This window comes from Aminobacter sp. SR38, assembly GCF_014843375.1.
Lineage (GTDB): Bacteria > Pseudomonadota > Alphaproteobacteria > Rhizobiales > Rhizobiaceae > Aminobacter > Aminobacter ciceronei.
In genome coordinates, this window is record NZ_CP062112.1 from 4,710,141 (window position 1) to 4,818,803 (window position 108,663).

114 protein-coding genes, 1 tRNA gene and 5 pseudogenes (2 of these 120 running past the window's edge) are annotated in these 108,663 nt (G+C 63.6%); 52 read left to right on the top strand and 68 right to left on the bottom strand.

Features of this window, described 5'->3' with window-relative positions; genetic code table 11:
- Nucleotides 1-31, bottom strand: partial view of a helix-turn-helix domain-containing protein gene (locus IG197_RS23085; protein ID WP_192315160.1) — the start only. 647 nt of this gene lie to the left of the window's left edge; 31 of the gene's 678 nt are visible here — the first part of the coding sequence; the start codon lies at nucleotides 29-31; its stop codon lies off the left edge, out of view.
- Between the two features lie 97 nt (nucleotides 32-128).
- On the opposite strand from IG197_RS23085, the gene IG197_RS23090 reads away from it, so the two are divergent.
- Entirely contained in the window at nucleotides 129-1,622 is a 1,494-nt protein-coding gene (locus IG197_RS23090; RefSeq protein ID WP_192315162.1) for an MFS transporter, read from the top strand.
- 123 nt (nucleotides 1,623-1,745) lie between these two features.
- Here IG197_RS23090 and IG197_RS36865 read toward each other — a convergent pair.
- Both IG197_RS36865 and IG197_RS23105 read right to left on the bottom strand, forming a co-directional pair.
- Nucleotides 1,746-2,096: pseudogene (locus tag IG197_RS36865) on the bottom strand (DUF3291 domain-containing protein); the annotation flags it as partial.
- Between the two features lie 145 nt (nucleotides 2,097-2,241).
- Nucleotides 2,242-2,688, bottom strand: coding sequence for an Rrf2 family transcriptional regulator (locus IG197_RS23105; RefSeq protein ID WP_192315163.1), 447 nt, complete (start codon nucleotides 2,686-2,688; stop codon nucleotides 2,242-2,244).
- Between the two features lie 212 nt (nucleotides 2,689-2,900).
- On the opposite strand from IG197_RS23105, the gene IG197_RS23110 reads away from it, so the two are divergent.
- Nucleotides 2,901-3,794 carry an NAD(P)/FAD-dependent oxidoreductase gene (locus tag IG197_RS23110; protein ID WP_192315165.1) on the top strand — a complete coding sequence of 298 codons (894 nt, stop codon included), beginning with the start codon at nucleotides 2,901-2,903 and terminating at the stop codon, nucleotides 3,792-3,794.
- A 71-nt stretch (nucleotides 3,795-3,865) separates the two neighbouring features.
- Here the strand turns inward: IG197_RS23110 and IG197_RS23115 are convergent, their stop codons facing one another.
- The 4 genes from IG197_RS23115 to IG197_RS23130 all read right to left on the bottom strand — a co-directional run bounded on the left by IG197_RS23115 (nucleotide 3,866) and on the right by IG197_RS23130 (nucleotide 8,193).
- A complete protein-coding gene (locus IG197_RS23115) occupies nucleotides 3,866-5,752 on the bottom strand; it encodes an MFS transporter (RefSeq protein WP_067959711.1) in 1,887 nt (628 codons plus the stop codon).
- 329 nt (nucleotides 5,753-6,081) lie between these two features.
- Complete coding sequence (locus IG197_RS23120) at nucleotides 6,082-6,252, bottom strand: hypothetical protein (RefSeq protein ID WP_018428911.1); 171 nt, start codon at nucleotides 6,250-6,252, stop codon at nucleotides 6,082-6,084.
- A gap of 125 nt (nucleotides 6,253-6,377) precedes the next feature.
- Nucleotides 6,378-6,770, bottom strand: a complete 393-nt coding sequence (locus IG197_RS23125; protein WP_192315167.1) for a hypothetical protein — start codon at nucleotides 6,768-6,770, stop codon at nucleotides 6,378-6,380.
- 220 nt (nucleotides 6,771-6,990) lie between these two features.
- Nucleotides 6,991-8,193, bottom strand: coding sequence for a pyridoxal phosphate-dependent aminotransferase (locus IG197_RS23130; protein WP_182573280.1), 1,203 nt, complete (start codon nucleotides 8,191-8,193; stop codon nucleotides 6,991-6,993).
- Nucleotides 8,194-8,473: 280 nt separating this feature from the next.
- On the opposite strand from IG197_RS23130, the gene IG197_RS23135 reads away from it, so the two are divergent.
- The 3 genes from IG197_RS23135 to IG197_RS23145 all read left to right on the top strand — a co-directional run bounded on the left by IG197_RS23135 (nucleotide 8,474) and on the right by IG197_RS23145 (nucleotide 10,928).
- Nucleotides 8,474-9,385 (top strand): EAL domain-containing protein, encoded by a 912-nt coding sequence (locus tag IG197_RS23135; protein ID WP_182573279.1) that lies wholly within the window; start codon nucleotides 8,474-8,476, stop codon nucleotides 9,383-9,385.
- The gene (locus IG197_RS23140) at nucleotides 9,378-10,214 is read left to right on the top strand and encodes an EAL domain-containing protein (protein WP_192315169.1); all 837 of its coding nucleotides are present in this window, start codon (nucleotides 9,378-9,380) and stop codon (nucleotides 10,212-10,214) included. The genes IG197_RS23135 and IG197_RS23140 overlap by 8 nt, the downstream gene beginning before the upstream one ends.
- Before the next feature lie 102 nt (nucleotides 10,215-10,316).
- Entirely contained in the window at nucleotides 10,317-10,928 is a 612-nt protein-coding gene (locus tag IG197_RS23145) for a glutathione S-transferase family protein (RefSeq protein ID WP_067959727.1), read from the top strand.
- A 286-nt stretch (nucleotides 10,929-11,214) separates the two neighbouring features.
- Here the strand turns inward: IG197_RS23145 and IG197_RS23150 are convergent, their stop codons facing one another.
- Nucleotides 11,215-11,424 (bottom strand): cold-shock protein, encoded by a 210-nt coding sequence (locus IG197_RS23150; RefSeq protein ID WP_067959730.1) that lies wholly within the window; start codon nucleotides 11,422-11,424, stop codon nucleotides 11,215-11,217.
- A gap of 333 nt (nucleotides 11,425-11,757) precedes the next feature.
- Here IG197_RS23150 and IG197_RS23155 point away from each other — a divergent pair, with 333 nt between their 5' ends.
- On the top strand, nucleotides 11,758-12,084 hold the full coding sequence (locus IG197_RS23155) for a hypothetical protein (RefSeq protein ID WP_154384829.1): 327 nt from the start codon (nucleotides 11,758-11,760) through the stop codon (nucleotides 12,082-12,084).
- Between the two features lie 102 nt (nucleotides 12,085-12,186).
- Here the strand turns inward: IG197_RS23155 and IG197_RS23160 are convergent, their stop codons facing one another.
- Nucleotides 12,187-12,705, bottom strand: coding sequence for a methylated-DNA--[protein]-cysteine S-methyltransferase (locus tag IG197_RS23160; RefSeq protein WP_067966283.1), 519 nt, complete (start codon nucleotides 12,703-12,705; stop codon nucleotides 12,187-12,189).
- Nucleotides 12,706-12,940: 235 nt separating this feature from the next.
- Between IG197_RS23160 and IG197_RS36305 the strand changes: the two genes are divergently transcribed.
- The gene (locus tag IG197_RS36305; protein ID WP_246765224.1) at nucleotides 12,941-14,035 is read left to right on the top strand and encodes a lytic transglycosylase domain-containing protein; all 1,095 of its coding nucleotides are present in this window, start codon (nucleotides 12,941-12,943) and stop codon (nucleotides 14,033-14,035) included.
- Between the two features lie 2 nt (nucleotides 14,036-14,037).
- Nucleotides 14,038-14,526 carry a GNAT family N-acetyltransferase gene (locus IG197_RS23170; RefSeq protein WP_371746484.1) on the top strand — a complete coding sequence of 163 codons (489 nt, stop codon included), beginning with the start codon at nucleotides 14,038-14,040 and terminating at the stop codon, nucleotides 14,524-14,526.
- Nucleotides 14,527-14,596: 70 nt separating this feature from the next.
- Here IG197_RS23170 and IG197_RS23175 read toward each other — a convergent pair whose 3' ends face one another.
- The 5 genes from IG197_RS23175 to IG197_RS23195 form a co-directional block, all read right to left on the bottom strand.
- Complete coding sequence (locus IG197_RS23175; protein WP_067959738.1) at nucleotides 14,597-14,962, bottom strand: hypothetical protein; 366 nt, start codon at nucleotides 14,960-14,962, stop codon at nucleotides 14,597-14,599.
- A gap of 225 nt (nucleotides 14,963-15,187) precedes the next feature.
- A complete protein-coding gene (locus IG197_RS23180; protein ID WP_246765225.1) occupies nucleotides 15,188-15,562 on the bottom strand; it encodes a hypothetical protein in 375 nt (124 codons plus the stop codon).
- 307 nt (nucleotides 15,563-15,869) lie between these two features.
- The gene (carB, locus tag IG197_RS23185) at nucleotides 15,870-19,364 is read right to left on the bottom strand and encodes a carbamoyl-phosphate synthase large subunit (protein WP_192315179.1); all 3,495 of its coding nucleotides are present in this window, start codon (nucleotides 19,362-19,364) and stop codon (nucleotides 15,870-15,872) included.
- Between the two features lie 250 nt (nucleotides 19,365-19,614).
- Entirely contained in the window at nucleotides 19,615-20,616 is a 1,002-nt protein-coding gene (locus IG197_RS23190) for an NAD(P)-dependent oxidoreductase (RefSeq protein WP_192315181.1), read from the bottom strand.
- A gap of 93 nt (nucleotides 20,617-20,709) precedes the next feature.
- Nucleotides 20,710-21,714 carry an NADP-dependent oxidoreductase gene (locus IG197_RS23195; protein ID WP_192315183.1) on the bottom strand — a complete coding sequence of 335 codons (1,005 nt, stop codon included), beginning with the start codon at nucleotides 21,712-21,714 and terminating at the stop codon, nucleotides 20,710-20,712.
- 130 nt (nucleotides 21,715-21,844) lie between these two features.
- On the opposite strand from IG197_RS23195, the gene IG197_RS23200 reads away from it, so the two are divergent.
- Both IG197_RS23200 and IG197_RS23205 read left to right on the top strand, forming a co-directional pair.
- Nucleotides 21,845-22,441, top strand: a complete 597-nt coding sequence (locus tag IG197_RS23200) for a TetR/AcrR family transcriptional regulator (RefSeq protein WP_192315185.1) — start codon at nucleotides 21,845-21,847, stop codon at nucleotides 22,439-22,441.
- Nucleotides 22,442-22,538: 97 nt separating this feature from the next.
- Entirely contained in the window at nucleotides 22,539-24,935 is a 2,397-nt protein-coding gene (locus IG197_RS23205; protein WP_192315186.1) for a DNA/RNA non-specific endonuclease, read from the top strand.
- Between the two features lie 47 nt (nucleotides 24,936-24,982).
- On the opposite strand, the gene IG197_RS23210 is transcribed toward IG197_RS23205, so the two are convergent.
- Both IG197_RS23210 and IG197_RS23215 read right to left on the bottom strand, forming a co-directional pair.
- Nucleotides 24,983-25,738 (bottom strand): metallophosphoesterase, encoded by a 756-nt coding sequence (locus tag IG197_RS23210; protein WP_192315187.1) that lies wholly within the window; start codon nucleotides 25,736-25,738, stop codon nucleotides 24,983-24,985.
- 2 nt (nucleotides 25,739-25,740) lie between these two features.
- Nucleotides 25,741-26,082: a helix-turn-helix transcriptional regulator gene (locus tag IG197_RS23215; RefSeq protein WP_067959756.1), complete on the bottom strand. Its 342-nt coding sequence runs from the start codon at nucleotides 26,080-26,082 to the stop codon at nucleotides 25,741-25,743.
- Between the two features lie 147 nt (nucleotides 26,083-26,229).
- On the opposite strand from IG197_RS23215, the gene IG197_RS23220 reads away from it, so the two are divergent.
- The 9 genes from IG197_RS23220 (at nucleotide 26,230) to IG197_RS23255 (ending at nucleotide 35,188) form a co-directional block, all read left to right on the top strand.
- A complete protein-coding gene (locus tag IG197_RS23220; protein WP_192315188.1) occupies nucleotides 26,230-27,402 on the top strand; it encodes an MFS transporter in 1,173 nt (390 codons plus the stop codon).
- 78 nt (nucleotides 27,403-27,480) lie between these two features.
- Entirely contained in the window at nucleotides 27,481-27,681 is a 201-nt protein-coding gene (locus IG197_RS36095) for a hypothetical protein (RefSeq protein ID WP_208993687.1), read from the top strand.
- Complete coding sequence (locus tag IG197_RS23225) at nucleotides 27,674-28,183, top strand: class I SAM-dependent methyltransferase (protein WP_210346882.1); 510 nt, start codon at nucleotides 27,674-27,676, stop codon at nucleotides 28,181-28,183. Before IG197_RS36095 ends, IG197_RS23225 begins: the two co-directional genes overlap by 8 nt.
- A gap of 143 nt (nucleotides 28,184-28,326) precedes the next feature.
- On the top strand, nucleotides 28,327-30,876 hold the full coding sequence (locus tag IG197_RS23230) for an AMP-binding protein (protein ID WP_192315189.1): 2,550 nt from the start codon (nucleotides 28,327-28,329) through the stop codon (nucleotides 30,874-30,876).
- 108 nt (nucleotides 30,877-30,984) lie between these two features.
- On the top strand, nucleotides 30,985-31,173 hold the full coding sequence (locus IG197_RS23235) for a hypothetical protein (protein ID WP_067959764.1): 189 nt from the start codon (nucleotides 30,985-30,987) through the stop codon (nucleotides 31,171-31,173).
- A 117-nt stretch (nucleotides 31,174-31,290) separates the two neighbouring features.
- Nucleotides 31,291-32,202 (top strand): neutral zinc metallopeptidase, encoded by a 912-nt coding sequence (locus IG197_RS23240; RefSeq protein ID WP_192315190.1) that lies wholly within the window; start codon nucleotides 31,291-31,293, stop codon nucleotides 32,200-32,202.
- A gap of 14 nt (nucleotides 32,203-32,216) precedes the next feature.
- Nucleotides 32,217-33,134, top strand: coding sequence for an aldo/keto reductase family oxidoreductase (locus IG197_RS23245; protein WP_192315191.1), 918 nt, complete (start codon nucleotides 32,217-32,219; stop codon nucleotides 33,132-33,134).
- Nucleotides 33,135-33,332: 198 nt separating this feature from the next.
- Complete coding sequence (locus tag IG197_RS23250) at nucleotides 33,333-34,589, top strand: TCR/Tet family MFS transporter (RefSeq protein ID WP_192315192.1); 1,257 nt, start codon at nucleotides 33,333-33,335, stop codon at nucleotides 34,587-34,589.
- Nucleotides 34,589-35,188, top strand: coding sequence for a YdeI family protein (locus IG197_RS23255; RefSeq protein WP_154384839.1), 600 nt, complete (start codon nucleotides 34,589-34,591; stop codon nucleotides 35,186-35,188). Before IG197_RS23250 ends, IG197_RS23255 begins: the two co-directional genes overlap by 1 nt.
- A gap of 43 nt (nucleotides 35,189-35,231) precedes the next feature.
- Here IG197_RS23255 and IG197_RS23260 read toward each other — a convergent pair whose 3' ends face one another.
- The 3 genes and pseudogenes from IG197_RS23260 to IG197_RS36870 all read right to left on the bottom strand — a co-directional run.
- Nucleotides 35,232-35,741, bottom strand: a complete 510-nt coding sequence (locus IG197_RS23260) for a hypothetical protein (RefSeq protein WP_192315193.1) — start codon at nucleotides 35,739-35,741, stop codon at nucleotides 35,232-35,234.
- A 180-nt stretch (nucleotides 35,742-35,921) separates the two neighbouring features.
- Nucleotides 35,922-36,690: pseudogene (locus IG197_RS23265) on the bottom strand (ABC transporter ATP-binding protein).
- A 61-nt stretch (nucleotides 36,691-36,751) separates the two neighbouring features.
- Nucleotides 36,752-37,006: pseudogene (locus IG197_RS36870) on the bottom strand (ABC transporter substrate-binding protein); the annotation flags it as partial.
- Between the two features lie 298 nt (nucleotides 37,007-37,304).
- Between IG197_RS36870 and IG197_RS23270 the strand changes: the two are divergent.
- The 3 genes from IG197_RS23270 to IG197_RS23280 all read left to right on the top strand — a co-directional run bounded on the left by IG197_RS23270 (nucleotide 37,305) and on the right by IG197_RS23280 (nucleotide 39,112).
- Entirely contained in the window at nucleotides 37,305-37,646 is a 342-nt protein-coding gene (locus tag IG197_RS23270) for a helix-turn-helix transcriptional regulator (protein ID WP_154384841.1), read from the top strand.
- A gap of 26 nt (nucleotides 37,647-37,672) precedes the next feature.
- Nucleotides 37,673-38,158, top strand: a complete 486-nt coding sequence (locus IG197_RS23275) for an SRPBCC family protein (protein WP_192315194.1) — start codon at nucleotides 37,673-37,675, stop codon at nucleotides 38,156-38,158.
- A 102-nt stretch (nucleotides 38,159-38,260) separates the two neighbouring features.
- Complete coding sequence (locus IG197_RS23280) at nucleotides 38,261-39,112, top strand: alpha/beta fold hydrolase (RefSeq protein WP_192315196.1); 852 nt, start codon at nucleotides 38,261-38,263, stop codon at nucleotides 39,110-39,112.
- Between the two features lie 89 nt (nucleotides 39,113-39,201).
- Here IG197_RS23280 and carA read toward each other — a convergent pair whose 3' ends face one another.
- The gene (carA, locus tag IG197_RS23285; protein ID WP_192315198.1) at nucleotides 39,202-40,404 is read right to left on the bottom strand and encodes a glutamine-hydrolyzing carbamoyl-phosphate synthase small subunit; all 1,203 of its coding nucleotides are present in this window, start codon (nucleotides 40,402-40,404) and stop codon (nucleotides 39,202-39,204) included.
- Between the two features lie 289 nt (nucleotides 40,405-40,693).
- Here carA and IG197_RS23290 point away from each other — a divergent pair, with 289 nt between their 5' ends.
- A complete protein-coding gene (locus IG197_RS23290) occupies nucleotides 40,694-41,143 on the top strand; it encodes a GatB/YqeY domain-containing protein (RefSeq protein ID WP_115733732.1) in 450 nt (149 codons plus the stop codon).
- Nucleotides 41,144-41,269: 126 nt separating this feature from the next.
- Here the strand turns inward: IG197_RS23290 and IG197_RS23295 are convergent, their stop codons facing one another.
- From IG197_RS23295 to IG197_RS23305, 3 genes are all read right to left on the bottom strand, one after another.
- Entirely contained in the window at nucleotides 41,270-41,854 is a 585-nt protein-coding gene (locus IG197_RS23295) for a glyoxalase superfamily protein (protein WP_192315200.1), read from the bottom strand.
- A gap of 206 nt (nucleotides 41,855-42,060) precedes the next feature.
- Nucleotides 42,061-43,224: an amidohydrolase gene (locus tag IG197_RS23300; protein WP_192315202.1), complete on the bottom strand. Its 1,164-nt coding sequence runs from the start codon at nucleotides 43,222-43,224 to the stop codon at nucleotides 42,061-42,063.
- Nucleotides 43,225-43,620: 396 nt separating this feature from the next.
- On the bottom strand, nucleotides 43,621-45,285 hold the full coding sequence (locus IG197_RS23305; RefSeq protein ID WP_067959804.1) for a Na/Pi cotransporter family protein: 1,665 nt from the start codon (nucleotides 45,283-45,285) through the stop codon (nucleotides 43,621-43,623).
- Nucleotides 45,286-45,638: 353 nt separating this feature from the next.
- On the opposite strand from IG197_RS23305, the gene dnaG reads away from it, so the two are divergent.
- From dnaG to IG197_RS23320, 3 genes and pseudogenes are all read left to right on the top strand, one after another.
- Nucleotides 45,639-47,579 carry a DNA primase gene (gene dnaG / locus IG197_RS23310; RefSeq protein WP_067959808.1) on the top strand — a complete coding sequence of 647 codons (1,941 nt, stop codon included), beginning with the start codon at nucleotides 45,639-45,641 and terminating at the stop codon, nucleotides 47,577-47,579.
- A gap of 325 nt (nucleotides 47,580-47,904) precedes the next feature.
- Nucleotides 47,905-49,929 (top strand): RNA polymerase sigma factor RpoD, encoded by a 2,025-nt coding sequence (gene rpoD / locus IG197_RS23315; protein ID WP_192315203.1) that lies wholly within the window; start codon nucleotides 47,905-47,907, stop codon nucleotides 49,927-49,929.
- A gap of 195 nt (nucleotides 49,930-50,124) precedes the next feature.
- Nucleotides 50,125-50,882, top strand: a pseudogene (locus IG197_RS23320) (IS5 family transposase).
- A 13-nt stretch (nucleotides 50,883-50,895) separates the two neighbouring features.
- Here IG197_RS23320 and IG197_RS23325 read toward each other — a convergent pair.
- The 3 genes from IG197_RS23325 to IG197_RS23335 form a co-directional block, all read right to left on the bottom strand.
- Entirely contained in the window at nucleotides 50,896-51,534 is a 639-nt protein-coding gene (locus IG197_RS23325) for a DUF930 domain-containing protein (protein WP_192315204.1), read from the bottom strand.
- 98 nt (nucleotides 51,535-51,632) lie between these two features.
- A complete protein-coding gene (locus tag IG197_RS23330; RefSeq protein WP_192315205.1) occupies nucleotides 51,633-52,190 on the bottom strand; it encodes a class I SAM-dependent methyltransferase in 558 nt (185 codons plus the stop codon).
- A gap of 31 nt (nucleotides 52,191-52,221) precedes the next feature.
- Nucleotides 52,222-52,977: an SDR family NAD(P)-dependent oxidoreductase gene (locus tag IG197_RS23335; RefSeq protein ID WP_192315206.1), complete on the bottom strand. Its 756-nt coding sequence runs from the start codon at nucleotides 52,975-52,977 to the stop codon at nucleotides 52,222-52,224.
- 86 nt (nucleotides 52,978-53,063) lie between these two features.
- On the opposite strand from IG197_RS23335, the gene IG197_RS23340 reads away from it, so the two are divergent.
- A complete protein-coding gene (locus IG197_RS23340; protein ID WP_210346883.1) occupies nucleotides 53,064-53,675 on the top strand; it encodes a TetR/AcrR family transcriptional regulator in 612 nt (203 codons plus the stop codon).
- On the opposite strand, the gene IG197_RS23345 is transcribed toward IG197_RS23340, so the two are convergent.
- Together IG197_RS23345 and IG197_RS23350 are read right to left on the bottom strand one after the other, a co-directional pair.
- Complete coding sequence (locus IG197_RS23345; protein WP_192315208.1) at nucleotides 53,672-54,058, bottom strand: DUF1801 domain-containing protein; 387 nt, start codon at nucleotides 54,056-54,058, stop codon at nucleotides 53,672-53,674. The two genes, IG197_RS23340 and IG197_RS23345, sit on opposite strands and share 4 nt — an antisense overlap.
- A gap of 72 nt (nucleotides 54,059-54,130) precedes the next feature.
- Nucleotides 54,131-55,336 (bottom strand): citrate synthase family protein, encoded by a 1,206-nt coding sequence (locus tag IG197_RS23350; protein ID WP_192315209.1) that lies wholly within the window; start codon nucleotides 55,334-55,336, stop codon nucleotides 54,131-54,133.
- Nucleotides 55,337-55,410: 74 nt separating this feature from the next.
- Here IG197_RS23350 and IG197_RS23355 point away from each other — a divergent pair, with 74 nt between their 5' ends.
- Both IG197_RS23355 and IG197_RS23360 read left to right on the top strand, forming a co-directional pair.
- Nucleotides 55,411-56,493, top strand: coding sequence for a citrate synthase (locus IG197_RS23355; protein ID WP_067959832.1), 1,083 nt, complete (start codon nucleotides 55,411-55,413; stop codon nucleotides 56,491-56,493).
- 119 nt (nucleotides 56,494-56,612) lie between these two features.
- Nucleotides 56,613-56,867 (top strand): DUF333 domain-containing protein, encoded by a 255-nt coding sequence (locus tag IG197_RS23360; RefSeq protein WP_154384850.1) that lies wholly within the window; start codon nucleotides 56,613-56,615, stop codon nucleotides 56,865-56,867.
- A gap of 4 nt (nucleotides 56,868-56,871) precedes the next feature.
- On the opposite strand, the gene IG197_RS23365 is transcribed toward IG197_RS23360, so the two are convergent.
- The 3 genes from IG197_RS23365 to IG197_RS23375 form a co-directional block, all read right to left on the bottom strand.
- Nucleotides 56,872-57,528 (bottom strand): isoprenylcysteine carboxylmethyltransferase family protein, encoded by a 657-nt coding sequence (locus IG197_RS23365; protein ID WP_192315210.1) that lies wholly within the window; start codon nucleotides 57,526-57,528, stop codon nucleotides 56,872-56,874.
- Nucleotides 57,529-57,683: 155 nt separating this feature from the next.
- Entirely contained in the window at nucleotides 57,684-57,944 is a 261-nt protein-coding gene (locus IG197_RS23370; protein WP_115731274.1) for a YiaA/YiaB family inner membrane protein, read from the bottom strand.
- Between the two features lie 49 nt (nucleotides 57,945-57,993).
- Nucleotides 57,994-58,692, bottom strand: coding sequence for a PspA/IM30 family protein (locus tag IG197_RS23375; protein WP_192315211.1), 699 nt, complete (start codon nucleotides 58,690-58,692; stop codon nucleotides 57,994-57,996).
- A 144-nt stretch (nucleotides 58,693-58,836) separates the two neighbouring features.
- Here IG197_RS23375 and IG197_RS23380 point away from each other — a divergent pair, with 144 nt between their 5' ends.
- The gene (locus IG197_RS23380) at nucleotides 58,837-59,448 is read left to right on the top strand and encodes a TetR/AcrR family transcriptional regulator (RefSeq protein ID WP_192315213.1); all 612 of its coding nucleotides are present in this window, start codon (nucleotides 58,837-58,839) and stop codon (nucleotides 59,446-59,448) included.
- A 42-nt stretch (nucleotides 59,449-59,490) separates the two neighbouring features.
- Here IG197_RS23380 and IG197_RS23385 read toward each other — a convergent pair whose 3' ends face one another.
- Both IG197_RS23385 and IG197_RS23390 read right to left on the bottom strand, forming a co-directional pair.
- Nucleotides 59,491-61,659 carry a right-handed parallel beta-helix repeat-containing protein gene (locus IG197_RS23385; RefSeq protein WP_192315215.1) on the bottom strand — a complete coding sequence of 723 codons (2,169 nt, stop codon included), beginning with the start codon at nucleotides 61,657-61,659 and terminating at the stop codon, nucleotides 59,491-59,493.
- A gap of 304 nt (nucleotides 61,660-61,963) precedes the next feature.
- Nucleotides 61,964-62,233 (bottom strand): DUF2798 domain-containing protein, encoded by a 270-nt coding sequence (locus IG197_RS23390; protein WP_083948529.1) that lies wholly within the window; start codon nucleotides 62,231-62,233, stop codon nucleotides 61,964-61,966.
- Between the two features lie 235 nt (nucleotides 62,234-62,468).
- On the opposite strand from IG197_RS23390, the gene IG197_RS23395 reads away from it, so the two are divergent.
- Together IG197_RS23395 and IG197_RS23400 are read left to right on the top strand one after the other, a co-directional pair.
- Complete coding sequence (locus tag IG197_RS23395; protein WP_192315216.1) at nucleotides 62,469-63,080, top strand: LysE family translocator; 612 nt, start codon at nucleotides 62,469-62,471, stop codon at nucleotides 63,078-63,080.
- A gap of 84 nt (nucleotides 63,081-63,164) precedes the next feature.
- Entirely contained in the window at nucleotides 63,165-63,635 is a 471-nt protein-coding gene (locus IG197_RS23400) for a GNAT family N-acetyltransferase (RefSeq protein ID WP_192315217.1), read from the top strand.
- A 24-nt stretch (nucleotides 63,636-63,659) separates the two neighbouring features.
- Here IG197_RS23400 and IG197_RS23405 read toward each other — a convergent pair whose 3' ends face one another.
- Nucleotides 63,660-64,490 carry an N-acyl homoserine lactonase family protein gene (locus IG197_RS23405; protein ID WP_210346884.1) on the bottom strand — a complete coding sequence of 277 codons (831 nt, stop codon included), beginning with the start codon at nucleotides 64,488-64,490 and terminating at the stop codon, nucleotides 63,660-63,662.
- Between the two features lie 152 nt (nucleotides 64,491-64,642).
- Here IG197_RS23405 and IG197_RS23410 point away from each other — a divergent pair, with 152 nt between their 5' ends.
- The 4 genes from IG197_RS23410 to IG197_RS23425 all read left to right on the top strand — a co-directional run bounded on the left by IG197_RS23410 (nucleotide 64,643) and on the right by IG197_RS23425 (nucleotide 67,217).
- A complete protein-coding gene (locus IG197_RS23410; RefSeq protein ID WP_192315218.1) occupies nucleotides 64,643-65,536 on the top strand; it encodes a helix-turn-helix domain-containing protein in 894 nt (297 codons plus the stop codon).
- 131 nt (nucleotides 65,537-65,667) lie between these two features.
- On the top strand, nucleotides 65,668-65,961 hold the full coding sequence (locus IG197_RS23415; RefSeq protein ID WP_067959851.1) for a GYD domain-containing protein: 294 nt from the start codon (nucleotides 65,668-65,670) through the stop codon (nucleotides 65,959-65,961).
- 104 nt (nucleotides 65,962-66,065) lie between these two features.
- Entirely contained in the window at nucleotides 66,066-66,356 is a 291-nt protein-coding gene (locus IG197_RS23420) for an HlyU family transcriptional regulator (protein ID WP_067959855.1), read from the top strand.
- A 159-nt stretch (nucleotides 66,357-66,515) separates the two neighbouring features.
- Complete coding sequence (locus IG197_RS23425) at nucleotides 66,516-67,217, top strand: outer membrane protein (RefSeq protein WP_192315219.1); 702 nt, start codon at nucleotides 66,516-66,518, stop codon at nucleotides 67,215-67,217.
- Between the two features lie 72 nt (nucleotides 67,218-67,289).
- Here IG197_RS23425 and IG197_RS23430 read toward each other — a convergent pair whose 3' ends face one another.
- The 5 genes from IG197_RS23430 to IG197_RS23450 form a co-directional block, all read right to left on the bottom strand.
- Nucleotides 67,290-67,979 carry a glutathione S-transferase family protein gene (locus IG197_RS23430; RefSeq protein ID WP_192315220.1) on the bottom strand — a complete coding sequence of 230 codons (690 nt, stop codon included), beginning with the start codon at nucleotides 67,977-67,979 and terminating at the stop codon, nucleotides 67,290-67,292.
- Between the two features lie 17 nt (nucleotides 67,980-67,996).
- Nucleotides 67,997-68,587: a VOC family protein gene (locus IG197_RS23435; RefSeq protein WP_192315221.1), complete on the bottom strand. Its 591-nt coding sequence runs from the start codon at nucleotides 68,585-68,587 to the stop codon at nucleotides 67,997-67,999.
- 190 nt (nucleotides 68,588-68,777) lie between these two features.
- Nucleotides 68,778-70,400 (bottom strand): ABC-F family ATP-binding cassette domain-containing protein, encoded by a 1,623-nt coding sequence (locus IG197_RS23440; RefSeq protein ID WP_192315222.1) that lies wholly within the window; start codon nucleotides 70,398-70,400, stop codon nucleotides 68,778-68,780.
- Between the two features lie 145 nt (nucleotides 70,401-70,545).
- Nucleotides 70,546-70,845, bottom strand: coding sequence for an AzlD family protein (locus IG197_RS23445; RefSeq protein ID WP_067959871.1), 300 nt, complete (start codon nucleotides 70,843-70,845; stop codon nucleotides 70,546-70,548).
- On the bottom strand, nucleotides 70,842-71,582 hold the full coding sequence (locus IG197_RS23450) for an AzlC family ABC transporter permease (protein ID WP_192315223.1): 741 nt from the start codon (nucleotides 71,580-71,582) through the stop codon (nucleotides 70,842-70,844). Before IG197_RS23450 ends, IG197_RS23445 begins: the two co-directional genes overlap by 4 nt.
- Nucleotides 71,583-71,753: 171 nt before the next feature.
- On the opposite strand from IG197_RS23450, the gene IG197_RS23455 reads away from it, so the two are divergent.
- Nucleotides 71,754-72,212, top strand: a complete 459-nt coding sequence (locus tag IG197_RS23455) for an Lrp/AsnC family transcriptional regulator (RefSeq protein ID WP_067959879.1) — start codon at nucleotides 71,754-71,756, stop codon at nucleotides 72,210-72,212.
- A gap of 54 nt (nucleotides 72,213-72,266) precedes the next feature.
- Here the strand turns inward: IG197_RS23455 and IG197_RS23460 are convergent, their stop codons facing one another.
- Together IG197_RS23460 and IG197_RS23465 are read right to left on the bottom strand one after the other, a co-directional pair.
- Nucleotides 72,267-74,753 carry a PIG-L family deacetylase gene (locus IG197_RS23460; RefSeq protein ID WP_192315224.1) on the bottom strand — a complete coding sequence of 829 codons (2,487 nt, stop codon included), beginning with the start codon at nucleotides 74,751-74,753 and terminating at the stop codon, nucleotides 72,267-72,269.
- A gap of 398 nt (nucleotides 74,754-75,151) precedes the next feature.
- Nucleotides 75,152-75,787 (bottom strand): FMN-dependent NADH-azoreductase, encoded by a 636-nt coding sequence (locus IG197_RS23465; protein WP_182573263.1) that lies wholly within the window; start codon nucleotides 75,785-75,787, stop codon nucleotides 75,152-75,154.
- A 110-nt stretch (nucleotides 75,788-75,897) separates the two neighbouring features.
- Between IG197_RS23465 and IG197_RS23470 the strand changes: the two genes are divergently transcribed.
- Nucleotides 75,898-76,833 carry a LysR family transcriptional regulator gene (locus IG197_RS23470; RefSeq protein ID WP_192315226.1) on the top strand — a complete coding sequence of 312 codons (936 nt, stop codon included), beginning with the start codon at nucleotides 75,898-75,900 and terminating at the stop codon, nucleotides 76,831-76,833.
- A gap of 3 nt (nucleotides 76,834-76,836) precedes the next feature.
- On the opposite strand, the gene IG197_RS23475 is transcribed toward IG197_RS23470, so the two are convergent.
- A complete protein-coding gene (locus tag IG197_RS23475) occupies nucleotides 76,837-77,442 on the bottom strand; it encodes a TetR/AcrR family transcriptional regulator (protein WP_192315228.1) in 606 nt (201 codons plus the stop codon).
- A gap of 69 nt (nucleotides 77,443-77,511) precedes the next feature.
- Here IG197_RS23475 and IG197_RS23480 point away from each other — a divergent pair, with 69 nt between their 5' ends.
- Complete coding sequence (locus IG197_RS23480; RefSeq protein WP_192315230.1) at nucleotides 77,512-77,937, top strand: VOC family protein; 426 nt, start codon at nucleotides 77,512-77,514, stop codon at nucleotides 77,935-77,937.
- 74 nt (nucleotides 77,938-78,011) lie between these two features.
- On the opposite strand, the gene IG197_RS23485 is transcribed toward IG197_RS23480, so the two are convergent.
- The 4 genes from IG197_RS23485 to IG197_RS23500 all read right to left on the bottom strand — a co-directional run bounded on the left by IG197_RS23485 (nucleotide 78,012) and on the right by IG197_RS23500 (nucleotide 82,144).
- Nucleotides 78,012-78,536: a hypothetical protein gene (locus tag IG197_RS23485; RefSeq protein ID WP_246765226.1), complete on the bottom strand. Its 525-nt coding sequence runs from the start codon at nucleotides 78,534-78,536 to the stop codon at nucleotides 78,012-78,014.
- 298 nt (nucleotides 78,537-78,834) lie between these two features.
- Nucleotides 78,835-79,053, bottom strand: coding sequence for a hypothetical protein (locus tag IG197_RS23490; RefSeq protein WP_157097055.1), 219 nt, complete (start codon nucleotides 79,051-79,053; stop codon nucleotides 78,835-78,837).
- A gap of 156 nt (nucleotides 79,054-79,209) precedes the next feature.
- Complete coding sequence (locus IG197_RS23495) at nucleotides 79,210-79,746, bottom strand: TIGR00645 family protein (RefSeq protein ID WP_067959907.1); 537 nt, start codon at nucleotides 79,744-79,746, stop codon at nucleotides 79,210-79,212.
- Between the two features lie 307 nt (nucleotides 79,747-80,053).
- Nucleotides 80,054-82,144: an OmpA family protein gene (locus IG197_RS23500; protein ID WP_192315232.1), complete on the bottom strand. Its 2,091-nt coding sequence runs from the start codon at nucleotides 82,142-82,144 to the stop codon at nucleotides 80,054-80,056.
- A 202-nt stretch (nucleotides 82,145-82,346) separates the two neighbouring features.
- On the opposite strand from IG197_RS23500, the gene IG197_RS23505 reads away from it, so the two are divergent.
- Complete coding sequence (locus IG197_RS23505) at nucleotides 82,347-82,793, top strand: YcgN family cysteine cluster protein (protein ID WP_192315234.1); 447 nt, start codon at nucleotides 82,347-82,349, stop codon at nucleotides 82,791-82,793.
- Between the two features lie 233 nt (nucleotides 82,794-83,026).
- The gene (locus tag IG197_RS23510) at nucleotides 83,027-83,443 is read left to right on the top strand and encodes a hypothetical protein (RefSeq protein WP_192315236.1); all 417 of its coding nucleotides are present in this window, start codon (nucleotides 83,027-83,029) and stop codon (nucleotides 83,441-83,443) included.
- Nucleotides 83,444-83,667: 224 nt separating this feature from the next.
- Here the strand turns inward: IG197_RS23510 and IG197_RS23515 are convergent, their stop codons facing one another.
- The gene (locus tag IG197_RS23515) at nucleotides 83,668-84,381 is read right to left on the bottom strand and encodes an SIMPL domain-containing protein (RefSeq protein WP_192315238.1); all 714 of its coding nucleotides are present in this window, start codon (nucleotides 84,379-84,381) and stop codon (nucleotides 83,668-83,670) included.
- A gap of 136 nt (nucleotides 84,382-84,517) precedes the next feature.
- Here IG197_RS23515 and IG197_RS23520 point away from each other — a divergent pair.
- Nucleotides 84,518-84,593: transfer RNA gene (locus IG197_RS23520), tRNA-Ile, on the top strand.
- A 143-nt stretch (nucleotides 84,594-84,736) separates the two neighbouring features.
- On the opposite strand, the pseudogene IG197_RS36875 reads toward IG197_RS23520, so the two are convergent.
- Nucleotides 84,737-85,777: pseudogene (locus IG197_RS36875) on the bottom strand (tyrosine-type recombinase/integrase); the annotation flags it as partial.
- Nucleotides 85,778-85,788: 11 nt separating this feature from the next.
- Nucleotides 85,789-86,037: a hypothetical protein gene (locus tag IG197_RS23530; RefSeq protein ID WP_192315240.1), complete on the bottom strand. Its 249-nt coding sequence runs from the start codon at nucleotides 86,035-86,037 to the stop codon at nucleotides 85,789-85,791.
- A 435-nt stretch (nucleotides 86,038-86,472) separates the two neighbouring features.
- On the opposite strand from IG197_RS23530, the gene IG197_RS23535 reads away from it, so the two are divergent.
- Complete coding sequence (locus IG197_RS23535; protein ID WP_192315242.1) at nucleotides 86,473-86,685, top strand: ACT domain-containing protein; 213 nt, start codon at nucleotides 86,473-86,475, stop codon at nucleotides 86,683-86,685.
- A gap of 384 nt (nucleotides 86,686-87,069) precedes the next feature.
- Here IG197_RS23535 and IG197_RS23540 read toward each other — a convergent pair whose 3' ends face one another.
- Nucleotides 87,070-87,345 carry an AlpA family transcriptional regulator gene (locus IG197_RS23540; protein WP_192315244.1) on the bottom strand — a complete coding sequence of 92 codons (276 nt, stop codon included), beginning with the start codon at nucleotides 87,343-87,345 and terminating at the stop codon, nucleotides 87,070-87,072.
- A gap of 260 nt (nucleotides 87,346-87,605) precedes the next feature.
- Here IG197_RS23540 and IG197_RS23545 point away from each other — a divergent pair, with 260 nt between their 5' ends.
- Nucleotides 87,606-88,631 (top strand): nucleotidyltransferase domain-containing protein, encoded by a 1,026-nt coding sequence (locus IG197_RS23545; protein WP_192315246.1) that lies wholly within the window; start codon nucleotides 87,606-87,608, stop codon nucleotides 88,629-88,631.
- Nucleotides 88,632-88,665: 34 nt separating this feature from the next.
- On the opposite strand, the gene IG197_RS23550 is transcribed toward IG197_RS23545, so the two are convergent.
- From IG197_RS23550 to IG197_RS23565, 4 genes are all read right to left on the bottom strand, one after another.
- On the bottom strand, nucleotides 88,666-88,872 hold the full coding sequence (locus tag IG197_RS23550) for a hypothetical protein (RefSeq protein WP_192315248.1): 207 nt from the start codon (nucleotides 88,870-88,872) through the stop codon (nucleotides 88,666-88,668).
- 192 nt (nucleotides 88,873-89,064) lie between these two features.
- On the bottom strand, nucleotides 89,065-89,493 hold the full coding sequence (locus IG197_RS23555; protein ID WP_192315249.1) for a hypothetical protein: 429 nt from the start codon (nucleotides 89,491-89,493) through the stop codon (nucleotides 89,065-89,067).
- 104 nt (nucleotides 89,494-89,597) lie between these two features.
- The gene (locus IG197_RS23560; protein ID WP_192315250.1) at nucleotides 89,598-89,858 is read right to left on the bottom strand and encodes a hypothetical protein; all 261 of its coding nucleotides are present in this window, start codon (nucleotides 89,856-89,858) and stop codon (nucleotides 89,598-89,600) included.
- Nucleotides 89,859-89,860: 2 nt separating this feature from the next.
- Nucleotides 89,861-90,169: a hypothetical protein gene (locus tag IG197_RS23565; RefSeq protein ID WP_192315251.1), complete on the bottom strand. Its 309-nt coding sequence runs from the start codon at nucleotides 90,167-90,169 to the stop codon at nucleotides 89,861-89,863.
- Nucleotides 90,170-90,413: 244 nt separating this feature from the next.
- On the opposite strand from IG197_RS23565, the gene IG197_RS23570 reads away from it, so the two are divergent.
- From IG197_RS23570 to IG197_RS23590, 5 genes are all read left to right on the top strand, one after another.
- Entirely contained in the window at nucleotides 90,414-90,725 is a 312-nt protein-coding gene (locus tag IG197_RS23570; protein WP_192315252.1) for a hypothetical protein, read from the top strand.
- Nucleotides 90,726-90,756: 31 nt separating this feature from the next.
- Nucleotides 90,757-91,521, top strand: a complete 765-nt coding sequence (locus IG197_RS23575; RefSeq protein WP_192315253.1) for an SOS response-associated peptidase — start codon at nucleotides 90,757-90,759, stop codon at nucleotides 91,519-91,521.
- An 11-nt stretch (nucleotides 91,522-91,532) separates the two neighbouring features.
- Nucleotides 91,533-91,802 carry a hypothetical protein gene (locus IG197_RS23580; RefSeq protein WP_184767261.1) on the top strand — a complete coding sequence of 90 codons (270 nt, stop codon included), beginning with the start codon at nucleotides 91,533-91,535 and terminating at the stop codon, nucleotides 91,800-91,802.
- 52 nt (nucleotides 91,803-91,854) lie between these two features.
- On the top strand, nucleotides 91,855-92,094 hold the full coding sequence (locus IG197_RS23585; protein WP_192315254.1) for a DUF982 domain-containing protein: 240 nt from the start codon (nucleotides 91,855-91,857) through the stop codon (nucleotides 92,092-92,094).
- A 192-nt stretch (nucleotides 92,095-92,286) separates the two neighbouring features.
- Nucleotides 92,287-92,577, top strand: coding sequence for a CopG family transcriptional regulator (locus tag IG197_RS23590; RefSeq protein WP_192315255.1), 291 nt, complete (start codon nucleotides 92,287-92,289; stop codon nucleotides 92,575-92,577).
- A 155-nt stretch (nucleotides 92,578-92,732) separates the two neighbouring features.
- On the opposite strand, the gene IG197_RS23595 is transcribed toward IG197_RS23590, so the two are convergent.
- The 14 genes from IG197_RS23595 to IG197_RS23660 form a co-directional block, all read right to left on the bottom strand.
- Nucleotides 92,733-92,963 (bottom strand): DUF2274 domain-containing protein, encoded by a 231-nt coding sequence (locus IG197_RS23595; protein ID WP_192315257.1) that lies wholly within the window; start codon nucleotides 92,961-92,963, stop codon nucleotides 92,733-92,735.
- On the bottom strand, nucleotides 92,960-94,108 hold the full coding sequence (locus IG197_RS23600) for a TrbI/VirB10 family protein (RefSeq protein WP_192315259.1): 1,149 nt from the start codon (nucleotides 94,106-94,108) through the stop codon (nucleotides 92,960-92,962). The genes IG197_RS23595 and IG197_RS23600 overlap by 4 nt, the downstream gene beginning before the upstream one ends.
- Entirely contained in the window at nucleotides 94,105-95,085 is a 981-nt protein-coding gene (gene trbG, locus IG197_RS23605; RefSeq protein WP_192315261.1) for a P-type conjugative transfer protein TrbG, read from the bottom strand. The genes IG197_RS23600 and trbG overlap by 4 nt, the downstream gene beginning before the upstream one ends.
- Entirely contained in the window at nucleotides 95,082-95,771 is a 690-nt protein-coding gene (gene trbF, locus IG197_RS23610) for a conjugal transfer protein TrbF (protein WP_192315263.1), read from the bottom strand. The genes trbG and trbF overlap by 4 nt, the downstream gene beginning before the upstream one ends.
- Nucleotides 95,768-97,105 carry a P-type conjugative transfer protein TrbL gene (gene trbL, locus IG197_RS23615; protein ID WP_192315264.1) on the bottom strand — a complete coding sequence of 446 codons (1,338 nt, stop codon included), beginning with the start codon at nucleotides 97,103-97,105 and terminating at the stop codon, nucleotides 95,768-95,770. Before trbL ends, trbF begins: the two co-directional genes overlap by 4 nt.
- A gap of 3 nt (nucleotides 97,106-97,108) precedes the next feature.
- On the bottom strand, nucleotides 97,109-97,396 hold the full coding sequence (gene trbK-alt / locus IG197_RS23620) for a putative entry exclusion protein TrbK-alt (RefSeq protein WP_192315266.1): 288 nt from the start codon (nucleotides 97,394-97,396) through the stop codon (nucleotides 97,109-97,111).
- 18 nt (nucleotides 97,397-97,414) lie between these two features.
- Nucleotides 97,415-98,188 (bottom strand): P-type conjugative transfer protein TrbJ, encoded by a 774-nt coding sequence (gene trbJ / locus IG197_RS23625; protein ID WP_192315269.1) that lies wholly within the window; start codon nucleotides 98,186-98,188, stop codon nucleotides 97,415-97,417.
- The gene (gene trbE / locus IG197_RS23630) at nucleotides 98,185-100,641 is read right to left on the bottom strand and encodes a conjugal transfer protein TrbE (protein ID WP_192315271.1); all 2,457 of its coding nucleotides are present in this window, start codon (nucleotides 100,639-100,641) and stop codon (nucleotides 98,185-98,187) included. The genes trbJ and trbE overlap by 4 nt, the downstream gene beginning before the upstream one ends.
- 10 nt (nucleotides 100,642-100,651) lie before the next feature.
- Complete coding sequence (locus tag IG197_RS23635) at nucleotides 100,652-100,915, bottom strand: VirB3 family type IV secretion system protein (protein ID WP_067965095.1); 264 nt, start codon at nucleotides 100,913-100,915, stop codon at nucleotides 100,652-100,654.
- Entirely contained in the window at nucleotides 100,915-101,247 is a 333-nt protein-coding gene (locus IG197_RS23640) for a TrbC/VirB2 family protein (protein WP_192315273.1), read from the bottom strand. The genes IG197_RS23635 and IG197_RS23640 overlap by 1 nt, the downstream gene beginning before the upstream one ends.
- Nucleotides 101,244-102,179: a P-type conjugative transfer ATPase TrbB gene (gene trbB / locus IG197_RS23645; protein ID WP_371746560.1), complete on the bottom strand. Its 936-nt coding sequence runs from the start codon at nucleotides 102,177-102,179 to the stop codon at nucleotides 101,244-101,246. Before trbB ends, IG197_RS23640 begins: the two co-directional genes overlap by 4 nt.
- Before the next feature lie 270 nt (nucleotides 102,180-102,449).
- Complete coding sequence (locus IG197_RS23650; protein ID WP_192315278.1) at nucleotides 102,450-102,857, bottom strand: ribbon-helix-helix protein, CopG family; 408 nt, start codon at nucleotides 102,855-102,857, stop codon at nucleotides 102,450-102,452.
- A gap of 4 nt (nucleotides 102,858-102,861) precedes the next feature.
- Nucleotides 102,862-104,844, bottom strand: a complete 1,983-nt coding sequence (locus IG197_RS23655) for a conjugal transfer protein TraG (RefSeq protein ID WP_192315280.1) — start codon at nucleotides 104,842-104,844, stop codon at nucleotides 102,862-102,864.
- 22 nt (nucleotides 104,845-104,866) lie between these two features.
- On the bottom strand, nucleotides 104,867-106,630 hold the full coding sequence (locus IG197_RS23660) for a DUF3363 domain-containing protein (RefSeq protein WP_192315282.1): 1,764 nt from the start codon (nucleotides 106,628-106,630) through the stop codon (nucleotides 104,867-104,869).
- 258 nt (nucleotides 106,631-106,888) lie between these two features.
- Here IG197_RS23660 and IG197_RS36880 point away from each other — a divergent pair, with 258 nt between their 5' ends.
- From IG197_RS36880 to IG197_RS23675, 3 genes are all read left to right on the top strand, one after another.
- Nucleotides 106,889-107,776 carry a transposase gene (locus IG197_RS36880; protein ID WP_067965083.1) on the top strand — a complete coding sequence of 296 codons (888 nt, stop codon included), beginning with the start codon at nucleotides 106,889-106,891 and terminating at the stop codon, nucleotides 107,774-107,776.
- The gene (gene tnpB, locus IG197_RS23670) at nucleotides 107,773-108,126 is read left to right on the top strand and encodes an IS66 family insertion sequence element accessory protein TnpB (RefSeq protein WP_067965081.1); all 354 of its coding nucleotides are present in this window, start codon (nucleotides 107,773-107,775) and stop codon (nucleotides 108,124-108,126) included. Before IG197_RS36880 ends, tnpB begins: the two co-directional genes overlap by 4 nt.
- A gap of 72 nt (nucleotides 108,127-108,198) precedes the next feature.
- Nucleotides 108,199-108,663, top strand: partial view of an IS66 family transposase gene (locus IG197_RS23675; protein ID WP_067967026.1) — the 5' end (the start) only. The gene runs 1,062 nt beyond the window's last position; only the first 465 of its 1,527 coding nucleotides appear in the window; it begins with the start codon at nucleotides 108,199-108,201; the stop codon falls past the right edge of the window.

The window sequence follows — 108,663 nt, forward strand, 5'->3', positions numbered from 1 at the left end:
CGTCGTAGCTTCTGCTCTTTTCAGTTCTCATTAAAAACCAAGTAGTTGCTTTTTAGGAGTAGTTAGTTCACACATATCCACATTGTCACGCGCGTACCTGTCGATCAAGCGCTCCAGGAGAGGCGAAGATGGAAGAGCATGGCGATTTGCCCCGGGCGGGGCGCCGTGAATGGTTGGCGATGGCGATCCTCGCCTTGCCGTGCCTGCTGTACTCGATGGATCTGACGGTGCTGAACCTTGCACTGCCGGAGTTGGCGGCCGATCTCGACCCGACGCCAGCTCAGCTGTTGTGGATGGTGGACATCTATGGCTTCATCCTGGCCGCCGCGCTGATCCCGATGGGCGTCGTCGGCGACCGCATCGGCCGCCGGCGCCTGTTGCTGTGGGGCGCATTCGCCTTCGGCGTGGCGTCTCTGATCGCTGCCTTCGCGAGCTCGGCGCCGATGATGATCGCGGCGCGCGCGCTGATGGGCATTGCCGCAGCGACGCTTGCGCCGTCGACGCTGTCGATGGTGCGCAACCTGTTTCCGCACCCCGAGGATCGCAGCAAGGCGATCGGCGTCTGGATCGCCAGCTTCTCCGCCGGTGGTGCCGTCGGTCCACTGGTTGGCGGCGTGCTGCTCGAATATTTCTGGTGGGGATCCGTGTTCCTGATCAACCTGCCCGTCATGGCCCTGCTTCTGGTTCTTGGCCCGAAGATGCTGCCGCAAGCGCGCGACGGCGCGGCGCCACGCCCCGACGTCGCAAGCGCGCTCAGCTTGCTGGTGGCGGTACTTGGCCTGGTCTATGCCATCAAGAAGGTGGCGATGGACGGCTGGAGCGGCGAGGCCGGTCTCGCGCTGGCAGTGAGCATTGTTGCCACGACTTTGTTCCTGCACCGGCAGCGGCGGCTCGCGGTTCCGTTCCTCGACCTCGATATGTTTGCCTCGCCGCGCTTTTCGGCAGCGCTGACGATCAACATTCTCGGTTTTTTCGTTGCCTTCGGCATGTTCCTGCTGATGGCGCTGTATTTCCAGCTCGGCCTCGGCCTGACGGAGTTGCAGGCCGGAGTGGCCTCGGCGCCGTCGGGCGTGGCGTTCATCGCCGGTGCAATTGCGGCGCCGGCGATTGCATCACGCCTCGGCACGGTTGCGTTGATGGCGCTCGGTTTCCTCGTCGCAGCCGGTGGCTTCGCGCTGGCGGGAGCCGCAGCCGCCAGCGGCGATCTCACGCTGATGATTGCGGCCTACTGCCTGTTCTCGCTTGGGCTGGCGCCAGTCTTCACCATGACGACCGACGTCATTGTCGGCTCGGTGGCGGCATCACATGCCGGTGCCGCCGCCGGCTTGTCCGAGGCCAGCACCGAACTGGGCGGTGCATTTGGCATCGCCGTACTCGGCAGCCTGCTGACGATGCTCTACCAACTGGCGCTTGTGGACCATCCGCAGCTTGCGGCGTTGCCGATGAACGCAGCACTTGGGCCGGACAATGCCGGTGTGCAGATCGAGGCGGCGCGCGATGCCTTGGGACAAGCGCTCAAGGTCGCCGCATTGCTGTGCAGCGCCATCGCCATCTGCGGCGCCGTGCTGAGCTTGCTGCTGCGTGGCCGCGGCGGGCTGCAGACCGACACGCAAGGCGGCTGAGGGGGCGGATGCACAAGGGTTGCTGCCCGACGACAGTCGGTTCGGCAGCGCTACTTTCGCCAGCGGTATACTCGATCTGACAATCCGGATTCTTGAAGTGAGATCAGTGCTCCCCGCTTCAGCAAAGGTTGGTCTGACGTTGCTATTCTCAATGAACCAGGTGACCAGCTGAGGCTCATCTATCTTCTCGAACCATTCGGAGGTTCGCTTGAGGTAGATGCCATGCAGTGAGTTGAAGGTTTAATCGTGGAGATCGTCCAGGCTCCTCCAGAGCGAGACAGTTGCGGACATGCGATTGTCGAAGCCGCAGGCCTTCGTTTCCGCAGCTATTGCGTCATCAGCTATCCGCCACAGGAACCCAGGGTGAGCTTCTGCCAAGCGGTAGACGTCTCCAAGGCCGTCCATAGATTCTTTCAATCGCGGATCGTTGGCCGGGCACTTCAGTCGCCCCCAATTCATCTGCGCTATTGTCATTGATGGCTCCTCCCCAGACCCCGGATTCTATCGACGTAGAACCCGTTGTTGCTGGAGAGAGAATTCCATCGTCGGTTTTGTGAAAGCTCGTTAACCGTCAGCCTGCGGATGATCGTCGCCTGCAGTGAGATCGCGAAGAAAGACCCTAAAGGTGCTCCATCGTCAGCCTGCCGTTTGCGACCTTCGCCGCGCCCTCGGCCAGCTCCGCCAGCGTGACCTTGCCGAATTTGGCCAAAAGGATCGCCTCGGCCGCGTCCATCGCTTCGGCGAGCGAGGTGTTGACCGCCTGCTCGATGGTGCAGCTCGGGTTGTCGCCGGCGAGGCCGATGGCGAAGAGCTGTGGGGTGCCTAGCGCCTTGTGGATGTCGAGCAGCGTGATCTCCTCCAGCGGCCGCGCCAGCAGCCAGCCGCCGCCATGGCCCTTCTCCGAGCGGACATAACCCTGATCGCGCAGGCCGGCCATGGTCCGGCGTACGACCACTGGGTTGGTGCCGAGCATGATGGCGATTGCGTCCGAGGTCGCGGTTCCCTCGTGGTGCTGCATGTGGATCAGCACATGCAGCATGCGGGAGAGGCGGGTGTCGGATCTCATCGTGCTGTTCTTTCGGCTTTTTGGCGCGGTTCAGCTCGCTGCCGGCGTCTGGTCAGGCCTAACAGATAGTCGGTCACGCAACAACAGGAGTTGCGTGAAGCTTGACGATGACAGTCATGTAACATATGAAGTGTCGTGAAAATGCGAAAGGCTCTTCGACCCGCTGGGGAAGCGCAGCGCGACCACAGGGTCGCTTCAAAGGATTTTTGGCCATGGACTACGACGTCATCATCGTCGGCGGCAGTTATGCGGGGATGTCGGCGGGCCTGCAGCTTGCCCGCGCCAGGCGCAAGGTTCTGGTCATTGACGCGGGCGACCGGCGCAACCGCTTTGCCGCGCATTCCCATGGCTTCCTCGGCCAAGATGGCCGCGAGCCGGGCGCGATTGCCGCCGAGGCGCGTGAGCAGCTCGAGCGTTATCCCGGCGTGACGTGGCTGGAGGGCAGGGCAGAAGGTGCGCGGCGGATCGAAGGTGGTTTCGCCGTCGATCTCGGCACTGGCCGTGTGGCGAGCGCCAGGCGATTGGTGCTGGCGGCCGGGGTCTCCGACAGCCTGCCCGAAATCCCCGGCCTGCGCCAGCGCTGGGGCAGATCCGTCTTTCATTGTCCTTATTGCCATGGCTATGAGCTGAACCAGGGCCGGATCGGCGTGCTAGCCGTTTCGGAGCACTCCATGCATCACGCCCTGATGCTGCCCGACTGGGGCACGACGACGCTGTTCACCAATGGCGTGTTCACGCCCGACGCCGAGCAGCTTCGGCAGCTTGCTGCGCGCGGCGCGACGGTCGAGGCCGCACTCGTCCGCGAGGTCAGGGGCGAGGGCGCCGACCTCGTGCTCGACGATGGTCGGATGTTTGAACTGGACGGGCTGTTTACCATGCCCAGGACATCGCTTCAGATCCCGTGGGTCGAACAGTTGGGCTGCGAACTGGAGGCTGGGCCGATGGGCAATTTCGTCAGGACCGACGCGATGAAGCAGACGACGGTGAAGGGCGTGTTCGCATGTGGCGACATTGCGCGGGCGGCAGGCTCGGTGGCGCTGTCGGTGGGCGACGGGGCCATGGCAGGGGCTGCCACGCACCGCTCGCTGATGTTCGAGGCTGACTGAAGGGTCGGACCAGGAAAAGAAAAAGCCCGGCAGGTTTGCACCTGCCGGGCTCTTCTTACTGGTGCCGCGGATCAGTCCTTGGCGTTGAGGTTGGTGCCCAGCGTGTCCTTGACGAAGATCACACCGATGATCAGCGTCATTGCGGCAATCGCGATGGGGTACCACAGGCCGTAGTAGATATCGCCGGCCGCGGCACTCATGGCGAAGGCGGTCGCAGGCAGCAGGCCGCCGAACCAGCCGTTGCCGATGTGGTAGGGCAGTGACATGCCGGTGTAGCGGATGCGGGTCGGGAACATTTCGACCAGGATTGCGGCGATCGGGCCATAGACCATCGTCACGTACACGACCAGGATGAACAGGATGCCGATCACCATGGGCTTGTTGACGGCAGCCGGATCGGCGACCATCGAGAACGAGCCGCCGCCGGGGATGTTGAAGAAGCCGACTTCAGGTGCACCGGCTGCTTCTTCCGCGGTCACAAGCTTGTCCTTGATCGCCTGTTCGGTTGGCATGGTTGCCTTTTCGCCACCGCGGATCGCGGCTGCGTCGAGCTTCAGCTCGGGGTTGGCAGCGACGAAGGCGTCCAGCTTCTGGTCGGCAACCTTTGCGGCACCACGGACCAGCGGATAGCCGCCGTCGTGGAGAGCGATGTTGACCGCCTTGACGAAGGCGGCGTCGTTCGCCTTGGCGGCATCGCCGGCGGCGACGGCGTCATAGGAGGTGACGGTTGCTTCGCCGATCTTGACCGTGGCAGGAGTGCCTGCGGCGGCCGTGGTGACGACGTCATAAGGAACCGAATTGCGGGTCAGGAACGACGTCGCGATATCGCAGGAGGTGGTGAACTTGGCTGTGCCCACCGGGTTGAACTGGAACTTGCAGTCGCCAGGAGCGGCAGTGACGGTGGCACGAACGTTCTGCTGGGCTGTGGCCAGTGCCGGGTTTGCGGCCCAGGTCAGCGCCTTGAACAGCGGGAAGTAGGTGACGATGGCAAGCGCCAGGCCGGCCATGATGATCGGCTTGCGGCCGATCTTGTCCGACAGCCAGCCGAAGAAGACGAAGAAACCGGTACCGAGCAGCAGCGAAACGGCGATCATGATGTTGACCGACTGTGCATCGACCTTGAGCACGTTTGTCAGGAAGAACAGCGCGTAGAACTGGCCCGAGTACCACACCACGGCCTGGCCGGCGGTGAGGCCGAACAGTGCGAGCAGCGCGATCTTGGCGTTCTTCCACTGGCCGAAGGCTTCCGACAGCGGCGCCTTGGAACCCTTGCCCTCTTCCTTCATGCGCTGGAAGGTCGGCGATTCCGACAGCGACAGACGGATCCACACCGAGATGCCAAGCAGGATGAACGAAAGCAGGAACGGAACGCGCCATCCCCAGGCGGCGAAGTCTTCCTTGCCGAGCCAAGTCTGGACGACCAGGATGACGACCAGCGACAGGAACAGGCCGAGCGTCGCCGTCGTCTGGATCCACGAAGTGTAGTAGCCGCGACGGTCGTCGGGCGCGTGCTCGGCGACATAGGTCGCAGCACCGCCATATTCACCGCCGAGTGCCAGGCCCTGCAGCATGCGCAGCGCAATCAGGATGATCGGCGCGGCGATGCCGATGGTGGCCGAGCCGGGCAGCAGGCCGACAAAGAAGGTCGACAGGCCCATGATCAGGATGGTGACGAGGAAAGTGTATTTACGGCCGACGAGATCGCCGATGCGGCCGAAGACCAGCGCGCCGAACGGGCGAACCAGGAAGCCTGCCGCGAAGGCGAGCAGCGCGAAGATGTTGCGGGTGGCCTCGGGATACGAGGCAAAGAAGGTCGCACCGATGAAGGCAGCAAGTGAACCGTAAAGATAGAAATCGTACCATTCGAAGACAGTACCGAGCGACGAAGCGAAGATGACTTTCTTCTCTTCCCGCGACATGCCGCGCGCACGGGCGCCAGCGGTTGCCGAAATTGCCATAAGAATCTCCTCCCAGAGTGCCGGCGGCAAGGGCCTGGAGAGCAATCTCCGCGCGAATCCGCCTGACCTAACGACGTCGAATTGATAACGCCGCGATACGGCCGTTATCCATCGCTGCTTTGGGATTATGACTTTGGTCGTAGAAGCAAGCGCGAAGTCGTCGCGGGCTTTTATGCTGCGTTGCAAACGACGATGCGGGGCCACGTCGAGAACGCGCGGACGGCTGAACTTATGCGTTTGCCAGTGAAGAAGACCTGGGATGCCGGGCATGTCCGGCGGATGCTGCCCGGCGCCAAGTTGCGCGCCGGGCAGGGTCGCGGGGAAGCGGCTCAGGCGGCCCGTTCTTCCTTCTCGACGAGGTAGCCGCGATCGCGCAGCCACCTTGCAATGATGATCTCAACCATCGACGACACCGAGCGGTGGTCGTCCTTGGCTGCCTTGACGAGCGCTTCCTTGAGGTCGCGTTCGATGCGGAATCCGAGTGGATGGGTCTTAGACATGATGATTCCTGAGACTGTTTCGGGAATGTCCCGGAGGGGGCAAATGTGACCAGCCGTGGCGGCGAGCTTGATGCTGTAGCCGCTGCCGACCGATCATGCGGCGCAGGTGGGGCGCGTTGCGCCGTTCAGGCGCGAGCCGGAGGCGCGCGCGGCTCGCTGGTTCGGTAGCGCAGGAAGCTGAAAAGCGGGTCGATGGCCAGCGCACCGCTGGTCAGATCGACGGCCGAAAGGGTGTTAGCGATACGCAGCAGGGCGCTGTCGTCGCTGCCGTCCCCGTTCAGTTCGGCAAGGGCAAGGCATGTGTCGCTGCAGGCGGGAAGCGTACCGGGGTCATCGGTGACCCGATCGGTGCCTTCGTCGAGCGAGAGATTTGCTTCAGGATGATAGCCGGCCGCGTGCGCGTGGGTCGATGCAACCGAGACGCTGAGTGCAGCAAAGAGCGATAGCAACAACAACAACAGGCATGAGAGCAGACTTCTGCTCCTTCGCCCCTGCTGCTGCTGTCTGCGCTGATACAATTGCTGCCTCTGACTGCCTCTGCACGATTCCGCCAATGGGGGCGGATATAGTTACTTTAGAGTAACAGATTGCACCGGCACGGCAATATGCAAATGTATGATAGCGTATGAGATTCAGAAGGTTTCTGTTGGCATCTGCATACAAGTAAAAGTTGCCTTATGCAACCGGCAAAGGAAGCCCGGCCGAAGCCGGGCTCCCTTTTTCGCCTTAGGGCTTTGCTCAGACGAGCGATGCCGTGAAGCGCTGGATGCGCGTGCAGGCTTCCTCGAGCAGCTTCTCCGACGTCGCGTAGGAGATGCGGAAGTTCGGGCCGAGGCCGAAGGCCGAACCGAACACCACCGCCACGCCTTCGGCTTCAAGCAGCTCGGAGCAGAAGGTTTCGTCGCCGTCGATGATCTTGCCGCCTTGCGTCTTCTTGCCGATCAGGCCGGCGCAGGACGGGTAGACGTAGAAGGCGCCTTCCGGCGACGGGCAAGTGATGCCGCGCGCCTGGTTGAGCATCGACACGACGAGGTCGCGGCGGGCCTGGAAGATCGCCTTGTTCTTGGCGATGAAGTCCTGCGGGCCATTGAGTGCTTCGACCGACGCCCACTGAGCGATGGTGCAGGCGCCCGAGGTCTGCTGCCCCTGGATCATGTCCATCGCCTTGATCAGTGCGATCGGACCGGCGGCATAGCCGATGCGCCAGCCGGTCATGGCATAGGCTTTCGACACGCCGTTCATCGTCAGCGTCCGGTCATAGAGCGCGGGCTCGACTTCGGCGATGGTCTTGAAGACGAAGTCGCCATAGGTCAGGTGCTCGTACATGTCGTCGGTCAGCGTCCAGACATGCGGATGCTTGAGCAGCACGTCGGCGATGGCGCGCAGCTCGGCTTCGGTGTAGGCGGCACCTGACGGGTTCGACGGCGAGTTCATCAAGAGCCACTTGGTCTTCGGCGTGATCCTGCGCTCAAGTTCCGCTGCCGTCAGCTTGAAGCCGTTGTCGATCGACGTTTCGGCGAACACCGAGGTGCCGCCGCAGATCGCCACCATCTCGGGATAGCTGACCCAGTAGGGACGGGGGATGATGACTTCGTCGCCGGGGTTTAGCGTCGCCATGAAGGCGTTGAACAGGATCTGCTTGCCGCCTGTGCCGACGATTGTCTGCTCCGGCTTGTAGTCGAGATTGTTTTCGCGCTTGAACTTGGCGGCAATGGCCTCGCGCAGCGGTGCGATGCCGGAGACCGGCGGGTACTTGGTCTCGCCGCGGCGGATCGCTTCGATCGCTGCATTCTTGATATTGTCCGGGGTGTCGAAGTCCGGCTCGCCTGCGCCGAGGCCGATGACGTCGCGACCGGCGTTTTTCAGCTCGCGCGCTTTCTGCGTGACCGCGATGGTCGCGGAAGGCTTAACGCGGGAAAGGGCATCGGCAAGAAAGGCCATGACTTCAGGTCTCCGGTTCGGAAAGGGCGCGGTCGCTCGACCGCCTTTGCGCATCCAACGGAATGCGCGGCGCTGTAATGTCGCATGACGCAGGGAATCGCAAGCGGATTGACGTTTCGGGAGGCCCGGATGTGATGGTCCAGAAGCCGGTGGAAGCTGTGCATAAACAGTCGGCTGGGCGGCGTTCGTTCAAGTTTGAGCCATCGCGTTAACCGCCGATCAAATCTTCGATGAGATTTTGGCGGGGCAATTTCGCAGCTTTCCGGAAATAGGACGGACCGTGTCGAAGAGCATCGGGCTCGCCCAAATCATCCGGCACGACGACGGATCTGCGTCCGGCGTCTGGGGTGTGCATGCCCTGCGCAGCGCGTTTCAGCCGATTTACGCCTTTCAGTCGGGCCGCTTGCTGGTCACCGCCTTCGAAGGGCTGATCAGGCCGTTTCGCGGGACTGAGGCCGTGCCGCCAGGCATCTTCTTCGCTGCCGTGGAAGGCATCGAGCGGCTGCATGTCGAAACGCTGACCCGGACGCTGCACCTCCTGAACGCCGCCGTGTTCCTACCCAAGGAAGCGTCGATCTTCATCAATTTCGATCCATCGGTGTTTCTCGACCGCTCGATCTCGGAACACGCGCTGCGCGACATGCGCCAGGTGCTCAACGAAACCGGCATCGATCCGCGCCGCATCGTCTGCGAGGTCACCGAGAAGAAGCCAGCCTCCGAAGAGGCGCTGTTCGAATTTGTCAGGGCGCTGAAAGGGAGCGGCCTGCGCATCGCAGTCGACGATTTCGGCTCGGACGACTCCGACATCAAGCGCATCCGGGACATCAAGCCCGACATCGTCAAGTTCGATGCCCACTGGATCAGCCGGCTGATGGAATCGGGCGCGGGTTTCGCGCTGCTCAAGGAGATGGTGGCGAATTTCGAGGACAAGGGCATCCGCACAGTTTTCGAGGGGCTCGAGGAAAGCTGGCAGTTGCAACTGGCCGAGCGTTCCGGCGCCTCGATGGTGCAGGGCTTCGTTCTGGCCCTGCCGGAAATCGTGCCGGCGAATTTTTCCCACTTCGAACCGGTGGCGCCCGAAGCCGCCGGAGATCACCGGACGGAGCTTTTGCCCGCCGGAGTTGCCGATGCGGTTGCCGTTCGCGCGCCGCGATCAAGCCGAAGCTTCGGCAAGAGGACAGTGCATGAGTGACGTGGTTTTCGGGTTTGGCGCGTTGCCTCGGGACCTGGTGGCAAGGATCGCCGCCGACGAAATTGGCCTGGAGTTCGGCGTTCACGGTGAGTTTCGCCTGCGTTGCGCGATCCAGCCGATCTTCCGGCATGAAGACGGCCGCCTGACGCCGGTCGCCGCCGACGCCCACGTGGTGCCGTATCGCGAGGGACGGCCGGTCGCGGTTGGCGAATTCCTCGCCGAGATAGCCGATGAGGAACGCGCGATCGTCGGACGTGTCTGGGCGGTGTTGCCGCTTGCCAACGCCCACAATATGGGCGTCAAGGGCATCGCGCTGCTGTTCAGGCAGGACATCAATGGTGATGCACCCGATCTCGACGATCTGGGTTTCATGGTCCGGCGCCTCAAGGGCGAAGGTTTCGAGGCGTCGCAACTGATCTGCGAGATCGGCGGCGACGAAAAGCTGGCCTGCGAACTGCGGGCGCTTGGAATGCGTGTCGCTCTGGGGCAGCCAGGCTCGGCGCAGCATGACGTCGACGCCGTCAAGCGTGTGCTGCCCGATATCGTCAGGCTCGATCGCGCCTCGTTCGAACGCTTCTGCGCCGACGCCGCGACCGGGCGGCTGCTGCGTCCGGTGGTGTCGGAACTCAAGACGCTTGGTGTCGACGTGCTCGTTGAGGGCATCGACAATGAGAGCCGCCTGGAAATTGCGCTTGGCGCCGGTGTCGACCTGTTCCAGGGCGATCTGCTCGAGCCTGCAAAGCTGGTCGGCAGTGTGTTTGCCGAAGGGGCGCGCGAAACGTCGCAATATCGTCGCGGCGAATGCGTGGTGGTGCCGCTGTTCGGCTGACGCGGTACGAAAGATCACCAAAGCTGATGCCTCGCACCAGAACAATTCGCTGGATCGACTCACTTCAGGGACGATAATCGCTGACCAAACGGGGTGAATGCGATGATCACGATCTATGGAATGAGCGACAGCGGCAACAGCTACAAGCCGCGGCTTTTGATGGCCAAGCTCGGCCGGCCGTTCCGCCATGTCGAGACCAGCTCGCGCGACGGCTCCACACGTACGCCCGCTTACCTCGCCAAGAACGCCAACGGAAAGGTGCCGCTGCTCGAGCTCGACGATGGCCGCTTCCTTGCCGAGTCCAACGCGATCCTGCTCCACATGGCCGAAGGGACACGGCTTTTGCCGGCAGACGCCTACCAGCGGGCGCTGGTCTTTCAATGGCTGTTTTTCGAACAGTACAGCCACGAACCCTTCGTTGCTGTCAGGCGGACGATGTTCCTCTACCCCGAGCGCGCCGCCCAGGCGACGCCGGAGCGCATGCAGGCTTTGCTCGACGGCGGCAACAAGGCGCTTGGGGTGATGCAGGTGCAGCTCGAGAAGACGCCGTTCCTGGCCGGAGATGCGATGAGCGTCGCCGATATTGCACTCTATGCCTACACCCATGACGCGACCATCGGCGGCTATGACCTGGATGCGTTCCCTGCGGTGAAGGCCTGGCTTGCCCGCGTGGCAGCGGACGAGGGCCATGTGCCGCTGACCTGGCTGCCGTGAACGCCTGATCCTGAAATGCAAGAAGGCCCGAAGATGCGATCTTCGGGCCCCTTTCTATGACGTCGAGGCGAGTTTCGAGCCGCGACCCTGTCTGCGCAAAAAGAAAAAGGCGGGGTGTGACCCCGCCTTCCGCTGTCAGCAGCTGATCCTGGATCACCTGACCCGGGCTCACGGCAATCTGCCGCATCGTCCTTCGGGTCAGAGATTCCGGCGCGCTTGTCGCGCAGCCGCCAGTACATCCGTGACTTGCATCGCGATTGGAGCTTTCGCTCCCGCGCGCCTTAAATCAGACTGCCTTGAGCTGGCCAGCCGACGAACGGCCCGTGCGACGGTCCTGCTCGATTTCGAAGCTGACCTTCTGGCCGTCGGCCAGCGAGCCCATGCCCGAACGCTCGACAGCCGAGATATGGACGAAAACGTCCGCGCCACCTGCGTCGGGCTGAATGAAGCCGAAGCCCTTGGTTGCGTTGAACCACTTAACGGTGCCAGTAGCCATATTGAATATCCTTGTCGTTTGCAGTTTTTCTTGACCAAGCGAGCATGCCCAGTCGTGGTATCGAGATTTTGGGGAGAGACGTCTGCAAACGCGAGAGTGTCGCGGGGCACGGATCTGTCGGCCGAAATATCAACGTGCCGGATATAAGGGCAAATGGCCGCAAGTGCAAGCCCTTGCAAATAGTGGCGCTTGAAACCTGCCTCAATTGCCATGCAACCATGGCGGGCGCAGGGTGTTATATTGCCTGGCGCCCATGGCATTGCGAGCGATGCAAGATGAGGCGCTGTAACGTTCGGCCGGCGCCAGCCGTTGCGCGAAGTCCGGGAGGTTCTCATGAAAGCCATTTTGCTTGCCGCGTGCCTGACACTGATGGCAGCCGAAGCGCAGGCCGCGTCGCGCTACGTATCGACGAAAATGAGCTGCGCCCAGACGCAGAGCGTCGTGCGCAACCAGGGCGCGGTGATCCTGCGCTGGACGTCGCCGACGTCGGGCGTGCCGCGTTATGATCGTTATGTCGCCAACGACCATTTCTGCTCGGCCGGCGAAGAGGCGCGCCGGGCATATGTACCGACGGCCGATGCGCGGTCCTGCCCGGTCTACAATTGCAAGCGAATCGAGCGCAATTTCTTCAAGCGCCGGCTGTTTCCGCTGAGCGACTGAACGCAAGCGGACAATTGATCTCGCTCTGAAGCGCTTTCTGCGCGCCGGAGCGCGCCGTCAGGCGCAGCTCCCGCAGTTGTGTGCTCTTCTTTTCATCCCCTGTCAGAACCCGAACGATGCCTGGGTGGATGGCGGCGGGCCAACGCGCACGCCCTCGAGCACCAGCATCTTTTCCTTCATGTTCGAGCCGCCGGTTGCCGAAAAGCCGCCGATCTTGCCGCCGGCGGCGAGGATGCGGTGACACGGAATGACGAGGGGAATAGGGTTCGCCCCCAGTGCCGAGCCAGTTTCGCGGAACAGACCCTTCCGACCGGCCTTCTCGGCCAACCCGCCATAGGTGGTGGTCTCGCCATAGTGAAGGTTTCGGGCGGCGGCATAGATGTCGCGGCGGAAATCGTCGATGCCGGCGAGATCGACCGGGACATCGGAGAAATCGACGTCCTCGCCGTCGGCATAGCGCCTGATGTCGGCGATCAGCGCGGTGATCCATGGTGGCGGCGTATGGTCGCCCGCGGCCGTGGCCTGACCGGCCAGTCGCAGCAGCCGGCGCTCGGCGGCGTCGCGGGTTTTTTCCGGCAGGCAAAGCCTGACAAGCCCGGTTTTGCTCCATGCCAGCGCCATGAAGCCGAGGGCCGTCTCGAAGACGGCGCGGCCGGGCAGGGGATGGAAAATGCTGGGGTCCACGACCGTTCCTTTCGTCCTGGCAGCTGGCGTGAATTCGGTACAAATCAGGAACAATGTGCCATGATCTGTGTGCGCATGCCACCCGAAAACCGTATCCACCTGTGGATTGCCGGGGCTCATACGTTGTTGTAGAGAGGGTCGGGCGGGACGAAATCATTAACAGAGTGTGCATTTGCCGGCGATAAAGACTCACCTGCTGATCTCGGTGGCATTGGCGACGGCATTGCTGTCGGGCTGCCAGACCAACACAGCGGCTCTCAACACCGATCTTTCGACGGCCGCCGACGTGGCCTTGAACGCCGAGATTGCGCCCGCTTCGACGGAGGTCGCCGATCTCGCGCTGCCGGAAACCGTGGCAGTGCTGCCGACCGCATCATATGCCTCCACCGAAGCTTCGCCGGCCACTGCCGTGCTCGCTGCCGCAGCGCCCGCTGCCGATGCTTCGGATGTCGCGGGTGCCGCTGACGCCGCGACGCCGGCCACAAGCGAGGCCGCTGCCGTGACCGTTGCTGCCGCGCCGCCGGTGCCTGCTGCTGGTGCCGAAAAGGCGACTGGCGCTGCTGGTGGCGAAAAGGCAGTTGCCGCTGCGCCGATCGCGCCTGCTGCTGATGCCGCAAAAGCTGTTGCCGTTGCCGCCACCGCGCCCAAGGCTCCTGCCTTGGCCAAGGGCCCGGTCGACCCGATGTCGGTGCCGATGGCCGGCGGCGAAATCGTTGCCACAGCCGACAAGCTTGTCGGAGAGTTTCCGTCCGCGCCGACGATCGCCGACTATGCCCTGCCGGCCAGCGCGCCGGTGCCGCGCAGCTACCAGGTCGCGTCGCTGGGCAATGTCGCGCCCGAAAGCTTCGCCACCTCGTCCTATGCCGCGCCCGATAGCCCGGCACTTGCCTCTCGCGGCAAGATCGACGAGCTGATCTCGAAATACGCGGCTCTCTATGAGGTGCCCGAGCGGCTTGTGCGGCGCGTGGTCAACCGCGAGAGCACCTTCAACCCGATGGCCTTCAACAACGGCCATTGGGGGCTGATGCAGATCAAGCACGCCACCGCGCGCGGCATGGGTTATGACGGCCCGGCGCGCGGCCTGTTCGATGCCGAGACCAATCTGAAATACGCGGTCAAATATCTGCGCGGCGCTTTCATGGTCGCCGATGGCGACGAGGACAAGGCCGACAAGCTTTACCAGAGCGGCTATTATTACCACGCCAAGCGCAAAGGCCTGCTCGACGAGACCGGGCTCGGCCGCGACCGCGCCCGTCACCGCGGCTAGACTTGCCGATGCCATCGCCGCAGGGGGAAAACGACGTCCGCCTGCGCAGGGTGCTGCCCGGCGAACTGCGACCGCCGCGCTGGCCCGCTGGCTTTTCGATGCGGACGTTTCAGGCCTCCGACGCGGTTGCACTTTACGATCTGCTTGAGCTCGTCTTCGACGACGGCATGAACGGCCCGTTCGACCAGTGGTGGCCACGACTCGAGGCCGACTCGGAATTTGACCCTGAACTTTGTTTCCTGGTCTTCGATAACGAGGGCCGGTTGACCGGGGCTGCCTTGAGCTGGACCAGCGGCTTCCTGAAAGACCTTGCCGTTCGTCCCGACAGTCGCGGCAAGGGTATCGCCGAGGCGCTGCTGTGGCACGTCTTTGACACCTTCGCCGCGCGGGGCGCGAGCCATATCGACCTCAAGACCAACCTGGTCGACAACTCGGCTGCTGTTCGGCTCTATCTCAGGCTCGGCATGACCGAGGTGGACTGGGGTGGCTAATTTCTGCAGCCGAAAATAGCAGCCATCATGGATGTTTTCGATTTTGGGCTATTCAGATAATCGAACAGCATTACGCCTGATCAGCGATAGCGCGTTTCATCTCCAGAGCCCAAGCGCGCCCTTCATCCCCTCCCCAGAGCAGCCAGGCGATGTAGCCGGCTGACGGGTTCTGCTCGTTGCCAAAATTCTTGCCGCGCTTGTCGACCTCGTGGCGGGCGAAGTAGCTGACCATGCGCTTGATGGTATGGGGCGTAAGCTCGGTACGGGCGACAAGCTCCTCGGCGCGGCCGACGCCGATCTCTGTGCCGCCGCGGCCGAACTGCCTTCTCAATACGAGTCCCCTGGCGGCGTTGTCGGCGACCACCTGTGGCGGGATCAGGCTGACACCGGATGCCTCGCGGCGGATCTCGTCGAACGGGTCGTAGGCGTATGGCATGCGGCGATTCCTGGCTGGCGGGGCAGGGTAGCCGGATGGGGGTGGGATGACGAGGGGGTGAGGTGACGGGCTTCCGAGGGTGGTTTCGCCGAACGGCTGTTCAGACAGCAGGCGAGGTCTGGCGCGGTGCCAGTCTGTGGGCGGCGTGCGCTTCTTCGACCACCCCCACCCCGATCCGCGTCGCGGATCGACCCTCCCCACAAGGGGGAGGGTAAGTCCGGCCTCTCACTTCGAAGCGTAGATGGCGCAGTTGCCGGTGGTTTTCATCTTGTACTTCTTGCCGACCGAATTGCAGCGCTCTAACGCTTGCTTTTCGGCTGCTGCCTGGGACGGCGCGTTAAGGGAAGCGCCGCAGTAAAAGGCTTCGACGGCACCAAGATGCGTCTGGGCATAGGCCGAGTGGCCGGGGGCGGCGACATACTTCTTATAACCGTCCTTGCATGGACCAGTCGTGTTCCCGAACTGCGCCGCGTACCGCTTCTTGCCTTCGTTGCCGGCCAGCGAGCCCTTGTCCTTGGCCATTGCCGCGACCGGTACGGCCGCAACCAGAAGTCCCGCCAGCACCGGTGCCAGTGCCAGCCGCATAGATTTCAGTTTCATTCGCAAATACTCCCCACCTGATGGTGAAGAGTTAGCTGCAATCTATGCGGGTGGGAAGGTGGGGCGAGGCAATTCATGCAGTTTCGTTAAGACGACGCCTGCGTATTTCAGTTCTGCCGTAGTGCTTTGCCGGCAGGAAGCCGCAGGGCGCCCCGGGCTGGTTATGCGCCGGTGAAGCTCTTCTTCTGCCCTGCAGATGAATGCGCCACATGGCAAGTGTGCCAGCGTTTGCGCTGCCCCTCATCTGCCTGCCGGCATCTTCTCCCCGTAAACGGGGAGAAGAGAAGCTGTGGCGACGTCCTGGCTTTTACTTGAAGTAATCCTGCAGTGGACGCACTTCGAGCGAGCCGGCCTTCAGCGCGGCGATGGCCTCGGCGACGGCGGCAGCACCCGACAGGGTGGTGTAGTAAGGCACCTTCTGCATCAGTGTGGCGCGGCGAATCGACTTCGAGTCCGAGACTGCCTTCTGGCCATCGGTGGTGTTGAAGACGATCTGGATCTGGCGGTTGCGGATGGCGTCCTCGATGTGAGGGCGGCCTTCGAGCACCTTGTTGATTTTCTCGGCCGGCACGCCGTTTTCATTGAGGAAGCGCGCGGTGCCCGAGGTTGCCAGCACCTTTAAGCCGAGGCCGGACAGGCGCTGGACGGCGCCGAGGATGCCGGCCTTGTCCTCGTCGCGGACCGAGACGAACAGCGTGCCCGAGCGCGGCAGGTCGACGCCGGCACCGAGCTGAGCCTTGGCGAAGGCGAGCGCGTAGTCGCGGTCGAGGCCCATGACCTCGCCGGTCGACTTCATCTCAGGCCCGAGCAGGATGTCGACGCCGGGGAAGCGGGCAAACGGGAACACCGCTTCCTTGACCGCGATGTGGCCGGGATTGCGGGCATCGGGCTTTTCGCCATAGTGGGCAAAGGCCTCGTCGAGGCTCTCGCCCGACATGATGCGGGCGGCGATCTTGGCGATCGGCTTGCCGACGGTTTTGGCCACGAAGGGCACGGTGCGCGACGCTCGCGGGTTCACTTCCAGCACATAGATGGTGCCGTCCTTGATGGCATATTGCACGTTCATCAGGCCGCCGACATTGAGCGCGCGCGCCATGGCCGAAGTCTGGCGCTCGAGCTCGTCGACGAGGTCGGACGGCAGCGAGTGGACCGGCAGTGAGCAGGCCGAGTCGCCCGAGTGGATGCCGGCTTCCTCGATATGCTCCATGATTCCCGAGACATAGGTCGTCTTGCCGTCGCAGAGGCAGTCGACGTCGACCTCGATGGCGCCAGAGAGATAGGTGTCGAACAGCAACGGGTTCTTGCCGAGCAGTGTGTTGATCTGGCCGGTCTTGTCGTTGGGGTACTTCTGTTTGATGTCCTCGGGCACCAGGCCCGGCACGGTGTCGAGCAAATAGGACTGCAGCATGCCCTCATTGTGGATGATCTGCATGGCGCGGCCGCCGAGCACGTAGGACGGGCGCACGACCAGGGGGAAACCGAGCTCGCCGGCAACGGTGCGGGCCTGCTCGACGGAATAGGCGATGCCGTTCTTGGGCTGCTTCAGGTCGAGCTTGTGCAAGAGCTTCTGAAAGCGGTCACGGTCCTCGGCGAGGTCGATGGCGTCGGGCGAGGTGCCGAGGATCGGGATGCCGGCTTTTTCAAGCGCATCCGCGAGCTTGAGCGGCGTCTGGCCGCCAAACTGGACGATGACGCCATGCAGGGTGCCGGCGGCCTGTTCGGCGCGCAGGATCTCGAGCACGTCTTCCGCCGTCAGCGGCTCGAAATACAGGCGATCTGAGGTGTCGTAGTCGGTCGAGACGGTCTCTGGATTGCAGTTGACCATGATCGACTCGTAGCCTGCCTCGCGCAGTGCATAGGCGGCATGGACGCAGCAATAGTCGAACTCGATGCCCTGGCCGATACGGTTGGGGCCGCCGCCCAATATGACCACCTTCTTGCGATCCGAAACCTGGGCCTCGTCGGCCACAGCGCCAGCGAAGGGCAGCTCATAGGACGAGTACATGTAGGCCGTCGGCGAGGCGAACTCGGCGGCGCAGGTGTCGATGCGCTTGTAGACCGGGTGGACGCCGAGCTTCTGGCGTTGCTTTTGAACGGCTTCGGCCTCGGTCTTGGTGAGCGAGGCGAGGCGGGCGTCCGAAAAACCCATCGACTTCAGCATGCGCAGGTTTTCGGCATCCTGCGGCAGGCCGTGCTCGCGGACGCGTGCTTCCATCGCAATGATGCCGGCGATCTGCTCGAGGAACCACGGGTCGATCTTGCACATGGCGTGCACGTCTTCGAGCGAGGTGCCCATGCGGATCGCCTGGGCAACCATGCGCAGGCGGTCGGGCGTCGGCGTGCCCAAGGCAGCACGGATGGCGTTGCGGTCGTCGCCGCTGTCGCCGTCGGTGCCGATGCCGGGGATCTCGATCTCGTCGAGGCCGGTAAGGCCGGTTTCGAGGCCACGCAAAGCCTTCTGCAGCGATTCCTGGAAAGTGCGGCCAATCGCCATGACCTCGCCGACCGACTTCATGGCGGTGGTCAGCACGGGCGAGGCGCCGGGGAACTTCTCGAAGGCGAAGCGCGGGATCTTGGTGACGACGTAGTCGATCGACGGCTCGAACGACGCGGGCGTGGCGCCGCCGGTGATGTCGTTTTCAAGCTCATCGAGCGTGTAGCCGACGGCGAGCTTGGCCGCGATCTTGGCGATCGGGAAGCCGGTAGCTTTCGAGGCGAGCGCCGAGGAGCGCGAGACGCGCGGGTTCATCTCGATGACGACGAGGCGGCCGTCGGCCGGGTTGACGGCGAACTGGACGTTGGAGCCGCCCGTCTCGACGCCGATCTCGCGCAGCACCGCGATCGAGGCGTTGCGCATGATCTGGTATTCCTTGTCGGTCAAGGTCAGCGCCGGCGCCACCGTGATCGAGTCGCCGGTGTGCACGCCCATCGGGTCGATGTTCTCGATCGAGCAGATGATGATGCAGTTGTCGGCGCGGTCGCGCACGACCTCCATCTCGTATTCCTTCCAGCCGAGCACCGATTCCTCGATCAGGACTTCGGTGGTGGGGGAGGCATCGAGACCGCTCTGGACGATGTCGAAGAATTCCTGGCGGTTGAAGGCGATGCCGCCGCCGGTGCCGCCCATGGTGAAGGACGGGCGAATGATGGCGGGCAGTCCGACATGGTCGAGCGCCTGGGCGCCGATCGCCATGCCGTGATTGATGTAGCGCTGCTTGCGGTCGCCTTCGCCGAGGTTCCACTGGGTTTCGAGCGCGTCGAGGGCTGCGTCGAGATTTTCAGGGTTCTCGGCCTTCAGCGCGGCGCGCTCGGCCTCGTGCTTCTTGCGGTCGGCGTCCTTGACGTCGGAGGCGTTGGCCAGCATCGAGCGCGGGGTTTCCAGGCCGATCTTGGCCATGGCCTCGCGGAACAGCGAGCGGTCCTCGGCCTTGTCGATGGCGTGCGCGTCGGCACCGATCATCTCGACATTGTAGCGCTCGAGCACGCCCATGCGGCGCAGCGAAAGCGCGGTGTTGAGCGCGGTCTGGCCGCCCATCGTCGGCAGCAGTGCGTCGGGGCGCTCCTTGGCGATGATCTTGGCGACGACCTCAGGCGTGATCGGCTCGATGTAGGTGGCATCCGCCAGTTCCGGATCGGTCATGATCGTCGCCGGGTTGGAGTTGACCAGGATGACCCGGTAACCCTCTTCCTTCAGCGCCTTGCAGGCCTGGGTGCCGGAATAGTCGAACTCGCAGGCCTGGCCGATGACAATGGGACCGGCGCCGATGATCAGGATGGACTTGATGTCGGTGCGTTTTGCCATTGTGTACGGTCCGTAAGATATGCCTGCGCGAAGAACCGGGACGGGAGAATCCCGGCCGGTGCGCAAGAGAGAGTCAACTAGAGGCTAGGCGCGCCTTATAGGGGAAGGTTGGGGAGGGGGGAACCCCAAAAAATGCTTTTCCTGTGCCGGGATGCGGCTTTGATGCGCGTCGGTTGCCCACAGTGCGTGTCCGGATATCGGAAGGGCAGCCGCTGAGGTCCGCGACTGCCCATCTGGAGCGGGTTTTGGCCTATGCTGCCTGCTTGATGCTGGCGCCGAATTCCTTGAAACGCTTGATCGCATGGTCCGCTTCCACGAGCATTTCGGCGAAGTAGAGGCCCGGCGCGGGCGCTGCCTTGCCGTCGAGGCCTACCAGCCGCTCGACCGCTAGTGCGACGGCGAGCGCTGTGACCGGCGCCTGTCCTTCGGGATGGACGAATTCGTAGCGGCTACGGCCCTCTGTGCCGTCTTTCCTCTTGCCCGAGATGGCGATGGTGATCTCGGTGGAGAAATGCTCGCCGCGATGGCGGCTTGCGGTTTCGCCGAGCGCAAAATCGAACAGCACCGTCTCGGCGCCGGTGGTGACCGGCAGGCTAAAGACGTCGAATGGTGCATAGGACAGACCTGGCACCTGCCTGCCGTCGACACTCGTCACGCTGCGGCCTTGTTCGCCCGAGGGTTTCCAATGCCATTTGCCGCTTTCGAGGCCCAGGGTGCTGGACATCATTGTGAGGCGGGTGAAGTCGGCTTCGGCGGCGGGGCCGCCCATGTCGTGTTCGTCGAGAAGGGCGGTGATTTCGATCGAATGCACGGTCTCGAACTGCCTGGCGAAATGCACGACGGCGAGGCTCGCGGCACCGCCGAGCCAGCTGCTGCCCATCAGGAACGGCGCGTTCGCCTTGTGGGCATAAAGCGCTATCTCCGGTCCGATCTCCTGGATGCCGGTCGAAACGCTGAGATAGGGCACGGCGTTGGTCTGGGCGTAGTGGAGGGCGTTGAGCGTGTCGTCATAGACGAACATGGCAATGGCGCTGAAACCTTTGTTTGCCGCTACGCCGAGGTCCTTGCGGTTGAGGTCGATGACGACAGCCTCGGCATTGCCTATCTCCTTGGCGACGGCTTCGGCTTTCTCAAGATTGCGGCCGCCGATGGCGATGGGGAGTTTGGGGTGCAACTTTCGCAGGGTGCGGGCGGCGAGCGCCCCGACGAAACCGGAACCGCCGATGATCAGGACGGGCTTGTGCGTGGTCATTTGGGCAATACTCCTCCGTGGCCGCGCGAAGGCGGCGCTCTAACGTCTGGATTGGAATGAGGTGAAGGCGGCGGGCGAACCAGCCGCCGGATGTCAGTCGAGTTTGACCAGCATCTTGCCGAGGTTGTTGCCGGAGAAGAGCCCGATGAAGGCCTGGGGCGCGTTTTCGAGACCCGAGACGACCGTGTCGCGATAGGTCACGCGGCCATCGGCCAGCCAGCCGGCCATGTCGGTAATGAATTCTGGCAGGATGTCGAAGTGATCCAGCACGAGAAAGCCGCGCATGCTGATGCTCTTGATGACCATTGCGGCGAGATTGTCGGGACCGGGAACGGGCTTTTCGTCATTGTAGCCGGAGATCATGCCGCAGATGGCGAAGCGGGCGCGGGGCTTGGCTGCTTCGAGTGCTGCCCTGAGGTGGTCGCCGCCGACATTGTCGAAATAGACGTCGATGCCTTCGGGCGCTGCTTTTTTCAGCGCCTCGGTCAGGTCGCCTGCCGTGCGGTAGTTGATGACGGCGTCGGCGCCGAGTTCCTTGACCCAGCGAGCCTTTTCCTCCGAGCCGACGGAAGCGACGACACGGGCTCCCTTGAGCTTGGCGATCTGCACCGCCATCGAACCAACGGCGCCGGCGGCGGCCGAGATGAAGACGGTTTCGCCAGCCTTGAGCCCGGCTATGCGGAGCAGACCGACATAGGCGGTGTGACCGGGAATGCCCAACGGGCCGAGCCAGGCTTCGGCTGACGCCTTCGAGGTGTCGATCTTGTTTGCGGTGGCAGCGTCGACAAGCACGTGATCGCGCCAGCCGGAGAAGTGGCTGACCATGTCGCCGGCCTTGAACTCGGGATGGGCGGACTGCTCGACGATACCGACGGCGGAGCCTTCAAGCGGCTGGCCGATCTCGAAGGGGGCGATGTAGCTCGGCCTGTCGGTCATGCGGCCACGCATGTAGGGGTCGACCGACATGAACAGCGTCTTGACCAGCAATTGGCCTGCGGCAGGAGCCGGCAAGCTGCGTTCGACAAGCTCGAAATTGTCGGCTGCCGGCAAACCGACCGGGCGGCTCTTCAGGTGGATTTCACGGGCTGCAATGGACATTGAATTCCCCTATATGTGTAGTCATCTACCATGCGTAGCTTACTCTTTGTAAGTTACTGATGGTAACATATGTAGCGCGTGGCGATGTTCAAGCCACGGGCCGAAAAATTTCTGACCGGATGCGAAGGCGATGACGACTGCAAGTTCGATGAAAAAACTGCCGAAGGCCGAACGTCGCGCGCAGCTGCTGGAAGCAGCCCAGGAGATTGTGCGCGAGGAAGGCACCGACGCGCTGACGCTCGCCCGGGTCGCCGAACGGGCAGGGGTAAGCAAGCCGATCGCCTATGAGCATTTCGGCACAAGGGCGGGGCTGCTGATGGCGCTGTTCTCCTCCTACAACGAGCTGCAGCTGGCGACGCAGCGCGAGGCCCTTGCCAGCTGCGGCAAGACGTTGCGTGATGTGGCCGGCATTCTGGGCGAGGCCTATGTGCGTTGCGCCAGCCGCGCCGGCCCCGAGGCCGGAGCAGTGTTTTCGGCACTCTCGGGCACGGAGGAGATGGACGAGTTTCGCCAGACGCTGCGCAACGACTATCTCAAGGAATATCGCGATGCGGTTTCGCGCTTCGTCGATCTGCCCGCCGATATCGGCGAACCTGTCTTGTCGGGACTTCTCGGGGCGGCCGAGGCCGTGTCGCGTGATACGGTGGCCGGGCGTATCTCATATGAAGATGCCGTTGCAGCGTTGACCGAGCTGTTCACGGCGACGCTGGAGCGGTTTCGCCGCTGATTTCAGGCATATTGCCCGTAAAGGCTGTCAACAAAACGTCGCTACCTCCGCGTAGGCTCTCAAGTTATACTTGGGGTCTTCAGCAAAGGGGGCGGGCATGGTTGATATCCAGACCTTCGGTGAAGTTGAACGTGTCGTTCGTGAACGGTTGAAGAAAACCAGACCTGAAATAGACACGTCGCTGGCGCGCATCGTCGAGGGCAATCCGCTGGCGGCTGAGCCGGAGCGCCGTCGCCGCGTCGAGCGGTTGCAGGTCAAGGCCGACCTGACCCGCGAACAGGCCGAGATGATCTCCACGGCGATCGAGACTGTCGCCGAACCGGCAAAGGCCGGACGCAAGCCTGCGATGGCCGCCGCCAAGCCGATGGGGCCGGAGGCGATCCAGGGGTCGACGCTGGATTTTGTCGGTGTTGCCTTCCTCGAGCGCGGCCGCCGTGCGGCGGATGCCGTCGGCCGGGTCGCCTTTCTCAACGAGATGCCGCAGGGCTCGGGCTTCCTTGTTGGGCCGAACCTTTTCCTGACCAATCATCACGTCATACAGACGGCCGCCGACGCCGCACGGTTCCAGGTGCAGTTCGACTATGAGCGCGACAAGTTCAACGAACTCAGGCAGCCGACGTCGTTCTTCCTCGACCCGGATCTGTGCTTTGTCACCGACGACATAGACGGGCTCGACTACACGCTGATCGGCATTGGCCAGCGCCGGCGCGGCCCGCGCGCGCTCGACGAATTCGGCTTCCTGGTGCTGTCCAGTGCCGGCGACAAGCACATGCTGGGCGAGATCGCCAATGTCGTCCAGCATCCCGACGGCCGCCACAAGGAGCTGGTGCTGCGCGAGAACCACCTCGTGGCGCGGGACGAGACGCTGCATGTGCTGCACTATGTCGCCGACACCGAACAGGGCTCGTCGGGCTCGCCGGTGTTCAACAACGAATGGGAGCCGATCGCCCTGCATCACTGGGGCGGGCCATGGCACGAGGTGATGGGCACCGACGGCAAGCCGCTGGCCAAGGAGATCAACGAAGGCATCCGTATCAGCGCCATCGTCAACGATCTGGAGACGCGGCTCGCCGGCATGGACGCGTGCAGTCGGGCTGCGGTGACGCAATTGCTCGACATCTGGGAGGAGGCGGGGCGACTGAAGCTGCAGCCTGTGCCGGAGGGGGTCGGTGAGCCGGACCGGGTGGTGGCAAAGGCCGGCAAGGCACAGGCGCTGACATCGGGCGGCGATGGCGAGGCCAAGGCCCGCCTGGGCGACGACGGCTCGGTGATATGGACATTCCCGATCGAGATCAGCGTGCGGGCGCCGTTGATGGCACAGGCATCGACTGGTGCCGCGCCGAAATCCGGGGAGGTCAGGACGGGCGGCCCAGGGGCCGAGGCTGCGAGCTGGAAGACCGAGAATTTCGACGACCGTGGCGGCTATGAACCGGGCTTCGTGCCGGGCTTCGTGCTGCCGCTGCCCAGGCACGGCGGCGCGCCTGGGCGGCCGGCCAAGAATCTTCTGGCCAAGCCGGGCGACGACCTGTTCGAACTGCCTTACCACCATTTTTCCGTCGTCATGAACGCCGAGCGGCGGCTTGCCTACTACACCGCCTGCAACATCGACGGCTCGCGCATCAAGGCGGTCAACCGCGACGACAAGACGGTCACCGAGGATCCGAGCCTGAGGGAGCTCGGCGTCGAGTCGATCGGCGGGGCGGAAGCCAGCGACGATTTCAGACCGGACCGCCGCGTGGCTCTCGAAGAGCAAATGAACAAGCCCTTCTATGACGCACAGAAAGTGGCTGGCTTTCCGATTGCCACATCGAACGAACGCAAGGCGCGGATTTTCCAGAAGGGCCACATCACGCTGCGCGGCGACCCGGCCTGGGGCACCGATGCGGAGGCGGTGGCAGCCGAGCGGGACACGTTCTTCTACACCAATGCGGCACCGCAGCTCGGCTTCTTCAACCAGGGCAGTGCGCTCAACCGGCCGGGCTCGAAGGGCAAGCTTCGCTGGCGGGCGGTCGAGACCTATGTGCTGCGCAACGCGGTGACAATGCGCCAAAGGGTGACAGTGTTTGCCGGGCCAGTGTTCGCCGACAGCGACCCGCCCTATCGTTTCGAAAGCAAGGTGCCGCTGAAATTCTGGAAAATCGCGGCGTGGAACGACGGCAACGATCTGCGCGCGATAGCACTGCTCGCCGACCAGGGGCCGCTGATCGAAGTGATGCCCGAAGGCATGGCGGAGGCGTTTGGCGATGCCGAGGAACTGGCGCGGGTGTCGGAGTTCCTGACGACCGTCGCTCATGTCGAGAGCCTTACCGGGCTTGATTTCGGCGACACGCTGCGCGCTGCCGACGTCCGCGCCGGGCAAGAGGCGATCGGCAGGCCGGCGCTGACACTGGAGCCGAAGGATTTGGCAAGGGATGGCACGCTCAAACCGGCGACGAAGCCGGCGCGCTCGGGTGGCGTCAAGAAGACGTCGAAGCCGGGCCGGCGTAGGAAATAGGCCAGTCAGCCGGGAGCCAGAGCCGATAGTGGCGGCGAACTGCCGGATCAGTCCGGCATGAAGCCGGTGCGCAAGGCATGAGCCCATTCCGGGCGGCCGCCCTCGACGGCGCGGTGGGCTGCGGCTTCATAGTCATAGGTCACTGCAAGCGCATCGACACTGGTGACAATGCCGGCAGCGTCGAGTTCGACGAGGCCATAGCGCGCCAGCGGCGAGCCCTGCTCGGAGACATGGGCAGGCGCAGTGTCGTCGTCATAGGCTGGGGCGCCGACACTGCCGGGATTGAACAGAAGACGCCCGCCGGAGAGCTGGACGAGATCGGCACGGTGGCTGTGGCCGGCGAGCAGCAGCCGATATTTGGGGTCGACCTGCCGGAGGCGGCTTTCGATGACTTTCAGCGGCGCGCGGATGAGCTGGCCTTCATCGATGACCTCGGAGAGATAGCGCTCGTCGTGATCGGGGCGGGCGTGGAAGGCGAGCACCGACGGGGCGATCTCCAAGGTCAGCGGCATTGCCTCCATCCAGTCACGCTGGGCTGGCGTCAAGCGATCATAGGCGAAGCGGTCGGACGGGCCCATGTCGGAGAGCGGGTCGGTGGCGACGCGGCGGTCATGGTTGCCACGCACCGTCGGCCAGCCAAGGGCCTGCAGCGTCGCTGCCGTTTCGCTGGGCCAGAGCGGACCGGAGACGAGATCGCCGAGATTGACGACGACATCGGCGCCGCCGCGCCGGGCGAGGTCGGCGATGACAGCCTCCAGTGCAAGGATGTTGCCGTGGATGTCGGCGATGACGGCAATGCGCATGCTCAGGCCTCGTCGCGGAGGCGCTCGAGTGCGGGGAGTTCCTGGGCCGCGGTGATGATCGAATCGAGCAGGCCGGGGAAGCGGCTGTCGAGATCGGCGCGGCGCAACGAGATCAGCCGGCTGGTACCTGCCACCTCTGTGTGGGTGATGCCGGCCTCGCGCAGCTTGGCCAGATGGTAGGACAGGTTCGTCTTCGAGCCGAACTCGGAAAACTGGCCGCAGCTCACCGCCAGACCCTCGTTGCAGGCGAGATAACCGACAATGGCGAGGCGGGTCTGGTCGCCAAGCACTGACAGCACGTTGGCAAGGCTGATCTGGTCGAGATTTGGATGGGGCAAGGACATGGTCGGAAGGTAGCGGCGCTTGTTGGTCGGTTCAAGGTTTTGGATTGGCTGCTGACATGAGGATGGCAGCAGAGGTCGAATACACAGATTGACATGACGGGGGGATAAGTTCAATAGTTCAACATATTTTGAACTAAGGACACTGTCATGGACAAGCGCCTTATCTGGCTGGCGGTCGGTTCGTTCGCCATGAGCACCGTCGGCTTCGTGTTTTCCAGCCTGTTGCCGGCAATCGCCGGCGACGCGCATGTGTCGATACCGTTTGCGGGTTACCTGATCATGGCGTTCTCGCTCGCTTATGCGATTGGCGCGCCAGTCCTGTCGGCGCTGGCCGGCGAGATCGACCGCCGCCGCGTGCTGGCCGCGACCATGCTGGTGTTCGTCTTAGGCAATGTCATCGCGGCGATGAGCAGCTCCTTTGCCGGGCTTCTTGTTGCCCAGATCGTGATGGGCATGTCGGCTGGGCTCTATGCCGCAACCGCCCAGGCGACCGCCGTGTCACTTGCCGGCCCCGAGCACCGAGCACGGGCGATCGCGGTCGTCGTCGGCGGCACGACCTTTGCAGTGGCACTCGGCGCGCCGGTCGGATCGTTGATTGCCACCATGTGGGGCTGGCGCGGCACCTTCGTTGCCATAGCACTGCTTGGCATTTCCTGCGCGGCGATCCTGTGGGTGCGGCTGCCCCGGGGCTCGCGCGGCATCAAGCTGACGCTCGCCGAGCGCTTCACCGCCATTGCCCGGCCCGGCATCCTGCCCTCGCTCCTGGTGACGCTGCTCTATCTCGCCGGCGGCTTCACCGTGATCTCCTATATCGCGCCGCTGGCGCTGGAAGGGGCGGGACTGCCCGAAATCGCACTGCCGGGCATGCTGCTCGCCTTCGGCGCGGGCGCCGTCATCGGCAACCTGTCGAGCGGCTATCTCGCCGACCGCATCGGCGCGACGCGCATGGTGGTGATCTCGCTCTTGATGTCGTCGGGCTTCTGCATTGCCATTGCCCTGACCTTGAAGCTCTTGCCGCATCATGTCGCCGGCCCGGTGCTGATCGCGCTGATGGTGCCGTGGGGCATCATCGGCTGGGCCTTCCCGCCGGCGCAGGCAAGCCGCATCGTCGGATTCGGTCCGGAGATCGCGCACCTGACCCTGTCGCTCAACGCATCGGCGCTCTATTTCGGCATCGCCTTCGGCACCGTCATCGGCGGCCGCGTACTGGAATTCGCCCGGCCATCAGATCTCGGCCTGGTCGCCGCAGCTTTTCCGCTGGTGGCGCTGGCAGTGCTTGCGGCGAGCAGCAGATCGATCCGGCTCGCCGCCGCGCGCTGAGGCTGGCCAACACATCCCGGCTTTTCCGGCCGGTCGAACTGTCCTAGATGCGACATCTGGCTGGCCGGGGCGGGTGAGATGAAGGGCGACAAAGAGCACTGGACGCGTGTTGCCGACCAATGGATCGCCTGGGCGCGCTTGCCCGCGCATGATGCGTTCTGGGTCTATCGCGAAGGGCTGACACGGTTCATCGGCGAGGGCTCCGGCCGCGCGCTCGAGGTGGGCTGCGGCGAGGGTCGCGTGGCGCGCGAACTGAAGGCGCTGGGTTACCGTGACTGACGTGGTGGCGGAGATGGTGGAAGCTGCACGGCAAGCCAACTCTGCCTATGCCGTTGCCGGTGTCGACGATCTGCCATTTGACGGCGGCAGCTTCGACCTTGTCATGGCCTGCAACGTGCTGATGGACGTCGACGACGTGCCTGCGGCGATCGGGGAAATCCGACGCGTGATGAAGCCCGGCGGCACGCTGTTGATTTCGCTGGTCCATCCGTTCAGGGATCGCGGACGTTTCGCCGGGGAAGCGGCCGACGCGCCATTCGTGCTCGATGGTAGCTATTACGGCCGCGAGCGTTTCGATGGCGAAGAAGACCGTGACGGTATGACAATGCACTTTGCCGGTTGGTCGCAGCCGCTCGAGGGCTATGTAGCGGTGCTGGAGGGCGCGGGGCTGGCAATCACGGCATTGCGCGAGCCGATCCCGGATCGGGTCGATTCGGACCTGCTGCGCAAATGGGCCCGCGTGCCGCTGTTCCTCTGGCTCAAGGCGCGTATCCTGGCTTGAAATGCCTCGCCGGCCGTCGGGTCAGCTCCGCCCGGCCGGCTTACATTAGCTGTCGCGAATTTTCTTGATGCAAACTATCAGGAATAACGCTATCGGCTCGCGCGTTCATGTGGCTGCAAACGAAGCAGCGGGGCGGGCGAAGAATGGATTTCCTGCAGAGACTGGCCAGCTATGGCGAACGGACGGCCCTGGTGTTTCCAGGCCGCCCCACCATCAGCTATGCCGAACTGGCGCGCCGTGTGACAGTCACCGCAGCCGGGTTCGGCGCGGGCCGCAAGCTCGTGGCGCTGGAAGCGTCCAATTCCGAACATGCGATAATCGCCTATCTCGCCGCGCGGGCCGGCGGGCATGTGGTGGCGCTCGTCGCCCCCGGGGATGCGCAGGCGTTCGATGCATTCGAGGAGGATTTTCGCCCTGATGTGTGCGTGAGGCAGCTCGACGGGCGCTGGCGTCTTGTCGAGGGCGAGGGCGCCGGGGAGACGCTGCATGCCGACCTTGCCGTGCTGCTGGCGACGTCGGGAAGCACCGGCAGAAGCCGCTTCGTCCGGCTGTCGCGGACCAATGTCGAGAGCAATGCTCGGGCGATCGCCTGTTATCTCGGCCTGGCGCCGGCCGATCGCGCGGCGTTGATCCTGCCGTTCCATTATTCCTACGGCCTTTCGGTGCTCAACTCGCATCTGGCAGTCGGTGCCAGCGTGTTCGTCTCAGCCAAGGGCGTGGCCGACAAAGGCTTCGTTGACGATCTGCGCGCGGCCGCTGTCAGCAACATCAGCGGCGTGCCCTATTCCTACCAGCTGATGGACAAGACTGGCTTCAGCGCCGAGGAATTGCCGTCACTGCGTTTCATGACGGTGGCGGGCGGGCGGATGCCCGCCGGGCTTGCCGAGACCGTCCGGCGCAGGCTCGAAGCCAAGGGGCGGCAGCTGTTCCTGATGTATGGCCAGACCGAGGCCACGGCGCGCATCGCCTATGTGCCGCCGGCAGCGCTGGCCGATAACCCCGACAGCATCGGCATTGGCATTCCGGGCGGCGAACTGGCGCTTGTCCATGAGGACGGAGGCCGGATCGACGGTTGCGGCGAGGCGGGTGAACTCGTCTATCGCGGGCCGAACGTGATGATGGGTTACGCGCTCGACCGCAACGACCTGGCACGCGGCGCCGAGATCGGCGAGCTCAGCACCGGCGACCTGGCCGAGCGTTGCGAGAACGGCTTCTTCCGCGTCGTCGGCCGCCTCAAGCGCATGTCGAAGATCGCGGGCTTGCGGATCAGCCACGAGGCGGTGGAGCACGCGCTTGCCAGCCGGGGCGTCGTGGCGGCGGTCACCGGCGACGACCGGCGACTGGTCGCGGCGTTTTCGTCGGGCGAGGCGCCTGAGGATGTTTGCAAGCTGATGATCGAAGCGAGTGGACTGACGGCGCTGCATGTCGAGGCGGTGGCGGTCGACACCTTGCCACGGCTGGCTTCGGGCAAGGTCGACCACCAGGCGATGGCGCAGCTTGCGCGGCGAAACCAGAAGGCCGATGCCGGGCTCATCGAGGCGTTTGGTCGGGCCTTCTATCCCCGGCGGGTGACGCCGGCTGACAGTTTCGAGGAACTCGGCGGAGATTCGCTGCTCTATGTCCAACTGTCGCTGACCTTGGAGCGCAAGCTCGGCCGCATCCCCGAGGGCTGGGAGAAGATGCCGGTCGGCGCGCTGGCCCGGTTGAGCAGCCAGAAGGGAAACCGTCGCATCGTCGACACCGACATGCTGATGCGGGCGCTGGCGATCCTTCTCGTCGTCCTGCATCACGCCACACTCTGGCCCATTCCGGGCGGGGCGGCGGCGCTGGTGATGCTTGTCGGCTACGGGCTGGCGCGGTTTCATGGTGCGGCGCTGATGCGCGGCGAGACGTCGAGGCTGTTGCGCGCGGTGGCGGCAAATCTCGCCGTCTATGCGCCGCTGGTCGTCGGCTTTTCGATCGCGCGCGGCGAGGTGCTGTGGCCCTCGGTGTTCCTGGTCGGCAATCTCGGCATCTTCGATCCCAAACACATGCTGCCCTACCTCTACTGGTTCGTCGAAGCCTATGCGCAGGTGATGCTGATCGTCGCGGTATTGTTCTCGTTGCCGGCAGTACGCAAGCAGGTAGCGGCCAGGCCGTTCGCAACGGGAATGACAGCGCTTGTCGTCACCATCGCGATCAAGATCCTGGCGCCAAAGGTCTGGGCCGTCGGCGCGGTGCAGATCTTCACCGTGTCGGACGTATTCTATCTCGCTGTCTTCGGCTGGTGCGCCTTTCACGCGCAGACGGCGCGGCAGCGCATGGCGGTGCTCGGCATGGCGACCATGGCCTTCCCGTTCATGGCCTATTGGGGCGGTAACTGGACCGGCTCCTGGGTCAAGTTCATGCTGCAACTTGCCTGCGTCGCCATGCTGCTCTACGTCCCGCGTATCACAGTGCCGCGGCAGGTCGCGGCACTGGCTTTGCCGGTGGCGGCGGCCGGATATCACATCTACCTGTTCCATCGCCTGGTGCCGGAGCTCGTGCTGCCGCAACTCCAGCTGCCGTGGCCTGTGCTGACCACGCTGAGCGTCGTGACCGGCGTCCTGACCGGCGTCGCTGTGTTCCACTCCCAGAAGGCGCTGACGGCATGGCTTGCCAGCCGGCGCGGCCATGGTGCTGTGCTCGAGGTGCAGGCCGCGCCGGCGGAATAGTGAGTCGATCGCGGCGGGGCCGAGCTTTTGCAGGCAGGGAACGAGTGCCCGCCTGTCCGCGTTTGCCTGAGCGCCGCAGTTGTGCGGCACCTTCGGGAGGAAACGAACATGGCGATCACACCGGCGCCCACCGCCAAGGGAAAAGAGGCCGCCAGAGGCCTGCGCAAGGCAGCAGCGAGGGAAGAACGCAAGGTCGAGGCCAAGACCGGCCGCGACTTCAAGAAGGGCGAAAAGCGCTTCGAGGAGAGGGCGAAAAGCTCCGACGGCAAGAGCGCCGGCAGCAAGCAGAAAAGCTGAAATTGTGGTACCGGGCCGAGGGGTGGCCCAAGCAAAAACCCTGTGACTTGCCGCAGGGGTTAAGCTAATTGTCTCAAGTGAGCGGCCGAGGCTGCGACAACATCGAGGGATACGCCTATGCGCTGGAGAGGCCGCCGCCAGAGTGACAACGTCCAGGATACGCGCGGTCAAGGCGGCGGTGGCGGGTTTGGCGGAGGCCTCGGTGGCGGACGCCTGCCGATGGGCCCGCGCATGTCGACGGGCGGCGGCGGACTGTCCGGCATCATCATCCTTGTCATTCTGTTCTTTGCGCTGCGCGCCTGCGGCATCGATCCGATGCAGATCCTGGCCGGCGGTGACGGCGGGCCGGTTTCGGGCGGCGGCCAGGTGAGCGAGGGCGGTGCGCCCGCCAATGACGAGATGACCCAGTTCGTCTCGACCGTGTTGGCCGAAACCGAAGACACCTGGAACGGCATCTTCCAGGCCGAGGGGCTGAAATACCAGGAACCGAAGCTTGTGCTGTTCTCCGGGCAGGTGCGCTCGGCCTGCGGCTTCGCCTCCTCGGCATCCGGCCCGTTCTATTGCCCTGGAGACCAGAAGGTCTATCTTGACACCGCCTTCTTCGGCCAGCTGGCCAAGCAGTTTGGCGCTGCCGGCGATTTCGCCCAGGCTTATGTCATTGCCCACGAGGTCGGCCATCACGTCCAGAACCTGACCGGCATTCTGCCCAAGTTCAACCAGATGCGGCAGCAGATGAGCGAGGCCGACGCCAACCAGATGTCGATGCGCGTCGAGCTGCAGGCCGACTGCTTCGCCGGCGTCTGGGGCCACTACACCGACCAGAAGGGTCTGCTCGAACAGGGCGATATCGAAGAGGCGCTGAACGCTGCCCAGCAGATCGGCGACGACACGCTGCAGAAGCGCATGCAGGGCTATGTCGTGCCGGAGAGCTTTAACCACGGCACCTCGCAGCAGCGCCAGCGCTGGTTTGCCGCCGGCTTCAAGAGCGGTAAGCTGTCGGACTGCGATACCTTCAACAATCCGATCTGACGATGGCCGATCGGATGACTGTCTCTCCACGCATCGAACTGGTGCCAGGATGCCTGTCGCTATCGCGGCTGGTGTTCGGCGCCTGGCGGCTGCTCGACGGCCAGAACCCTGGCGCCCAGGAGGTTGCACGGCTGATCGATACATCAGTCGATCTCGGCCTGACCAGCTTCGACCATGCCGACATCTATGGCGGCTACGCGGTCGAGGAGGCGTTTGGCGCCGGGCTGGCGCGGTGGAAAGGCCGGCGCGCCGGCATCGAGCTGATCTCCAAATGCGGCATCATGCTGGCCTCGTCCAACCGGCCGCAGAACCGACTGAAGCATTATGACACCGGTGCCGCCCATATCGAGGCCTCGGTCGAACGTTCGCTGAACAACCTTGGCACCGACTATCTCGACCTCTTGCTGATCCACCGGCCCGATCCGCTGATGGACGCCGACGACACGGCGCGCGCCTTCGAGCGGCTGGTGGCGGCAGGTAAGGTGCGGGCCGTCGGCGTGTCCAACTTCACGCCGGACCAGTTCGACCTGCTCGCCTCGCGGCTGCCGTTCCCGCTCGTCACCAACCAGATCGAGCATTCGGTGCTGGAGACCTCGGCCCTGACCGACGGGCGACTCGACCATGCGCAAAGGCTGCGCTACGCGCCGATGATCTGGTCGCCGCTGGGCGGCGGTTCGCTGTTCACCGGCGAGGGCGCACGCGAGCAAAGGGTGCGGGCAGCGCTGAGGGCGGTCGCCGAGGAGATCGGTGTCGCCGACATCTCGACAATTGCCATTGCCTGGCTGCTCAGACATCCGGCACGGCTGGTGCCGGTGCTGGGCACGATGAAGGCGGCGCGGCTGGCCGGGCTGGTCAAGGCGCTGGACATTAGGCTCGACCGCCAGCACTGGTTCGCCATTCTCGAGGCAAGCGAGGGCCGCGAGGTCCCGTAATGTTCCGCCGGATGGCGTCCTGGCATGAAGATAATTGATATGTTCACGTATTGTTCTTGATGAGTGCTTGATCTATAAGCAGGGTTTCCGCACGCCCCCGGCGGATCGATGCCGGCATTTGAGCGCCTGTCGCGGTGCAAAATGCCGGCGCAGCTCGACTGATCTTCGCGGCCTCGAAGCGGCGCCTGTGGGTTCGACATGGTTGATGAGAAGACCGCCAGACGAGGCCTTGCGCTCGTCTTCGTCACATTGCTGCTCGACATCATCGGCTTCGGCATCATCATGCCGGTACTGCCGGCCTTCCTGCAGGAGCTGACCGGCGTCGGCGTCGGCGAGGCGGCGATCGAGGGCGGCTGGCTCTTCTTCGTTTATGCGGCGATGCAGTTCCTGTTTGCGCCGCTGATGGGCAATCTCAGCGATCGTTTCGGGCGCCGGCCGATCCTGCTCGCCTCTGTACTGACATTCGCCATCGACAACGCCATCTGCGCGCTCGCCTGGTCCTATCCGATGCTGTTCGTCGGCCGCGTGCTCGCCGGCATCAGCGGTGCGAGCTACTCGACGGCCGCAGCCTTCATCGCCGACGTATCGAACGACGACAACCGGGCCAAGAATTTCGGCCTGCTCGGCATCGCCTTCGGCGTCGGCTTCATCATCGGGCCGGTGCTCGGCGGCTTCCTCGGCGAGTTCGGGCCGCGCGTACCGTTCTGGGGTGCCGCAGCACTTGCCTTCGTCAATTTCCTGGTGGCCCTGTTCTTCCTGCCCGAGACGCTGGCGCGCCACAACCGGCGCGCCTTCGAATGGCGCCGCGCCAATCCGCTCGGCGCGCTGAAGCAGATGCGCAAATACAAGGGCATCGGCTGGATCGGGCTGGTGTTCTTCCTGATGGCGCTCGGCCACATGATGTATCCGGCGGTCTGGTCCTTCGTCAGCAGCTACCGCTATGGCTGGAGCGAACGGCAGATCGGCTTCTCGCTCGGCGTGTTCGGCCTCGGCGGCGCGCTTGTCATGGCACTGGTGCTTCCCAGAGTCATCCCCAGGCTGGGCGAGTGGCGCACGGCAGCCATCGGTCTCGGTTTCACGGCCATCGCTGCCTTCGGTTATGCCGCGGCGTGGCAGGGCTGGATGATCTATGCGGTGATCGTGGCGACTTGCCTCGAAGCACTCGCTGACCCGCCGCTGAGGAGCCTGGCCGCCGCCAAGGTGCCGCCGGATGCGCAGGGCGAGTTGCAGGGCGCGATGACCAGCCTGTTTTCGATCACCAGCATCATCACGCCGCTGCTCTACACCGGCATCTTTGCCTGGTTCACCGGGCCGAGCGCGCCGGTGACATTTGCCGGCGCACCCTATGCCGTCGGCGGGGTCTTCATCGGCCTGGCGCTGATGGTGTTCCTTTTCAAGGTCGAACGGCCGGCAGCCAGGAAAGCTGCAGCCGTAGAAGCGGAGCAGGTCAACTGATGACACCAGTCTATGTCGATCCCGCCAAGGTTCACGAATTCGCCGATGCCGCGAGCTTTTATGCCTGGCTCAGCAGGAACCACGACAGCCAGGACGAGGTCTGGATCAAGGTCCACAAGGTCGGATCGGGGCTGACCTCGATTACGCCGAAGGAGGCGATCGAAGTCGTCTTATGCTGGGGCTGGATAGACGGCCTGCGCAAGGGGTTCGACGGCAGGAGTTTCCTGCAACGCTATTCGCCGCGCGGCAAGAAGGGCACCTGGAGCCAGATCAATGTCGACAGCGTGGCGCGCCTGGTCGCCGAGGGGCGGATGACCGAGCATGGCATGAAGCAGGTCGAGGCGGCCAAGGCTGACGGCCGCTGGGACCGGGCTTACAAGAGTGGCAAGGACATGCTGATCCCTCACGACCTGCAGGCGGCGATCGATGCCGAGCCGGAGGCGAAAGCAATGCTCGGCAAGCTCAGCGAGCAGAACCGCTTTGCGCTCGCCTTCCGCACCCACAACATGAAGACCGAGGCCGGGCGCAAGAAGAAGATCGAGACCTTCGTCGCCATGCTGAAGCGTGGCGAAACGATCTATCCGCAAGGCAAGAAGTGAGAGGATCGCATGCGTAGCTGCGGCGCCTGCCGCTAGTGGCCGGCTACGCTGGCGGTTTGGTTAAATCGCCGAGCTTGCAGCCCTGGATAACCTTTTCCATCGCCTTGGTCGAACCTCTGGAGCCGAATGACGCCGAATTCTGGCTGCCGCCGACCTCAAAGCCGACATTCAGCTTCGAGCGCGCCTCCTGGATCTCTTTGACAGCGGCAAGGACCTGAGGGTCTCTGCCGGAAACGACAACACCACCGTAGTTGTCATTCCAGGCGCGTAATTCCGCCGGCAGTTTGAGCGGCTCACTTGATGCTCCTTGCAGGTAGAGGGTCGCCGGTCCGGAGGTTACGTCCTCGAATTCCTTCTTCCGGAAGATAAAGGCGACGAATAGGTCTTCCTTGCTGTCGCATTGAACGACCATGCCGTCGCGAAGGCCGCCGACCGTTGCTATGACCTTGGTGACGCCAAACACATCCGGGCCTTCAACGTTTGCATCCCAAGCGAGCGCTATCGATGAGCTTCCGGCAAGCAGCGTTGCTGCAATAAATGTCGTCTTAAGCAATTCTACCCCCATAGAAAAATGCTTCTAGAGCGTAGTCGCGGAGATGATGTCAGGCAACAATATTTCCGCAAGCTTTTATGGGTGACGCCCAGTTTCTGGGTGCCTCTAACGTGTTGAAGCAAAAGTAGCGAACATGCCGAATGGCCTGTCGACGATGTGTAAGAGCGACGTTGGCTTCGTTCAATGCAGGCCGAACTCGCGCAGCAGTTCCTCTCGGTAGCGGACGAAGCGAGGTTCGCTGCGGTCGCGCGGGCGGGGCAGCTCGATGTCGATCAGGCGGGCGGCGGCACCCTTTTCCTTGGGCAGCACCAGCACCCGGTCGGCGAGATAGACCGCTTCTTCGAGATCGTGGGTGACCATGACCATGGTCACGTTCTCCTCGCTCCAGATGCGGGCGAGCTCTTCCTGCATGGTGATCTTGGTCATGGCGTCGAGCGCGCCGAGCGGCTCGTCGAGCAAAAGGATTTCGGGCTGCACGGTCAGCGCGCGGGCGATGCCGACGCGCTGGGCCATGCCGCCCGAGTTGCCTGGGATAGGCATCGGTGAAGTCGCCGAGGCCGACGAGCCCGATATAGTCGCGCGCCCGCTCCTCGGCGCGGGCGCGGTTTTCGCCACGCACCTCGAGGCCGAAGGCGACGTTGCCGAGCACCGTCAGCCAGGGCAGCAGCCGCGGCTCCTGGAAGATCACGGCGCGGTCGGAGCCGACGCCATGCACCGGTTCGCCGTCGATCGCCACCCGGCCGCCATCGGCCACTTCGAGACCGGCCAGCACGCGCAGCAGCGTGGTCTTGCCCGATCCCGACGCGCCGACGATGACAAGGCATTCGCCGGCGCGGATGTCGAGGTTCAGGCCCTTCAGCACCGCCAGCGGTCGGCCGTTGATGGCGAAGGATTTCGAGAGGTCGCGAATCGAAACCTCGCCGCAGCGGCCGCTGTCGATGCTGGTCATGCTTTTTCTCCGATGTCTTTGGCCAGGCCTTTTCAGGCTCAGTTCGAATTGGCTTCGGCGTTGGGCTGGACAGCAGGTCGGCGGCCTTGAGCTTGCCCTTGGGCAGCGACCCCTCGCGTTCGAGCACGGCGATCCAGAAGTCGAGCTCGCGGGGAACCGCCTGCGCGCCTTCGCGGAGGCCGAAGCCGGTCCAGTATTTGGCCAGCTCGGCGTTCTCGCCGCGCTTCGACAGGATGGATGCCAGCACCTTGCGTGCTTCATCGGGGTTCTGGCGCGACCATTCGGCGGCGCGGGTCGACTGCTCGACGAAGGTGCGGCGCACGCGCAGCGCTGGCTTGGGCGAACGGCGTAGGGGGGCGGAGGAACGGGCCTTTGGCGGGTCGAAAGAAGTGGCCATGAGTGCGTCAGAGCGCTCGCATCTGGCTGGTGTCGCGGGCTGGACAGCTCATTTCGCGCATGCCCGGGTGGTGCAGAATTTTTGCGACGGGCAGGGCGCGCCACCCGTCTTTTCACGTCGGTGAGATTTGCCGGATTTTCTTAACCAACTGGTTGACAACCGCTTGAGTGAATTGTATTAAACCAATAAGTTAAAAACTAGTTGGTTGAATAGTGACATGACTGATCCTCTTTCCCTTACCTTTTCCGCGCTGGCAGATCCGACGCGTCGCGCCATCCTGGCCCGGCTTGCCCAGGGGCAGGCGAGCGTCGGCGAACTGGCTGCACCCTACGACATGAGCCTGGCGGCGGTGTCGAAGCACATCAAGGTGCTCGAAAACGCCGGCCTGATCTCCCGCGAGAAGGACGCGCAGTATCGCTACTGCAAGCTCCAGGCCGGCCCGCTTCAGGACATCGACGGCTGGGTTGGCGCCTATCGCGACCTGTGGCGCGACAATCTCGATCAGCTCGACGCCTATCTCGCCGACATGCAGCGCGGCGACGACACCAACAAGCAGTGATTTCATGAGATACGAAAGGGAATGACATGAACAAGATGCTTGTCGAGACGCCGGAGGGCGAACCCATCATCCGCATGAGCCGCAGCTTCGATGCGCCGCGCACGTTGGTTTGGCGGGCCTGGACCCGTCCCGAACATGTGGTGCGCTGGTGGGGTTCGCGTGCCATGGGCGCGACCAAGGTGGTCAAGCTCGACGTCCGCCCCGGCGGCGAGTGGCGCTTCGAGCAGACCACGCCTGATGGTACCGTCTTTGCCTTCATCGGCAGGTACATCGAGGTCGACGAGCCGGAGAAGCTGGTCAATACCTTCGCGCTGGAGGGCATGTTCGAAGACAAGACTGTTATCGAGACCCATCGCTTTGAGGAGAGGGACGGCAAGACCCATTACAGCGGCGTCACCCGCTTCGACAGCATCGAGGATCGCGACGGCATGGTCGCCTCGGGCATGGAAGCCGGCGCGCAGGACAGCATGAACCAGCTCGAAGAGCTGCTCCGCGAACTGATCTCCGCCTGATCTTAGACCGGCTCCGGCCGGCAATTTCTCCACCGCAATCGTGACCCAACCGGCCGCATCGGCGGCCGGGTGGGATCGCTCATCCCAAGACAGGAAACGACAATGAAAACGCTGGCAATCGCGGGCACGGCTCTGCTCGCCCTTTTTTCCACCATCGCACCGTCAGCCGTCTCGGCCGGGGAGGCAGTGCCGCTGGAACTGCATCACCAGATCCACGGAGAGGGCGCGCCGCTCGTCCTGCTCCACGGCGCCTTCATGACCATCGAGACCAACTGGGCGACCAGCCTCGGCGAACTCGCCAGGTCGAACAAGGTCATTGCCGTCGAGCTGCAGGGCCACGGCCGTACCGCCGACCGCGACGAAGGGCTGAGCTACGAGACCATGGCTGACGATGTCGCCGGACTGCTCGACAAACTCGGCGTCGCGAAGGCCAGTGTCATGGGCTACTCGATGGGCGGTAACGTCGCCCTGCAACTGGCCCTGCGCCATCCCGCGCGGGTCGACCGCATCGTTGCGGTGTCGGCGGCGGCGAGCGACAAGGGATTGGCGCCTGGCCACAAGGAGATGGTGCAGCACCTGACCGCCGACTTGTTCACCGGCGCGCCGATGGTCGCGGAGTATCAGAAGCTGGCGCCCAAGCCGGACTTCCCGGCGTTGGTCGAAAAGGTCAAGCAGCTTGAGCTGACGCCGTTCGACTGGACCGCGGACCTGGCCAGGATCGCGCAGCCGGTGCTTCTTGTCGCCGGTGACGCCGACGTTGTGACGCTCGGCCATCTCGCCGAAATGCATGCCGCGCTCGGCGGCCACGCCAATGGCGACGTCAACGGTCCGTCGCGCAGCCAGCTCATGGTGCTGTCTGATACAACCCACATGGGCATCCTCGCCGACCCGGCAAAAGCACAACAGGTGGCAGTGGCGGCCAACGCTTTTCTCGGAACTCCGGCGCCGAAGTGAGGCTGGGCTGTCGCCACGCAACTTGACGTCAAACGCAAACAGGCCCCGCGGTGCGGGGCCTGTTTCTCATTGTCCGATGACGTCGAACCTCAGCGCTCGGCGAGTGCCGGTTCGCCCTGCCGTGCGCGGATCAGGTTGGCGAAGCGACGGAAGAGATAGTGCGAGTCCTGCGGGCCGGGCGAGGCCTCGGGATGGTGCTGGACCGAGAATACCGGGCGGCCAGTGAGCGCGATGCCGCAATTGGTGCCGTCGAACAGCGAGACGTGGGTCTCCTCGACGCCCTCGGGCAGCGACTCGGCATCGACCGCGAAGCCGTGGTTCATCGACACGATCTCGACCTTGCCGGTGGTGTGGTCCTTGACCGGGTGGTTGGCGCCATGGTGGCCCTGGTGCATCTTGGCGGTCTTGCCGCCAAGCGCCAGCGCCAGCATCTGGTGGCCGAGGCAGATGCCGAACACCGGCAGCTTGGTCTTGAGCAGGTCCTTGATGACGGGCACCGAATACTCGCCCGTCGCTGCGGGGTCGCCGGGGCCATTGGACAGGAAGATGCCATCCGGCTTCATCGCAAGGATGTCTTCGGCCGAGGTCTTGGCCGGAACAACAGTCACCTTGGCGCCGAGGCCGGCGAGCAGGCGCAGGATATTGCGCTTGACGCCGTAGTCGATGGCAACGACGTGCATGGTTTCGTCAGCGCGCTCGCCATAACCCTCGTTCCAGACCCAGGGCGTCTCGGTCCAACTGGAGGACTGGCCCGAGGTGACGTCCTTGGCGAGGTCGAGGCCGACGAGGCCGGACCAGGCGCGGGCCTGAGCCTTGAGGTTCTCGACGTCGAACTTGCCGTCGGGGGCATATGCGATGACGGCGTTGGGCATGCCCTTCTCGCGGATCAGCGCAGTCAGCGCCCGGGTGTCGACACCTGACATGGCGACGATGCCACGGCGCTTCAGCCATTGGTCGAGGTGACCGGCGGCGCGATAGCTCGACGGGTTGGTGACGTCGGCCTTGAACACCGCACCCACGGCACCCGAGCGCGTCGCCGGGTTCAGATCCTCGATGTCTTCATCGTTGGTGCCGATGTTGCCGATGTGCGGGAAGGTGAAGGTGACGATCTGACTGGCGTAGGAAGGGTCGGTGAGGACCTCCTGGTAGCCGGTGAGCGCCGTATTGAAGCAGACTTCGGCGACGGCACTGCCTGTGGCGCCGAGGCCTCGGCCGGTGATGACCGTTCCGTCGGCCAGAACCAGAACGGCGGTCGGCACTTCGGTTGCCCAGGGGGCGGTCTCTGAGGCCATGGCGATGCTCCTGCGTAACGGGCGCCGCGACTTGAAAAATGGCTCGCAAGGGGCCATATCGCGCAGCGAAAAGCACGGACGACCACCGTCAGGCGGGCCCCGTGCACAAAACAAACAAGTCCTTGCAAGGCGCGGACAATAGGCGAAGGCCGGCACATGGTCAATGACCGTTCCGGGATTCGTGGCTAATTATTTTTCCTAGCAAAAACAGGAAGTTGGCCATTGTCATTCGGTTTGCCACTGTGGCAGGTCGGCGCTATTGTTTGCGACACGTTCAGGAGTAACGGCCATGCGCGAGACACTCGCCGAGGCACTGAAGACTGCATTGAAGACCGGCGACAAGCGCCGCACCTCGACGCTGAGGCTGATCCAGGCGGCCATCCAGGACCGCGACATCGCCCATCGCGGCGCTGGCAAGGACCCTGTCACCGACGAGGAAATCCTGCAGATCCTGACCAAGATGGTCAAGCAACGCCAGGAATCGGCCAAGGCCTTCGAGGAAGGTTCGCGGCTGGAACTGGCCGCCCAGGAGCGCGACGAAATCGCCATCATCTCCGATTTCCTGCCCAAGCAGATGGAGGAGGGGGCGGTGCGCAGCGCGGCACAGCAGGTGATTTCGGAAGTCGGCGCCGATGGCTTGCGCGACATGGGCCGCTGCATGAACGCGCTCAAGGAGCGCTATCCCGGCCAGATGGATTTCGGCAAGGCCAGCGGCATCGTCAAGGAGCTGCTGCAGTAGGCAGCCATGGCCTTGTGCCACGTGAACAGAAACGCCCCGCCTGCGATGCAGCGCGGGGCGTTTTTCGTTTGGGGCGCGAGGGTAGCCGCGCCTTTCCTTCTGCCCTTGCGGGAGAAGGAAAGGTCATCACGCGGCGTGGCGGAGCTTGACTGGGGCCTTGTCGCGCAGGCCCCAGATGTGGCCGAACGGATCGAATACGGTTGCGCCGCGGCGGCCGTCGGTTGCCGCAGCCAGGTTTCCACGAATGGTTGCTCCGACCCCGATCGCTCGTTGCAGCGCGGCGTGCACGTTGGCGACATCGAGGATGAAGACGGCGCTGACCGCACCATGGGCCTTGGGGAAGAACGGCCCGCCGCGCTGCGGTTCCTGTTCTCGACGGGGATTGGCGCCGCCAACCTGCAGGGCGACACCGCCGATCCGCAGGTCGATCGAGATCGGAACGCCCTCGAACAGGTAGGATCCGCCGCGAATGGCACCGAACGCCCTCTGGTAGAAACTGGCTGCCTCTTCCTCACGGCCATGCTCGACGACGACCGAAACGGCAAGCTCGGCCTTGGCGTCGGACGTCGCCTTGAGGGTGTTCCAGTTGTCGTAGCCGATCTGGCGGGCGACGATCTCGAGACAGGCGCTGTGGGCAAGGTGGATGTCTTGCGCGGCCAGGCCTGCACGCAGCTCCTTGGCCATGGATTTCACGCGATCAAGCGATGGCATGGGATGTTCCCTTGAAGAGGGTGACATATAGCGTCAGTGCTCGCATTGCCGACGGTCACCCAAGGGTCAACCATGTTCTCCGGTGCATTCGCCAATCCCTGGGGAGCGAGCGGCAGGCTGCACGGCCCAAGGAGAGTGTCGCCAAGGACGGCGATTCGGGCAAGTTCAAATGGGCTGCGATGGCGGCGGCGTTTCCTTTTCAAAAATCACGTCACCGGCAGGCGCTGGCGGGCGATGGCCGCGTGGAAGCGGGTGCCGTGGATCAGGGCGTCGTCGTTGAAATCAAAGGACGGGTTGTGCAGCGGCGCCGAGGCCTCGCCATTGCCGATATAGGCGAAGCAGCCGGGGACATGGTCGAGGAAACGGGCGAAATCCTCGGATGCGGTGACGATCTCGCCCTTGCCGTTGACCGCGCTGGCGGCAAACACGGAGCTGGCGGCTTCGAGCGCGGCTGCGGTGGCCTCGGCATCGTTGATCAGTGGCGCGAACTCCCTGCTGTAGCTCACCTCGGCCGTGCAGCTGTGGGTCAGTGCGGTGCCTTCGGCGATGATGCGCATCTGCCGTTCGATCTCGGCGCTCACTTCAGGGCGGAAGCTTCTGGCATCGCCGAGGATGCGGGCGAAGCCGGGCAGGGCGTTGCGGGTGCCGTCGGTGATGAGTTCGGTGACCGAGACCACGGAGATGTCGGCCGGGCTGAGCCGGCGTGACACGATGGTCTGCAGGTTGGTGACGACGGCGCAGGCAGCAACCAGCACCTCGCGGCCGAGATGCGGGCGGGCGGCGTGGCCGCCGAGGCCGCGCAGCACGATCTCGAAATTGTCCTCCGCCGACATGATCGGGCCGGGCCGGGTCTCGAAATGGCCCAACGGCAGGCCGGGCATGTTGTGCAGGCCATAGATCTCGTCGAAGGGAAAACGCGCCATAAGCCCGTCGTCGAGCATGGCGAGCGCGCCCTTGCCCCATTCCTCCGCCGGCTGGAAGATGAACCGCACCGTGCCGTCGAAGCCGCCTTCGTTGGCAAGCAGCTTCGCCGCGCCCAGGAGCATCGCGGTGTGGCCGTCATGGCCGCAGGCATGCATGACACCGGGATTTTGCGAAACGTGACCGTGGCTGGCCTGCTCGGAGATGCGCAATGCGTCCATGTCGGCGCGGAGTGCGATGGCCCGGTTGCCCGATCCACGGCGCAGGGTGCCGACGACGCCGGTGCCGCCGACGCCTTCGACGACCTCGTCGAGGCCGAAAGCCCGGAGTTGGGCTGCAACGAAGGCTGAGGTGCGCTTTTCCTCGAAGCCGAATTCGGGATGGGCATGCAGGCCGCGCCGCCAGGTTGTCATCTCGGCGACGAGGGTGTTCTGGTCGAGCGCGGCCATTTTGCTGATCCCTAGGATTGGAGGAAACAGCGTCGCCCGGATTAGCTGTGGCAGGCAAGAGCGGTTGGTGGGGCCAGCCTTTTTGCCGTGCGGGAAAAGCGCGCCGGTTGCGCCTTACGAGGCAAATCGTCAACGTTGCGATCCTTCGCACCCCCCTCTGGCCTGCCGGCCATCTCCCCCACAAGGAGGGAGATCACGCCGTCATCGGTGCTACGCCCAATCACTGACGTTAGCGGGGGCCTGGCAATCTTGCAGGATGGGCGCCGCCGGCGACGCGACTAATCTCCCTCCTTGTGGGGGAGATGGCCGGCAGGCCAGAGGGGGGTGCGGAGGATCGCAACGCACAATGGAAAGAGGCGCGGCGTGCGCATGCGGAAAAGCGTTACTGTGCGCTGCTCAGCTCGCCTTCAGACGCGAGCCGCGGAGCAGGCCCTGCTCTTCGAGCACGGGATAGGCCATCGAGGCGAGCAGGGAGTTGATCTGCTTGAGATCGCGGATGGTGTCGAGGTGGATCGAACTGGTCTCGACGCTCTTGATGGTGCCGTCGCGCAGGCGCAGGAAATGGCTCTGGCTGGTCTGCTTCTCGACGTCGCGCAGCCGGTCCTTTTCGAGCACGAGCTGGCGCGCGGTGTTGGCGTCGCGCGACACCAGAACGTTGAAGGCCAGGCGCGCATTGGCCATCACCGAGGCGTGGAAGGAAGTCAGCTCGCGCCAGCCTTCGGGCGTGAATTCGAGGCCGCGGTCGAGCTTCTTCTGCACATGAGCCAGCATGTTGCGGACGATGATGTCGCCGACCTGCTCAAGCTTGACGCAGGCGCCGAGCAATTCCTGGCAGCGCAGCGCCTCGTCCTCGGTCATCGGCCGGATGGTGGCCTTGGCGAGGTATAGCTTGATCGCCTGGTGCTTGCGGTCGACGCGGTCGTCGAGCGAGGCGAGTGCCTTGATCTTGTCGGCGTCGGGGCTCTCATAGAGCTCGATGATGCGCTGGAGCATGATCTCGACGGTCTCGCAGACGCGGACCGTCTCTCGGGTGGCGTTGGCAAGGGCCTGCGAGGGGGTGTCGAGGGCGGCTTCGTTGAGCGCGCTGAGCTCGGCGACCGCCATCTCCTTGGCCGGATCGGTCCTGGTGCCAAGCGCCACGATCTTTTCCGAGGCGCTGTAGACGAGTTTGGCGAGCGGAATGCCGGCGACCAGGATGATGCAGTTGAACAGGATGTGGGCGTTGATGATCTGGTCGGGGCCGGTCGAGCCGAGGAACGCGGTCGACGGCTTGATCCATAGAAACGCCACCAGCATGACCAGCGAGCCGGCGCCGCGCATCAGCAGGTTGCCGATCGGCACGACGCGCACGCCCGGCTCGGCGTTGCGGGTGAGCAGGGGGGCGATGATCGAACTGCCGAGATTGACGCCGAGCACCAGCACGATGCCGAGCTCGGGCGGCACGAAGCCGCGGCCGGCAAGGGTGACGATCAGCAGCACGGCGGCGATCGAGGAATGGAACAGCCAGGTGACTATGGCCGCGAGCAAATAGGCGGTGACGGGGTCGCCGGCGAAATAGTCGATGATGACGGGCAGCAGCTTGCTTTCGCGCAGCGGCTCGGAGGCCTGGCCGACCATTTCGAGCGACAGCACGAGAAGGCCGATGCCGACGAGGATGCGGCCTGTCTGCTGCCAGCTGCGCCGGTCGGTGGCGAGGAACATTGTCGTCCCGGCGACGAGACACAGCGGCACCAGCAGCGACAGGTCGAAGGTCAGGATCTTGATGACCAGCGCCGAGCCGATCTCGGCGCCGCGCACGGCGAGCTGGCCGGCGATGCCGCTGACGATGCCGGCACCGGCGAAGGAGCCGACAAGCAGGGTAACGGCGGTCGAGCTCTGGAAAGCGATGGCCAGGGCCGTTCCGGCAAGCACCGCCAGGATCGGGTTGCGCATGGTGTTGCGCAGCTTGTGGCGCAGCACGTCGCCATAGGCACGCTCGACGCCGGTGCGCACCATTCGGGTGGCAAACAGGAGCAGGGCGACGGCGCCGGCGAGGTGCAGCAGGACGACGGAGCCACTCATCGGGAGCACCTGATGGACGTGCTGCCGGGGGCTGTCTGGGAGGCTGCCACGGTGCTCCTGGCGCGGATGCGAATCACTGTCATGAACATGCCATTTAGATTAGCCGGATAATATTTTTCGTCCATAGTGCACACGTGTGCACGCAATCGCAAGATGCGATCATCCATATTGTGACAGGTAGGGCGGCAATTCCGGTTCGACAGCGACCGGCCGACGGCGCAATCGAGATGTCTGGCCGGATGTTTGCGCTGCTGAGGCCCTGTGAACAGCGGGCATGTCCGCGGGCAGGCAACGAATAGGAGTCGTGTCCGGCGAGGCGAACGCCTATATCAGTTTGAAACAAGCAGGACCCGATGCGCTTTTCCGACGGATTTTTGAGCGAGATACGTGACCGCGTGCCGATTTCGGCCGTGATCGGCCAGCGCGTGACCTGGGATCGCAAGAAGACCAACACCCAGAAGGGCGATTTCTGGGCCTGCTGTCCGTTCCATGGCGAGAAGTCGCCGTCGTTCCACTGCGAGGACCGCAAGGGCCGCTATCACTGCTTCGGCTGCGGCGTGACGGGCGATCATTTCCGCTTCCTGACCGAAATGGATGGGCTCAGCTTCCCCGAGGCGGTCGAGCGCATCGCCGAGATGGCCGGCGTGCCGATGCCGGCGCGCGATGCGCAGGAAGAGCGGCGCGAGCGCGAGCGCGCCTCGCTGCATGACGTCATGGAACTGGCGACCAAATTCTTCGAGGACCGGCTGCAGACGTCCGACGGAGCCCGGGCCCGTGCCTATCTGCGCGACCGCGGGTTATCGCAGGTGACGCAGCAGCAGTTCCGGCTCGGCTTCGCGCCCGACAGCCGCAATGCGCTCAAGGAGTTCCTCGCCTCCAAGGGCATCGAGAAGGCGCAGATGGAGGCCTGCGGGTTGACCGTCTTCGAGGACGTGCCGGTTTCCTATGACCGCTTCCGCGACCGCATCATGTTTCCGATCCCGGATTCCCGCGGGCGCATCATCGCCTTTGGCGGCCGTGCGATGTCGGCGGAGATTTCGGCCAAGTACCTGAATTCGCCCGAGACCGAGCTCTTTCACAAGGGCAACGTGCTCTACAATTTCGCCCGCGCCCGCAAGGCGCTGCAGAAGGGCGGCACGGTGATCGCCGTCGAAGGCTACATGGACGTGATCGCGCTCGCTCAGGCCGGTATTGAAAATGTCGTGGCGCCGCTCGGCACGGCGCTGACCGAAAACCAGCTCGGACTGTTGTGGCGCATGTCGGGCGAGCCGGTGTTGTGCTTCGACGGCGACAAGGCCGGCTTGAAGGCTGCCTACCGCGCCGCCGACCTGGCGCTGCCGCTGGTAGCCCCTGGGAACACGGCCCGCTTCGCATTGCTGCCAGAGGGCAAGGACCCTGACGACCTGGTCAAGGCGGAAGGGCCGGAAGCGTTCCGCACCGTGCTCAACGCGGCGCGACCGCTGTCCGACATGATCTGGATGCGTGAGACGTCGGGCGGGGTGTTCGACACGCCGGAACGGCGCGCCGAGCTTGAAAAGACGCTGCGCGAGCTGACCGGCAGGATCAAGGACGAGAGCGTCCGCTACCACTACCAGCAGGAAATGCGCGAGCGGGTGCTGAATTTCTTCGGCAGCCAGCGCGGCCGCCAGCAAGGGCAAGGCGGCAGGGGCTCGTTCAGCAAGGGTAGCGGCGAGCGCGGCCAGTGGAAAAAGGGTGGTGCCGGTGCCGCCGCGGGTCGGCTTGCCGTGTCCGAAAGCCTGGCGCGTTCGGCGCTGGTCAAACGCACGGCCGGCATCATGCCTCTGCGCGAGGCGGCACTCGTCGTCGCTCTGGTCAACCACCCCGCGCTGATCGACGAGAATTTCGAGCATGTCGAACGGCTCGACCTCAGCCATGGCGAGCTCAAGCAGCTGCATTCGGTGCTGATCGATGCGATGGCGCATGGCGAGGCCAACACCCGTGAAGCAGTTGTGGCGGCGATCGAGCGCGCCTCCTGTGCCGAGATGTGGGGGCGGGCGGTGATGCTGGCGCGGCGCGCCCGGCAGTGGACGGCGCTGGAAGACGCGGCGATCGAGGACGCCCGCGACGCCTTCGCGCAGGCGTTGCACTTGCACCGCAGCGCCCGCACCTTACATAAGGAGCTGAAACAGGCCGAAGCTGCGCTGGCTACAGATCCTACCGACGAAAACTACCGACATCTGGTGGAAGTTCAGGCGCAGTTTCACGACGTGCAGGCCACCGAAGCGCTTATCGAAGGCTTCGGGGTGTCTTCGGGCCGGGGCGGTCGTAACTGACGCTGCGGACCGATTATCCCGCAATTGATTCGCTTTTTTGGCGCGAATCATGCGAGAGGCGCTTGACCTTCCGACGGAATGACGGAATCAGGTCGATTCGAAAAAGTTAACCGGCGGCCAGGTCGCCAGTCGTGTCGATGGCCTGAAAATGCGGATTGGGGCACTTGTCACTGGACAGGAAGATATTCCGCCACAGATATCACGGTTAATCTGGACTTAACACAGGTACAGCTACTGGCAGTTCAGGCGCAGGTTCGATGAGCGCATCTGATTTGCACTGTCCAAGAGTTTAAGCGGCTGACGGGCCGCCTGGAGAAAGCGAAGAATGGCGACAAAAGAAAAGGAAGAGGTCGAGACCGAACGCGAAGGCGCCCCAGACGGACCTTTGCTCGACCTTTCCGATGACGCTGTCAAAAAGATGATCAAGGTCGCGAAGAAGCGCGGCTATGTCACCATGGACGAGCTGAATTCGGTGCTGCCCTCGGAGGAGGTGACCTCCGAGCAGATCGAGGACACCATGGCGATGCTCTCCGACATGGGCATCAACGTGGTCGAGGACGACGAGCAGGGCGAAGAGGCTGAGGCTTCCGAAGGCGACGCCGAAGAAGATGCCAATGAGCTTGCCGAGCAGACCGGCACCGCCGTTGCCGCGACCACGACCAAGAAAGAGCCGACCGACCGTACCGACGACCCGGTGCGCATGTACTTGCGCGAAATGGGCTCGGTGGAGCTTCTGTCGCGCGAAGGCGAAATCGCCATCGCCAAGCGCATCGAGGCTGGCCGCGAGACGATGATCGCCGGCCTGTGCGAAAGCCCGCTGACCTTCCAGGCCATCATCATCTGGCGCGACGAACTCAACGAAGCCAAGATACTGCTGCGCGAGATCATCGATCTCGAGGCGACCTATGCCGGTCCCGAGGCCAAGCAGGCGCCGATCGTCGAGCGCGTCGAGGAAGACGCCAAGCCCAAGGACGAGCCGAAGGCGGGCCGCCGCCGCGGTGGCGACGAGGAAGACGACATCACCAATGTGGGTGGCGACACCCGTGGCGAGGACGACGAGGAAGACGAGGACGAGGCCAGCCTGTCGCTGGCGGCCATGGAAGCGGAACTGCGTCCGCAGGTCATGGAAACCCTCGACGTCATCGCCGACACCTACAAGAAGCTGCGCAAGCTGCAGGACCAGCAGGTCGAGAACCGTCTCGCCGCCGCCGGCACCCTGTCGCCGAGCCAGGACCGCCGCCTGAAGGAGCTGAAGGATCAGCTCGTCAAGGCCGTGAAATCGCTGTCGCTCAACAACGCCCGCATCGAAGCGCTGGTCGAGCAGCTCTACGACATCAACAAGCGCCTGGTGCAGAACGAAGGCAAGCTTTTGCGTCTCGCCGAAAGCTATGGCGTGCGCCGCGACGAGTTCCTGAAGGAATATCAGGGCTCCGAGCTCGACCCGAACTGGATCCGCTCGATCTCGAACCTGTCCAGCCGCGGCTGGAAGGAGTTCACCAAGAACGAGAAGGACACGATCCGCGACCTGCGCGCCGAGATCCAGAACCTCGCCACCGAGACGGCGATTTCGATCCTGGAATTCCGCAAGATCGTCAATCAGGTGCAGAAGGGCGAGCGCGAGGCAGCGATCGCCAAGAAGGAAATGGTCGAGGCCAACCTGCGTCTCGTCATCTCGATCGCCAAGAAGTACACCAACCGCGGCCTGCAGTTCCTGGATCTGATCCAGGAAGGCAACATCGGCCTGATGAAGGCCGTCGACAAGTTCGAGTACCGCCGCGGCTACAAGTTCTCGACCTATGCCACATGGTGGATCAGGCAGGCGATCACCCGTTCGATCGCCGACCAGGCCCGCACCATCCGCATCCCGGTGCATATGATCGAGACGATCAACAAGATTGTCCGTACCTCGCGCCAGATGCTGCATGAGATCGGCCGCGAGCCGACGCCGGAAGAACTGGCCGAAAAGCTCGCCATGCCGCTCGAGAAGGTGCGCAAGGTGCTGAAGATCGCCAAGGAGCCGATCTCGCTCGAAACGCCCGTCGGCGACGAGGAAGATTCGCATCTCGGCGACTTCATCGAGGACAAGATGGCGATCCTGCCGATCGACGCGGCGATCCAGGCGAACCTGCGCGAGACCACCACGCGCGTGCTCGCCTCGCTCACCCCGCGTGAAGAACGCGTGCTGCGCATGCGCTTCGGCATCGGCATGAACACCGACCACACGCTTGAAGAGGTCGGACAGCAGTTTTCGGTCACCCGCGAGCGTATCCGCCAGATCGAAGCCAAGGCACTGCGCAAGCTCAAGCATCCGAGCCGCTCCAGGAAGCTGCGCTCGTTCCTCGACAGCTGATCGCAGCGATCTCGTTCAAAAAGCCCGGCTCTGGCCGGGCTTTTTCGTTTGGGGGGCTCATATTCCTGCGCAATTCCAGCCGGAAAACCGCCAGGCCCTTTTCCTGCAAATCCTCTAGGGCCAATCGACATTCAGGATTCCCGGCGGGATGGAAGCGTGATTCATAGGTTTCCGTGATTTGGCGGAGACCTGATGATGTCAGTGAAACGATATGAACTGAGCGAGGTGCAGTGGCGGCGGATCGCAGCACTGTTGCCGGGCAAGGCTGGAGATCCGGGACGGACTGGCTCTGACAACCGTCTTTTCGTCAATGGTGTGCTGTGGGTGCTTCGATCGGGCGCCCATTGGCATGACCTGCCGGAGCGCTACGGCAAGTGGAAGACACTGCACAAGCGCTTCTCGCGCTGGTCCAAGGCGAAGGTCTGGGAGCGGGTCTTCGACGACCTCACCAAGGACCGGGACAACCAATACCTGATGCTCGACAGCACCTTGGTCCGCGCCCACCAGCAGGCGGCGACCGGAAAAGGGGGGACCAAAATCAGACTCTGGGGCGTTCCCGAGGCGGATTGACCACCAAGATCCACATGCTCGCCGACAGCTTCGGCCGCCCGCTGAGGTTCCTGCTCGCCGCTGGCCAGAGCCACGATATCCTTGCCGCGCCGATGCTGCTGCAAGGCTACACCGCTGAGGCCGTTCTGGCCGATCGAGCCTACGATTCCAATGCCTTGCGCAGCCTCATCGCCGAAATCGGCGCCAAGGTGGTCATCCCCTCCACCCGCTCCAGATCACAACCCATCCCGCATGATCCGCTCATCTACCGATGCCGCAACCATATTGAGCGATGCTTCAACAAGCTCAAGCACTTCCGACGCTTCGCCACCCGCTACGACCGGCGCGCCATCCACTTCCTCGGCTTCATCCACATCGCCGCAACCATGATCTGGATCCGCTGAATGTCGATTCAGCCTAGTCCTCCGGGTTTCCAGCAACGAGATTGTATTCGGCCCATCTGGCCTCGGGAATTGCCTCGCCGACGCTGAACTCGAAGGCCGCGACAGCGCCTGCGGTCACATCGCAAGAGAAGACTACGCCGTACCAGCGGCCCCCGGCCCGGAAGGCTCCGCCTTGCGCATGAATCGAGCCGCCAGCGATCCTGAGATCGCCGGTCGCATAGGGGACGACAAGATCGGGACGGAGCTCCGCCTTCCAACGGTGGATCTGCTCCATGGCCTCGATGTTGCACAGCTGGATGGCACGTTCGTCGGGAGCAAAGGTCGCCAGCGCCTGCCTGGCATGGCGGCTGCGCGGGTCGGCGAGCAGCTTTGCCGCGTAGAAACTGTGCGCCTTGACCATAGAGGGGGGCGGAGCGGTGGGCGCCTCGGGCTTGGAGGTGGTGGCAGGCGCAAGGGTACGTCCAAGCGGTGCGGCGGAGGCTGCCTGTTGTCGCTGCAACTGGACTGGTGCGGGCGCCGGTGCCACCAGTTCGACCGGCACTGCATCCTCGGCCGGAACCCTGAATGGCTGTGGCCTCGGCAACAGCAAGAGGGCGGCCAGCAAAAGGGCATGCAATGCCAGCGAGACGGGCCAGCTGGGATCCAGTTTCACGACAGGCGACATGCGACCCGGGTTTTTGTGCAGCCAACTGGTTCGCCCGTCACTGTGGCGCGATTGCGGCGCCGGATATCGGTGCTGCGCAAGCCTGCCTAATTGCGCCTGCGCCGGTAGACGTAGACGACCGCCGGCGGCAGGTTGCGCCAGACGCGGGGCGAACGGGTGAATTCCAGGCCGAGGCTTTCGGCAATGTTGCTGCGCACCGGCGAGAACAGCCCATAGGTGAACTGGATATAGACGCCATCGGGCCCGAGCCGCGAGAAGGCGGCGGACAGGATCGCCTCCTGCTGGCTTGATGTCATCGACAGCAGCGGCAGGCCAGAGACGACGGCGTCGACGTGCTGCGGTCCTACGGACGCCAGTTTTTCCGCAGGTTCGTCAAAAACGGTCACTTCTGGGTGGCGGTCGCGCAGCATGCGGCAGAAGACCGGGTTGAGCTCGTAGAGGAAGAGGTCGGCGGGCGCGATGCCGAGCTTCAGGATTTCACGGGTGATGTTGCCGGTACCGGGGCCGAACTCGGCGACCCGCCGGGCCCAGCGCGGCAGCTGGCTGGCCATGAGCTGGCACAAACTCGGCGACGAAGGGGCAAGGGCCGACACCTGACGGGGCCGGCGTAGCAGCTGGGCAGCGAACGCATTGAATTCGGTCATTCTTGCGGGTCCTGGCTTTTGGCGTAGGTGGTTAGCGGTCGCGCATGATGCAATAGGCAAGCTCGGGCGAAAGCCGATGCACGATGCGCAAGAGCTTGGTCTTTTCGATCCAGATCTCGTCGAGGCCGCGTTCGATGCCGGCTATGAGGTCGGCGGCGGCCAGCGCCGGCGGATATTTCCGGAGCGGACAGGCGCGCGACAGGGTGGTGTCGAGAAGCGTTATGACGGCTTCGGTGACCTGGATCGGAAGCTTGGCCGCGCGGCACTGGTCGCGCAGCGAACGGGTGAAGCTGCGCAGGGCAGCCTTGCTGGCGCAGTAGACGGCGGCCTCGCGCTTAGGCGCGATGGCAAGCCGGAGGTGACGTTGACGATGGCCGAGGAGGGATGAGCCGACAGCACCGGCAGCGTCCACCGACAGTTGCAGCGGCGCGGTCAGGTTGACCGCAATTTCGGCCGACATGGCGTCGAGCCGGGCCTGGCTGTCCACTGTCAGATCGGTGTGATGCATGATTGCTGCATTGTTGATCAGCGCGCTGCATTGCGGGCGCGTTTCGGCCACCCATTGAGACAGGGCCTCGGCACTGCCTGATGTGCCGAGATCGACTTGCTGGATGGTGACCGAGCCATGGAGTTGCTTCGCCAGCGCATCCAGCGAGGCAGCGTCGCGTCCGACCGCGATGACATGCGCGCCCTTGGCGGCCAGCTGGCGGGAGAGCTCCAGGCCGATGCCGCGTGCGCCGCCGGTGACGAGCACGGTCCTGTCGTTGAAGTCGAAACTGTCGTGCATTCCCTGACCAGGTGGGCTTGGCTGTTGACCCGTACTTGGGTGCGGGAAATATTGCGAATAATCGTGTCACCCACTACTCGCATCCCATGAACGCATCAAAGTCCCGGCTGCCCCCCCCCCGCAAGACACCGCGGCAAGAGCGCAGCGCTGCCACCTGCGCTGCGATCCTGGAGGCGGCTGCTCGCATTTTGGAGACGTCGGGCAGCGCCGGACTCACCACCAATCATGTCGCGGTGTTGGCAGGCGTTTCCGTCGGTACGCTCTACCAGTACTTCCCCGCGAAGGAGGCGATACTGGCCGAGCTTGTCCGCCAGATGCGACAGGAGATGCTGGCCGATTTCGTCGGTGCCGTGCGCGAGGCCGAGGGCAAGGGGCTTACCCATGCCGTCGATGCGATGGTCTCTGCGAGCCTGCGCCATCATCTCAGGCGGCCGACGCTGGCGCAGGCGCTGGAGCACGAGGAACTCGAGCTCGAGCTCGACAAGGAGACGGTGCAGCTGAAGGCCGACATGCGCGACCTGATCGTCGGCGTGCTGCGCGACCACGGCGTCGACCAGCCGGAACGCACGGCCTTCGATCTGATGTCGCTGTCCAGGGGCATCGTCGACGCCGCCGTCCGGGCCGGCGAGCGCGATTTCGACGATCTGCAGGCGCGCTTGCGCCGGGCGGTTGCCGGCTATCTCGGAATTCTTGCCTAGCTGCTCTTCGTCGGGTCGCCGACTTCGGCGTTCAGCCGCACCGCCTCCCGGACGAGTTTTTCGGCAAGCGCCGCATCCACCGTGTCACCCTCGCGATATTCCATGGTGGCGAGCTCGTATTTGCCGCCGGCCTTCAGCCTTGGCTCGATGCCGCGCAGCCGCTTGCCGCGCCAGAAGCCGAACAGTACGCGGGCTTCCTCCGCCCGGATGAGCAGGACCGGGCCATTGGAGAAGCAGACGATGTGGCCCCATTTGATGCGCGCCTCGGGATCGCCCGCGGCACGAGTGGCTGCGCGCAACGCCTCGACGATGTCGAGGCGCCAGTCGCTCAAGGCCTTGATATAGGCCTCCGGGCTCTCCGCTGGCACTTCCTTGCGCATCATCTGGCTGTTCTCTCCCTGCAGGCACGCTATCCCGATCGCGTTGGCCGCGCCATATCGTGTGCAGTTCAGCCCCTAGCTGCCGCCACGCCCCAGCGCGGGTCCGACATAGCGGGCGCGCGGGCGGATCAGTACACCTGACGTCAGCTGCTCGATGGCGTGCGCGACCCAGCCGATGGAGCGGGCGATGGCGAAGAACGCTGTCTCATGGCCGATCGGCAGCCCGAAGGTGCGCACCATCACCGCCAGCGCATAGTCGATGTTGGGGTGCAGGCCGGTGGCTTCGGTGATCAGCGTCGGTGCCTCGACGGCGAGGCGCCTGTCGGCGCCCGCCTCGGCCAGGGCTGTCAGCAGGCTGTCGGCGCGAGGGTCGCCGTCGCGATAGACGGTGTGGCCGAAGCCGGGGATGCGGTCGCCGATGGCGACACGTTCGCGGATGTTGGCGGCGACGTCGGTGGCGGCGAAATCGGCCACCATATGCGCTGCCAGCGGGCCAGCACCGCCATGACGAGGGCCCTTGAGCGCCACCAGGCCTGATATCAGCGCATCGTAGAGGTTGATGCCGGTGGAGGCAGCGCACCGCACCGTCCATGTCGAGGGGTTGAGCTCGTGGTCGGCAAGCAGCACCAGCGCGCGGCGGAAAATTGCCTCGGCACTGGGATGGCCAGGCGCCCAGGCGTTGGCCACCTGCAGATGGATCGGCGCAGGCGAGGGCGTGGTGCCAAGGATGCCTGAGGTGAGCAAACGGACGGCACGGGCACCAACCTCGACGCGGCCCTGGCGCGAGCGATTGAAGGCGCGGGAATCGTTGCCGCCGGCCAGCGCGAGCATGGCGATGGCACGTGGGATTGGCGCTTCACCCGTGGTGACCGAGGCCACGGCGCGTATGGTGTCGCTGATGACAGGCATGTTGGCGGCGGCGAAAGGGTCGGCGTCGTTCATGTCCCACAGCAGCGTCGCTGCCTGTTCCAGCGTCGCGTGCTCGGCCAGTGCCACTGCCTGAACGCCGCGATAGACCGACCCTTCGCTGGTGATGGTCGAAATCGCTGAATCGAGAACCGGCGCCTCGGTCTCTCCGGCGCTGGCGAGGCCGGCCGGGGCACGCCGCGCCAGAAGGGCTCGGACGTCGTCGGCACGGTAGCGCCGGGCACGGGCGTCGTCGGACGGTTCCGAGCGGATCAGGCCGCGGCTGACATAGGCATAAAGCGTAGCCGGCGAAACGGCGAGCTCGCCCGCGGCCTCGCGGGCCGAGAGATAGAGCGGTTCGGAGGCTTTTTTCATATTGATCAAGCTAATCAAGATTGATCAATATGAAAAGAGCTTCATCTTTCTGCAGCGCAGCAAGGAGCAAGCCCATGACACTTCATCAGACCACCGCCGGACTGGACGGCGTGACCGCGGCCATGACCGCACTTTCCCATGTCGACGGCGAGGGTGGCGAACTGATCATCGCCGGCAGCCGCGTCGCCCAGCTGGCTGCCGAGACGGATTTCGAGGGGGCTGCCGCGCGCCTGCTTTCGGCCGCCGGCAAGGAAACCGCAGCCGGCGAATTGAGGGCGGAGCTCGGCGAAGCACGTGTCCGTGCCTTTGCGCGGCTCGAAAAGATCCTGCCCGCGACCGAAAGCCTGGCGCTCGGCGCCGGCTTCCGCGCGGCGATCGCCGCGATCGATCGGGAAGACGGTCTCGACGACGAGGTGGCGCTTCTTGGCGCCATGCCGGTTCTGGCGGCAGCACTGGCGCGCAGCGCCGAGGGACTCGCCCCCGTTGCGCCCGATGCCAGCCTCGGCCAGGCGGCCGACATGCTGCGCATGATGCGCGGCACGGCTGCGAGCGACGCAGAAGCGGCGGCGCTGGACGCCTATCTGGTGACCGTCAGCGACCACGGCATGAACGCCTCGACCTTCGCCGCGCGTGTTGTCGCCTCGACCCAGGCGGACCTGTTCATGGCGGTGACGGCAGGCTACTGCGCGCTGTCGGGCCCGCTGCATGGCGGCGCACCGGCACCTGTCCTCGACATGCTGGAAGCCATTGGCAAGGCCGACAACATCGCACCATGGATCGACGCGGCATTGGCGCGCGGCGAGCGCCTGATGGGTTTTGGTCACCGCATCTACAAGGTGCGCGACCCGCGCGCCGACGTGCTGAAGCGGTCGGTGGGCACGTTGGGCTCGGAGGGTATGGATCTTGGCCTTGCCGCCGAGGTCGAGGGATATGCCCGCGAGGCGCTCGCCCGCGCCAAGCCGGGCCGTCGTCTCGACACCAATGTCGAGTTCTACACCGCGATCCTGCTTGGTGCGCTGAAGATCCCGCGCGAAGCGTTCACCCCGGTCTTCGCTGTCGGCCGCACGGCGGGCTGGGTCGCGCATGCGCTGGAACAGCAGCGCACCGGCCGGCTGCTGCGCCCGGCCTCAGTCTATACCGGGCCGATGCCGGCCTGAGAGCATGCTGACGGATTGCGCAAAGCCCGGGGCATGACCCCGGGCTTTTTCATTTGGCAATTGCCTTTGGACGGTACGACGCTAGATGCAGCGGTGGAAGCTTGAAGGGAGAGGGCCCGATGCGGCTGGTGGCGAGTTCTGTGGGATTGGCGGCCATTTCGCTTGCCGTGATGGGCGCTGCGGCGGCACCGCCGCAAAATCCGATCGGCATGGCGAACCCTGCCTCGGTGCATTGCGGCAACATCGGCGGCAAGCTCGAGATCCGCAAGGACGCCGGCGGCAACGAGACCGGCTATTGCCGCATGCCCGACGGCAGCCTCTGCGAGGAGTGGGCGCTTTTCCGCGACCAGAAATGCGTGGCACCGAAGGATTAGGCACTCAATACAGACCCGGCACCAGCCGCCATGTGCGGCGGGCGTAGTCGTCATATTCCGCGCCGAAATGGGTGCGCAGCAGGAGCTCCTCGGACCGGATGCGGGCGACCAGCGGCACTAGGGTGAGGCCGACGAGGATGACGCCCACGCCCGAGCGGAAGACAAGTGCCCAGCCAAGGGCGTTGACCAGCAGGCCGAGATAGCTGGGATGGCGGATGAGCGCATAGATGCCCGAGGTGACCAGCCTGTGCCCGGGCTGGATGGCAACCAGCCCGCTGAAGCGGCTGCCGAGGACGAAGAACGGCCACAGCCGGAGCATGCCGCCGGCGGCAAACAGCGCGACGCCGATCCATCGGATCGTTTCGCCGCCGATGGTCCAGAAGTCGATACGGTCGTCATAGGCCGGCAGGAAGGCACTGAGCAGGCCGATGACGCCGAGCGCCGGCAGCACCCAGCGATTGGCGCGGTCCTCCTGCTCGCCCGGGCTGAGATTGGCGCTGCTGAACAGGGCGACGACCATCAGGACGACGGTGAGGATTGCGGCAGCGGTGCGGGACGGGTTTGAGAAGAATGCCATGAAGCCGCCCGCGCCGAGAATCGCAAGCCCGAGGCTGACAAGCGTGCCGGCCACGCCAAGGATGAGTATTTTGAGAGAGGGCATTGTTTTCCACGTCCCCGATGCAAGCGTTCCCACCTTAGCCGAAAGCAGTGCTTAGAATGCAAGGGCGGCCTGTGCGGTGTGTAACCGTGGGCCGTACCTTGAAGAATCAAGATTCCGACCCGCGCGATCTTCACCGCGCGGGTCGGGCTACTTGCTTACTCCTTGCCGACATACTCGCTGAGCAGTTTTTCGTTGCGGGCTTTTTCGATCTTGGCGGTCAGTTCGGCGGCGAGACGATCGTCCATACGATACTTGACCAGATTGACGAGGGCGCCGGTGAGCAGAAGCACGCCCATGCCCCAGTAGCCCTTGGTCGAGAGGTCGACCGGCGCCAGCCACAGCGACAGGGCGAGCATGAAGTAGGCGACGGCGACGGACGCGGCGTTGAACAGGATATAGGTCTGGTTCGGGCTCATGATTTTCCTCCTTGGTTGACGTGATTTTCGGGACTGAGGGATTTCGGTATCAATTGGTTGGCGAGATGCCGGTCGTGGCTGCAAGACGTTGAAGGACCTGGGTCGCATCGACCCTGACGGGCAGGCCGTGGCCGGCGTTTGCCAGTCTCATACGAACCGCATCGCCGCTCAGCTCGTCGTCAATGGCATCGATGACGAAGGCTTCCTCGAGCGGATCGCTGCGGTCATGGATGCGGGCGATGAGAGCCTCTGCCTCCTTGAAGCCGGCGGAGCCGCCCAGCGAGCGGTTGAGGCCGCGCTGGGCACGATGCTCGGCGTCGAGCGCCCTGGCCGAGATCAGGCCCTGGTTGAGGTCGACAATCTTGGCATGGGCCTTCTCGATCGAGAGCCGCATGCGGGTGATCCGCTGCTCCAGCGCTGCCAGCGTCGCCTGGCGAACCGCGCGTTCGTTCTCCAATTCGGCGATGACGGTTGCGCCGTCATGCGCCAGTTCATTGGCGCCGGCATGAAGCGCGCTGGCGGTCCGTTGCTCGAGATCCCCGATGCGTTGTGCGAGGCGCGATAGGGCTGCTTGCTCGCTCCGGTGCCGGATGACGATTGTCGCCAGGGTCTGCTTGGCGGCGCTCAGGCCAGACTGGGCATTCCTGATATGCTGTTCGATCAGGTCGATGGCAAAGCGGTTTTCAAGGCCGGTTTCAGCCTTGGCTCCCGCAACCGCCAGCAACGACTTGAAGACATTCCGTATCATGCTTCCCTCCCTTGAACACTGTTCATATTTGAAGGCTACCACAAAATGAACATTGTTCAAGAGGTATTTTGAACGATGTTCATTTTGGCCGCGTTGTGCTATCTGGATGGCAATGGCGGGCCTTCAACATTGGCAGGAAACAGGATGGCGCTGGATCGCAACGAGACGAAGGAGCGGGTGCTCGGCATCGCCGAAAGGCTGCTCAACGAAGGGGGGGCTGCCAAGCTGCAAGCGCGCACGATCGCCAGCGAGGCCGGGATCGCGGTCGGCTCGATCTACAATCTGTTCGGGGACCTGACCGGTATCTTGCGGGCGGTCAACACGAGGTTGCTCGAACGACTTGATACCGTCGGCAATCAGGTGCTTGGCGACCTGGAGCGTCAGGGCGTGACTGATCCGGTCCGGCTGCTTCTGGCACTGGCCGGGGTCTATCAGCGTTTCGTCGGTGAGAACCCGGGAAGCTGGCAGTCACTTCTGGCCACTGGCCTTGCCGGTGAGCCCTCGGACGAAACCAGGGCATATGAGGAGCGGCTTTCGAGCAGCTTCTTGCTGATTGCCGACATCCTGGAAAAGAGCGGGCTGATTACCGATCCGCGCCTGAGGGGAACGGCCGCGCATGCCTTGTGGTCAAGCGTCCACGGTATCGTAACAGTCGGCTACGCTACCGATGCCATCGAGGGCAGACGAGGGGACGTGTCGGAGCAGATCACGCTTCTGGTGACGACCTTCGTCGCCGGCCTCAGGCAGAGGGTATGACGGGAGGGACCCACGCGACGGATGCCGCGCGGGTCGCGTTTGTCACTTGCAGGTGGTCTTCAGCTTGTTCGCTTCGATCGCCGTGCCGTTGAGCTTCAGCACCGAGCCGTCAGTCTGGGTCAGCGAAGTGCCCGACCATGCGCCCTGATCGGCGAGGCAGTTGAGCGGCGTGTCGACGACGGTGATATTGCCGCGGATGTTTTCGGCAGGACCGGAGAAGTAGAGGCCTGCCTTGCTGGCGCCATCGACGCGCATGTTGCCGAAGTCGATGTTCTTGACCGGGCCGCCGAGGAAGTCCCACTCGCTGCCGTAGATGTAGGCACCATAGGTGCCGGCATTGGTGATGGTGACGTCCTTGAAGCTGATGCCGGAGACGGGGTTGAGGAAGATGCCGGCATTGCGGGTGCCGTCGATGGTGAGGCCGCGGACATTGACGTTGGTCGTCACCGCATTCTCAGGCAGGGTCGAGGCGGTGACGAGCATCAGCCCGTTGATGCCGCCCTTGAGCGTCATGTCGGTGATGGAGACATTGGAGGTGCCCTGGAGCACCACCAAGTCCATATCCAGGCCCTGTTCGGAATTGTCGACGGTGACCTTGTTCATCGTCACGTCGTTGGCGGCGACGAGCAGGATGCCTTCGCGGCGCGACTTGCTGATCCTGACGTTGTCGATGACGATGTCGCTGGCGGCGTGGGTGATCACCTCCGGCCAGTCGCTCTGGTCGATGCGGCTGCCGGCGAAGATGCCATAGGTGACGCTGTCGATCACCGTATCGCGGACGGTCAGCCCGCTGGTGCCGAGCGCGGCGATCGCGGCGTGCGGCGCGCGATTCGGCCGGCCGACCGCGAACTCGCAATTGGTGTTGCTGTTGCAGATGTAGAGGTCGTGGATGTTGGCGCCTGATATCGTGGCGCCGGTGACGTTGTCGAGGCGGATGCCGTCGCCCGCGGTCTTCGAGATGTCGACGTCGCGGATCGAGATGTTGGAGGTATCGCTGCTGGCGATGCCGGCGAGGCCGCCGGTGATGGTCAGTCCGGCGATCTCGCTGCCCGAGGCCATGCCGACGACGTGGGCGGCGGCGTTGGTGCCAGTCAGCTTAGCTGCGTCGCCGCCATTGCGGAACGCGGCCTCTATGCGACTGTTGGCGCCGCGTACGGCGATCGATCCGCCGCCGCCGACCATGTGCTGGCCGGCGCCGAGCTGCAGCGCCTGGCCGAGCGTGATGCCGCCATTGGCCAGCACAAGCGCGTTGGTGCCGGCGGTGCTGAGTGCTGCATTGATGGCTGCCGCATCACCCGTTGCCTGCGAGATCGAGACGACCTTGCCGATGGCCTGACCGCCGTGGACAAACTCAGCGGCCTCGTTCACGCCATCGCTGTCGGCATACGTGCGGATGAAATCGGCACGTTCGACGCGCTGGAACATCGGATCGAAGGCGGCCTTGCCGGTGCGGCTCGATCCGCCGAGTGGCACACGCAGCCGCGCGGTGAGGCCGAATTCGGTCTGGTCCTCATTGTCGTAGGAAATCGAGGCGCCGAGCGCCAGCATCGAACCGGAGACACCGGGCAGGCCGGAGAAGCTGACCTCGGTGCGCGCCTTGATGCCAAGCGTGTCATCGAGGCCGCGCGCGCCATCATACCAGTAGGCGCCGCCGAAAACCTTCATCTCGGCGTTCATGCTTTCGGGGAAGACGGGCAAGCGCAGGCCGACTTCCGTGTCGGCGCCGGTGCGGGCGAATTCGCGGCCGGCCTGGAACTTGAGTTCGCTGCCGGAGACGAAGGCGTGGCTCAGGCTTGCTGCGACCTTGTCGTCGCCGAGGGGGAGATAGGCGTTGGCGCGCGCTTCGTAGACCGGGCCCAGCGCTTCGACGCCGAATGACAGCTGGTTGAAGCTGTTGCCGTGTTCGCTGTTGAAGACGTCGAGATAGCCATAGCCGCCGAGCAGCCAGCCACCTTCGACACGGTGGCGGTAGCCCATGCCGAACGAGGCCTGCCGTGCCGAACCTTCGACGAAGCGGCCGCTGGCGTCGAAGAAGGCGCCATTGCCGTTGTCGAGCAGGAACGGCATGAAGATACCGATGCCGCCATTGCCGACGCCATAGGCAAGGTTGCCTTCGAGTTCGAGGATCGGCTGCTGGGCTTGCGCAAAGGCGCAGGTCGAAAGGGCGGTGCCGGAGGCCAGCGCCACTGCAAACAGGCTTGGGAATTTCATGGCAGGTACTTCAAATTTCCGATTGAACGTCGGTGAGCTAAAATACCTGAATTGAAGAGTCCAGATTAAATCGGAGACTACGGGCGTCGCCTGTGGACGACGTTTTTCCTTTTGTTTCAATGCGTTGATGCTAATTTAGACCATTGCCGGGTTGGTTTGTTAGAAACCGCTGTGGACACTGGGGCAGATGGCGACCACGCGCCGGACCGCAGCGGTCGTTGCCGACTGCTGCGGCAAATTGGTTTTCCATTGGGCCAGACCGCGCGCCGGGGCAGCCGCTCATGCCGCCCGGCGCGTTTCGCTTCTAGCTTGCCTTAGGTGCCGCGACGACAAGTGCCACGATGCGCCTGACCAGCGGCAGGACCAGAAGCAGCGTCGGGAACGCCACCAGCCAGGACAGAGCCCAGGCGGCGGGCCAGGTCGACAGGAAGGCCGGCGTCGGCCCAAGGCTCTTCAGCGTCGAGATGGCCGAGACGACAGACGACATCAGCACCGAGAGCACCAGTGGCATGATGATGGCGGCATAACGCGCGGGCAGCTTCCCGCATGTGCGGGGATGGGAACGTAAGCTCATGGGATTGCTCATTGGAAGCGGTCGATCACGAGAGTGCAAGTCATGGCATTCCTCCCGGTCGCGACCGGTTGAATGCGTTGCTTGACGTGAGACGCTTACGGCATGCGTGGAACGCAGCGCAGCCTAGATAGCTTTGACCGTTGCGGAATGCAACGGTGCCGGGCATAGCTTTTCGGGTGGCTTTTGCCGGTGAAGGTCTTGCTTTATGGTCGCCGCACCTTGAGGGAGGACACCAGTGTCGATCGAATTCCTGCTGACCACACTGATCATCGTCGCATCGCCCGGCACGGGCGTCGTCTACACACTGGCGGCGGGGCTGTCGCGCGGCGGCAAGGCGAGCATGCTTGCGGCATTCGCCTGCACGCTCGGCATCGTGCCGCATCTGATCGCCGCGCTGACCGGCCTTGCCGCGCTGCTGCACACCAGCGCGCTGTTGTTCGAGGTCGTCAAATATGCCGGCGTTGCTTATCTGCTCTACATGGCCTGGCAAAGCCTGCGTGAGCAGGGCGCGCTGAAGGTCGAGGCCGATGCCGATCCGCGCAGCGCATGGCAGGTGCTGGTCGACGGCATCCTGATCAACGTGTTGAACCCGAAGCTGTCGATCTTCTTCGTTGCCTTCCTGCCGCAGTTCATTGCGCCCAACGAAGCCAACGTGCTGGGACGCATGCTCGAACTGTCCGGTGTATTCATGCTGGCGACCTTCGTCATCTTCGCCATCTACGGCCTGTGTGCAGCGGCCGTGCGCGACAAGGTGACGGGTAGCCCGCGCGTCATGACCTGGATGCGGCGGACGTTCGCCGCCGCCTTTGTCATGCTCGGCGCCAAGCTGGCCCTGACGGAACGCTGAAAGTGGTCCTGTCGGCCGGGTTGCCCGGCCGTCGTGGCTGCGCTTTAGTCGCGTTCGATGCCATTGTGAGCCGAGCCTGACGAAATGCAGTTCCAAATTGCCCTGGAAGATCCAGCCAAGCCTGACGTGATCGCGCTTTTGGAGGCGGGCGACGCCTATGGCGCTTCGCTCTATCCTGCCGAAAGCAACCACTTCCTGCCGCTCGAGGCGTTGCGGGCGCCCAATGTGCGCTTCGTCGTTGCCCGCGACGGGCAGGGCACGGCACTCGCCACCGGGGCCGTCGCGCTGTCGGACGATTTTGCCGAGCTCAAGCGCATGTGGGTGGTACCTGAAGCCAGGGGCAAGGGCATTTCCAAGGCCGTTCTCGCAGACCTCGAGGCGCGGGTGATCGAGGCAGGCCAGTCGTTGTTGCGCCTGGAAACCGGCATCGACAATCATGAAGCCCTGGCGCTCTATGAGCGCCAGGGCTTTGCCCGTCGCGGGCCCTTCGGCGACTACCGCGAGGACCCGCTCAGCGTGTTCATGGAAAAGCAGTTCGGCGTGGCCGCCGCCTGATCAGCGCCGCCCCGGAGTTTCCGCTTACTTCGCGCTCGCCGGGAATGCGGGCAGCTTGGCGATGTCGTTGGCATCATGCTGGACGACGAGCGTCGCATCAAGCGCCTTCGCCATGTCCTGAAGCCTGCCCATCGAGGCCAGCGACTGTGCTCTGTCGACATTGAAGGGCGGCACGCCGTTGTTCGTGAACTGCTCCTCGAAATGTACGGTGTCGCCGCTCAACAGCACGGCTACCTTGCCGGCGAGCCGGACAAGCAGCGAGTAGCTTCCATGGGTGTGGCCGGGCGTCGACAGCATGACGACGGAGCCGTCGCCGAACACATCCTTGTCGCCTTCGACTGTATTGACCGGCGCCTTGCCGTCGAGCCATGGCTTGACCAGCGACGGGTCGACGGCGAAGGCCGGCGGTTCGGCGCGAAAGCCGTCGAGGTCGGCCTTGCCGATCAGCAACCTGGCCTGCGGGAAGTCGGTGGCCTGGCCGACATGGTCGAAATGGTTGTGGCTGATGCCGACGGTTTCGATCTTGTCAGGCGCCACGCCGATCTCGGACAACTGGTCCTTGATCGTCTTTGACAGGCTCGGCTTCATGCCGTTGCCCTCCTGCGATGCGCCGAGCAGTGCGGCCGGCAGGCCGGTGTCCCACAGCATGTAGGATGCGTCGTGGCGGATCAGGTAGCAGCTGTCGGTCAGCGTGCGTTGTTCGCCCTGATAGCGCAACGTGTCGGAGAAGGCGGAGAGATCGCTGATCTTGATCGATCCACAATCGAGGCGCCAGAGTTCGATCTCGGCGGCCTGAGCGGTATCCATGGCCGGGAGGGCCAGCATGACGGCCAGCAGAAATTGTGCAGTTTTCACTTGGGATCTCCTTGAATGCGGCTGCGGCGATTGCCGACGCCGCGCAAAATGGCCTGCTGGCGCAGGGCGAGCGTGCCCGGAATGGCGGCGATATGTACCCGAAACGCTCAAAGTGACGTCGACAGCGCCATTGCAGGTGCTACTGTTGGGGTATGCTCAAACCAGTCGAAGACGCCCAAAGCACATTGTCGCGACGCCTGCTGCAACTCCTGCGGCCGCTGGAGATGTCGAGCCGCACGGCGCGCGGGCCGGGGCTGCACACATTCGCCCGCCAACTGTTCAGCTATTGCTGCATCGAGCGCGAGCGACTGGTGAGCGTTGTTTCGGAAATGCCGAGAATCGGCATCGTGCTTAGCGGCGAAAAGGAGTTCTGGCTTGGCGACGCCGGCCAGCGTTTCGTGGCGGGTGATGTGTTCGTGCTGCCGGCGGGTACGCCGTTCGACGCGGTCAACATTCCCTCTGAAGCCAACGGCCTCTACGAGTCGCTGCTGCTCGAGGTCACCCAGGTGCCGAAATGGGTGCAGGAAATGCCGGGCGCTGCCCGCCCAGTCGTCGGCTTCGACCTGCGCGTGCCACTGTCTCAGGAACTCGTCGATGCGCTCGGACATGCCGCCATCTCGCTCGGCGGGTCCGATCATGCCGCGGTGCTGGCCGAACATCGCCTCGCCGAAGTGCTCATCCTGCTCAGGAAGTTGCCGGTGGCACAGCCGCTGTTTGCGCAGTCGCTGGCCGAGCGCGCAGCATGGCTGGTGGCGCGCGCGCCGGCCAGGCGCTGGACGGCCGAAGAGATCGGGCGAGAGCTCGGTGTCGGCGCCTCGACGCTGCGGCGCAAGCTGGTCGAAGCGGGCACCTCGTTGCGCGGCGTCCAGGCGTCGGCCAGGATGCAGCTGGCGCATGAGATGCTGGCGCGCGGCGAGGGCAACATCACCGATGCGGCCGATGCCGCCGGATACGCTTCGAGGTCGCATTTCGCCCGCCGCTTCCAGGCGGTCTATGGCGCGTCTCCGGCTGAAGTCCGGTTGCGCGAGCCAACGCAGCAGGGTTGATCCGCGCTAAACCTTGCCGGAAGGCCGGCGGGGGAGGATACTGCCTCTCCGTGGATGCATTTTAGGGCGATGACCCGGATGCCCGCCCCGGCCTTCATGCCGTGCTCCGTGGCACCGGAGGGAGGTGTGCAGTGACGACATACATCATGCTGATCAACTGGACCGACCAGGGCGTGCGCGACGTTCGTTCGTCGCCCAAGCGGCTCGACGCGGCCAAGAAGCTGCTCGGTGAAATGGGCGGCTCATTCAAGCAATTCTACCTGACCATGGGCGAGTACGACATGGTGGCGGTCGCGGAGGCGCCCGACGATGCGGTGGTGGCGCGTTTCGCGCTGATCCTGGGGCAGGCCGGCAACATCAGGACACGTACGCTGAAAGCCTTCCCCGAACTTGCCTATCGCGAGATCATCGCGTCGATGGGCTAGGCGGATCGCCACGGCGCAAGCCCGCTGCCTGCGCCGTGGCTCGAAACGCCTCGACTGAATCAAGGTGACCGTCTAAGCTTCGGAAAAACAACGGGAAGAACCAGATGTCGTTTCTGAAGAGACTTTTTGGCGGGGGCGGGAGCTCTGTCGAGACCCAGACGGCAGCGGTGGCCAAGGAGATCGAATACAAGGGCTTTGCCATCAAGGCGATGCCGTACAAGGAAGGCGGCCAGTTCCAGACTTGCGGCATCGTTTCCAAGGATGTCGAGGGCGTGGTCAAGGAACACAAGTTCATCCGCGCCGACCGTTTCGCAGCGCTCGACGACGCGGTCGAGGTGTCGCTGACCAAGGGCCGTCAGCTCGTCGACGAGCAGGGCGAACGCATGTTCGGCTGAGGCCGATTGTCTCCGGCGAGGCTTGGTTCGCCACGATGCAATTCCATCATGTTGCCCTAATGCAACTTGCTGTCGCAATGAGGCTTTGCGCTGCGATCCTGCCTTGCGCGACGGATTCTTGAAACCCTACGGTGGTTGCAACCGAATCTGGAGACTGGCATGAAATCCGTTCTTCTCGCCTCGACTATCTTCCTCGCCGCGACCGGTGCCAGCATGGCGGCAGATGCAGTGGCGGCTGACCCGGTGGCAGCACCGTACAACTGGACCGGCTTCTATGCCGGCGTCCATGGTGGCTATGCCTGGGGCAGCGGCGATGGTCCCTACCCGGATGCAGCGGGGGTTCGGTTCGAGACAGCATACCCCGAGGCTGATGGCGGTCTGCTAGGCGTTCAGGTTGGCTACAATCATCAATGGGGCAATTGGGTTCTCGGTCTCGAGGGTGATCTGTCCTACTCCTGGGCTGATGGAAGCTCAGGGATCGAAATCTTCCCTGGCGGGGGCGATGCTGGCGGCCATACGGACAGCGAGTTCACCTACCTTGCAAGCATCACCGGCCGTGCCGGCTATGCCTTTGACCGCACCTTACTTTATGCCAAGGGCGGCATCGGCTTCACCCGCCTTGAAATCACCGACTACGACAACCCGGCTTCATTCAACGCGCGTGGATCCAAGACGCTGACCGGCTGGACCATAGGCGGTGGCGTCGAGCATGCACTGAACGACAAGTGGTCGGTAAAGGGCGAGTACCAGTTCTACCGCTTTTCGGGCGACGTTGCCGTGAACGATCCGGCACTGTTCCGCACTTACGAAGGCGATTTCAACGTTCACGCCGTCAAGATCGGCCTGAACTACAAGTTCTGAGGCGCGCTATTGCCTTGCTATCACCCCTGGCCTCGCGCCGGGGGTTTTTGTTTCCGAGGGCTGTGGCCAAGCCTAGCCGAGCGACCTGACATAACCGATGTAGCCGCGCACGTCGCTGGCTGGTTCGGTGTAGGCGTCGCCCAGCGATTTCTCCATGGCCGCAACATAGGCCTTTGCCCAGGCCGGCAGCGGATAGTCGATGACGGCGAGGAATTCCAGAGTCGCGGCGAGCCTGATGTCGGCGATTGACGGGCTGTCGCCGCCGATGAAGGGCTTGTCCTTGATGTAGAAGGAGCGAAACACGTCGAGCGGCTCGGCGAGGGCTTCGACGGCGGCCTGGCGCGCCTTTTCCTTTGTCGGCGCGTCAGCGTCGCTGTGGCCGACTTCGCCGAGATATTGCGGGAAGTTGAGTGCCGGGTAGGTGGCGCGCGCGAGATAGGGATAGAATGTGCCGATGAGGTAGAACATCGCGCTGTCGATCATCGCGCGCCGCTCGGCATCCCTGGGGTAGAGGTTGTCCAGTCCGTGCTTGTTGGAGAGGTACTGCATGATGGCGCAGCTCTCCCACAACACGCCGTTTGGCAATTCGGCGCTTTCGATCATCGGTGTGAGATGGGCCGGGCATGCAGCGAGATATTCCGGCGTGCGGGTCTGGCCATAGACGTCCTTTTCGGTGAAGCCGAGTCCCGAGGCACGCAGGAACACCCGCGCGCTCAAGTTGTTGACGCTTGGCTTGATGACGTTGAGCGTGATGTCGGCCATGTCAGCTTCTCCCGGGTTCAGCTCTTGCGATAGGGATCCTTGGGTTCCCGCCCGGCCGACAGGGTCGACCGGCTGCGCTCGGTGAGCGCCTCGATGGCGTCGGCAAGGTGGATTTCGGCGATGTTGTAGTCACCGCGGGCGACCCTGACCTTGTGCGCCTCCATCAAAACGTCGGCATGGGTATGCCCCGCCGGCGGCTCGAACCGGTAGGAGGCGAGCTCGATCAGGAGGCCGAGGGGATCCTCGAAATAGATCGAATCCATGAAGCCGCGATCCTTGACGCCGCTGTGCTTGATGGCGCGCTCGTTGAGGCGCTCGACGGCCTGCAGGAACGTCACCCGCGAGACAGAGAAGGCGATGTGGTGCACGCAGCCGATGTCGGTCGGCGTCCGCTTCGGGTCAGGCTTGCGGTTCTCGTCGGTGAAGATGGTGATCAGGCGGCCGTCGCCGGGATCGAAATAGAGGTGGCTCTCGCTTGCCTTGTCGAGATTGGGTTGCTCGAAGATGAAAGGCATGCCCAAAATGCCTTCCCAGAAGTCGATCGAGGTGTTCCGGTCAGCGCCGACAAGGGTGATGTGGTGTACGCCTTGCGCCTGGAGCTTTCGCATGTGCAATCCTCCGTCGGCAGCAGTGTCGCACAAGCCCCATCACAAGCAATAGACCGAAGGAGTGGCGCTGTCTGGCCTTGCTGACACTTGGACGTGCACGCAGCAATCGAATTTCAAACAAAAACCCCGGCATTGGGCCGGGGTCTGTGTGTGCTGCGTGCGAACGAAGCCTTGGCGCCAGAGCGTCAGCTCAGCTCCTGAGGCCGGGGGCTTCCTGGCCGGTGCGCTCGACATATTCGGTGTAGCCGCCGCCATAGGTGTGGATGCCGTCAGGGGTGAGCTCAAGCACGCGATTGGACAAGGCGGCGAGGAAATGGCGGTCGTGCGAGACGAACAGCATGGTGCCCTCATATTGCGAGAGCGCAGTAATCAGCATTTCCTTGGTGGCGATATCCAGATGGTTGGTGGGCTCGTCGAGCACCAGCAGGTTGGGCGGATCAAACAGCATGATCGCCATCACCAGGCGGGCCTTTTCACCGCCTGACAGCACGCGGCACTTCTTCTCGATCTCGTCGCCGGAGAAGCCGAAGCAGCCGGCGAGCGCGCGCAACGGTGCCTGGCCGGCCTGCGGGAAGGTGTCCTCGAGTTGCTGGAATACGGTACGATCGCCGTCGAGCAGATCCATGGCGTGCTGGGCGAAATAGCCCATCTTGACGCTGGGGCCGCGCGCGACCGTGCCGTTGTCGGGATTGGAGGCGCCAGCGACAAGCTTCAGCAGCGTCGACTTGCCAGCGCCGTTGATGCCCATGATACACCAGCGTTCCCTGCGGCGAACCTGGAAGTCGAGGCCTTCATAGATGGTTTTCGAGCCATAGCTCTTGTGCACGTTCTTGAGCGTGACCACGTCCTCGCCCGAGCGCGGTGCCGGCTGGAATTCGAACGACACTGTCTGGCGGCGCTTCGGCGGTTCGACCTTGTCGATCTTGTCGAGCTTCTTGACCCGGCTCTGCACCTGGGCGGCGTGCGAGGCGCGCGCCTTGAAGCGTTCGATGAAGGCGATTTCCTTGGCCAGCATCGCCTGCTGGCGTTCGAACTGGGCCTGCTGCTGCTTGTCGGCCAGCGCACGCTGCTGCTGGTAGAACTCGTAGTTGCCGGTGTAGGCGGTCAGCGAGCCGCCGTCGATTTCGACGACCTTGTTGACGATGCGGTTCATGAACTCGCGGTCGTGCGAGGTCATCAAAAGCGCGCCGTCATAGTTCTTGAGGAAGGCTTCGAGCCAGATCAGGCTTTCCAAGTCGAGATGGTTGCTTGGCTCGTCGAGCAAAAGCGCGTCGGGGCGCATCAACAGGATCTTGGCGAGTGCAACGCGCATCTTCCAGCCGCCGGAGAGCGCGCCGACGTCGCCGTCCATCATTTCCTGGGAGAAGCCGAGACCGTCGAGCACCTCGCGGGCGCGGCCGTCGAGTGAATAGCCGTCGAGCTCCTCGAAACGGCCCTGGACCTCGCCATAGCGCTCGATGACCTGGTCCATCTCATCGGCGCGGTCGGGATCGACCATCGCCGCTTCCAGCTCGCGCATCTCGGCGATCAGCTCGCTGATCGGACCGGCGCCGTCCATCACCTCGGTGACCGGGCTGCGGCCTGCCATGTCGCCGACATCCTGGCTGAAATAGCCGATGGTGACGCCGCGGTCGACCGAGACCTGGCCTTCGTCGGGCTGCTCCTGGCCAGTGATCATGCGGAACAGTGTCGTCTTGCCGGCGCCGTTCGGGCCGACGAGGCCGACCTTCTCGCCCTTCTGCAGGGCCGCCGAGGCCTCGATGAAGACGAGTTGCTTGCCGTTCTGCTTGCCGATGTTTTCGAGACGAATCATGATTTGTAGGACCCAGAGGATTGGTCGGGTCACCACGCCATCGGTTGCGCCCGCAAAAGAGATCGCCCGTAAAGCACTCCGCACCTTGGCGCGCAAGGGCCGCCGATGTCACAGGCACCGGCGGCGCGGAGACAAAAGCATCTTGCTAACCGAGCAAGTGGCGCAGGACGCCGGCCGACGCGATGCCGACGATGACGGTCGGCAGCATCGACAGCCGCGTCGCCGCAAGCACGGTGATGGCGAGCGCCAGAAGATCGGCCGGATTGTCGGAGACAAAATCAGGCGCGATCACCGAGATCAGCACGCAGCCCGGTGCTGCTTCCATGACAGCAGTGGCGCGCGGGCTCAGCGTCCGGTTGCGCAGCATGACGTAGCCGCCGATGCGGGTGAGGTAGGTGACGCTGGCCATCAAGACGATGGCGAGAAGGTTGATCTGGTCGATCATGCTTCACCTGCCAGGACATAGGCCGCAACGAGGCCGGACAATGCGCCGGCGGCGACATACCAGGCGCCGGGAACCAGGAGATAGACGAGGGCGGCAACGACGAGGCTGACCAGCCATGGCCGTGCGGCGGCGACGCCTCTCCACATGCCGGCGAGCAGCACAAGGAACACCGCCGGGAAAGCCATGTCGAAGCCATAGGCCTCGACGTCGCCGAGCACCGGGCCAAGTGCGCCGCCAAGCCCGGTGAAGACGACCCAGGCGAGGTAGAAGGGGATCGATGCGCCGGCATAATAGGGCAGGCTGAAGGCCGGGCCTAAGCCCGCCGCAGCACGTTTCCTGGCGTCGGCAAGCCCGAGCGCCCAGCTCTCGTCGCACATCAGGAAAAGTGCCGGAAATACCTTGCGCCTGGGCAGGTGGCGCAGGAACGGCGCAAGGGCCGCTCCCATCAACAGGTGGCGGCTGTTGACCAGGAAGGTGATGGCGACGATGAGCAGCACATGCGGCGGCGAGGTCCACAGCTGGATCGCGGCGAATTCGGAGCCGCCGGCGAAGTTCAGGCCGGTCATCAACGGCACCTCGACAGGGCTCAGCCCCTTCTGCGCCGCCTGGGCGCCAAGCACCAGCGCATAAGGCACGATGCCGAGCAGCACCGGCGTGCAAGAGCGCATGCCGCGCCAGAACTCGGAACCGCTGCCGCCTTCTGCCCGGTCGGACAATGTGGCCTGTGAAACACTCATGCAATCATCCCGCGCGCCTTGCGGGGCGCGCCTTCCCAAAAGGTTCGAGGTGATGGTGTCGAACGGCAATCTAGTCCAAGGCGGGCGCAATTTGGTTGCGAAGATTGTTGAGTTTGGTGCCGATATGGCATCTGATGCGGTAGGTGGCTAAAAAATTGGAATTCTGAGCCAATGAAGCTGGATGACATCGACAAGCGCATCCTGCGCGCCTTGCAGCGCGACGGCCGGATGGCCAACAATGATCTGGCGCGCGAGGTCGGACTGTCGCCGTCGCCCTGCCTGCGGCGCGTCAAGCTGCTGGAGGAGGCGGGGGTCATCGACCGCTACGTCGCCATGCTCAATCCGGCCAAGATCGGCAAGGGGCAGACTTTTTTCACCCGGATATGGCTGAAAGCGCAGGACGAGGACACGATCGAGCACTTCGCGGCCGAGGTGGCGAAGCTGCCCGAGGTGCTGGAATGCTACCTGATGCTCGGCGACTGCGATGCCATGGTGCGCGTCGTGGCCGCCAACATCGACGCCTACCGGCGCTTCCAGTCCGAGCATCTCAGCCGCATCAAGGGCGTGCAGAACGTCAAGACCGACGTGCCGAGCCAGACGATCAAACAGACGTCGGAGATGCCACTCTAGGCGGCATTGGGGGAGAAAATAGGCCCCGGCGGTTGCCGGGGCCTTTCGTTTTCGTCAGGCGGGCTGGACCAGGTTGGCCAGCAGGCGGAAGGCGCCGGGCACCAGCTTGTCGAGCTGGTGGTGCAGCACGAGCGAGGTGTGGGTGTGGCGGCCCTTGCCGATCTCGGCCGACAGCAGCGAGCCTTGCAGCTTGTCCTCGCCCTTGTCGCTCATCGCCAGCAGCGGCTTGTAGGCCTTGTCCCACTCGGAGGCGAAGTAGAGGCCGCGCTCCTTGTCCCAGTTTGCCCAATCTTCCGGCCCGATCTTGTTGGGCTTGTTGAGCAGCGGGTGCTCGGGCTCCAGGATATCGACCTCGGAACTAGCGTCGGTGACGCGGTAGCGGATCGAGGGCGAGCCGATCTTGAGGAACAGCGGTGGCACTTTCTCGGCATCCCAGCCGTCGCTCGGGCGGTGGTAGAGGGTGACCAGATGGCCGCCATCCTGCACCCACTTGTGCAGTTCGGGCACGGCTTTGGCGAGGTCCTTGCGCTTGCCGAAAGCGAAGATGCCGACGACGATGGTCTTGAGGTCGCGATATGCACCCTGTCCGACTTCGGCCGGGCTGAGCTCGACGACATCGATGCCGAGGCGCTTCATCCACAGGCCGACCTTGTCGCTGCCGCCGCCGATATAGCCGACCTTCAGGCCGGTCAGCTCGGCGCCCACCGTCTGTACCGGAACCGAAACCCTAGTCGGCACGACGGAGCGGCCGATATGTGGGTAGGTGAAGGTATTGATGGCATAGGCGCCCTTGCCGAGAAGCTGGGGTTCGATGGCAAAGCGGGTTTCGCCGGGTTTCGCCGGCGGCTGCAGGTCGAAGGTGCCTGAGTTGCCAGACGCCTCACCCGACGGGTTGAGTGCCCAGCCTTCCGGCAGATCGATCTTGAGGTCGCCGACCTTGGCGTTGGTGACGGTGGCGGTCATGGCGACGGGTGCCAAGTCGGCAGCGGTATTGAACACCACCGCGTCCGGCTTCAGCTCCAGGGATGCCGCAGGCACCACCCGGAGCGCGTCCTCGAGGTCGACGTCGAGCACCGCCGAATGGCCGCCAATGTTGGCAGTCAGGCGCACGAAGGCATCGCCGTTGCCGCCGAGCGGGTCGAACTGCTCGGTAAGCGGATTGGTGAGCTCGGCGTCGGCTGCGACGGAAAGCTGGTCATTGCTCGCCGTCAGGCCCTTGCGGGCGATGATCTCGGCCGATTCAACGACAACGTTTTCAGGGGCTTCGACCAAGGTCTTGATGGTGATACTGTCGCCCGGCTTGAGGTCTTCGCCTGAGGTGAACGCTCTGACATGCATGCCTGCGGCGGTTGCCAGAACCAGGTCGATTTCGCGCGCCTTGCGGTCGAGGCGATGGGCAACCTCGGTGCGCAACTCCTGCGGCAGCTGCTTGCGGGCCTCTGATATGGCCTTGGCAATCTCGACGGCCTTGGCGGTCACCACGACGGGGTCGCCATAGTCGGCGATGGCCTCGTCGATCCGGCCCTGGGCGTTGCGCAGGGCGTCCGCCGAGGAGGCCGGCATGCCGTCGAGCTTGGCGATGTCGCCGACGGTGGCGATCAGGCCCTCGCGGATGTCACCTTCGGTCTTTGCCGGCTCACCCTTGGCGACGCGGGCGAGATGCAGCTGCCACTCGGTCTGCGGCTCTTCCCGCCATTTGCCCATGCCCTGGGTCAGGTGGCAGGAGCGCGACCACTCGCCCATCTGCGGGAAGGTGGCCCCCGAGATCTTGTCGCGCTCGGGCGCAGTGACGGTCAGAGTGGTCGGGGGTGGGGGCGTTTCATCGTCATAGACGCCGCCACCACCGCCATAGGCCGGTGAATAGATCTTGGGCACGTTCCATGGGTCGAGGCCGGCGGCGAGCTGTTCGGGATACTCCTTGGCGTCGCCCGAAATGTCGGCGGAGATGAAGGTAGCAACGACGGCGGCGCGGTGCTGGCCGTGCTGGCCAGGCACGTCGAGGAAGCAGTTCATGACGATGTCGGGCTTGTACTGGCGGAACGCCCAGGTCATTCGCTCGACGACACGGTCGCGGCCCCAGCGGTCGATGGTGGCGTTGGGATCCTTGGAGAAGCCGAAATCGTGCACCGAATCGGAGTGGCCGCGGCCGCCGAAGGCGAGCGAAGCGTCAAGTGAGCGCGAGGCTTCCTGCATTTCGCGTGTGCGAAGCACGCCAAGCACCGAACCGCGCTCGGCGCCGATGCTGTTCTGGCCGCCTTCGCCGCGCGTGATGCAGTAGAGCACCGGGCGGATGCCGTAGACGTGGCGCAGGGCGGCGAGCAGGCCGCTTGGCTCATCATCGGGATGGGCGCCTGTGGTCATGAATGTGAGCGTCGAGGTGAGGCGCTCCAGGCGGCGGTGCAGGGTCACGATTGCCGGCTCAAGCTTCTGCCTGGCGATCAGTTCGAGGTCGGTGGCGGGCGTGGCGTGCGCGGCGGTGCGCATGGCCAGAAGGGCAGGCGGCAACGAGGCGATGAACAATCGCCGGGTCATCGTGGACATGGAAATCTCCTCTCGTAATCAGGCGGCGCCGTGAGGTGGCAGCTCCCCTCCCGTGGGCGCCTGCGCTGGCCAATGGAGCCAGCAAGCAGACTATGGCCAGCAAGATAAAATAACTCAAGTAAGTTTATGTAATTGAGAAGGTGCTTACCTATGGTGAGGCGCCGACGGCGGGAGTATGGGAAAGTGATGCCCTCTGCGCCTGCAGCGGCGGTGTTTTTCGCCTGTCGTCGCTTGCTTCGTCCTGTGCCTGCGACATTGAAGGCGGATGCTGGTCCGGCATCGAAAGACAACTGGATCAACGAGGGTGGGCAAGCACGGTGCCGGCACGCACCGACAATAAGAATCGGGCGAACGCTGACTGCGTCCGCCCGATGGCAATCGTGGCGATCATAAGGGTGCTATGCGGCAATGGCCGTATGGGCTGAGGATGCAACCAGCGCATCGACCTTGGCCGTTGCCTTGGCGAGGGCTGCCGTAACTGCGTCCGGGCCCATGCCGACGCCCTCGATACGGACGACCTCGACGTCGGTCATGCCGATGAAGCCGAGCACGCTGCGCAGATAGGGGATGGCGTGGTCCATCTGGACGGCAGCACCTTCCGAATAGATGCCGCCTGAGGCCAGCACGATATAGACCTTCTTGCCGGTGACCAGGCCTTTGGGGCCGTTTTCGCCATAAGCGAAGGTCTTGCCCGAGCGGGCGACGTGGTCGACCCACGATTTCAGCGTCGACGAGATGTTGAAGTTGATGAAGCCGGTGGCGAGGATGACGGTGTCGGCGGCAAACAACTCGTCGAGCACGGCGTCGGACACGCCGACGACCTCGGCCTGGCGCTTGGTCCGGGCTTCAGCCGGCGTGTAGATACCCGTGGCGTAGTCGGTATCGATATGCGGCAGCGGGTTGGCGACGAGGTCGCGGACGACGAGAGTGGCCGCGGGATCGGCGGCCACCAGCTTGTGGGCAAATTCGGTAGCGATGCGGGTCGAATGCGAGGCGGCACCGCGGGGGCTGGACGTGACAAGCAGGACGGACATGGCGGTTTCTCCTAGGGTTGGATTGTTCGATGCGTTGAATATGGTCGAGCCAACCCATTTGAAAAACTGGCATATTTTATATATGACCCATCGATAATCTGGATGGATAGATGCAGCCCAATCCCACACTCGACCAGCTACAGGTCTTTGTCGTCGTGGCGGAAACCGGAAGCTTTTCCGCCGCCGGCCGCAAGCTCAACCGTGCGCAGTCGGTCATCAGCTATGCCATTGCCAATCTCGAGGCGCAGTTGGGTCTCAGGCTGTTCGAGCGCGAAGGCACGCGCGAGCCGCAGCTGACCGACGTCGGCAAGACGATGCTGGAAGATGCGCGCCGCATGATCGGCGTGCTACAGCGGATCCGCTCGCGGGCCAGCGGCCATCAGCAGGGACTCGAGGCGGAGGTCGCGATGTCGGTCGAGGTCGCCTTGCCGTCGCCGGTGCTGGTCCCGGTGCTGAAGGCGTTCGAGGAGCGATTCCCGACCGTGGCGCTGCGCCTGCATGTCGGCTCGCTCGGGCTGATCGTCGATCAGGTCATGACCGGGCAGGCCGATCTCGGAGTGGGCGGCATAACTGGCGAGGCCGAGGTGCAACTTGTTCGCCTTGGCTTCATGTCCATGGTGCCGGCAGCCGCTCCCGATCACCCGCTGGCGCAGATTTTAGGACCGGTGCCGCTGGAGGAAATGCGCGAGCACATCCAGCTTGTCGTGTCGGACCAGTCGGAGCGGACGCGCGGACGCGATTTCGGCGTGTTCGCCTATCGCACCTGGCGGCTGACCGACATGCGCACCAAACATGCGCTCATGCGCGAGGGGCTCGGCTGGGGCGGTCTGCCGCGCTGGCTGATCGCCGACGACCTTTCAAATGGCCGCCTGGTCGAGCTCAACCTCGAGCCATACAGCGAGCAGCGCTCGCCGCTGTTTGCCATGCACCGCGCCGACAGCACGCCAAAGCCGGCGGCGGCCTGGCTGATCGAGCAGTTCAAGCGCGAGCTTGGCTGTTTCAACGAGTTCGAGCCGCAGCGCCAGACAGCGACCGGCATGGCGTGAGCGTCAGGCCGGCTGGTCAGCCGTCATCAGGCCGTCGATCAGGGCAGAGATGACCTCGACCTGGTCGGCAAAGGGGGCACCCGCATCGATCGCCAGTGCGGCGCGGTCGAAGGTGGCGGCGAGCAGGCTGGTAAGCGGTGCGAGTGGCAGCTTGCGCATGGCGCCGGCACGCATCGTCGCTGCGAGGCCCTCGCGCAGCGTGCGGTTGCCGTGGCGGTCGTCGATGGCGTCCATGCCGGGACGGCCGAGTACCGCGGGTCCGTCGAGCAGCAAAAGCCGCGTCCGTCCCGGCATCTGCATCGCCCGGAGATAGGCTTCGGTACCGACAAGAAGCGCTTCGCGGGCGCCAAGGGAGACGGGTGCCGCGCGTTCGATCTCTTCGGCAACCGCATGCGCCTCCTGCTCGACGACCGCCGCAAACAGCGCCTGTTTGTCGCTGAAGTGGTGATAGAGCGCGCCGCGCGTGACGCCGGCCGCAGCCACGATCTCCGGCGTGCCGGTTTCGGCATAGGATTTTTCGGTGAACAGCCTGCGCGCGGCAGCGATCAGGTCGCCGCGCGTCGCCTCGGTGCGGTCACGGTTGGAACGGCGCTCGGTTTTCACTTGCATACATTCAGCCTGTATGTTAATTCGAATTTACATGCAGACTGTATGTTGATTGAGGAGAGAAGGAAAGCCATGAAAACGACCAGCTACTATCCCGTGATCATGACCGGCGACGTCGCCGGCACCGCCGCTTTCTACGTCAAGCACTTCCGCTTCGAGTCACAGTTTGATGCCGGCTGGTATGTCCACCTGCGGTCGGCGGAAGACAGGGACGTCAATCTCGCCATCGTCCAGGGCGACCACGAGACGATCCCCGAAGAGGGGCGCGGGCGGGTCGCCGGCCTGCTGATCAATTTCGAGGTCAAGGATGTCGATGCCGTGCATGCGCGGGTCGTCGCGGAAGGGCTGCCGATCCTGCGTTCGCTGCGCGACGAAGACTTCGGGCAGCGCCACTTCATCACCAGGGACCCCAATGGCGTGTTGATCGACGTCATCACGCCGATCCCGCCGAGCCCCGAGTTTCTGGCGCTGTATGCGCCGGATACGGTTGACGCCTGAACGCAAACGAAAACGGAGGCGCCGCGAGGCGCCTCCGTCACTTTATCACTATGGCTTCAACCTGGCCGGCAGGCTCAGTCCTGGATGTAGCAACGCTTGCGCATGCCGGGCGCCGGATCGCCGAAGGTCTCGTTGTCGCAATCGACGCCGTCGCGGAAGACGCCTTCCTCGAACTGGCTCATCGTGCCGTAGCGCACTCGCTTGCGGCCGTAGAAATCGCAATACTCGTTCTCGCTGGCGCAGGCCACCCAGCGCTTGCGGCGCGGTTCGCCGTAGCCGCCATCGCCATAGTCGCGGCCGCGCCGGCCGCGCTCGACGATGTAGCATTCCTTGCGCAGGCCCGGTGCCGGATCGCCGAAGCTGCGGTTCGAGCAGCGGACCGCGGGCGCGTCGATGAAGCGCGAGGTGGTCCTGCCTTGCGCGCCATAGACGACTTCTGCCGGATAGGGCAGGCGGCAGGTGCCGCCTTCCGATGCGCAGCGGATCAGCCGTTGAGCCTCTGCAGGGGTGGGGGTGACGGCGGAGACGGTTGCCGCCAGTCCGGCGACGCAGATCGATGCGAAGGCCGTTCGCATCGTAAGGGTTTGGGCTATTGACACGATAGAAGTCCTCGAATCGTTGGAGGCCTCGACCTTAGCGAGCATGGCTTGAACGCAAGATGAATGCGGCGTTTTGAAGGAAGGTTAGGCGCCCGGCCAGACAAGATGCCCACGCAAAAGCTGCCAGCAGAAAACCGGCTATCACCCTTGCCTTGTCCACTTGCGGGGCTCTGGTGAGGAGCGGACGCAACCTCGCTCGACAACGGCCAAAATCATGCCAATACCTCCACCAGCGCCGTGCGCCGCGTACCTTCGTACATTTCAAACTGCCGTCCCGCGCGGCGCCGGTATTGTCCGGCTACTTCCTGCGATGGGAAAGGATCGTGCCGGCGCCGGCCAGCGTCAGCACGGCGCCGGCAATGAAGGGCGGGATGAATACGGCGAGCGCCTCGGTGTCTTCCCAGCGCAGGCGGAAATCGTTGCAGCCGGTGCCGCAGCCATGGGCGTTCAGCCAGATCCAGCCGCCGAAGGTCGCCGAACAGACCAGGACGCCCAGGACGAGCAGTGCATATCCCAACAGCCGCAGCAGAGCCTCCTGCGCAAAAAAAAAGCGGAGGCGCCTGTGCAGCACCTCCGTCCATTGATGTCAATCGGCGCCCTAACGGCCGAAGGTGAGTCAATCCAGTGGCTTGGCCGGTGCGGTTGAGAAAATGAATCCGGCCGACGTTCCGTCCTAGAGGCTCGGGCCGTCCTCGCCGGCGGCCTTCTTGTCGCCTTTGCTGAGGCCGGTCAGGCGGTCGATATAGGCAAGCAGCAGCGCCGACAGCACGAAGGCCAGGTGAATAATGGTCAGCCACATCAGCTGGTCGGAGGTATATTGCTGGGCATTGAGGAAGACCTGCAGCAGGTGGATCGACGAGATCGCGACGATTGTCGAGGCAACCTTGATCTTGAGCGAGCTGATGTCGATGGTGCCGAGCCAATGGACCTCGCCGTCATGGTTGTCGAAGCGGCTGACAAAGTTCTCGTAGCCCGAGATGATGACCATCACCACCAGCGAGGCGACAAGGGCCGCGTCGATCAGGCCGAGCACCTTGAGGATGGTGTCGGTGTCGTCGAGCACCATCACCTTCATGACAAACTCGTAGAGCTTCTTGACGAAGGACAGCGCGTAGATGCCGAGCGCCACGGCGAGGCCGAGGTAGAACACCACGAGCAGCCAGCGCGAGGCGAGAATGATGGATTCGACGGCGTGTTCGAGGCGTTTCATGAGACGTCCGAAAATGGCGATTGGAGAATGAGGCGGTGCCGACGCATGCAACAGCTTGGCGGATAAAACAAGGCCCGGCCGCTGGAGGGGGGATTCGGCCGGGCCTGATCTCCTGAAACGCCGGAGATGGGACGGGGCAGGGAACCACGTCATCCACAAAGTGGCATCAAAATCCAGCGATTCAATGGCCAAAGCCGGGTGATCGCGTGATTGTTACCGGCGATTTCATGTCCGAAAAGGATGCTTTGGCGGGCAAGAACCCGCCCTGCAATGCGCGGGGCGGGTCTCGTTTTTGTGTCGCTGGGCGCTAGTTGGCGCTGGCGATCGGCGCCACCAGCGGGGTGATGCGGCGGATGGCGACGCGGCGGTTTTCGCGCTCCGGCTTCTGTGACTTCACCTTGAGGTAGCGCTCGCCGTAACCCTGCGTCGACAGGTTCTCCGGCTGGATGCCGAAGACGTTTGTAAGCGCGTCCGCCACGGCCTCGGCGCGGCGATCCGACAGCGCCAGATTGGCGACATCGGAACCGACGGCGTCGGTGTGGCCCTCGATGAGGAAGGTTTCGGCCGGGTTCTTCTTGAGCAGCTTTTCCATCGCGTTGGCGACGCCCTCGAGCTTGACGATCTCGCTCTCGGGGATCGAGGCCGAGCCGAACTCGAAGCTCAGCGTGTCGAGATCGACGCGCCGGGCGATGTCGCGGACACGGGCCGAACGCTTGACCTCGTCGACCGAATAGAGCCGCTTGACGCGTTCCACAGGAGGACGTTCGAGGAAGTCGTAATAGGCGTCGTCATCCTCGACATATTGCGCGTCGAGAATGTACTCGTTGCGCGGAATGTGGAGCTGCAGCGGCGGCAGGTCGAGACCCGGATCGCGCCACTCGTCCATCTCCTCGTAATAGCGGTCGTCGACATAGCTCAGCACATATTCGCGGCCATCGGGCGTGATGCGCGAGCGCTGCACGATGTCGCCATAGCGGTTGCGAATGGTGATGATCTGGTTGCCGTTGTCGCGGATGATGACCTCGCGGGTACGACCGCGCGGCAGCTCCTCGTAATAGACGTCCTGGGCGTCACGGGTGATGCGCGGACGGTCGTTGCTCTCGACGATGATCTGGTTGTTGATCTGGATGATCACCCGGTCGCCGATCTCGCGCACCACTTCGGTGCCTTCAGGGCGCGGCCTGCGGCGCAGGTCGACCTCGGGCATCTTTTCGATGCGGGTGCCCTTTTCGGCGGTAACGGCCTGGATCTCGACGGGCTGGGCCGCTTCGGCGGCCGTCTTGTCGTCGACCGGCGGCGGGCCCGGGTCGACCGGCACCGGCTGCGCCGTCTGCTGGCCACCTTCGGTGGACGGCTGTGCGGGCTGGCCTTCGGCAGCAGGCTGCTGGCCACCGGCCTCCGCGGGCGGTGTTTCCTTCTGGCTGTCGAGGATCGGCGCCTCGTTGGGGTTCACTGGCGGCTGGTTTGCCTCGCCCTGCTGGGCAGGTTGTTGCGGCTGTTCACCCGTCGCCGGCTGCTGGGGCTGCTCGCCCGTCGCAGGCTGCTCTCCTGATGCCGGCTGTTCGCCCGATGCGGGCTGCACGGTCGAGGGCTGCTGTGTGGCAGGCTGTTCGCCCTGGGCGGGCGCTTCGCCTGCCGGAGCGGTGGTTTCGGGCGACGGTGCAGGGGTGGGAACCTGTTCCGGTGTTGCCTCGGCAGGCTTCTCCGCCGGCTGCTCTGCAGGCTGTTCGGCCTGGGGTTTCTGCTCGGGTTGGGCCTCTGGCTGAGGCGCTACCTCGGGCGTCGCGGCTGGTTCCTCGGCGGCTGGAGCCTGCTCCTTCTGCTTGCGCTTCTTCGGCGCCGGCTCTTCAGCCTGCGGCTCGGGCTGGGGCGTTGCCTCCGGCTCGGCAGCGGGCTGTTCGGCCTGCGGCTGTTCCTGCTGCTGTTGTTCGGCAGCGGGCTCGCGTTTCTTGCGCTTGGGGGCGGGCTCTTCCGCCGGCGGTTGCGGCTCGGGCTCGGCCTGCGGTGCTACCTCCTGCTGAGGTGCCGGCTCTTCGGCCGCCGGTGCCTCGCGCTTCTTGCGGCGTGGCTCGGGCGCGGGCTCTTCGGCCTGCGGTGCCGGCTGTTCGGCCTGTGGCGCCGGCTGTTCGGCCTGCGGCTGCGGTTCTGGCTGGGGCTCCGGCTGCGGGGCAGGCTCGGGCTGTGCCTCGGGGGCAGGGGCCTGCTGACCGCCGCCCTGGCGCGCAGCACACGCTTCCGCCGATTCGCCTTCCTGGCAGTCGGACTGGACGCGGATGAGCGGCAGCGTTGCACCTGCTTCAGCCAGCGTTCCGTTCGGCAGCGGCATGGCGCCCAACGGCGCGGATGCCATGAACAGGCCGATTGCCGTGCCTGCGAGAATCCGTGGTTGGCGTTTCATCGTTGGAAATCTCCTCGAAATGAACTTTGGTCCCGTCCCGGCCCAAACAGATGGAACCGGTTATGGTTCCGCTTGCCGCCGAAGTCGCATTGCATCGGGGCGATTGCCCGACAGCAACATGGCAATATCGTGGTTTCGCTGAACTGGCGATGAATGCGCGGAGCAGCTTGACGCGCCTTTGCATCGGGGCCAAATGCCTGCCATGGACGATGCCTATTGGAAAACGACGCCGCTGGAGGCGATGAGCCCGACACAATGGGAGCAGCTTTGCGACGGCTGCGGCAAATGCTGCCTGTCCAAGCTCGAGGACGAGGATACCGGCGAGATCTACTGGACCAGTGTCGGCTGCCGCATGTTCGACGGCGAGACCTGCCGCTGCGCCGACTATACCAACCGCCTCGCGCGCGTGCCGGACTGTGTCGGGCTGACGCCTGAGAACGTGCGCACCATCTCCTGGCTTCCGAGCACCTGCGCCTATCGTCTGGTCGCCGAGGGGCATGATCTTTACTGGTGGCACCACCTCGTCTCCGGCAGCCGCGAGACGGTGCACGAGGCCGGCATTTCGGTGCGCGGCAAGCTGACCGCCTCCGAGGACGACATGGCCGAGCCGGAAGACTATTTCGACCACATGCTCGACGAAGAGCCGTAAGCGCCGATCAACGCGCCGCCTTGCTGCCGAGACCTTCAATTGGCCGTGCCCGGGGCCACGAAGCGGCTCACGCCGTGTTGCGGAGCGTAAGAAATAATCATTAGAATCAACAATTTGCTAGATGAACCGAAAATGAATGCATGGTTCGAAAACGGTTCAGCTTGGGTGGCGCATTGTCTGCCCATCGCTCAGGCAGAGATGGCCTGACGCCTCGAGTTCAAGGAGAAGACATAATGTTCGACAAGATCAAGATCGCGGCCCTTTCCGCCGTCATCGGCTTCAGCACGCTGGCCGCCATTCCTGCGACCGCACAGGCCGACGGCCTTTATCTCAATCTTGGCCAGGGCTCGCCGAATGTCGGCGTCTACATCCAGGACCGCGACAACCGCTGGGACAACCGCAATGGCGGTTGGAACAATGGCGGCCGCTGGGACAACCGCCACGACAATCGCTGGGGTCGCCCCGGTGGCCGCTGGGACCGCGCCTGCTCGCCTGACCGCGCTGTCGACAAAGCCGAGCGCATGGGCCTGCGCCGCGCCCGCATCGTCGATGTCAACCGTCGCTCGATCACGGTGAGCGGCCGCAAATATGGCGAGCGCGTCGCGATCACCTTCGCCCGCGCCCCGAACTGCCCGGTCGTCCGCTGGTAAGTCGAAACGCGACCTGAACAGCGTCGGGTACGCCCGATCGCAGTAGTGGGAGCCCCTTTCCTCTCGGGGAAGGGTGGTGGCTCCAAACAAAACCCCGGAGGCCTTGCCTCCGGGGTTTTTCATATTCTTTCCAGCTGTTTGGGTGTCGGACTGCCTGGATGCGATCCGTTTGCCCGATCCTGCCGCGCTTCCGAACGCGCGGCAGGGCGCCCGATCTCAGCTCGTCAGTTCTTCAGTTCGAAGGTGACGTTGACCTGGACGCGGTAGGCGTTTTCGCCGGCCTCGACCGGTGCTGCGCCGGCTGCGCGGTCGAACGACTTGGCCTGCATCGGCATTGGCGGCGGGGCATAGGACTGGTCGGTGATCTCGAGCACCTTGCCGACCTTGACGCCGGCGGCCTCGGCCAGCACCTTCGCCTTGGCGATGGCGTCGGCCACCGCGAGCTTGCGCGCCTCGGTGATAACGCCTTCCGGCTTCTCATTGGTGAAGGTGATGCCGCCGCCCTGGTTGACGCCGAGGGAGACGGCCTTGTCGAGAACCTCGCCTGTCTTGGCGATGTCGCGGACGCGCACCGACAAGGTGTTGATCACCTGGTAGGCGACGAGCTCGGCATCCTGCGAGCCATCGGGCTTGTTGGTGTAGTTGTAGCGCGGCTGGATCTGGATGCCGGCGGTCTGCAGGTCGCGGTCGGCGACACCCGCTGCCTTCATCGCGGCGATCACGGCAGCCATTGCTTGGTTGTTGGCGTCCAGCGCCTCGCGGGCGGTCTTGGCCTCGCGCATCACCGACAGCGACAACAGAGCCAGATCGGGTGCCACCGAGGCTTCGCCTTCCCCCGTCACGACGATGCGTGGCGACGGTTCGTTATCGGCGCGGGCGGCAGCGGCGGGAAGTGTCAGTGCCGCTGCAAGTGCAAGCGCCATGTATTTGCGATTCATAATATAATCTCCGTTGTCCTGAGCCCTTCGGGAGTGTCAGATAGGGGCGGATTATGGGTGGATTGCGGCAGCGCGCAACAGATGCGCGAAGATGGCTTGTGCCAGCGCGCAAAACTGACTATCCAGCCCGCGTGTGGGGCCTGTAGCTCAATGGTCAGAGCCGGCGGCTCATAACCGCTTGGTTGGGGGTTCGAGTCCCTCCGGGCCCACCATTATTGTTATTTATCAATGAGTTATGAGGTGGTTCGCCGCACGGTTCGCCAACAGGTTCGCCAAGCAGTGGTTTGCGCGTTACCAGTCGTACGACTCGGTCCATGCCCTGGACAGCCAAACGCACCTGCGACGCTTCCCGGGAATACAGCTCTGCATGGTCGATGTCGTCGTGGCCGAGAACGTCCATCATCTGCCTGGTGGATGCCTCCGCTTCGGCGAGGTAGACACCAAGTGACTTCCTCAGACCGTGTAGCGTCAGGCCCTTCGGCAAGCCGGCGAGAGCGCACCAGTGTGCCATGGCACCGGTCAGGGATTTCGCCGAGAAAGGCTGGCCATATCCTGTGACCAGGACTGTTTCGCCGCGCCGATCCGCGGCGTCCAAGATCTCAGCGAGCATGGGAGTTACGGGAACGAAAAGCCGCTTGCCGCCGGTCCTTCCCTTGTTCTTGGCCTGAACAATATCAAATCCGTCAAATTGGCGTTCAACACCATCGATCAGGACGCGGTGGGTTACGCGCTGGTCCCATCGCAAGCCTGCGACATCGCCTCGACGATTGCCAAGCCAAAGAGCAAGCCCGTAGCACGTGCGCGCGGAAGTGCCGACGGGCCAGCGCCGTTCAAATTGTTCCATTGCTTCGCGAGGCCACGCCTTCCAGCCGGTATAGGCAGGCCGCCATTCAACCGAGGCGGTAGGGTCTGTCTCGATCCAATCTTGGCGCAGCCCGACATAGACCAATTTGCGAATTGCGACCAACAGGTGCTTCGCCTTGTGAGGCGTGTCAATGAAACGGCCCAGAAGTTCTTCGACATGGGCGCGCCTGAGAGTCTTGACTGGCACGTCGCGCCAGGTGAGCGAATGGTCAGGCACTACCCGCAGGTCTAGGAACTCATCGATTAGACGAGCGTTCTTGCGTCTTGTTGCTTCGTCGTGGGCCAGCCATTTAAGCGATACTTTTAGCCTCTGGGTGGCTGCGCCGAACGTGCCGGGCAGGGCAGCGCCCGGCATCCTCACGACGTGCGCCTTAGCGGCTTTTCGGCCTTCGACTGCAGCTTGATAAGCCTCCTTGAATCCAGGCTGATCAGGCGCAGGCAGGCTGATCACGCGCTCCTTGGTTCGATAGCGCCAGCGAACTTTGCCATGGCGATCGGTATAAGAGGAGAGGCCAGGATATTTATCCGTCATCGCGAACGAATCTATTCCCTTCTATGATTCCCCTGCAACAGGAAGTCGACGATATTCTCTTCATCGTCGCCAGGCAGGTCGGCAAACGCCGCCTCAAGTTTGATACGATCCCAAATCACTCGACCATCCACCTTCTTTGGCTTCGGCATGCGACGGTCCGAAACCATTTGGTCGAACTTGGTGATCCCGACGCCAACGTATCGCGCGGCTTCCTCCCGTGACAGGCCTCGTGGAGGATAAGAGATCGGGTCGCTTCTCACGGCTCACCTCCGGTCCCAGTTGAGAAATCATAATTTCCGTAAACCGGCGTCATTTCGGGGGGAAGAGGTGTGATTGCGCTGTGCGGCAAACGGCGGTCGCGGCCTGTAGAAGGGAGGCATCCGTTCGTCAGATTGGTGTGGGTGATGATGGTAGCGCTAGAGCGCTACCGCCTTTCCCCCACTCAGAAGACTTGCGGTATTTTCTACGGTGTTGGGCGTGATGGACCCGTCTTGGTGCTGCAAAGACCGGTGGGGAACGGCAACGTCTGACCCGTAGCCGACGAACGTTTTCCACGACGCGAACCACAGCTTCGCGCGTCAAACTGGCCATCGAATAGTTCGATGCTCGCTCCCGAAAGCAGACATGACTGTCAGCCGGACTAGGGAACCTGGGGGGCGAAGGCGGCGTCAGTCGGTTTCGGCTGCTCCGCACCCATGCGGCGTATCACGCTCAATGTCTATTCGGCGCTCGATGGCGTCGGTTTGACCGCAGCCGTTGCGACCGCGCTCGCGCGTCACGCCATCCCCTGCAACATGGTCGCGGCCTATCACCACGATCATGCCTTCGTTCCCGCCGCGCGGGCCGAAGCGGCTCTGGCGAGCCTAGAGGAACTCTGCAGCAAGGAAGGCGGCGAACCCGTCTCTTGACGGTGGCTCCGGCAGCGATCAAGTCCGCTCGCGCTGGCACGGGGTCGGCGGCCGACATCGGACGGGCGACTGCCCAAGGCCCTATCGGCTTATCCGACGGCGCTCGTTTCGGAACCGGCGCCGACACTGATCGTGCATCGCACTGCCCTCTTCGTTTTTACAGCTGCCTCATGGCAGGCTTCACGGCCTTGCGGTTCGCCAGCCGATCAGCCGCCTATTTGTTCGCGAAGGGATTCGGCGCCACGACCTGCATCGCCTCACCCGGGATGCACGTGAAGGATGTCCTGCTCCCGATCGGTAGCAGGATGCTGTGAGTGGGTGTCCCTCATTGATGTGATCCCGTTCGGGAGCGGACAGGGACAGGGCGTGCGCTCCAAGTGAGTGTCAGCGAGCCTGATCCGTCTCTTTTAGCGCATGCGATCGCCGCTTGGTGAGATCCGGCGCTGGTGTGCGCTGGACTGGCGTGGCTCTGCGGGCTGTCAGCCACGTCTCAACCTCGGCGAGATCCCAGACCACGCATCGAGGTGTAATAGCGAAGCGGCGTGGAAATTGCCCCCGCTGCTCCATTTCGAAGATTGTGCTATCAGCTAGCGGGACGATCTGACGGAGTTCTTTGGGGCGAATGGTTCGCTTGATCGCAATTTCCCTCTGTAGTGCCATTTATCTCTCCTTTCGATTTCGTCTGAACTGACTGAAGGCGATTGTGGTCGAGAGGAGAAGAACGAAAAAAGTGTATCGTACAGGCGGCGGGAATCTCGCGCACTTCGGAAAGACAGGCAGCACTTCGTAGCTGGTTTCATAAGCAAATTCATGAGCATCATCAGTTTCGTGCCAATCCAGGCCAAACTGTTGCAACGCTACGGGGGACCCCGTAGGGTCTCATGCAACAGTTTGAATGAAATCTCTGCCGATGTGTTGATATGATTGATTTTCATGAACTAAACAACGATCAGCGACGCGAGAAGGTCAATTCAGAGCAGCGTTTTTCCGCGCTGCAGCAGGCGCAGCAGAAAGCCAAGACCTTTCGAGGCTCGTTGGTCTGGCACACTGTCGGCGACGTCGAGCATTTGATGCGGAGCTACTATGACTCGTCTGGAGCTAGGCGTCAGAAAGTCGAGGGGCGACGGTCGGCTGAGACAGAGAAACAGAAGGCAGATTGGGAAGCCGCACGGGAAACCGCGCGGGAAACGCTGACGGCTCGACAGAAGCAGATGGAACGCCAATCCGCCATCAATCGCGTTCTGCGATTGGGCCGCGTCCCGTTCCTCACGGCCAGGATCATAAGGGCGCTGGATAACGCTGGTCTGCTTGGCGCGGGCATACGCATCGCCGGCACCAACGCCATCTATGCCTACGAAGCGGCAGCTGGCGTGTTTGTCGATCCCGGAATCACGACAACGGAGGACATCGATCTTCTTATGGATGCGCGCCAGTCGCTAAGGATCGTGGCCGACGATCAAGTGGAAGACGGCACCCTGATTAACCTGCTGCGGAAGGTCGACAAATCCTTTGAGCGTTCACAATCAGCATTCAGGGCGGTCAATCGTGACGGCTATCTCGTCGACCTGATCAAACCCGTCGCGCGCCCAGCCTGGAAGAAGGATCGCGACGCAGTTGGGAAATCGGACGACGAGTTGGTTGCCGCCGGGATCGAAGGTCTGGCGTGGTTGGAGAATGCACCACCGTTCGAGTCGATAGCGATAGACGAGAAAGGCGGGCCGCTGCGTATGGTTGCACCCGACCCTCGCTTTTTTGCTGCGCATAAGCTTTGGGTGTCGCAGAGGGCAGACCGTGAGCCGATCAAGCGTAGGCGAGACTTTGCCCAAGCTGAAGCGGTGGCGCAGCTAACGGCCACGTACTTCCAACATCTCTCCTTTGACGCAACTACTATGCGAGCCTTGCCGAAGGCGGTCTTCGAAGCCGCCAAACTCATGTTCGCGCGGTGACCGGTTCTCGCGATATCGTCGCGCCATGATTACTCTACTCGCAGCCACGATCCTCTCTTGTTCCACCTTGACCGTAGTCGACGGCGATACCATCCGTTGCAACGGACAGAACATGCGCCTGATCGGTGATGGTGTTCCGTTCAAGACCGGTATCGACACACCTGAAATTGGACGGGCGAAATGCGAACGGGAAAGGATGCTCGGAAGAGAAGCGAAGAAGCGCCTGGCCGAGCTTATCCAAGACCCCGGCCTGCGGATCGAGGATACGGGTCAGCGGGATAGGACCGCCGGCCGCTGGTGCGCATCAGGCTCAGTGATGGGCGGCTGGCAGAGAACGTGCTGTTGGCCGAGGGCTATGCGATCATCTGGCGACCGAAGGTCAAACGGCCTTGGTGCGGGTGATCAGCGGGCCTCTAGATGTGTGGAAATTCAGTCAACGCATCTCACACCCATCGTTCGAGCAATCGCACAAATCCTCCGTTGGGTTCGGGCTGCGGAGGTGTTTGGTCAGCACTCTCAGCTTCGGCTGACCTTCCCTGGAAAACAGATGAAAGCCGGGTTTCGGCGACTGGTTGATGACGTACGGGTCTATCAAGTAGACGATGCAATATCCCTTGCGCCGGCTCGGCCTAATCTCGTTGCGTTCGTCAGTTGGGCCAGTAATCGAGAGAGCGAAGCCTCCCTTCTTTGCAATGCTCGAGGCGCTCCATGAGGGCAAGTTCGTCAGATCAGGAACCTTTCGGAGAACTTGGCCTGGATGTCTTGGGAGCTTCTTCGCGGTCGCTTGGCCCGGCAACAAAGCCATCGAAAGTGCAATTGCCAAGAGGGTGGGTACTTTGAGCGGCAATAGCTGGCGGTACATGAGACCTCTCCTGAATTGCAACGCACCATAAGCGCAACCTAATATTGCTCCGAAACCACTGGAATTGGAAGGTTACTGATGTTGCGAGCGAAGCAGTCTGGCTGTCAGCCCTTGCATTGCTCTTGCGTAGGCGCGGGCAGCAGCCCTAAGTCCCGCCCGCGGTAGTCAATGGATCGGCCGGTGATCTTCTCCAGTACCGCGTCCAGACTGTTAACGTGGTCGTTCAGAAGCGAATAGGTCTCGTTGAATGGCTTCAAACTGATGAAGCACCGCTGGACCGCCCTGCGCAGCGGGATCGCAGCCAAGACAATGGCTTCGATCTCGCTGTCTGTAAGATGCTCGCTTCGGCTGGGACCGCGTGACATGGCTACTCTTCTCGCCAGACTGGCTCGCGCCGAATCTTGATGGCGACGAGCCTGCGAATCTTCTTGCCGACCATCTCCCTGGAACCAGAAAAGACGCGCTCGACTCGCATGAACCCATGGCCACCCGGAATGCTCTCACAGGTCATGCGGCTGGCAAGAGAATCGACATCGACGTCGCCGAACAATTGCATCAGGTCAGTTGGATAATAGGTATGCTCGCGCTTGCAGTAGGCACAGCCAACCGCCACGAGCTCGCGGGCATCGTTCAGCTTGGACAGTGGAAAAGGTGTTGCTCGGCTCGGCTGGGGCATGAGAACGAAATAGGAACAAACTCCTTGCGGAGTCAATTCACATCACGCTAACCTATGGGCATGAGCGACGAGCAAAACACCGCGCCACGCAAGCCCAGCGGCATCTACGAACATTTTTGCGAGCATACTGGCTGCAAGAAGGATGGTGGCTGGGGCTTCGCCACTGGCAAGCAGGAGCCGCATTGGTTCTGCTACGAACACAAGGCTGAGGGCAGGAAGTACACTACTCAGGGAGGCTCTGCTGATGTCCCTTACGCTTGAAATCCCCGGCGCATCGCCAGAAGAAATCCAGCGAGGCCTCGCGGCAGCCCAGGCAATCCTCGACATGTACGGCGTGACGCCTGAACAAGGCGATTACTCGGTATGGAAGGTCGAGAATGCGCACGAGCCCCTTTATTCGTTGGACGGCGAAGACTTGGAACCCACCAAGGAAGACGAGAAGATTTCGGTCATCTGGTACAGGGCACAGGCAGCCGCGGTGAAGGCATGCGGCAGAGACCCGGCGCCATACGAACCTGGTGATGATCAGGGCCCACTAGGGTGTAGCCACGATTGACGGCACCCAGACGCAACGGCAGTCTCCCCGCATGTGCAACCTCTACAATTTCTCCTCATCACAAGATGAACTGCGCGCCCTGACCAAGGTGCTCGAAGACATCGCCGGCAATCTCGAACCGTCGATCGACGTCTATCCCGGCCGCAATGGGCCGGTGGTGCGCAACTTCGAAGGGCGCCGGCAGTTGGCGATGCTCAACTGGGGCATGCCCACGGCTTCGAACGTTCAATTTCAGGCGACCAAGACCCGCGCGGCAAAGCTCGAAGCGAAGGGCCAGGCCGTCGACTTCAAGGCGCTGTTGGAAAAGGAACCCGACAAGGGTGTAACCAACATCCGACGGACGGACAGCAAGCACTGGGCGCCCCATCTCGGCGTCGAGAGCAGATGTGTGGTGCCATTCACCAGCTTCGCCGAACCGAGTCCGGTTGAAGGCGACAAAGACCCTCTCACCGGCCGGCATCGCAATTTCTGGTTCGCGCTCAACGAGAGCCAGCCGCTAGCCGTCTTTGCCGGATTATGGACGCCATGGCGCGGCGCCCGCACCATTCGTGATGGCGTCCTCGACTGGGAAGTCTATGCGTTCCTCACCACCAGCCCGAACGGTGTCGTTGCCCCGATCCATGAAAAGGCAATGCCGGTCATCCTGACGACACCGGAAGAGATTGAAACGTGGCTGACGGCTCCTTGGGCGGAGGCGAGCAAACTGCAGCGACCACTGCCTGACGACATGCTGACAACTGTGGATCTTCCTCCGACGCAGATCGTTTCACCTCAACCCCAGGCGTCGTTGATCTAGGAGCTTCCTCGATGTCGAACACCGGTCACGTCGTCCCGCAGCAGAAGATGCCGAAGCTGATCGTCGTCGCCGCATTCAACCGCGACGACGAAGGCGACCTGAAGCCCGCATTCGATCCCCGTCAGATGCAGAGCGAGGATGCGGCCAAGCGCCTGGCCAAGATGATCGAGAGCGAGCACGCGGGCGTCATTGCATGGAGCCGGGAAGCCAACCCCGCGATTGGCGAATATGGGGAGCCCACAATCCTCTATCGGGCCGGCGACGTGCCTGACATGGAGTGAGGACAAACCACATTGCCAGCAAGGCCGCCCGGCGCGATGCTATGGCATGAAGTTGTTCCAGACGACGCCCGTTTCAGTGCGGTCGATGTCGAATTCCGGGCTGACCGTGAACGTCAAGTCGTGCGAAGCCGCGATCGATGAGATGGACACCTGGCCGAAGCGCACAGCGAAATGGCGCCTGGCTTATCAGCGATGTTATGAGGCGATCGAGGATCGGGTGCCAGTCGCCGATGCGCGCAAGGCATTCGAAGCCGCGGCGAAGGAAGCCGGCGTGCTGCGAAACCATCCCTGAAACAATGAAGGCCTGCCGGCGGAGGGGGGGCGCGGCAGGCCTTACTAATGGGAGCGACAGGATGGTTCTGGCCTTCGCCCGTCGCAACAATGCCGAGGCAGCCGTTTGGTTCCCACCGGGCGCAAAAAGGCCTGCCGTGCAGGGCGGAGCATCAACCCTTGAAATCCGCCCCCACCTGAATACGCTCTAGGAATGAGCCGCATAGACTTCGCCGATGATCTCGAAGATGCAGCCAACCGGATCGCGGATATCAGCCGCGCCGATCTACAGACCATGTTGCGTCGGTCTGCGCTCAGGCTGGGCAACACCGAGGGATTGATGCTTGATCCCGATGTTTACGAGGCGATTACTGAACTCTCGACCTATCTCCAGATGAACAGGCAGGATTTGCTCCGCCGTGTCGTACGCGAATGGCTGGAAAAGGGCGGATTTCTACCAGTGCCGATGCTCGAAGAGGATGGCGAAGTGGACGGCAACGCTTAAGCGACAGAAAGCCCCGCCACCTTTCGGCCGCGGGGCCAGGGATGGGAGTGTGTCGACGCCGTCAGGCTATCACGATTCTTTTGCCATTATGGCAGCTTGAAGCCTCCGCCCATTATGAAGGCGACGATGGCGAGGATGATAGAATTGAGCCCGCACTACGAATCTGGCTGGACGTTCCGCCGAGCCTTTGCAAACCCTCGATCCGTCTCGATAAAGCGCTGGAGCATCGGTACGATCAGTCGGATGGGCTCGGTAGCAGGCTGGCCGCTCTCGCGGCCAAGGATATCGGCATAAGTCTTGAGATCGCGATGCAGTGACGCCGGAAGCTCCAACGTTACCTTGAGGGGCCTGTCGTCGGCGATGGGGCGTAGTTTCAGCTTTGTCATTGCGTTGCTCCATAAGGCTCGAGCACGAGGTCGCGCGTGACGATGACGCGTACAGGAAAGCCCGGCCGGATGGTCAGCGTCGGTGCGACGTTGAGCTGCCTTCGGATGATCTGTTGGCCGGCGTCGTTGATCGTGTCCTGCGCTCCATCGCGGATTGCACGCAATAGCCGGTTCTCGTCGTCGATCGCCAACTCCGCACCAGCGGCAAGCAACGTCGAGAGACCGGCGGCTTTGGCCAGGTTCCACCAGTGATAATCGACCCCGTCTTCAAGCCCGGCATAGCCTTGCGTGTCGGCGCCCGGCTGACGTTCGAGAACAATGGAGCGGCCATTCGGAAAAATGAGCCGGTTCCAGACAAGGAGTGCGCGGCGCTGGCCGAATTGGACGTTGTTGTCATACTGCCCGATGATCCGCGTGCCTTGGGGAACGAGCAGGGCTCGACCAGTTGGGCTGTCGTAAATGTTCTCCGTCACCTGCGCGGTGACCTGTCCGGGTAGATCGGATCTGATGCCAGTGATGAGGGCTGCCGGAATGACGGCGCCGGCCTGGAGAACGAAGGGCGATGCCGGCGGCATGACGCGGTCGCGCGCCACTGTACGTCTGTCAGCAGCGGCGTTGAGGAAAGCCACTTGCTTGTCCTGTGCGGCCTGCTCGCCAAGCTGGCTTCCCAGGTCAGCGCCCGGAAAGCCCGACGCCGGTTCTCCCGTCCCGACCGTTGCGGCTGATCCTCCACGTGACTGGAAAAAGACGGTGCTCGTCCGCGCGGCCTCTTCCTCAGCTCGCCGGCGCTGTTCCGCCTCGTCGACAGCCGGTGCCATGATCGCGGGCGGCACGACGGGTTGTCCCCTGTTTTGGGCGTTGAGGATCGGGCGGCCGAGATCGCCCGGCAGCGCCGGCCCGAGGATCGGGCCGGTATAGTCGCGCGGCAGGCCGGCGAGACCGTCGGCGGGTTGCCGATTGGCGGTCGAGTAGAGCTCCTGGTCGTCGGCGCCGGGCACGCGCGTCTGAAGCGCATAAACCAGTGCACCGCCGATGCCGAGTGAGGCGACGACGCCGAAGCCGACGATGACCTTTGGCGACAGGCGGGTGATGCGCGGCGGTTCGGCACGAAGGCGCATCGGAGCCACGTTGTCCTTTTCGCTCATGACGACGGCCTTCCATCCGTGCGCACGATCCTGACGGTCTGCTGTCGATCTCCGCTGCCAAGACGCAACTCGGCCGCGCCGAACAGGCGATCGACGATCAGGATGTGTTGGTAGATACGGCTGTTTGCGATCTGGGCTTCGCCGTCTGGGCCGATGACCAGGAGTGGTGGCATCTCGCCCTGCACGATGCCGCGTGGAAACTCGACAAAGACGCGCCTGCCGTCGTCATATACAGAGACCGGCTTCCATGGCGGAGTATCGCCTGTGAGACCGTATCGAAAGTTCCGCGCCGCGACAGCCGGAATGAGGGGTGTTGTCGAAATGGCCTGGCGCTGTCCGGCTGGTTGCTTTGGATAGGCCCAGGCCACTGCCGGCATATATGGCTTTTCGCCGGAACGTAGCTCGATCATGTAGGTGCGCCGGTCGGTGGTGATGACGAGGTTGGTCGAGATGTCGGCGCGTGTAGGCTTTACCAGCACATGTGTACGCCGGGTGATCCCGCTACCGCTCTCGGTGTCTCCGATGATCCAGCGAGCGGTGTCACCGGCGGCGATCGGGCCTGCGCCGGTCAGACTCTCGCCGAGTTCGAGCGCGATGTTGGTGATCTGCCCGGGCGCGGCATAGACCTGGTAGAGGGCGCCTTCGCTCCAGGGATAGATCTGGATGGCATTGTAATAGCCTTCGCGGCGTGGCTGGACGCGCGCGGCGGCATTGGCATTCTCGACACGTGCTGTCGGTGTCGAGGCGGCGATACCGCCACGTGCGGGTGACCAGGCAGGCGGGATATGGAGAGGCTTCGGTCTGTCTTCTGGCGCAGCCATGGGAATTGCCGGGAGGGGCGGCACGTTGGCGTCGTAGCTGATCACAGGCGGTTTGCTGGTGGCGCAGCCCGCGAGCATGGCGGAAAGCAAAAGCACTGGAGCTACGGATTTGCGAAGAGACAGGTTGCCGCTTCTGCGGATCGTCGGCCGGTTCATTGGCTCATCTCCTGTGACCAGTTGATGGCGTTGACGTAGATGCCGAGCGGATTGGCGCGGAGCCTTTCGGCATCGCGTGGCGGCTGGATCACGTTGGTCAGGATTGCAGTCCAGCGCTGGGTCGTGGAGAGCTTCCCGCTCTCGTAGTGGCGCTCGGTCCAGGCGACGCGAAACGAGTTCGGAGAAGCGCGGATCACCGAGGAGACCTCGACCGCGATCTGTTGCTTGCCGACCTTGGTGAATGGGTCATTGGTGCGAGCGTAGTCGTTGAGCGCCGTAGCGCCGCGATCCGTGGTCCAGTCATAGGCACGCAGCCAATTCTGGCGGACGATGATTGGGTCAGCCGGGATCGAGCGGACCTGTTCGACGAAGCGCGCAAGATGCCATGCGATCTGCGGATCGGTTGGCAGATAGTCGGCGCTTGCTGGTACGACAGCTTGCGCCTGACCGAGATTGTCGACCTGGACGATCCAGGGCACGACAGTCCCTCGAGTCGACTGCCAGACGAGTGCTGCGGCGAATGCGCCAGACAGGATCAGCGATCCAAACGCCATGTAGCGCCAGCTCTTGGCCTGAACGCGGGCCGAGCCGATACGTTCGTCCCAGACCTGCGCGGCCCTTTGATAGGGGGTCTCGGGTTGAGGTGTCTTGCCGTAATGCGCGGCGGGTCGCCTGAAGAGGTTCATGAACGATCACTTGTCTGAAGGTTGACGGAAGAGGCGGAGGCATGGCTGTCGCCGGAGCGAACGGCGTGGGCGGTTGTCTGGACGGCATGGCCCATGTGGCCGGACCGACGCATACGCTGCGCCCAGCCGGGCGCATGGATGGTGGAAGCTGGCGCAGCCTCAGCCGTGCCTCCGACCGAGCCCATGGTCGAGGAGCCGCCGGTCGCGCTGAAGCCGGCCTTGACGCCGTCGGCGAAGCTTGACCTGACGCTAGCGGCAGCCCTGCGAAGCGGCGATGTCGCCGCGTTGCCTGCGACATGTGCAACGCCCCCCAGTCCGGAGGCGCTACCGGCCGCGCCGGACTGACCGAGGGAGGCGAGCGAATAGGCAGAAGACGCCGCGCCAGAAGCGAGCGCACCGCCACGGACGGCTGCCGCGCCAGCGGAGACGGCGGCAGCGCCGCCCTTCGCCGCAAGACCAGCAGCACCAGCAGCGGCGAGCGTCACACCACCTGCGGCAAGACCGGTACCCACCGCTGCTCCGGCGCCAAGCTGGGGCCCACCGCTGACAAGCCCCGACGCGATGCCGGGACCGAAGATGCCGAGACCCAGCAGTGACAGGGCAGCGAGCACGACAGCCATCGCATCGTCGATGCTCGGGGTCTGGCCGCCGAAACCTTGCGTGAACTGGCTGAACAATGTCGAGCCGATGCCGATGATCACGGCGAGCACCAGTACTTTGATGCCGGAGGAGACAACGTTTCCAAGTACACGTTCGGCCATGAAGGCGGTCTTGCCGAACAGGCCGAAGGGGATCAGCACGAAGCCGGCCAGTGTGGTCAGCTTGAATTCTATCAGTGTGACGAAGAGCTGGATCGACAGAATGAAGAAGGCAAGGATGACCAGGGCCCAGGCGAAGAGCAGGCAGGCGATCTGGATGAAGTTCTCGAAGAAGGCCACCCATCCCATCAGGTCAGAGATGGACTCGAGCAGTGGCCGGGCGGCATCCAGGCCGGTTTGTGCCACCTTGCCGGGGCGCATCAGGTCCGCTGTCGAAAATCCCGTGCCGGAGCCCTTGAGGCCGAGGCCCGCGAAACTGTCGAAGACGATGTTTGCGAGATTGTTCCAGTTGGAGATGAGATAGGCGAAGACGCCGACAAACAGTGTCTTCTTGACCAGCCGCGCGATGATGTCGTCGTCAGCGCCCCAGCTCCAGAACAGAGCTGCCAGCGTCACGTCAATGACGATCAGCGTGGTGGCGATGAACGCGACTTCTCCACCCAGAAGGCCAAACCCACTGTCGATGTAGCGGGCGAAGACTTCGAGGAAGTTGTCGATGACGCCGGCGCCGCCCATGCTTCACCGCCCTTCCTGAATTCGCGGAGCAGGACGCACGGGCGTGCGACCAAGGAATCGGTCGCGGGTTTCTGCCCAGACGCGCAGGCATTCAGCATCATCAGCCGCCTTCACCCCAAGCTGCTGGCACCGGCGCTGTCTCTCTTGCAAATGGTCGGCCTCGGGCCGCAGAACCAGTGCCGGCGCCGCTACCGGCACTGCTTCCTTCCGGGTCAATTCAATCACCGTTGCCGTGATGGCGACAGCGACGAACACGACAGCGCCGAGGCGCGCCAGCACTTTGCCGTCCATGATGTTTTCCTCTGGCTGTCAATTGCCGTTGTTGAACATGCGGGCATTGCCGGGCTGATAGCCGGAACCCGGGGTCAGGAAGCGGCGGCGCTGCTCGCGGCCCTGTTCGGCAGCAGCTGCACGTTCGGCGTCGGTCAGTGCCTGCGCCCGGCCATTGGCAGCGATGACGGCGGTGAGGTCGGCGAGTTGCTGAGCCTGGAGCGCTAGTAGCTGGTTGCCGGCTTGTGTTGCCTGAAGTGCACCGGCGGCATTCTGGCTCTGGCCGATCAGCGCCGACATCTGGGCACGATTGGTCTCGATGTTTTCGACGGCGCCTGCCTGGACACGCATGGCGTCCTGCAAGCCGCCCACGGTGTTTTTCCAACGTGTACGCGCGTTGGCGACGAGCTCTTGATCGGAGGCCGACAAGGACACGCTGCCGTATTTCTGTTCGAACATCTGGTCGATCTGCTGGACGTCGAAGGCGATGTTTTGCGCCTGGCTGAGAAGCTGCTGCGTCTTTTGCACCGACTGCTGAAGCTGCTGGAGAGACGAGTATGGCAGGCTCGCCAGGTTCCTCGCCTGGTTGATGAGCATCTGCGCTTCATTCTGCAGACTTTTGATCTGGTTGTTGATCTGCTCCAGCGTGCGGGCGGCGGTGAGCACGTTCTGCGCGTAGTTGGTCGGATCGTAGACAATCCGACCAAAGAAGGCCTGCGCTGGGCTCGTCAGCGCGGGCGAAAGCGCACCGGTCGCAGAAAGAACCGTTGCTCCAATCAAGGCAGCGCGAAGGGTCGAGAGTTGCGTGGTCATGGCGTGGGATCCTTCTCAGGTTCGGGGACGAGATTGGTGAGGTTGGGGATGAGGTCGACCGCCCAATCGACGCCGCGGGTGCGCAGCCAGGCAGCGAGGAAGCCATTGCGGCCATGCTCACCTAGGATCTGCGCAATCAGCGTCTGGTCGGTTTTTGAGGATGCAGCGCAAAGCGCGAGGGCGACCTCGGAAAGGCCGAGTTCAAAGAGCCGGTTGCCGCGCCGAGACTGGCAATAGTAGTCGCGCTTTGGCGTAGCGCGCGCCAGGATCTCGATCTGGCGATCGTTGAGGCCGAAACGACGGTAGATTGCGGTGATTTGCGGTTCGATTGCGCGTTCGTTCGGCAGCAAGAGCCGGGTCTGGCAGCTCTCGATGATAGCGGGCGCGATCGCGGAGCGGTCGATGTCGGACAGCGATTGCGTGGCAAAGACCACGCTGGCGTTCTTTTTGCGCAAGGTCTTCAGCCACTCCCGGATCTGGCCGGAGAAGCCATCGTCGTCGAGTGCGAGCCAACCTTCGTCGATGATGATGAGCGTAGGCGAACCGTCGAGCCGATCCTCGATACGGTGAAAGAGATAAGAAAGCACCGCAGGGGCGGCAGCCGTGCCGACCAGTCCCTCGGTTTCGAAGGCCTGGACAGATGTCTCGCCGATGCGCTCGAACTCGGCGTCGAGGAGCCGGCCATAAGGACCTCCGACGCAGTAGGGGCGTAGCGCCTGTTTCAGGTCATTCGACTGGAGCAGGACGTTGAGGCCGGTGAGCGTGCGCTCGTGGACGGGGGCGCTGGCGAGGGAGGTAAGCGCAGACCACAGATGCTCCTTGATCTCTGGAGTGATCGGGACGCTCTCACGGACCAGGATCGAGACAATCCAGTCGGCTGCCCAGGCACGCTCCGGTACGTGATGGATGCGCGCGAGTGGCTGGAGTTGTACCGGCTCGCCAGCATCACCAGTCAGGTCGCCACCAAGATCGTGCCAGTCGCCGCCCATGGCGAGTGTAGCGGCGCGGATCGAGCCGCCGAAATCGAAGGCGAAGACCTGCGAATGGCGATAGCGGCGGAACTGCAGCGCCATCAGGGCGAGCAGCACTGATTTGCCAGCACCTGTCGGGCCTACGATCAGCGTGTGACCGACATCTCCGACATGAAGGCAAAAGCGGAACGGGGTAGAGCCTTCGGTCTTGCCGAATAGGAGAGGGGGCGCTGCGAAATGCTCATCTTCTTGTGGTCCTGCCCACACAGCCGAAAGCGGGATCATGTGGGCTAGATTGACCGTGGAGAGCGGCGGTTGCCGCACATTGGCGTAGACGTGACCGGGCAGCGAACCTAGCCAGGCGTCGACGGCATTTATGGTCTCGGGCGTGCATGTGAAGTCGCGGCCCTGGATGACCTTTTCGGCGAGCCTCAGCTTTTCGTCAGCGACACGCGGATCGGCGTCCCAAACGGTGAGCGTCGCAGTGACATAAGCCTGTCCGGCATAGTCGGCGCCCAGCTCCTGCAGAGCGAGATCGGCGTCGGCAGCCTTGTTGGCCGCGTCTGTGTCGACCAAAGCAGCAGCCTCGTTGGTCATCACCTCCTTGAGGATTGCTGCGATTGACTTGCGCTTGGCGAACCATTGCCGCCTGATCTTGGTCAGCAGCTTCGTCGCGTCAGCCTTGTCGAGGAGGATGGCGCGGGTCGACCAACGATAGGGGAATGCGAGACGATTGAGCTCGTCGAGGATTCCAGGCGTAGTCGCGGTCGGAAAGCCGACGATGGTGAGAATACGAAGATGTTGGTCGCCAAGACGCGGCTCGAGCCCGCCAGCGAGGGGCCGGTCCGCGAGCAGCGCGTCAAGATGCATCGGCGTCTCGGGAACGCGCACTCGATGACGTTCGGTCGAAACGCAGGCATGGAGATAAGACAGGGTTTCGACATCGTCGAGCCATGCGCAATCCGGCATGAAACCTTCGACGAGTTGCAGCACACGGTCGGTGCGGTCGATGAAGCCGGCGACGATCTCGTGCGGATCGACGCCGCTTTCGGCTTTGCCTTCGTAGAGCCAGCTTTCCGCCCGGGCGGCGTCCTCCGCCGGTGGCAGATAGGTGAAGGTCAGGAAATAGCTGGACTCGTAATGAGCCCCGGTCTCTTCGAAGCCGGCCTTGCGTTCGGCATCGACCAGGGCGGAGGCGGGGTCTGCGAATGTGCTTTCCGGATAGGCACCGGCTGCATGACGCTGGGCTTCGACGAAGATCGCCCAGCCCGAGCCGAGGCGGCGGAAAGCGTTGTTAAGACGGCTTGCGATGCTGACCAACTCAGCTGCGACCGAACTGTCGAGATCCGGGCCGCGGAATCGGGCGCTGCGCTGGAGACTGCCATCCTTGTTGAGGACAACGCCCTCGCGCACGAGCGCTGCCCAGGGCAGGAAGTCCGAGAGGCGGGCATTTCGGTTTCGGTATTCGGCAAGGTTCATCATGGCGATTACCTCACGCCCTGAGGTGGCCGGGGATGCGCAGATGCCTGCGCACAACCTCGGCGAACATCGGATCTCGCTTGGCGGCCCAGGCGGCAGCAAGGTGCCCGATCAACCCCAGCGCGATCCCAATGATCCAGAGCCGCAGGCCGAGCCCGAGGGCCGCAGCCAATGTGGCGTTCAGGATGGCGATCGAGCGTGGGGCGCCGCCGAGCAGGATGTGTTCCGTGAGCGCCCGATGAACAGGTGCGCTGAAGCCTGGGACTGGTTCCTCCATCAGACAAGCGCTCCGCCGCCGAAGCTAAAGAAGCTGAGGAAGAAGCTCGATGCGGCGAAGGCGATCGAGAGGCCGAAGACGATCTGGATCAGACGTCGGAAGCCGCCCGAGGTGTCGCCGAAAGCGAGCGTCAGACCGGTCACGATGATGATGATCACGGCGATGATCTTGGCGACCGGGCCCTCGATTGACTGCAGGATCTGCTGCAGTGGCTGTTCCCAGGGCATGGACGAGCCCGCGGCGTGTGCGACAGGGGCGACCGCGAGTGCGAGGGCGGTGACCGAGCAAAATGCCGCGATGTGGCGTCCGGCTCGGGAAAGGGGCAGGGTCATGCGGACGTTCCTTCATTGTTGGAGGGGATGGGTGCGATGCGGTAGTCGCCACCGGGGCCGAGCCCTTCGACGCGGGCAAGTTCGGCCAGCCGTCGGGCGGACCCGCGCCCCGAAAGGACCGCGACGAGATCGATGGTTTCCGCGATCAGTGCGCGCGGGACGGTGACAACGACTTCCTGGATGAGTTGCTCGAGGCGCCGCAGGGCGCCGATGCCGGTTCCGGCATGGATGGTGCCAATGCCGCCGGGATGGCCGGTGCCCCAGGCTTTGAGGAGATCGAGCGCTTCGGAGCCGCGCACTTCGCCCACGGGAATGCGGTCGGGCCGCAGTCGAAGTGACGAACGAACGAGATCGGAGAGGGAGACGACGCCTTCTTTGGTGCGAAGGGACACGAGATTGGGCGCAGCGCATTGCAGCTCGCGCGTGTCCTCGATCAGGACGACGCGATCTGAGGTCTTGGCGACTTCCGCAAGAAGGGCATTGGTGAGCGTGGTCTTGCCGGTCGAGGTGCCACCAGCGACGAGAATATTGGCGCGCGCCGCGACTGCCTGACGCAGGGCAGTTGCCTGCTGCGCTGTCATGACGCCGGCTGCGACGTAGTCGTCGAGGGTGAAGACAGCGACGGCCGGCTTTCGGATCGCAAAGGCTGGTGCTGCGACGACGGGTGGCAGCAGTCCTTCGAACCGCTCTCCCGTTTCGGGAAGCTCGGCCGAAACACGCGGATTGCCGGGATGCACTTCGGCGCCGACATGGTGAGCGACAAGGCGAATGATGCGTTCGCCGTCCGCCGCCAGAAGCGTGCAACCTGTATCTTCAAGTCCGCCGGAGAGGCGGTCGATCCAGAGCCGCCCGTCGGGATTGAGCATCACCTCGACGATGGATGGATCTTCCAGGAACCCGGCGATCGCTGAACCCAGCGCGGTGCGCAGCATGCGCGCACCGCGCAAGGATACTTCGGAATGTCGTTGAGAATTCGCCACATCATCCCCATTCTCGTTCGGGTGGCGCGCTGCGCGACCCTGATCGGGGATGATTAAGGGAGCCAGAAATCAGGCAGGTTCAACAGGTTTCAGAGGGTGTAGTAGCGTGGCGTGCAATTGCAGGAGAAGGGCGGGATAGGCATGGCTGAGCGCGACCGACGTTGTTGGTTCAGCTGGATGCGCGCGCCCTTCGTGAGCCCGCCCATGGCCACGTCCACGTATTCAATTGCCCTCAACATCTTCGGGAATCTCACGCAGGAAGCTCTGACCTTTCTGAAGCCGCTTGCCGAGCGTTTCGACGAAGCCGTCGAAACGCTCTCGTCCCTTCGCCTGAGCTGAAGCTTGCGCCTCGGGCGGCAGAGGCGGGGTGATCGAAAGCCAGAAGCGGACGAAAAGGGCGAGTGTTTCCGCGGTGACGCCAAGATCGCGCTCCATCCGCTGGATTTGCCTGGACAGTCGGTCGAGCCGGCGTGCAAAGGCTGCTTCGCGCGCATCGGCGTGATCGGGCGACAGGAACGAACTGACGGCCGCCTCCACGATGGCCGACCTAGGCAATTTCTTGCGGTCGGCAAGCTCGTTGATGCGACCGATAAGCTCCACTGGCAGGGTAAGATTAAGACGGTCGCGCATCGCCTTAGAACTCCATCCCATCGCCTGGGTCGAGTGCGACCTGGCGCGCAAGACCAGTTATCTGGCGTCGCAATGCCTGACGCTGGCGAGCGGTGTCCTCCGGCTCGTCGTCGAGGATATGCGCGAACTCCTCGGCCGGCTTTTGGTCCGCGGTTTCCATTGCGATAGCAACATGTTCGGGAAGCTCCGGTTCGCGGCGCAGGCCGGCATTGGCGCTGTCAGGTACTTCAGCGGCTGAAGGTACGGGATCGGCCTTCTGCGGCAGGACTGTCGACCAACTGTCGCTGCGAGGGGTCCTGCCCAATTGGGATGGATCCGGCGGCTGCATGACACGCTCGCGGAAGCGCGCATCCTCGTAGTAGCGTGCCTTCTTTGCCCGGATCGGCGGAGTGCCTGCGATCATCACAATTTCGTCGGTCGGTGGAAGTTGCATAACCTCGCCGGGGGTGAGGAGGGGACGCGCCGTTTCTGAACGCGAGACCATCAGGTGCCCAAGCCATGGCGAGAGTCTGTGGCCGGCATAGTTCTTCATCGCCTTCATTTCGGTGGCTGTGCCCAGAGCATCGGACACGCGCTTGGCTGTCCGCTCGTCATTGGTCGCGAAGCTCACGCGCACATGGCAATTGTCGAGGATCGAGTTGTTGGCGCCGTAGGCCTTTTCGATCTGGTTGAGCGACTGGGCGATGAGAAAGCTCTTGATGCCGTAGCCGGCCATGAAAGCAAGCGCGGACTCGAAGAAATCGAGGCGGCCAAGCGCCGGGAACTCGTCGAGCATCATGAGGACGCGGTGTTTGCGTTCCATTGCGTGGAGGTCCTCGGTCAGCCGTCGGCCGATCTGGTTGAGGACGAGGCGGATCAGTGGCTTGGTTCGGGAGATGTCCGAGGGCGGGACGACCAGATAGAGCGTTGTCGGCTTTGCCTCTGCTGTGAGGTCGGCGATGCGCCATTCGCAACGGCCAGTCACTTCCGCGATGACCGGATCGCGATAGAGGCCGAGGAAGGACATGGCAGTCGACAGCACGCCTGATCGTTCGTTGTCGGATTTATTGAGGAGCTCGCGTGCCGTCGATGCGACGACCGGATGCGGGCCGGCCTCGCCGAGATGCTTCGTCGTCATCATCGCTGCGAGCGTCGCTTCGATCGGGCGGCGTGGATCGGAGAGAAAGGCTGCGACACCGGCGAGCGTTTTTTCCTCCTCGGCATAAAGGACATGCAGGATCGCGCCTACGAGAAGGGAGTGGCTGGTCTTTTCCCAGTGGTTGCGCTTGTCGAGCGAACCTTCCGGGTCGACCAGAATGTCGGCAACGTTCTGCACGTCGCGCACCTCCCAATCGCCTCGCCGAACCTCGAGCAGGGGATTGTAGGCGGCTGATTTCGGATTGGTTGGATCGAATAGCAGTACGCGACCATGCCTGTTGCGGAAGCCGGCTGTGAGTTGCCAGTTTTCGCCCTTGATGTCGTGAACGATTGCCGAGCCCGGCCAGGTCAGGAGCGTAGGCACCACAAGGCCGACGCCTTTGCCAGAACGTGTCGGCGCAAAGCACAGCACATGCTCGGGCCCGTCATGGCGCAGATAGTCGTTGTCGAACCGGCCAAGCACGACTCCGTCCGAGCCGAAAAGCCCTGCGGCCTCCACCTCCTTCATTTGGGCCCATCGTGCGGAGCCGTAGGTCTGGACGTTCTTGGCCTCGCGAGCGCGCCAGACCGACATGCCGATGGCGACAGCGATAGCGATGAAGCCGCCTGAGGCCGCAATGAAGGCGGCCTTGTTGAAGATCTCGGGTGCGTAGGCATCAAAGAAGTACCACCACCAGAAGAAGGCGGGCGGATAGTAGACCGGCACACCACCGAGCCTGAACCAGGGCGTGCCGAGCTGTACCTGATACCCAAGCTGCCAGGCAACATATTGGGTCGCGGCCCAGGTGGTGGCGATCACGATCAGGAAGACCACCGTGATTTGGCCCCAGAGGATTTTGGTCGCTGACATGCGTGATCCTTTTCCGTCGGTGTCAGAGGCACAGGTCGCGCTTGCGTCCGACCGACAGTTCTATGCCGCCGCTGACTTTGGTTATGCCGGCGACACGCTTGCCGAGATTGCGATCGAGGTCGCGCGACCAGGGCACGAGCTGGAAGCCGAGACCGCTATCAATCATGGCGAAGCGGCCGGACGAGAGGGCAAGGCGCTGGCGCACCACGCCCGCGACGCGATGCCCGGCTTGCGTCTTCACATGCGGCAAGCCGGTCTCGGCCGAGAGCTTCTCGCCGACGGCCTCGAGCTCGCGGCGTCGAAGGGTGGCGAGGAGATCGGATTGCATGATGATGCGCTGGCCCTCGCGCCGGGCGAGGCCCTGATCGGCGAGATGATCGGCACGGGCCTGCATGGCGTCGCGTACCTCGCGGCCAAACCCGGTCTGCGACAGCGACATGGCATCGCGCTCGACAAGCCGATGATCGATCCAGGTGGCGCCAGGTGCTGTGATCTGCGCTTGAAGGTCGAGATCGGATCGCATCGCAAGTACCAATGTCGGGCGTTGGTCGTCCGTGCCACTGAGGTGACGGACTTCGGCGATGCCGCCATTTGCAGGAGCCTGATCAAACGCTTCGACGCCCCGGAAGCGGACATGGTGGGCGCGTCCGTCGACCCCATCGATGACGACGTAAGCCTCGCCGGTCAGCTCGTCGTGAAGGCCGCGATCGACAAGGCGACCAATGATCGGCGAGCCGGAGGTTCTGCCGTCGACCGCATAATCGCCAACGCCGCGATCCTGGCCGCGCTCCGTGAAGGCGCGGTGCATCGTCTTGATGATATCACCGCGCATGCCGAGATCGCGCAGAGTTCGTTCGGCTTCGAGACCAACGACCCATTCTCCAGAATTGCCCTGGATGGCGAGCCCTAACTTCTCGATATGCTGGAGCCGGCCGACCATGAGGCGCCGGAGCTCCGGATCAACTGTTGCGGATCGGTCTGGCCTGAGATCGACATAGCCGGTCTCATCGGCTGTGCGCTGGATCTCCCGGTCGATCCGCGTCCAACGCTCGGCGGTGATTTCCTTTTCAAGCGAGCTTTGGATTTCGTGTTCCGGCTTCGGGCCGAGCTCGATGTCGACGAGATCGTCGGCGCGGGAGCGAAGACCGCGGCTGATATAGTCGCGAGAGACGACGAGGTCGGCGCCGAACTCGTCGACGCCGCGCACGAGCAGATGCACATGCGGGTTGTCCGTATTCCAGTGGTCGACGGCGATCCAGTCGAGGCGCGTACCAAGATCGGCTTCCATCTGGCGCGCTAGATCTCGGGTGAAGGCCTTGAGGTCGGTCATCTCTGCTGCGTCCTCCGGCGAGACGATGAAGCGGAAATGATGCCGGTCGTCCTTGCAGCGATTGGCGAAAGCGAGATCGTCGGCACGATCGGTGTTGGCGTCGAACATCACGCCCTTCTCTCCATCTCGGCTGACGCCCTCGCGCTTGAGATACGAGACATGGGCGGAGAGCGGTGCTGAACGGAATGCCCGCCCCTGATGGCGGGCGATACGCGCCTTGATGACGACGCGGCGATGCGAGGAGAAGATGCGGGAGCGTCCGAAGACATTGCGCCCGCGTCCGAAGGTCGAGCGGCCGAGCCGGTTTCCCGCCTTGCCCAAAGGGGCGCCGCCGGAGATGTGGCCGGCGCGCTTGGCCACGGTGAGGACCTGATTGACGAAGCTCTTGGTCCTCGGCGCCTTCGTCGAACGAATGCGGCCTGGCTGGATGCGGAAGTCGCGGTCACCCTCGCTCATGACTGTGCCCGCTGTTGTGACCGGAGGCTGGTCGTGCATCTCGAAGCATTGAAAACATTGGAACAACTCGGGCAGCATGCCCGCGACCGGCCGGCATGCACCGGAAAACGCAAGCCATGCCAATGGCTTAACGCGTTTCGGGCATGCGCTTTTATCTCGCCGTCCTCTGTCGTTTCGTAAGCGTCCGGTCCTGACACCTCGTTGGCGTAGTGCAAAATCGCAGCATGTGGAGTTCCTTCGTAGCGTGGAGGGTCTCCGGTGAATTTGAGACATTTCGAGAACACGGCGCGTAAGTCCTTCTGGGTGATTCATGTCGAAGCGTGGCGTCAGAGCGGGCTGGCGCGCACAACCTATTGCCGCCATCACCATCTCAACCGGCGTACGTTCGAGCGCTGGCTTGACCACCTGATGGGCAAGGAAGCAGCGCGCAAACATGCGGAATCGCAGGCACAATTGCGCCAGGAAGCGTGTCCGAAACAATGCCAGAAAGGACCGCGCCGGCGTCAACGCCAACGTTTTGGCGTGAGCACGGATGTGCGCAATCGTGCGCTCCGGGCGTTCTGGGCAATGCATGTCGAGGCGATGAACTGGAGCGGCATGGGCGTTCGCGAATACGCCGCGGCACTGCAGCTTTCGCCCTACGCGCTGCGCCGTTGGCGTGACCGCTTGGAGGATGGCGAGGTTGAGATCGACTGGCGCGCGCATCTTCATCCCGCCGCCCGCCCGGCCGTTAGTGATATCACTAACGGCGCGACGTCCGAAAACGGCTTGACAGCGCGTCCAGATGACACTCCCGCCACGCGCTTCCGCCGGTTCTTCACGGACGCGCAGAAGCTCGCCATCGTCCAGGAGAGTGAAGCTGCAGGTGCAACGGTCTCGGCTGTCGCGCGCCGGCACGGGATCGCGACCGGCATCCTGTTTCGTTGGCGCGCGGAATTCGGCGTGACGCAGAAGAAGCAAGCGAAACTGGCATCTGTGACGCTGGCTACGGACGCGGCAGCGGCACTCGCGCTGCAGAATCTTGTGCGGCCCCCTGACGGGATGATGGCAATCGAACTGCCGGATGGGCGGCGTGTCTTTGCACCTGCGGGCAGTGATCCTGTTGCCGTACGAGCGTTCGTCGACAGCGGAGGGACTGCATCATGATGATCGTTCCGGCGGGCGTGAAGGTGCATCTGGCGCTGGGTCACACCGACATGCGGAAGGGGCTGGACGGGCTCGCCATGCTGGTCCAGGCAACGCTGAAGCAGGACCCGTTCTCGGGTCATCTGTTTGCCTTCCGGGGAAAGAAGGCGTCGCTGCTCAAGATCCTGTTCTGGGATGGCAACGGGCTGTGTCTGTTCACCAAGCGGCTCGACCAGGGCAGCTTCGTGTGGCCACGTATGGCAGGTTATGACGGCTCGATCACATTGACGCCGGCACAGCTTGCCATGCTGATCGAGGGCATCGACTGGCGCGCACCCGAGCGTATTTGGAGACCGGCGCTGGCCGGCTGAAAACGGTCCTCCGATCGACGCAGAAACTACCGGAATCCTTGGGTTTTTGAGCGGTTCATGGTAGATTCGATCATGTTGATCGACCTCGACAATCTGCCGTCCGATCCAGCACTTTTGCAGCGTCTGCTGCGCGATATGGCAGCTGCCGTCGAGAGCCGCGATGGCGAGATCGAACGCCTCCAATCGATCATCAGGAAGCTTCAGCGGGCGCAGTTCGGCCGGCGTTCCGAGCGCCTCGATCCCGACCAACTGGCGCTCGCGCTGGAAGACCTCGATGCCGACATCGCCCGCATCCGGGAGAGCACACCGAGCGTCCATCCACCGTTGGAGCGGCCATCCCACCGCAAGCCGCTGCCCGATCATCTGCCGCGCGAGGACATGCGGCTCGACATCGAAGAAGCGTATTGTGTGTGCTGTGGCGGCGCACTTCATGCGATCGGCGAGAGCGTCAGCGAGATGCTCGACTGGGTTCCGGCACAGCTTCGCGTTGTCCGCATCACGCGCCCGAAATACGCCTGCCGGACTTGCGAGACGGTA

Excerpts from the sequence above, each read along its gene's own strand:
- IG197_RS23090 (WP_192315162.1), top strand. The coding sequence starts at position 129 with ATGGAAGAGCATGGCGATTTGCCCCGGGCGGGGCGCCGTGAATGGTTG.
- IG197_RS23105 (WP_192315163.1), bottom strand. The coding sequence starts at position 2,688 with ATGAGATCCGACACCCGCCTCTCCCGCATGCTGCATGTGCTGATCCAC.
- IG197_RS23110 (WP_192315165.1), top strand. The coding sequence starts at position 2,901 with ATGGACTACGACGTCATCATCGTCGGCGGCAGTTATGCGGGGATGTCG.
- IG197_RS23115 (WP_067959711.1), bottom strand. The coding sequence starts at position 5,752 with ATGGCAATTTCGGCAACCGCTGGCGCCCGTGCGCGCGGCATGTCGCGG.
- IG197_RS23120 (WP_018428911.1), bottom strand. The coding sequence starts at position 6,252 with ATGTCTAAGACCCATCCACTCGGATTCCGCATCGAACGCGACCTCAAG.
- IG197_RS23130 (WP_182573280.1), bottom strand. The coding sequence starts at position 8,193 with ATGGCCTTTCTTGCCGATGCCCTTTCCCGCGTTAAGCCTTCCGCGACC.
- IG197_RS23140 (WP_192315169.1), top strand. The coding sequence starts at position 9,378 with ATGAGTGACGTGGTTTTCGGGTTTGGCGCGTTGCCTCGGGACCTGGTG.
- IG197_RS23145 (WP_067959727.1), top strand. The coding sequence starts at position 10,317 with ATGATCACGATCTATGGAATGAGCGACAGCGGCAACAGCTACAAGCCG.
- IG197_RS23150 (WP_067959730.1), bottom strand. The coding sequence starts at position 11,424 with ATGGCTACTGGCACCGTTAAGTGGTTCAACGCAACCAAGGGCTTCGGC.
- IG197_RS23155 (WP_154384829.1), top strand. The coding sequence starts at position 11,758 with ATGAAAGCCATTTTGCTTGCCGCGTGCCTGACACTGATGGCAGCCGAA.
- IG197_RS23160 (WP_067966283.1), bottom strand. The coding sequence starts at position 12,705 with ATGGCGCTGGCATGGAGCAAAACCGGGCTTGTCAGGCTTTGCCTGCCG.
- IG197_RS23175 (WP_067959738.1), bottom strand. The coding sequence starts at position 14,962 with ATGCCATACGCCTACGACCCGTTCGACGAGATCCGCCGCGAGGCATCC.
- IG197_RS23180 (WP_246765225.1), bottom strand. The coding sequence starts at position 15,562 with ATGAAACTGAAATCTATGCGGCTGGCACTGGCACCGGTGCTGGCGGGA.
- carB (WP_192315179.1), bottom strand. The coding sequence starts at position 19,364 with ATGGCAAAACGCACCGACATCAAGTCCATCCTGATCATCGGCGCCGGT.
- IG197_RS23190 (WP_192315181.1), bottom strand. The coding sequence starts at position 20,616 with ATGACCACGCACAAGCCCGTCCTGATCATCGGCGGTTCCGGTTTCGTC.
- IG197_RS23195 (WP_192315183.1), bottom strand. The coding sequence starts at position 21,714 with ATGTCCATTGCAGCCCGTGAAATCCACCTGAAGAGCCGCCCGGTCGGT.
- IG197_RS23200 (WP_192315185.1), top strand. The coding sequence starts at position 21,845 with ATGACGACTGCAAGTTCGATGAAAAAACTGCCGAAGGCCGAACGTCGC.
- IG197_RS23205 (WP_192315186.1), top strand. The coding sequence starts at position 22,539 with ATGGTTGATATCCAGACCTTCGGTGAAGTTGAACGTGTCGTTCGTGAA.
- IG197_RS23210 (WP_192315187.1), bottom strand. The coding sequence starts at position 25,738 with ATGCGCATTGCCGTCATCGCCGACATCCACGGCAACATCCTTGCACTG.
- IG197_RS23215 (WP_067959756.1), bottom strand. The coding sequence starts at position 26,082 with ATGTCCTTGCCCCATCCAAATCTCGACCAGATCAGCCTTGCCAACGTG.
- IG197_RS23220 (WP_192315188.1), top strand. The coding sequence starts at position 26,230 with ATGGACAAGCGCCTTATCTGGCTGGCGGTCGGTTCGTTCGCCATGAGC.
- IG197_RS36095 (WP_208993687.1), top strand. The coding sequence starts at position 27,481 with ATGAAGGGCGACAAAGAGCACTGGACGCGTGTTGCCGACCAATGGATC.
- IG197_RS23230 (WP_192315189.1), top strand. The coding sequence starts at position 28,327 with ATGGATTTCCTGCAGAGACTGGCCAGCTATGGCGAACGGACGGCCCTG.
- IG197_RS23235 (WP_067959764.1), top strand. The coding sequence starts at position 30,985 with ATGGCGATCACACCGGCGCCCACCGCCAAGGGAAAAGAGGCCGCCAGA.
- IG197_RS23240 (WP_192315190.1), top strand. The coding sequence starts at position 31,291 with ATGCGCTGGAGAGGCCGCCGCCAGAGTGACAACGTCCAGGATACGCGC.
- IG197_RS23245 (WP_192315191.1), top strand. The coding sequence starts at position 32,217 with ATGACTGTCTCTCCACGCATCGAACTGGTGCCAGGATGCCTGTCGCTA.
- IG197_RS23250 (WP_192315192.1), top strand. The coding sequence starts at position 33,333 with ATGGTTGATGAGAAGACCGCCAGACGAGGCCTTGCGCTCGTCTTCGTC.
- IG197_RS23255 (WP_154384839.1), top strand. The coding sequence starts at position 34,589 with ATGACACCAGTCTATGTCGATCCCGCCAAGGTTCACGAATTCGCCGAT.
- IG197_RS23270 (WP_154384841.1), top strand. The coding sequence starts at position 37,305 with ATGACTGATCCTCTTTCCCTTACCTTTTCCGCGCTGGCAGATCCGACG.
- IG197_RS23275 (WP_192315194.1), top strand. The coding sequence starts at position 37,673 with ATGAACAAGATGCTTGTCGAGACGCCGGAGGGCGAACCCATCATCCGC.
- IG197_RS23280 (WP_192315196.1), top strand. The coding sequence starts at position 38,261 with ATGAAAACGCTGGCAATCGCGGGCACGGCTCTGCTCGCCCTTTTTTCC.
- carA (WP_192315198.1), bottom strand. The coding sequence starts at position 40,404 with ATGGCCTCAGAGACCGCCCCCTGGGCAACCGAAGTGCCGACCGCCGTT.
- IG197_RS23290 (WP_115733732.1), top strand. The coding sequence starts at position 40,694 with ATGCGCGAGACACTCGCCGAGGCACTGAAGACTGCATTGAAGACCGGC.
- IG197_RS23295 (WP_192315200.1), bottom strand. The coding sequence starts at position 41,854 with ATGCCATCGCTTGATCGCGTGAAATCCATGGCCAAGGAGCTGCGTGCA.
- IG197_RS23300 (WP_192315202.1), bottom strand. The coding sequence starts at position 43,224 with ATGGCCGCGCTCGACCAGAACACCCTCGTCGCCGAGATGACAACCTGG.
- IG197_RS23305 (WP_067959804.1), bottom strand. The coding sequence starts at position 45,285 with ATGAGTGGCTCCGTCGTCCTGCTGCACCTCGCCGGCGCCGTCGCCCTG.
- dnaG (WP_067959808.1), top strand. The coding sequence starts at position 45,639 with ATGCGCTTTTCCGACGGATTTTTGAGCGAGATACGTGACCGCGTGCCG.
- rpoD (WP_192315203.1), top strand. The coding sequence starts at position 47,905 with ATGGCGACAAAAGAAAAGGAAGAGGTCGAGACCGAACGCGAAGGCGCC.
- IG197_RS23330 (WP_192315205.1), bottom strand. The coding sequence starts at position 52,190 with ATGACCGAATTCAATGCGTTCGCTGCCCAGCTGCTACGCCGGCCCCGT.
- IG197_RS23335 (WP_192315206.1), bottom strand. The coding sequence starts at position 52,977 with ATGCACGACAGTTTCGACTTCAACGACAGGACCGTGCTCGTCACCGGC.
- IG197_RS23340 (WP_210346883.1), top strand. The coding sequence starts at position 53,064 with ATGAACGCATCAAAGTCCCGGCTGCCCCCCCCCCGCAAGACACCGCGG.
- IG197_RS23345 (WP_192315208.1), bottom strand. The coding sequence starts at position 54,058 with ATGATGCGCAAGGAAGTGCCAGCGGAGAGCCCGGAGGCCTATATCAAG.
- IG197_RS23350 (WP_192315209.1), bottom strand. The coding sequence starts at position 55,336 with ATGAAAAAAGCCTCCGAACCGCTCTATCTCTCGGCCCGCGAGGCCGCG.
- IG197_RS23355 (WP_067959832.1), top strand. The coding sequence starts at position 55,411 with ATGACACTTCATCAGACCACCGCCGGACTGGACGGCGTGACCGCGGCC.
- IG197_RS23360 (WP_154384850.1), top strand. The coding sequence starts at position 56,613 with ATGCGGCTGGTGGCGAGTTCTGTGGGATTGGCGGCCATTTCGCTTGCC.
- IG197_RS23365 (WP_192315210.1), bottom strand. The coding sequence starts at position 57,528 with ATGCCCTCTCTCAAAATACTCATCCTTGGCGTGGCCGGCACGCTTGTC.
- IG197_RS23370 (WP_115731274.1), bottom strand. The coding sequence starts at position 57,944 with ATGAGCCCGAACCAGACCTATATCCTGTTCAACGCCGCGTCCGTCGCC.
- IG197_RS23375 (WP_192315211.1), bottom strand. The coding sequence starts at position 58,692 with ATGATACGGAATGTCTTCAAGTCGTTGCTGGCGGTTGCGGGAGCCAAG.
- IG197_RS23380 (WP_192315213.1), top strand. The coding sequence starts at position 58,837 with ATGGCGCTGGATCGCAACGAGACGAAGGAGCGGGTGCTCGGCATCGCC.
- IG197_RS23385 (WP_192315215.1), bottom strand. The coding sequence starts at position 61,659 with ATGAAATTCCCAAGCCTGTTTGCAGTGGCGCTGGCCTCCGGCACCGCC.
- IG197_RS23390 (WP_083948529.1), bottom strand. The coding sequence starts at position 62,233 with ATGAGCTTACGTTCCCATCCCCGCACATGCGGGAAGCTGCCCGCGCGT.
- IG197_RS23400 (WP_192315217.1), top strand. The coding sequence starts at position 63,165 with ATGCAGTTCCAAATTGCCCTGGAAGATCCAGCCAAGCCTGACGTGATC.
- IG197_RS23410 (WP_192315218.1), top strand. The coding sequence starts at position 64,643 with ATGCTCAAACCAGTCGAAGACGCCCAAAGCACATTGTCGCGACGCCTG.
- IG197_RS23420 (WP_067959855.1), top strand. The coding sequence starts at position 66,066 with ATGTCGTTTCTGAAGAGACTTTTTGGCGGGGGCGGGAGCTCTGTCGAG.
- IG197_RS23425 (WP_192315219.1), top strand. The coding sequence starts at position 66,516 with ATGAAATCCGTTCTTCTCGCCTCGACTATCTTCCTCGCCGCGACCGGT.
- IG197_RS23430 (WP_192315220.1), bottom strand. The coding sequence starts at position 67,979 with ATGGCCGACATCACGCTCAACGTCATCAAGCCAAGCGTCAACAACTTG.
- IG197_RS23435 (WP_192315221.1), bottom strand. The coding sequence starts at position 68,587 with ATGCGAAAGCTCCAGGCGCAAGGCGTACACCACATCACCCTTGTCGGC.
- IG197_RS23440 (WP_192315222.1), bottom strand. The coding sequence starts at position 70,400 with ATGATTCGTCTCGAAAACATCGGCAAGCAGAACGGCAAGCAACTCGTC.
- IG197_RS23445 (WP_067959871.1), bottom strand. The coding sequence starts at position 70,845 with ATGATCGACCAGATCAACCTTCTCGCCATCGTCTTGATGGCCAGCGTC.
- IG197_RS23450 (WP_192315223.1), bottom strand. The coding sequence starts at position 71,582 with ATGAGTGTTTCACAGGCCACATTGTCCGACCGGGCAGAAGGCGGCAGC.
- IG197_RS23455 (WP_067959879.1), top strand. The coding sequence starts at position 71,754 with ATGAAGCTGGATGACATCGACAAGCGCATCCTGCGCGCCTTGCAGCGC.
- IG197_RS23460 (WP_192315224.1), bottom strand. The coding sequence starts at position 74,753 with ATGTCCACGATGACCCGGCGATTGTTCATCGCCTCGTTGCCGCCTGCC.
- IG197_RS23465 (WP_182573263.1), bottom strand. The coding sequence starts at position 75,787 with ATGTCCGTCCTGCTTGTCACGTCCAGCCCCCGCGGTGCCGCCTCGCAT.
- IG197_RS23470 (WP_192315226.1), top strand. The coding sequence starts at position 75,898 with ATGCAGCCCAATCCCACACTCGACCAGCTACAGGTCTTTGTCGTCGTG.
- IG197_RS23475 (WP_192315228.1), bottom strand. The coding sequence starts at position 77,442 with ATGCAAGTGAAAACCGAGCGCCGTTCCAACCGTGACCGCACCGAGGCG.
- IG197_RS23480 (WP_192315230.1), top strand. The coding sequence starts at position 77,512 with ATGAAAACGACCAGCTACTATCCCGTGATCATGACCGGCGACGTCGCC.
- IG197_RS23495 (WP_067959907.1), bottom strand. The coding sequence starts at position 79,746 with ATGAAACGCCTCGAACACGCCGTCGAATCCATCATTCTCGCCTCGCGC.
- IG197_RS23500 (WP_192315232.1), bottom strand. The coding sequence starts at position 82,144 with ATGAAACGCCAACCACGGATTCTCGCAGGCACGGCAATCGGCCTGTTC.
- IG197_RS23505 (WP_192315234.1), top strand. The coding sequence starts at position 82,347 with ATGGACGATGCCTATTGGAAAACGACGCCGCTGGAGGCGATGAGCCCG.
- IG197_RS23510 (WP_192315236.1), top strand. The coding sequence starts at position 83,027 with ATGTTCGACAAGATCAAGATCGCGGCCCTTTCCGCCGTCATCGGCTTC.
- IG197_RS23515 (WP_192315238.1), bottom strand. The coding sequence starts at position 84,381 with ATGAATCGCAAATACATGGCGCTTGCACTTGCAGCGGCACTGACACTT.
- IG197_RS23535 (WP_192315242.1), top strand. The coding sequence starts at position 86,473 with ATGCGGCGTATCACGCTCAATGTCTATTCGGCGCTCGATGGCGTCGGT.
- IG197_RS23540 (WP_192315244.1), bottom strand. The coding sequence starts at position 87,345 with ATGGCACTACAGAGGGAAATTGCGATCAAGCGAACCATTCGCCCCAAA.
- IG197_RS23545 (WP_192315246.1), top strand. The coding sequence starts at position 87,606 with ATGATTGATTTTCATGAACTAAACAACGATCAGCGACGCGAGAAGGTC.
- IG197_RS23555 (WP_192315249.1), bottom strand. The coding sequence starts at position 89,493 with ATGTACCGCCAGCTATTGCCGCTCAAAGTACCCACCCTCTTGGCAATT.
- IG197_RS23560 (WP_192315250.1), bottom strand. The coding sequence starts at position 89,858 with ATGTCACGCGGTCCCAGCCGAAGCGAGCATCTTACAGACAGCGAGATC.
- IG197_RS23565 (WP_192315251.1), bottom strand. The coding sequence starts at position 90,169 with ATGCCCCAGCCGAGCCGAGCAACACCTTTTCCACTGTCCAAGCTGAAC.
- IG197_RS23570 (WP_192315252.1), top strand. The coding sequence starts at position 90,414 with ATGTCCCTTACGCTTGAAATCCCCGGCGCATCGCCAGAAGAAATCCAG.
- IG197_RS23575 (WP_192315253.1), top strand. The coding sequence starts at position 90,757 with ATGTGCAACCTCTACAATTTCTCCTCATCACAAGATGAACTGCGCGCC.
- IG197_RS23580 (WP_184767261.1), top strand. The coding sequence starts at position 91,533 with ATGTCGAACACCGGTCACGTCGTCCCGCAGCAGAAGATGCCGAAGCTG.
- IG197_RS23590 (WP_192315255.1), top strand. The coding sequence starts at position 92,287 with ATGAGCCGCATAGACTTCGCCGATGATCTCGAAGATGCAGCCAACCGG.
- IG197_RS23595 (WP_192315257.1), bottom strand. The coding sequence starts at position 92,963 with ATGACAAAGCTGAAACTACGCCCCATCGCCGACGACAGGCCCCTCAAG.
- IG197_RS23600 (WP_192315259.1), bottom strand. The coding sequence starts at position 94,108 with ATGAGCGAAAAGGACAACGTGGCTCCGATGCGCCTTCGTGCCGAACCG.
- trbG (WP_192315261.1), bottom strand. The coding sequence starts at position 95,085 with ATGAACCGGCCGACGATCCGCAGAAGCGGCAACCTGTCTCTTCGCAAA.
- trbF (WP_192315263.1), bottom strand. The coding sequence starts at position 95,771 with ATGAACCTCTTCAGGCGACCCGCCGCGCATTACGGCAAGACACCTCAA.
- trbL (WP_192315264.1), bottom strand. The coding sequence starts at position 97,105 with ATGGGCGGCGCCGGCGTCATCGACAACTTCCTCGAAGTCTTCGCCCGC.
- trbK-alt (WP_192315266.1), bottom strand. The coding sequence starts at position 97,396 with ATGGACGGCAAAGTGCTGGCGCGCCTCGGCGCTGTCGTGTTCGTCGCT.
- trbJ (WP_192315269.1), bottom strand. The coding sequence starts at position 98,188 with ATGACCACGCAACTCTCGACCCTTCGCGCTGCCTTGATTGGAGCAACG.
- trbE (WP_192315271.1), bottom strand. The coding sequence starts at position 100,641 with ATGATGAACCTTGCCGAATACCGAAACCGAAATGCCCGCCTCTCGGAC.
- IG197_RS23635 (WP_067965095.1), bottom strand. The coding sequence starts at position 100,915 with ATGGAGGAACCAGTCCCAGGCTTCAGCGCACCTGTTCATCGGGCGCTC.
- IG197_RS23640 (WP_192315273.1), bottom strand. The coding sequence starts at position 101,247 with ATGACCCTGCCCCTTTCCCGAGCCGGACGCCACATCGCGGCATTTTGC.
- trbB (WP_371746560.1), bottom strand. The coding sequence starts at position 102,179 with ATGCTGCGCACCGCGCTGGGTTCAGCGATCGCCGGGTTCCTGGAAGAT.
- IG197_RS23650 (WP_192315278.1), bottom strand. The coding sequence starts at position 102,857 with ATGCGCGACCGTCTTAATCTTACCCTGCCAGTGGAGCTTATCGGTCGC.
- IG197_RS23655 (WP_192315280.1), bottom strand. The coding sequence starts at position 104,844 with ATGTCAGCGACCAAAATCCTCTGGGGCCAAATCACGGTGGTCTTCCTG.
- IG197_RS23660 (WP_192315282.1), bottom strand. The coding sequence starts at position 106,630 with ATGAGCGAGGGTGACCGCGACTTCCGCATCCAGCCAGGCCGCATTCGT.
- tnpB (WP_067965081.1), top strand. The coding sequence starts at position 107,773 with ATGATGATCGTTCCGGCGGGCGTGAAGGTGCATCTGGCGCTGGGTCAC.